Consider the following 111,366-nt stretch of genomic DNA (forward strand, 5'->3'; position numbering starts at 1 on the left):
GCAGCGGTGCGCGGAAAAAGGGCCGCGCGTGTTTGAGCGAAGCGAGTTTGCGCGGACCCCGCGTACCGCGAGCAGCGCAGGGAAGCCCGAAGGGCCGGTGACGTCGGCCGGCCCGGGGCATGCCGCCCGCCACCGCCGCCCCAGCCATCTCGAAAAATCAAGCAGCCAGCTTCACCAACTCCGCAGCAAGCTCCTTCGGCATATCCACCATCACGTCATGGCTGCACGGCAGCTTCACCACGCGCCATCCCGCGGCCTTCTCGCAGTTGGCAGCGAAGTAGCGGAACGGGCTCGGGTCCCAGCCGTCGGCCAGGATGTAGAGCCGGTTCGCGATCTTGTCGCCGGCGCCGGTCAACAGCAGCGGCACCTCGAACGTGGCCAGTGCCTGTGGCCGGCACAGGCGGTCGACCCGTTCGCGGTTGGCTTGGGCGATGTTGAACATCTCGGCCGGGATCGGCTGCATCAACCCGCCGTGGTCCTGCAGCGCCGTGCCGCGGAAGGCCCCGATGAACTGCGCCGCCACCTCCGGCACCAGCGCCTTCGAGAGCAGGCCGATCAGCGAATCGCCGTGCCCCGGAACGAAGGCGTCGAGGTAGACCAGTGAACGGATCCGGTCGCTCATCCGGTCGGCGACACCCGTGATGACCATCCCGCCGTACGAGTGGCCGACCAGGATCACGTCGCTCAGTTCTTCCCATTCGATGCAGCCGCAGACATCGCGGATATGGGTTTCGAGCGTGACGTTCTCGGCCGACTGATGAAAGCGCTCGCCGACACCGGTGTGGGTCGGCGTGAACACCGTGTGTCCGGCCGCCCGCAATGCCGCCGCGGTTTCCCTGTAACACCAGCCGCCGTGCCAGGCGCCATGAACCAGAACGAAGTTGGCCATCGATGTGTCTCCAGAAGATGAGAGGCGCACATCTTGGGCGCGCCGCCCGGCGGCTGCCATCGGGTAATCCCGGCGCGCAGCTTCAGAGCTTCCGGCGCATCTCGACGTGGGCGATGCCCGCTTCCTCGAACGGCCTGCCATGCGGCACATAGCCCAGGCGCCGGTAGAAGGACTCGGCGCTGCGCTGCGCATGCAGCATCACCTCGCTGTCGCCGCGCACCGCGGCCGCGGCCTCGAGGGCGCGCAGCACCGCCTCGCCGTGGCCGCCGCCACGCAGCCCGCGGTGCACCGCCATGCGGCCGATGCGGCCCAGTCCGGGCGCCTCGGCCACCAGCCGGCCGGTGGCGATCACCTGGCCCAGACGGTTGCGGGCCACGGCATGCAGCGCTACCGCATCGTGCTCGTCCCATTCGAGTTCCTTGGGGATGCGCTGCTCCTCGATGAAGACGTCGCGCCGCACCTTGCCGGCGGCGTCGCCCCACTGTTCCCAGTCGCCGGTGGCCACCTCGCGCATCGGTTCGCCGGCCTCGTAGCTGGCCAGGATCTCGCGCAGCAGCGGCGGCACCGGCTTCGAGGTCTGGGTCGCCGGATCGGCGAAGACGTAGACCAGTTCGCAGCTCACCAGCAGGTCTTCGCCGCGGAACAGGCCCCCGTGGAACACGATCGAGGAATTGCCCACGCGCAGGCATTTCATGCCGACGTCGAGCATGTCGTCGGCCCGCGCCGAGGCATTGAATTCGATCGTCGCCTTGCGCACGTACAGGTCGCCCTCGAGGGCGCGCATCGCCTCTTCGTAAGGCAGGGCCATCGCGCGCCAATAGTCGGCGATCGCGGTGTCGAAGTACATCAGGTAGTGGGCGTTGAAGACGATCTTCTGCATGTCCACCTCGGCCCAGCGCACGCGCAGGCGGTGGAAGAAGCGGAAGTCGGATTTGCGGTGCAGTTCGGTCATGGCGGTCAGGGTTGCAGGGCTTGTTTCAGGGCCAGCGCCGCATCGGCGTGGGCTTGCAGGGCCTCGGGGATGGCGCGGCCCATCTTGACGAATTCATGGATCACGCCGCGATAGATTTCAAGGTCGACCGCGACGCCGGCGGCGCGCAGCTTGTCGGCGTAGGCGATGCCTTCGTCGACCACCGGATCGATCTCGGCGAGGCCGATCCAGGCCGGCGCGACGCCTTCGAGGTCGTCCGCGTTCAACGGCGCGAAGCGCCAGTCGTCGCGCTCGGCGCTGGCGTGCACGTAGAGGCTGAAGAACCAGTTGATCAGCGCCTCGCCGAGCAGCGGGCCCTCGGCATAGCGCCGGTGCGAGTCGGTGTCCTGGTGGGCCGCCATGCCCGGATAGAACAGCAGCTGCAGCGCGACAGGCAGCCCGGCGTCGCGCGCCAGGATCGCGCAGACCGCCGCCAGCGTGCCGCCGGCGCTGTCGCCGCCGACCGCGATGCGGCTGCCGTCCAGGCCCCATTGCGCGGCGTTGCCTGCGATGTGCGCGAGCGCGTCCCAGGCGTCGTTGGACGCGGTCGGGAAGCGGTGCGCCGGGGCCAGCCGGTAGTCGACCGAGACGACGGCGCAGCCGCTGCGCTGGCTCAGCACCCGGCACAGCGTGTCGTGGGTGGCGATGCTGCCCACCGTGAAGCCGCCGCCATGGAAGAACAGCAGCAGCGGCAGCCGCTCGCCGGAAGGTGCGTAGAGCCGCACCGGCAGCGCATGCCCGTCGCGCGCCGGGATGCTGAAATCCTCCACCCGTGCGAGCTGCGGCTTCGGGACTTCGAGCACGCCGGCGCCTTTCTCGTAGGCGGCCCTGGCTTCATCCGGCGTCAGCAGATGCAGCGGCGGCCGTCCGGCGCGGGCCATGCGCTCGACCACGCTGGCCATCTTGGCGGTCAGCGCTGGCATGGCCGGGCTGTACCGCTGGTGACAAGCGCAAGGGTTTTTTTCGTGTCCAAGGGCGTCCGTGCTTGTTAGATTCGAAGACTCGCATCGTACCGTCGGCAGCACCGGCGTCATCCCCATGGCTCTCATCCAGTACCTGACCCAGATCCAGTTCGACTTCGGCGCCATCCGGCTGCTGCGCAGCGAATGCGAGCGCATCGGCATCACGCGGCCCTTGGTCGTGACCGATGCCGGCGTGCGCGCCGCCGGCATCCTGCAGAAGGCGCTCGACGCGCTCGGCGACCTGCCGGTCGCGGTGTTCGACCAGACGCCTTCGAACCCGACCGAGGCCGCCGTCCGGCTGGCCGCGGCCCAGTACCGCGAGGCGGGCTGCGACGGCCTGATCGCGGTCGGTGGCGGCTCGGCCATCGACTGCGCCAAGGGCGTGGCGATCGCGGCCACGCACGAGGGTCCGCTCAAGACCTACGCGACCATCGAAGGCGGCTCGACGAAGATCACCGAGCGCGTGGCGCCGCTGATCGCGGTGCCCACCACCAGCGGCACCGGCAGCGAGGTGGCGCGCGGCGCCATCGTGATCGTCGACGACCACCGCAAGCTCGGCTTCCACAACTGGTTCCTGATGCCCAAGGCCGCGATCTGCGACCCCGAACTCACGCTCGGCCTGCCGCCCAAGCTGACCGCGGCCACCGGCATGGACGCGATCGCGCACTGCATGGAGACCTTCATGTCGGCGGCTTTCAACCCGCCGGCCGACGGCATCGCACTCGATGGGCTCGAGCGCGCCTGGGGCCACATCGAACGCGCCACCCGCGACGGCAGCGACCGCGAGGCACGGCTCAATCTCATGAGCGCCTCGATGCAGGGCGCGATGGCCTTCCAGAAGGGGCTGGGCTGCGTGCATTCGCTGAGCCACAGCCTGGGCGGCGTCGACCCGCGGCTGCACCACGGCACCCTCAACGCCCTCTTCCTGCCGGCCGTGATCCACTTCAACGCCGGCGCCGAATCGGTCCAGAAAGAGCAGCGTCTGCAGCGCATGGCGCAGGCCATGCACCTCGACTCGGCCGGCGACCTCGGCGACGCGATCCGCGACATGAGCGCGCGGCTCGGCCTGCCCAAGGGGCTGGCCGAAGTCGGCGTCACACCCGCGCAGTTCGAGCAGGTGATCGACGGCGCGATGGTGGACCACTGCCACAAGACCAATCCGCGGCTCGCCACCCGCGACGACTACCGCCAGATGCTCGAAGCGTCGATGTAGGCCTCAGCCCGCCGGCAAGGCCGCGGCACCCGCCTGCGCGAGCAGCCAATCGCGAAACAGCGCCATCGCCGGACTCGCCGGCCGCGACCGCAGCCGGGTCAGCCAGTAGCTGCCGGTCGCGACCGAAATGCCGAGCGGCCGCACCAGCCGCCCCTCCTGCAACTCGCGCTCGAACATCGAGGACGGCGCCAGCGCGACCCCGGCGCCCTGCACGGCGGCTTCGACCATCAGCCGCGACGAATCGAACACCGGTCCCCGGATGGCGGGGCAGTCCAGCCCCGCCGCGGCGAACCAGCCCGGCCAGTCTTCCGCCCGGTAGGAGCGCAGCAGCGTCTCGTGCGCCAGGTCCTGCGGACGGCGCACGCGGGCCGCCACCGCCGGGGCGCACAGCACGCTCAGCGGCGCGTCCATCAAGGCCTCGGCCTGCAGCCCGGGCCAGTTGCCGTCGCCGAAGCGGATCGCGAAGTCCAGCCCCTCGGCCGCCAGGTCGACCACGTTGTTGTGGGTCATCAGGCGCAAGTCGATGAAGGGACAGCTGTCGCGGAACAGCCGCAGCCGCGGCATCAGCCAGCCGACCGCGAAGGTGCCGACCACGCCCACGCTCAGCACCTCGAAGAAATGGCCGTTGTCGAACTGCTGGATCACCGATTCGATGCGGCCGAAGGCGTCGACCAGCACCGGCAGCAGCGCCAGTCCTTCGTCGGTGAGCGCGAGGCCGCGCGGCAGCCGCCGGAACAGGGCGACGCCCAGCCGGGCCTCGAGCCCGCGCACCTGCTGGCTGACCGCCGCCTGCGTGACACTGAGTTCGACCGCCGCCAGCGTGAAACTCAGGTGGCGGGCGGCGCATTCGAAGGCGCGCAGGGCATTGAGCGGCAGATGGGTACGGGCCATGAATTAGACAATAGATTTTCTCTTGCGAGACAGAAAATACCATCGTTTGTCGAGCCGCCCTCGATCGCGCACAGTACGCCGCTTTCAAGGAGACTTTCATGATGGATCGCCGACATTTTTCGGCCGCCCTGCTCGCCGCTCTGGCCAGCGCGCCGGCCCTGGCGCGGGCCGACGGCAAGACCGAACTGCAACGGCAACTGGCCGACATCGAGAAGACCAGCGGCGGCCGGCTGGGCGTCTGCATCCTCGACACCGGCAGCGGCCTGCGCGCCGGCCATCGCGCGGACGAACGCTTCCCGATGTGCAGCACCTTCAAGTTCCTGGCCGCCGCGGCTGTGTTGAGCCGTGTCGATCAGGGACAGGAGCGGCTGGAGCGGCGCATCGTCATCGGCCAGCGCGACCTGATTCCGCACGCACCGGTGACCGGGAAGCATCTCGGCGAGCCCGGCCTCACCATGGCCGAATTGTGCGAGGCGGCCGTCACGGTGAGCGACAACCCGGCCGCGAACCTGATGCTCGCGAGCTTAGGCGGGCCGGCCGGCCTGACCCGCTATCTGCGCGGACTCGGCGACACGCAGACGCGGCTCGACCGCAACGAACCCAGCCTCAATGAATCCCTGCCCGGCGACCCGCGCGACACCACAACGCCGGCCGCCATGCTGGGCACCATGCAGAAGATCCTCTTGGGTGACGCGCTCCTGCCCGTCTCGCGCGCGCAGATTCAGTCCTGGCTCGACGGCTGCCAGACCGGCGCCAAGCGCCTGCGCGCCGGCGTGCCCGCGGACTGGGCGGTCGGCGACAAGACCGGCTCCGGCAGCCGCGGCAGCACCTGCGACATCGCGATCCTTCGGCCGCCGGGCCGCGCGCCGATCCTGGTGACGGCCTATCTGACAGGCACGGAAGCCCCGATGGACGTTCGCGATGCCGCCATCGCGTCGGTCGGCGCCCTGGTCAATCGGGCTTCACGCCCGCAGTCTTGATGACCTGCGCCCACTTGGCCGTCTCGGCCGCGATGAAGGCATCGAACTCCTCGGGCGTGCTGCCGGCCGGGAAGGTGCCCATGGCCTCCAGCTTGGCCTTGGTCTCGTCGCTCTTGATGATCCGCGCCACCTCCTCCGACATGCGCTTGACGATGTCGCGTGGCGTGCCGGCGGGGGCCAGCATGCCGGCCCAGGTGCTGCCGGTGAATCCCGGGAAGCCCTGCTCGATGAAGGTCGGCACATCCGGCAGCACGGGCAGCCGCCGCTCGCTGGCGACCCCGATCAGCCGCACCTTGCCGGCCTTGCCCTGGTTGATGAGCCCCGTAGGCGCATCGAAGAACAGCTGGATCTGGCCGCCCATCAGGTCGGTCAGTGCCGGCACCGCGCCGCGGTACGGGATGTGGATCATGTAGGTCTTGGTGAGCGACTTCCACAACTCGCTCGTGAGGTGCGCCGCCGAGCCGTTGCCCGACGAGCCGAAGCTCACCTTGCCCGGATTCGCGCGCGCGTAGTCGATCAGCTCCTTCGCGGTCTTGAAGGGCGCGTCGTTGTTGACCGCCGCGAGCAGCGGCGAGACGCCCATCAGCGACACGCCGACAAGGTCCTTGCGCGGGTCGTAGGGCAGCTTGGGGTACAGCGTGGTGTTGGCCGCATAGGCCGCGATGACGACGCCGAAGGTACTGCCGTCGGGCGCCGCCTTGGCGACTGCGTCGACGCCGATCAGGCTGTTGGCCCCCGGCTTGTTGTCGACGATGACGGTCTGCCCGAGGCGGCTCTGCAGCCCGGGCTGAATCAAGCGCGCCATCTGGTCGGTGAAGCCGCCGGGCGTGTAGGGCACGACGATGCGGATCGGCTTGTTCGGCCACGCCGATTGCGCCAGCGAAGGTGCCGCGACGGAGACCGCGGCCGCAGCGGCGGAGAGATTGAAGGCGCGGCGAGACAGGGGGACATGGGGCATCAGGGACTCTCCAGAATGTTCGGCCCATTCTGGAAGGCGGCCCGCCGGTCGACGCTCAGGGTTTGCCCGCCGCGGCATGTCTGCAGCCAGTACGCACAAGACGAGGCGCCACCGCCTCCCTATCGTCGCGGCACAACCACAGCGAGACCGCAATGCCTCTGCATGAATCAGACCCTTCGGGCGCACTCGGCCGCAACCTGATCGAGCGGGTCTGCGTCGCCGACACCGTCACCCGCGCCGCCGACCTCCATCCGCATCAGGTGGCGATCGTCGACGGCGCGCGGCGTCTCAGCTACGCCGACTTCGATCGCCAGGTCGACCAGCTCGGGCACGCGCTGCTCGGTCTCGGGCTCCGGCACCAGGACGTGGTGGCCGTGATGGCGCGCAACTGCACCGAACTGCTGCTGACCTACTTCGCATGCGCACGGGCCGGCCTGGTGTGCGCGCCGGTCAACCTCGGGCTGCGCCCCTCCGAGATCGCCTGGTGCCTGCGCGATGCCGCCGCCCGCGTGCTGATCGTCGAGGCCCCGCTCGCCGACATGGCCAGGGGCGTGCTGGCCGAGGACTTGCCCCAGCTCGCGCATCGCTTCCACACCGGCCCCGAATTCGACCGTCTGCTGGCCAGCGGCCGCAGCGCCCCGCTCGAGGTCGAAGTCCACGACCGTGACGTCGTGCAGCTGCTCTACACCAGCGGCACCACCTCCAACCCGAAGGGCGTGCTGACCAGCCACCTCGCGGTCGTGATGGCGGGCTTGACCGGTGCGCTGGCGCTGCAGGGCGGGCCGGGCTACACCTCGCTGGTCGCCCTGCCGCTGTTCCATTGCGCCATGCTCAACAGCGTGGTGCTGCCGCTGATGGTGATCGGCGGCACGCTGGTGCTGACGCAGGGCTTCGAGCCGCAGCAGGTGGCGACGCTGTTCGAGGCCGAAGGCGTGCACCTGGTCGTGCTGCTGCCGATGATGTATGGCCTCTTGCTCGGCCACCCCGCGCTCCAGGGCCGGACCTTCCCGGCCATGCGCCGCGCGATGTATGCGATGGCGCCCATGCCGCACGAGCGCCTGACGGCCATCCATGCCATGTTCCCGAACGCCGACGTGGTGCTCGGCTCGGGCCAGACCGAATTCACGCCCGCGACCTGCGTCCAGCGGCCCGAACACCAATGGAGCAAGGCCGCCACCTGGGGCACCGCCACCGCGATGACGCGGGTCGCCGTGATGGACGAGCAGGGCCGCCTGCTGCCGCGTGGCCAGACCGGCGAACTGGTCTACCGCGGTCCGCAGGTCATGAACGGCTACCTGAACATGCCCGAGGAAAGCCAGGACTGCCTGCGCCACGGCTGGTTCCACAGCGGCGACGTCGCCCACATCGACGACGACGGCGCGATCTGGTTCGAGGACCGCTACAAGGACGTGATCAAGACCGGCGGCGAGAACGTGGCCTCGATCGAGGTCGAGCGCTGCCTGATGGACCACCCCGACGTGGCCGAGGCCGCGGCCGTGGGCCTGCCCCATCCGCACTGGGGCGAGGCGATCACCGGCGTGGTGGTGCGCCGGCCCGGGGCCGAACTCGACGCGGCGGCGCTGATGGCGCACTGCGCCGGCCGGCTGGCCGGCTTCAAGGCCCCGAAGGCGATCGTCTTCGTGTCGGAGTTTCCGCGCACCGGCACCGGCAAGCTGCAGAAGCACCTGATCCGCGGGCAGCACAAGGACTTGTACCAGCGCTGAGCCGCGCTAGCATGCGCGCATGGCACACGACCACGACCACGACCACGCGCATCCCGGCGACCACAGCGAGCTCGGCGAGATGGACCTGCGGGTGCGCGCCCTCGAAACCGTGCTCACGCAGAAGGGCTACATCGACCCGGCCGCGCTCGACGTCCTGATCGACACCTACCAGACGAAGATCGGCCCGCGCAACGGTGCCCGCGTGGTGGCGCGGGCCTGGGTCGACCCGGCCTTCCGCGACTGGCTGCTGCAGGACGCCACCGCGGCGATCGCCTCGCTCGGCTACAGCGGCCGCCAGGGCGAGCACATGGTCGCGGTCGCCAACACCGACAGCCAGCACCACATGGTCGTCTGCACCCTGTGCAGCTGCTACCCCTGGCCGGTGCTGGGCCTGCCGCCGACCTGGTACAAGAGCGCGCCCTACCGCTCGCGGGCCGTGAAGGACCCGCGCGGCGTGCTGGCCGAGTTCGACGTGCGGCTGCCCGCATCGACCGCGATCCGGGTCTGGGACTCCACGGCCGAAGTGCGCTATCTCGTGATTCCGCAGCGTCCGGACGGCACCGAGGGCTGGAGCGAAGAAGCCCTGGCCGAACTCGTGACGCGGGATTCGATGATCGGCACCGGCCTCGCCCGCACGCCGGAGGCCGCGCCATGAGCTACCTCTCTCATGCCGACCTCGGCGGCCGCGATCTGCCCGGCGCGATCGTCCCCGAACCCGAAGGCGAAACCTTCCATGCGCCCTGGGAAGCCCGTGCGCTGGCCCTGACCCTGGCGATGGGCGGTACCGGCTCCTGGAACATCGATGCCAGCCGCAGCGCACGCGAGACCCTGCCCGACTACGCCCAGCTGAGCTACTACCAGATCTGGCTCGCGGCGCTCGAAAAGATGATGGCCGAGCGACTGCAATTGCAGACCGACGAGCTGGCCGCGGGCCGGATGCTGCATGCACCGCAGCCGGTCAAGCGCGTGCTGCGCGCCGCCGACGTGCCGGCCGCCCTGGCCCGGGGGACGACCACCGAACGCCCCGTCACCGTGCCGGCGCGCTTCGCGCCCGGCGAGCGCGTGCGCACCCGCAGCGGTGCGGTCGAGCACCACACCCGCCTGCCCGGCTACGTCCAGGGCAAGGTCGGCACCATCGAGCACCTGCACGGCATGCACGTGTTCGCCGATGCGCACGCGCAGGGACTGGGCGAACAGCCGCAATGGCTCTACACGGTCGTCTTCGACGGCGTGGCCTTGTGGGGCGAAGGCGCCGAGCCCGGGCTCAGCGTCTCGGTCGACGCCTGGGAAAGCTACCTGGAGCCGGCCGCATGAACGAAGCCATCCCGCTGCTGCCCGGCATGCCGAGCGACGACGGCACCGAGCCGGTGTTCCGCGAGCCCTGGGAAGCGCACGCCTTCGCCCTGGCCGTCTCGCTCCACCAGCGCGGCCTCTTCACCTGGCCCGAATGGGCCGATGCGCTGGCACGGCAGATCGGTGCCGCCCGGGCGAACGGCGACGCCGACCTCGGCGACACCTACTACCGCCATTGGCTCGCAGCACTGGAATCGCTGGTCGCGGACAAAGGCGCGAGTTCGGCCGTGGAACTCGAACGCTACCGGGAGGCCTGGGACCGGGCGGCGGATCGCACGCCGCACGGGCACGCCATCGCGTTGCAAGAGCGCGATTTCGGCTGACGTCAGCGTTTTCGTCCGCCCAGCACCACCAGCACCCCACCGACGACGATCGCGCCGATACCGGCCCAGACCGGCAGCTCGATGTCCTGCTTCTCCTTCACCGCCAGTTCGACCGGCCCGATCTTGATCTGGTGGGTCGACCGGGTGACGCTGACATGGCCGAGCGCCAGTGCCAGCAGGCCGGCGAAGATCAGGACCAGGCCGAGGATTCGCAGCGGGTTCATGGGGAGGCTTTCTGGCTAGAGGGGTCGCACGTCCTGCACGCCGCAGCCCTGGTCCAGCCACTGCGCGAACTCGTCCGCCAGCCGGCGCGACGCTTGCGCCGCGGTGCTCCAGGCCTTGATGCGCCCGTGCAGGTCGTTGCCGTAGCGGATGAAGTCGTTGCGGTCGGGCAGCTTGCCGTTGGGCAAAGTCCGGACCCATTCCGGATCCGGCGCCAGCACCACCATGCGGTCGAGGAAACCGGTCGGCTTGTGGCGCCACTTGAGGCCTTTGTCGAGCCAGCCCGGCACCACGGCCTGCTGGAAATGCGGGTACAGCACGATGCCCTCGGCATTGCCGTAGTCGAGGTGCAGGTGGTAGTCGGTGATGCCGCCGTCCCAGTAGGCCCCGGCGGGCGCGCCCGGAATGTCGTGCACCGCCTCGAGCATGAACGGGATCGAACACGAGGCCTGCAGCGCGAGCTCGAAGTTGGCCTCGACCAGGTTCACCTGCCGGGTCCGGAAGTCGCGCGTGCCGAAAGGCAGCGCCGCGCCCGGCGTCGAGAACACGACGCGCTCCAGCCAGGCCCCGAGGCTCTTGCGGTGCACGCTGTTGGTGAGGAAGGCGCCGAGGTAGCCCACCGGCGTGCGGGCCCGGCCCTCGCGCCCGAGGATGTGCCGGCCGCGCGAGGTGATCACGTGCAGCCGGTAGCGCGCATGCCCCAGCACCTCCGCCGTGCGGCCGCCGTAGAAGCTGCGCAGGCCCTCGCCGAACTGGCTGCTGACCTGCTTCGCGCTCAGGCGCTTCTGGCCCGGAGGCAGCTCGAAATGCTGGTGGATGTAGCCCTGCTCGAACTGCTCGAACGCGGTCTTGGTGTCGGCCAGACAGGCGTTGGCCAACCGCCAGGCGCCGATCGAGGCGCCGACCAGGTCGATGGCCTGCGTGCTCCGCGGCAGCCAGTCGCCGAACAGGAAACGGTCGATCGGGCCGAGCACCAGCCCCTTGGGACCGCCGGCCGCGCCCGGCACCGTGCGCACGTCCTGCGGGCGCAGGCCATGGGCGGCGATGTGCTCGCGGGCGGCCGGGCCGGCGTAGATGCGAAGCGCCTTCATGCGATGTCCACTGGCAAGAATCGTGCGCCCGCCGCCGTCGGCTACTTGCGCAGCCCTTGCAGCTTCGCGAAAGCCGAGGCCATCTGTCCGGCAGGCGCCGGCGAGTTGTCGCGGCGCGGGCCTTGCTGGCCCCGCCCTGCCCCTTCGAAGCGGTTGTCGCGCGGGCCGTCGCGGCGCGCCGGCGCGGCGTCGAGCTTCATCGACAGGCCGATGCGCTTGCGCGCCACGTCGACCTCCATCACCTTGACCTTGACGATGTCGCCGGTCTTCACGACCTCGCGCGCATCGTTGACGAACTTGTGCGAGAGCTGGCTCACGTGCACCAGGCCGTCCTGGTGCACGCCGAGGTCGACGAAGGCGCCGAACTGCGCCACGTTGCTGACCGTGCCCTCGAGCACCATGCCCTCGACCAGGTCCTTGATGTCGTCGACACCGTCGTTGAAGCGCGCCACCTTGAAGTCCGGGCGCGGGTCGCGGCCCGGCTTCTCGAGCTCGCCGAGGATGTCCTTGACCGTGATGACGCCGAACTTCTCGTTGGCGAACAGCTCGGGCTTGAGGGTCTTGAGCACGTCGGCGCGGCCCATCAGCTCGGCCACCGGCTTGCCGGTCTTCTCGATCATCTGCTCGACCACCGGGTAGGTCTCGGGGTGCACGCCGGTCATGTCGAGCGGGTTGCTGCCGCCGCGGATGCGCAGGAAGCCCGCGCTCTGCTCGAAGGTCTTGGCGCCGAAGCCGCTGACGTCCAGCAGTTGCTGGCGGCTGGCGAAGGCGCCGTTGGCTTCGCGCCAGCGCACCACGGCCTTGGCGACGCTGGCCGACAGGCCCGAGACCCGCGACAGCAGCGGCACGCTGGCGGTGTTGAGGTCGACGCCGACCGAGTTCACGCAGTCCTCGACCACCGCGTGCAGGGTGCGCGCGAGCTCGCTCTGGTTGACGTCGTGCTGGTACTGGCCGACGCCGATCGACTTCGGATCGATCTTGACGAGTTCGGCCAGCGGGTCCTGCAGCCGCCGCGCGATGCTGGCGGCGCCGCGCAGGCTGACGTCGACGTCGGGCATTTCCTGCGAGGCGAATTCGCTGGCCGAATAGACCGAGGCGCCGGCTTCGCTGACCACCACCTTTTCGACATTCACGGCCGGCGCGCCGGCCTGCGCCGTCATCTTGGCCAGCAGCTTGATCAGGTCGGCGGCCAGCTTGTCGGTTTCGCGGCTGGCGGTGCCGTTGCCGATCGCGATCAGGTTCACGCCATGCTTGGCGCACAGCTTGCCGAGCGTGTGCAGCGAGCCTTCCCAGTCCTTGCGCGGCTCGTGCGGGAACACGGTCGCGGTCTCGACCAGCTTGCCGGTCGAATCGACCACCGCCACCTTGACGCCGGTGCGGATGCCCGGGTCCAGGCCCATCACGACGCGCGGACCGGCCGGTGCCGCCAGCAACAAGTCGCGGAGGTTGTCGGCGAAGACCTTGATGGCGACCTTTTCGGCATCCTCGCGCAGCCGCGTGAACAAATCGCGTTCGGTCGACAACGCCAGCTTGACTCTCCAGGTCCAGGCCACGCATTTGCGGATCAGGTCGTCGGCCGCACGGCCGGCATGGCTCCAGCCCAGGTGGAGGGCGATCTTGCCTTCGGCGATCGAGGGCTTGCCCGGTTCGGGCTCGACCGGCAACACCAGCTTGGCATCGAGGATCTCCAGCGCGCGGCCGCGGAAGACCGCCAGTGCGCGGTGCGAGGGCACGCGGCCGATCGGCTCGTCGTAGTCGAAATAGTCGCGGAACTTGGCGACGTCGGCGTTGTTCTCGTCCTTGCCCGCCATCAGGCTGGACTTGAGCAGGCCTTCGGCCCAGAGCCATTCGCGCAGCCGTTGCACCAGCGGGGCGTCCTCGGCCCAGCGCTCGGAGAGGATGTCCCGCACGCCGTCGAGCACCGCCGGGACGGTCGAGAAATCGGGCCCCGGCTTGCCATCGTCCAGTGTCGTCGCGGGCTGCAGGAAGGCCTTGGCCTCGACCGCCGGATCCAGCGTGGGATCGGCCAGCAGCTTGTCGGCCAGCGGCTCGATGCCGAATTCGCGGGCGATCTGGCCTTTGGTGCGGCGCTTCTGCTTGAACGGCAGGTACAGGTCTTCGAGCTCCTGCTTGGTCGGCGCGGCGTCGATCGCGGCGCGCAGCTCGGGCGTCAGCTTGCCTTGCTCGTCGATGCTCTTCAGCACCGCTGCGCGACGGTCTTCCAGCTCTCGCAGATAGGACAGGCGGGCCTCGAGCTCACGCAACTGGGTGTCGTCGAGGCCGTCGGTGGCTTCCTTGCGGTAGCGGGCGATGAAGGGCACGGTGGCACCCCCGTCGAGCAGATCGACGGCGGCCTTCACCTGGTGCTCGCCGACCTTGATCTCGGCCGCGAGCTGGCGAATGATTTTCTGCATGTCTGAAGGGCGTCCCTGGGGCCGGGGCCGCCTGGCGGCCAGCCGGATAAAGCCAGGAAGTTTGCCATAGGAAGAATCAGCGAGCCCCACGATCCGTGACCACCAACCTGGTAACCCGCACCGCCCAGCGATCACAATGCATCGGCCATGCGCCTCCTTGCCAAACTCCTGCGCGCTGTCGCGGCGGCCCTCCTCATCCCTGTGCTGCTATTCGAGGAGTGGGGCTGGGAGCCGATGGCCCGCGGCATGGGGCGGCTGGCCAAGCTGCGCGTCTGGGCGCGCATCGAGGCGGCGGTGCGCTCGCTGCCGCCGTGGGGGGCTGTGCTGGCCTTCTTTCTGCCGGCGCTGATGCTGCTTCCGGTCAAGCTTTTCGGACTCTTCCTGCTCGGCGAGGGCCACGCGATGAGCGCGCTGCTGCTCTTGCTGGTCGCCAAGTTGGTCGGGACCGCGATCCTGGCCCGGCTGTTCCAGCTGGTCGAGCCGGCATTGATGCAATTGCCGTGGTTCGCCCGCTTCTACCCGCGCTGGAAGGGCTGGAAAGACGACGTCCTCGAACGCGTTCGCCTGAGCGCCCCGTGGCGGGCGGTCCGCCGCGCAAGGTCTGGCTTGCGCCGCTGGTGGCATGCGGTGCGCCACACCTCCTGAATTCGCCGATCAATTTTGTCCGGGTAGATTGCCAAATGTTTTTTGCCCGGGTATTATTCGCGCCCCATGCCTTCCCTACCCCCTGAACCCACCCTGTCCGCGTTCGCCGGCTTCCGTCGCATCGCCTCCGGCCCGCGCCCCGAAGTGATCGCGCGGCTGCGCGAGATCGAGTCCGCTGCCGACGGCGCGCCGCCCCTGGTCTTCGACGACCTGACCGGCGAGCGCCTCGACCTCGACCTGCGCGCAGGCGCTGAAACAGCGCCGGCCCCCGGGCACTGCGACGACCCGGTGGCGCGTGGCGTCGGCCGTCCCAAGCTGGGCGTGGTCGCGCGCGAAGTCACCTTGCTGCCGCGCCACTGGGATTGGCTCAATCGCCAGCCCGGCGGCGCCTCGGTGGCCCTGCGCAAGCTGGTCGACGAGGCCCGTCACGTGCATGCCGACCGCGACGCGCAGCGGGCCGCACGCGAAGCCGCCTACCGCTTCATGACCGCGATCGCCGGCGACCTGCCCGGTTTCGAAGAGGCCGCCCGCGCCCTGTTCGCGGGCGAGCGGGCCCGCTTCGGCGATCTGATCGCCGCCTGGCCCGAGGACGTGGTCGAGCAGCTTCTGCGACTCTCCGCCTCGGCCTGGAGCGAAGCATGAGCACCCGCCCGGCCGCTCCGAAGGGGGCTCGCACCGCAATGCGAAGCATGGAGGTTATCAAGTGAGCAGCCCCGACCCGGCCGTGCTCGCCGACCCGGCGCCGCTGCCCAAGGCGCCGCCCGTCAACCCGCGCCTGGCGGCGATGGCCTCCAAGCCGTTGTGGAAGGTGTTCCTGCTGTTCCTCGCGCCGATGCTGCTCAGCAACATCCTGCAGTCGCTGTCTGGCACGATCAACAACATCTACCTGGGCCAGATGCTCGGCGTCGGCGCGTTGGCGGCGGTGTCGGGCTTCTTTCCGGTGATGTTCTTCTTCATTGCCTTCACCATCGGCCTGGGCGCCGGCGCCTCGGTGCTGATCGGCCAGGCCTGGGGCGCCCGCGAGCCCGACAAGGCGCGCGCCGTGGCCGGGACCACGCTCACGGTGGGCATCCTGTTCGGCCTCGGCGTCGCCTTCTTCGGCGGCGTCTTCACCGAGCCGATGCTGAAGCTGCTCGGCACGCCGGCCGACATCCTCCCCGATGCCACGCGCTACGCCCGCATCATCCTGATCGCGATGCCGGGGCTGTTCGTGTTCCTGCTGTCGACCGCGATGCTGCGCGGCGTCGGCGACACCGTCACGCCGCTCTACACGCTGATGATCTCGACCGCGCTCGGCCTGTTGATCACGCCAGCGCTGATCAAGGGCTGGTTCGGGCTGCCGCAGCTCGGCGTGGCCAGCGGCGCCTGCGCCACCGTCGTCTCCTTCGTGGTGGCGACGACCTGGCTGGGCTTCCACCTGCGGCGCAAGAAAAGCGTGCTGGCACCCGATGCCGATTTCATGCGGCACCTCCGGGTCCGGCCGGCGCTTCTGAAGGCGGTGCTCAAGGTGGGCGTGCCGACCGGCGTGCAGATGATCGTCGTGTCGCTGGCCGAGATCGCGCTGCTGTCCTTCGTCAACGCCTACGGCTCGAACGCCACGGCGGCCTACGGCGCCGTCAACCAGGTGGTGGCCTACGTGCAGTTCCCGGCGATCTCGATCGCCATCACGGCGTCGATCCTCGGCGCCCAGGCGATCGGCGCCGGCCAGGCGCACCGCCTCGGCGCCATCACCCGCACCGCGCTCCTCATGAACCTGGTGTTGACCGGCTCGCTGGTGCTGCTGGGCTACCTGTTCTCGCGGCCGCTGATGGGTTTCTTCATCACCAGCGAACCGGTGATCGAGGTGGCCCAGACGCTGCTCCACATCATGCTGTGGAGCACCGTCATCTTCGGCATGGGCTCGGCGCTGTCGGGGATCATGCGCGCCAGCGGCTCGGTGCTGGTGCCGACGGCGATCTCGGTCTTCTGCATCGCGCTGATCGAGGTGCCGGTCGCCTGGTGGCTGGGCCGGCGCTTCGGGCTCAACGGCATCTGGGTCGCCTACCCGGTGGCGTTCAGCGCGATGCTCACTCTGCAGGCCTGCTACTACCGGTTCGTATGGCGCAAGAAGGCGATCCGAAGGCTGATCTGAGCACGGCCGCGCTGCCGGTCCTGTACTCGTTCCGGCGCTGCCCGTATGCGATGCGGGCGCGGATGGCGATCGCGGTCAGCGGCCAGCGCTGCGAACTGCGCGAGGTCGTGCTGCGCGACAAGCCGGCCGAGTTGCTGGCCGCATCGCAGAAGGGCACGGTGCCGGTGTTGGTCGACACTGACGGCCGCGTGATCGACCAGAGCCTGGACATCATGCTGTGGGCGCTGGAACGCAGCGACCCCGACGGCTGGTTGCGACCCTCGCGCGGCACGCTGGAAGACATGCTCGCACTGATCGCCGACTGCGACGGAAATTTCAAGCGCGACCTGGACGGGTACAAGTACCCCGAACGTCAGCCGGGCGCAAATGCCGAAGCGCATCGGGCGCAAGGCGCCCTCTTCCTCGCCCGGCTGGAGGCTCGCCTGCAGGCCACGCGCTGCCTGCACGGCGAGCACGCCGCGCTGGCCGACGTGGCGATCGCGCCCTTCGTGCGGCAGTTCGCGCAGGTCGATGCGGCGTGGTTCGACCAGCAGCCTTGGCCCGCCTTGCGCGGATGGCTGCGGGCTCGGCTCGAAGCGCCGGTGTTCGAGCGCGTGATGGCGAAACACGCGCCGTGGCGAAGCGGCCAGCCCGGCATCGGTTTCCCGCCCGGTCAGCCCGGCGCCGCGTAGCGCTCCGGCCAGTACTGTTGCAGCATCCGCTGGTGGTAGCGCACCAGGTTCGTACGGCTGGCGACCAACTCCTTTTGCGGGGACTCGAACGGCGGCAACACCAGGGTGTGAAGGAAGGCGAAAACCGTGGCGTCGAGCGCGCACGGCCGATCCCCCATGAAGTAGGGCTTGTCGGCCAGGAAGTCGCTGGCCGCCGCATAGCCGCGGTCCGCCATCGCATGGATCTGCTCGATCGGGCGCCGCCCGGTGCCTTGCGCCTCGAGTTGCGCCAGCACATTGCGCCGCACCGCCTTCACCGCCAAGGGACGCACGAAGGCGGGCACGCCCAGCGCGCCCATGTAGTCGGCCATGACCGGCCTCAGGATCGCGAAGTTCCGCTCGGGCACCCAGCGTTGGTAGTAGGCGGCGAAATAGAGGTCGGTCTCGAACAGCGACCGCCAGGCGCAGGCGACCGCCTGCTCGGCAGGGCTCCAGCGCTGCTCGTCCAGGGGGTCCTCGTGCAGCTGGCGCAGCAGCTCGATGATCTGCTGCGAATCGTTGACGAGCCTGCCGTCGTCCAGCGTCAGGGCCGGCAGCTTGCTGTTGCTCATCTTTCGCACATTGGCGACCTGCGTGGTGCACGGCAGCCGCGCCATCCGCAGCCAGGTCAGGAGCTTGACGGCGAAGGGACTCAGGTCGATGGCGTTCCAGGCGGGGCCGAAGGTGTGGACGATCATTCGATGCCTACTCGAACACCTCGTCCCCCGTCGGCTCGTAGTGCGGCACCGCGTTCATCGTGTGCCTCAGCTTGGCCAGCTCCCAGTACATCCGCCGGCGCGCGCGGCTCTGGTTGCCGAGCGGCCGGTGCTCTGCGATCGTGTGCCACGGGTTGTACGAGAGCCGCTTCGCAAATTCCATCTGCGCCGGCGAATCGAAGGTCTGGCGCGGCAGCCGCAGCGTCGCCACGCTGACGCGCGGCGACAGCCTCTCGGGCCACAGCACGCCGGCATTCTCGATCGGCATGAGGTGCGGATCGGTCTGCATCTGGACCCGGAAGTCGAGCTCGACATCGTCGTTGGCCAGCGCCGACACCATCGCCTGGCGCAGGTAGTCGTCGGGCGGACGCAGCGGCAGCCGCGGGATCGGCGTGCGCTGCTGGGTCTTCGGCCAGACCGAGTATTGCATCGCCTGGCCTTCGCCCATCAGGTAGGGCACGCAGCTGAAATACGGCGCCTCGAACGGGCTGCTCTGGGTCTTGATGAAGAGCGACTGCATGACGAGGTCGAGCACATGCGGGTCGTGCAGGTTCACGAAGTAGAAGATCTGCGCGTTCTTCACGCTCTCGCGCTGCAGCGCCGCGTTGCACTTTGCGTCGGGCGTGACGAAGGTCGGGGTCGAGACCGCGAACATGTCGAGCGTGTGCTGTTCTTCGTCCATCAGCTTCGGCCCCGGCACGCCCATGAGCTTGATGCTGATGCTCATGAAGCCCACATCGTCGATGTCCGGCGTGACGTAGGGGCCGGGCCCCGAGAAGCGCACCCAGCAGCGGAAGCTTCGCGGCTCGGCATAGATGCCGCGCTTCATGTGCGGGGGGATGTCGTCGTGCACCCTGAACTCGCCGCGCACGAGCCCTTGCGTCTTGGTGTTGCCGCCGCGCTCGAAGCCACCGGGCTTCCAGAGGTTGGTCATCTGGCGCGTGAAGCTCTTGACGATCGAGTCCGTGAAGCTCTCCTCGTCGGGCAGCAGCCGCTCCTCGGCGATCGCCAGGCCCTCGTCGGTGCGCCGCCGGTTGATCAGCGCGGTCGTGAAGCGCGCCAGCGGATCGCGCAGGAAGGCGTCGAAGGCCGGCCGCAGCAGCGGATCGAAGCGGCGCTCCAGCCGGATCAGCGCCATGCCCGAGTCGCTGACGAAATTGCGCCAGGCCGAGCCGGTGTTGGCCCGCGGCGTCGGACGGCTGGCATTCGAGTTCATGGCTGCACCTTCGACAGGTAGCGCAAGGCCCGCAGGCCGGGCAGGAAGAAATAGGCCCCGCCGCGCACCGTCACGAACTGCGGCAGCCCGCAGACGCGGCGATCCGGGCCGGAGTCGAGCGGCATCGCGAAGCCGTCGGTCGGCGTGCCGTCGTCGCGCGGCAGGTGGTTGCCGGTCAGCGGGTCGCTGTCGCCAGGCAGGCCATCGAAGCGCAGGCCCGCGAGCCAGGCCGACTGCACGAACTCGAACTGACGCGCGATGTTGGCGCCCAGGCAGATGAAGTGCAGGCCGGTGGCGTCGCCCGGATTCGCCGGCGCCGGCGACAGGGCCTGCGCGATCGAGACCGCGCTGCCGTATTCGCGGCCGCGCCGCAGCAGCCGGTGGAAGCGGGTCGAGGAGACCTTGTCGGCCGCCAGGGCCGTGGCATCGAAGCCCAGCGTCCGGCTGGCCCACGAATAGAAACCCGGGCTGCCCGGCGGCAGGTCGGCGTTGCGCGGATTGCTTCGCCGGATGTGGGCGCCGATCGGACAGCGCAGGCCTTCGCCGTCGCCGCCATAGGTGAAGCTGTTGCGCGGATCCTCCTCGCCCGGGATGCGTTCTTCCGTGCGTCCGACCAATGGCTCGCCTTCCATCGTGCGGCCGACCATCTCCTCGGCCAGCTGCTTGCGCAGCGCCGGGTCGCCTCCGACCTGCGCATCCATGAAGCGCCAGAAGCCGGCGACATCCTGCTCCAGCTGACGCAGCACCAGGTAGCTGCCGTTGCGGCCCAGGTCGACCTTGTCGGGCGCGTCTTCGGCGCGCGGCAGCAGCGCTTCGGGATCGCGGTCGGCATCGAGCAGCGGCCGGTCGGTGTAGGCGCCGTACTCGTTCGGATAGCCCAGCAGGTACTCGCCGAGGCACGACAGGTTGCTGTAGCGGCCGACCTCCTCGTCGCGTGCCGGGCGTTCGCGCAGCCAGTCGATCGAAGGTTCCGAGATGCCGTCCGCAAACCCGAAGGGCTCGACGCCGTCCATGTCGGCGGTGTCGAGGTACCCCAGCTGCTCGAAGCCCTGCTCGCACTCCGCCAGCACGCTGCGCTGCCAGTCGTCGAGGCCGCCCGGCGCCGCATAGAGCATCAACAGCACGTGCGGCAGCCGTTCCGGCGAGCCGCCCCATTGCCAGCCGCCCGGATCGTTGGCGCCGAGGTCGCCGAGCCGTCGCGCGCGGCTGGCGTCGCTCGCCATGCCGACGATGAACTCGTGCGAGAAGCCCTCGACGACGTCCGGGCGCACGCCGAGCGCCTGCAGCCCGGCGCAGGTGAAAGCCACCTGGAGGGCGGTCGTCGGCGGCGGCTCCTGCGTCATGGCGCTGCTGACGGGTGCGCGTGCGAGCCAGTCGCGTGCGGCCTGCGCATCGGTCACGCGCAACAACAGGAAGCAGGCCTGGGTCAAGCGCCTGTACCCGAAGCGCACCAGGCCCTGGATGTCGTCGTACTCGACTGCCGGAACGCTCATAGCAGCCTCAGCCATTCGAGCGCCTGGGCGTCCGTCACCTGGTGCATCTCGAAGCCCTCGCGGATGCGCCGGTTGCGCTCCAGGTCGGTCAAGGTCAGGCCGGGATAGGCCTTGTACCAGACCTGGGTCGGCAGTTGATGCCGGCGCTGGTAGTACTTGAAGCGCAGCTCGTGCCGCGCCCCGCCCTTCAGCAGCCAGTCGGTGCGCGGCCAGCCGAAGCCGTTACTGAAGATCAGGTTCAGGCCCCAGGCCGCCTTGTTGATGAAATCGTCCATGTAGCTTTCGTGGCTGCCGTCGTAGTTGCTCGCGAACAGCACCCGGGTCTTGCCGTCGAGGAACACCCAGCGTGCGAAGTGAATGGTCTGCACCCGCGCCAGGTGGCCGCGGCCGAAGACATGGCGGCAGGCATAGTCGATGGCGTAGAGGATCAGCTGCGTGAGCCAGCGCCGGAACAGCCCCGGCTTGACGGGACCGAGGGCGGTGAAGCTGTTGGTGAGGTCGTGGTCTTCGAGGCGCTGCATCTCCTGCACCGCCTCGCGGTCCGGGCGCGGACAGAACTCGGGGTCGCTCTTCTCGCGGCGGCGCAGCTGCCAGACCAGCCAAACCGCCAGCAGGACCAGCAAGGGCAGCAGCAGCGGCAGCCTGCACACCAGCAGCACGAGCACCAGCAGGACCGCGAACGGTGCAATGGCATGCAGCAGGTTGCGCAGCCACCAGCCGGTGGGCGTGCGTTCGGCCGAGGTCAGCAGCAGCCGCCCCTCGAGCTGCTCGGCCTGCACGAAGGCCAGCAGGCGATGGCGCAGCGCCTGCGGGTCCTCGGCTTCGGCAGCGATGTCGCGCGGCACCTGCGAGGCCAGCGCGCGCTGCAGCGCGCTGTCTTCGCGCACCTGCCGCACGGTGCGGCCGATGCGGTTGACGTAGCCCGCGGCCACCGGCAGCGACCGCGCCTTGAGCCACGCGAACAGATTGCCGTCGACATCGAAGCCTTCGCAGTGCGCGAAGATGCTGCGCAGGCCATCGCCCGCGACCTGCGCGAACTCGGCCAGCTGGTCGTTGGCAGGCCCGTCGCATTCGCCCAGAAAGCTCAGGTAGAGCGGCACGCGAGGCCGCGGCAGTTCGAAGGCCTCGAGATCGCCGAGCGTGGTGTCGGTGAGGAGCGCGAAACGCGCGTAGTGGAGTCGATCGAAGCGGCCGAAGGGTAGCAGCGCATTGTCCGGGTCGGCCATGCCGGGCTTCAGGTTCATGGTGTCCAAGAGCTTGCGGAGGCCGGCCTCCCGGCCGCCCGCGACGGCCGCGACCACCATGAAATGCGATTGGGGTGTCACCGCATCTCAGAACTGGAGGCAGAAGTCGATCAACCGATCCTTGCCCCAATAGACCTTGCCGAGGTAGAAGTTCGGGGAGATGAGCCGGATCTCGTCGCGGATCCACTGGGCCACGAAGGAGGTCTGGGAGTAGTCGAGCACGATGCACGGCTTGTTGTCGAGCCAGCTGCTGCCCAGGTAGACCTTGGCGACGATGGCCTGCACGCCGAGGACGCTGACCTTGTTCTTGAGCACGCCGTTCGCGGCGTCGAACACCTTCCCCTGCCAGCCGAAGAAGTTGATGATCTGCGCGATCGACTGGGTGTAGTGAGTGCCGGGCGCGATGATCGCCGTGCCGGCGGCCTCGCCGTTCGGGATCTCGCCGGGCGGGCTGGCGCGGAACAGTTCGTCGAGTTGCTGCTGCGACATGTCGAGCAACTGTTGGACGTCATAAGCCATCTGCTCTCTCCTCCGGGGAAGCCCCGCCGTTCAGAAAGTGTCAGCCCTTCGATGGGCTTCGTCAACTTGCCGAAAGAGGTGTTCGACGCGCCTCCTCGAGCAAGACATCGGCCGCCTTCTCCGCGATCATGTAGATCGCCGCGGCGATGAAGAAGCCCGGGATCTGCGGGAACACCGAGGCGTCGACCACGCGCAGCCGCTTCACGCCATGCACGGCGAACGCGCTGTCGAGCACGCCGCCCGCGTCCACGGCACCGATCGCGCACGAGCACGAGGCATGGTGCCCCCAGGCGGTCTGCCGCACATAGTCGGCCAGTGCCGCGTCGCTGTCGACCGCAGTGCCGGGCGCCACTTCCTCGGCGATCCATCCCTTCTCCCTCAGCGGCGCCGTCATGCGCCGCACGAAGCGGATCGCCTCGACCACCGCCTTCAGGTCGACGCCCGCGGCATCGTCGCCTTCCTCGAAGTAGTGAAAGTTCACCAGCGGCATGTCGCGCGGATCGGCCGAACGCAGTTGCACGGTGCCGGCGCGATTGCGCGTGTGGCCCTTGAGCACGGCCCAGGTCAGCTGGTCGGGATGGTCGCGGATCCAGTGCGAGAAGCCGCTGAAATAGCCTTCGAAGCGCGCCAGCAGCGCCATGCAGAAGAGGTCCGGCTCCTGGTCCGGTCCCGCCGCGCCATGCGAGCGCTGGACCACGCCGAGCGCGGCGCCGTTGGACGCGTACATGCCGCCGCGGTCTTTCTGCCATCGGCGCCACAGCGCATCGTCGCGCTCGAAGTGCGCGCCCTCGAGCGCCTTCCACGGCACCTGCATCCGGTGCGTGACCGCGACCTCGTAGCGGTCCTGCAGGTTGCGCCCGACGCCGGGCAGCTCGACCCGCAGGGGGATGCCGTGCGCCGCCAACTCGGTGGCCGGGCCGATCCCCGACAGCATCAGCAGCTGCGGCGTGTTGAAGGCGCCGCCGCAGAGGATCACCTCGCGCCGCGCCCTCGCCTCGCGCGCCTCGCCAGCTTGCTCGCTCGGCGCCGCATGGGCGCGGTAGAGCCGTGCGCCCTTGATGTAGGCGACGCCGACGGCGCCGCCCTCGGCATCGAAGAGCACCCGGGTTGCCAGCGCATCGAGTTCGATGTGCAGCCGATCGGGATGGCGCGCTGCCACCGCCAGCAGGCGTTCGCGCACGCCGCTGCGGCGGTGGCCGGCCGTCGCGAGCGGCGTGTAGCAGAGGCCCTCGAAGCTGCCGGACCGCCAGCGCCTCGCGTTCGGATCGCCGAGGCCGCCACCCAGCCAGCGCAGCGTGCTGAGCAGTGGCGTCGGCAGGTCGTGGGTGAAGCTGTGCGCGGTCTCGCGCAGCACCCGCAGCAGGCCCTGGTCGCCGAGCACCGACAGCGGGATCGACTTCTCGGTCTGCAGCCAGCCGCCCCATCCATGACCGGTCGGATCGAGCCCGAGGTGCCTGAGCGCACGCCAGACTGGCCGGTGACGGCAATCTTCCACGCGCTGCGCATAGCGGCGCATGCGCACCGCGCGCCATGAAGGGTCTCCGGTCAGCCGCGCGATCCGGTCCCAGTCCGAGGCGTGCGGCGGCATGAAGATCATCGCGTTGTGCGCACTGCAGCCGCCTAGGCCGGCGGCGCGCGGGTAGAGCACGCCCTGCCCCGCCTGGTACTTCCAGTCCTTGGCCTGCTGCGCCTCGCCGGCATAGTGGCGGATGCGGAAGTCCCAGCGCAGCGCCGGGTTCTCGCAGGCGAAGGCATGGAAGGCCGGGACGTCGTAGTCGTCGGGCAGGCGGGCATCGCCGCTGCGCGGATCGCCGCCGGCATCGAGCAGCAGGACCCGCATGCCGTGTTCGGCGAGCCGGGCCGCCAGCGGGCCGCCGCCCGCGCCCGCACCGACGATCACGTAGTCCCAGTCGCTCGTCGTCGCGTCGGCGCCCTGCATGCGTGGCGTTCGCTGCGCTCAGAAGGTCTTCAGGAACGAGACCAGCGCCCGCTTGTCCTCGTCGCTCAGCTCGGGCTCGCGGCCGAAGGCCTTCTCGTCGGCGCTCAGGCCGTCCTGCCGGTTGAACTCCGCCGTGCCGAAGTAGTGGCCGCGGTTGACCACGAAGTCGCGGCACTTGCTGAGCTCGAGCATCGGCTCGGCCAGGTTGGCGAAGTGCTGACGCAGTTCCTCGTCGGAGGCGCCGGCCGGCGCGCTGGCGAGCGCCAGCTTGAGCTTGACCAGCAGTGCGCCCGCGTCCTTCACGTGCTGGGCCTTGTCGCCGAGATCGTCGCTCTCGGCGCGAAGCTTGAGGTTGGACAGCAGGTTGACCGGCACGCCGCCCGGGATCGGGCCCAAAACGATGTCGCCATCCTGCTGAACCAGCCACGGCAGCCAGCGGTGCAGCACGCCCTGCAGCGGCTGCAGCGCCTCGGGGGCGTAGCCGGTCGGGATGGTGACGACGCTGCGCTCGGTGGTGCGGTCGATGGTGCCGCCGACCTTGGCGCCGAGCACGGCGTCGGCCTTGCGCTTCTCGGGCCACAGCATCTGCTCGATCGCCTGGTCGAAGACCTTCATGCGACCCTCGACCGAAGGATCTCCGTTGGCCTCGCCGACCGTGTTGTTGAGCAGGAAAGGCGCGGTCGACCAGACGCTGATCAGCGACGGCACCCGCGTGTAGCCCCGCCCGCCCGCCGGCATCGCGTAGGGTTTGGGGGCGCCGGTGAAGGGATCGGCGAGCGTCACGGTGCCGACCGAGGGCAGGCTCTTGTAGGTCTGCGACGAGAAGTTGTCCCAGATGTTGTCCGCCAGCGCGTTGGTCGCCAGCGGGCTGCAGGCATTGGTGCGCAGCAAGGTGACGGGGATCCGCGCCTCGGTCGACAGATAGTTTTTCTGCAGGAAGTCAGGCGCCTGCACGATCTTGCGCATCTGCACCTTGTAGTCCTCGGTCTGGGTCCAGCCCCAGTAGCGCTTGAAGCAGTCGACGTAGCCCGGCCCCGCACACCGTTGTGGCGAGAGTTCGAGCGACGCCGGCAGCGGTGGTGCCTTGCTCGAATGGCAGCGCGCGCAGGTGTCGGCAAAAGCCAGCTTGCCGCGTTCCAGCGTGGCGGCGTCGGCGTTCAGGTACTTGTCGCCGCCGGGGGCGTCCTTCAGATGGTCGGGCTGCGCGGCCTTCAGGAAGAACAGCGCCGTGTTCGGCGTCCCGGCCTCGGTCGCCTGCCAGTAGCTCGAATTCTTCTGCGCCGAGGCGATCTTGATCGGCGTGATGGTCTTGCCGCCGACCACCGGGTTGAAGTGCAGCAGCCACTCTTCGCTGAACAGGCCGATGTTGAGGTACACGCGGTTCAGCGCGCCCAGCAGCCCGACCGAGTCGGCGCCGTCCTTGAGCACGTGCGGCGTGTAGACCACCGAGTCGGCCTTCGAGAAGAACTCGGTCAATGGCCCGCTGGCGATGAAGTCGTTGAACTGCTTGTTGTCGAGTTCGCCGCCGGCGAGCTTCTCGCGGCCGATGCGCCGGGCCATCTCGAGCCGCGAGGCGAAGTCGTAGACCGCGTTCATGGTGCGCGGGTTGTTGATGCCATCGGTCGAGACCAGCGAGGTGTCCATCGCGCCCGGCCGGTAGGTGTGGGCCAGCTGGTACATGTAGTTGGTGCGGCCCTCGGGCTTGTTGGCGTTGTAGATGAAGAGCCGGTCGACCCACATGTACTGGGCCCCGACCGAGGAACTCAGGTTCTCGAACTTCGGGTTGTTCGGATCGGCCGGCGGCTTCACCGGACTCGGTCCGACGTGGCAGAAGCCGCAGGACATGCCGACCCGGTAGGGACGCACCAGGTCCTTGCGGTTGTAGTAGCTCGGGTCGGTGTAGTACTTCTCGGCGTCCCAGGCCTTGGCGGCCTTCTCGTCGAAGTCCGGATTCGGAAACAGGCGCAGTCCCGCGATGCCGGTGCCCCAGCCGTAGAACGAGCCCACCGGCTGCGTCGTGCCGTCGCCCAGCGGCTTGCCGCGCGAGCCGATCGCGACGCCCGGGTACTTGCTCTCGTTCTCGAACGGATCGGGTGCGCAGTCCTTGCTGCGGACGTCGAGCCAGAGGCCCCGGCGCGCCTTGTCGGGCCCGGCGGCGTTGTTGAAGCAGGGTTCGTTGACCAGGCCGAAGTACTGCCAGCGATTGGCCCGCGAATAGCCCAGGCTGGGGTGCGAGCTGATCACCTTCAGCAGGTCGAAGGCGCCGAAGGTGTAGTCGCTCATCCGGGTCCAGAAGCGGTCGTTGCCGCCGCTCCACACCAGCCACATGTTGCGGCCCTTGATCTCTTCCGGCGACAGCGCGATGCCGTTGTCCATGTCGTGGAAGTAGTCCTCGCCGGCATGCGGGAACGATGCCGCGTCGCGGCCCGCGAGCTTCGCTTCGTCCTGCACCTCGCCGGGCTGCGGGCCCTTCGAGCAGCCCGCCAGCAGCACGCACGCAATCAGCGGCCACCATCGAGCGGCGCGGTGGAAACCCTGGTTCATTGCCATTCCTCCTGCGGCCAGACCTTGGGTGAACGGGCCATCGAGTGCGCAGTGTGGAGGGGGCCTCCCCTATTGGCTATCGGCCATGCGACGTATGGCGATCGATGGCCTCGGCACGGCCGATCAGCAGCCACGCGCTCGCCGCGCTCAGCAGCGCAAGGCCGGCGCACAGCAGCATGACGCAGCGAAAGCCGGAGACGAATGCCGCGTTGATGGTGTGCCGCAGCGCCGCCGCCACCGCCGGGTCGGCACCCGGCGGCAGCGTGGCGCCGGCCAGCTGGCTGCGCTGCGCCCGCACGAAGGCTGCCGCCTCGGGCGAGGCCCCGATGTCGAGCAGGCCCTGCCCCAGGCTGGCGTCGAAGGCCCAGGCCATGACGACGCCGAAGACCGCGATCGCCAGCACCGCGGCGGCGCGCGAGACCGCGTTGTTGACGCCCGAGGCGAGGCCCGCGAGCTCCGGCCCGACCGCGTTCATGACGGTGGTGGTGAGCGGCGCGACGGTCACGGCCATGCCGAAGCCGAGCACCACCACCGCCGGGAAGAACGAGGTCCAGTAATCGGCGCCGACGCCCGGCAGCGCGAACAGCGCGAAGCCGGCGGCGGCGACGGCGGGGCCCACCACCAGCGGCAGGCGCGCTCCGATGCGGTCGACCAGCTGCCCGGCCCAGCTCGACAGCGCGAACATGATCAGGATGAAAGGCAGCAGCGCCGCGCCGGCGACGGTGGCCGAGTAGCCCTGGACCTGGATCAGGTTGAGCGGCAGGAAGTAGAGCCCGCCGCCCAGCGCCGCATAGAGCAGCAGCGTCAACAGGTTGGCGCCGCCGAAGTTGCCGACGCGCATCAGCCCGAGCGGCAGCATCGGCGAGCGCACGCGCAGCTCGACCATCACGAAGGCCACGCTGGCCGCGATGCCCGCCAGCAGCGCGAACGGCACCGAGGGCGCGCGCCAGCCCTGGGTCGGCGCCTCGATGAATGCATAGACGATGCCCCCGAGCGCCACCGTCGCCAGCGCCGCGCCCCAGGGATCGAGCCGCGCCGAGGCCGCCGCGCCGCCGCGGCTCTCGGGCACGTGGCGCCAGACGATCAGCAGCACCACGGCCGCCATCGGCAGGTTGACCAGGAAGGCCCAGGTCCACGAATAGTGGTCGACCAGGAAGCCGCCCACCACCGGTCCGATGGCGGCCGTGATGCCGCTGAACCCGGACCAGGTGCCGATCGCCCGGCCGCGCTCCTTCTCGGGAAAGGAAGCGCTGATGAGCGCCAGGCTGCCGGGCACCAGCAAGGCGCCGCCGATGCCCTGCACCGCGCGCGCCGCGATCAGCTGCGAGACGTCGCCCGCCAGCGCGCAGGCCATCGAGGCCAGCGCGAACAGCGCGACCCCGAGCGCGAAGATCCTGCGGCGTCCGAAGTGATCGCCGAGCGCGCCGCCGACCAGCAGCAGCGCGGCCAGGAACAAGGCATAGGACTCGACCACCCATTGGGCCTGGAAGGCGCTGGCATGCAGGTCGGCCTGGATCGCCGGCAGCGCGACGTTGACCACCGTGCCGTCGATGAAGGCCATGCTCGAGCCGACGATGGCCGCGGCGAGTACCCAGGGCCGCGAGGCCGGCGGGCAGTCGGCGGCCTCGCAACCGTGCCGGATCAGGCTGTCGTCACCGGGAGGCTTTCCGATCTGCGGCATCGCCAAAGTATGAGGCCGCGCGCAGTACCGGACAATCGCCGCTCCATGACACGCTACCAGGCCCTGGCCGCCGAGATCGCCGAATCGATTCGCACCGGGGTGCTGCACCCCGGCGACCGCCTGCCCTCCGTGCGCCAGGCGCGGGCCAGCCGCGGCGTCAGCCCGTCGACCGTGTTCCAGGCCTACTACCTGCTCGAGGCCCAGGGCCTGATCCGGGCCCGCGAGCGTTCCGGCTACTACGTGGCCGAAGGCGCCCGGCAACTGCCGCCCGAGCCCGAGGCCGCCTCGCAGCCCGAGGACGACGCCGTGCCGCTCGATGTCAGCGAGCATGTGTTCGAGATCCTCGAGTCGACCATGGTGCGCGATGTGGTGCCGCTGGGCTCGGCCTTCCCGAGCCCGCTGCTGTTTCCGCTCGCCCGCCTCGGTCGCATCATGGCCTCCAGCGTCCAGAACCTCGATCCATGGAGCACCGTGGACGACCTGACGCCCGGCAACGCGCGGCTGCGGCGGCAGATCGCACTGCGCTACCTGGCCGATGGCGTGCAGGTCCACACCGACGAGATCGTCATCACCAACGGCGCCCTCGAGGCGCTGAACCTCTGCCTCGCCAGCGTCACGCGGCCGGGCGATGCGGTGCTGATCGAATCGCCGACCTTCTATGCCGCGCTGCAGGCGCTCGAGCGGCTGGGCCTGGAGGCGATCGAGGTGCCGACGCATCCGCGCGAAGGCATGGCGCTCGACGCGCTCGAGCGCGCGATCCAGCGCCATCGGCCCAAGGCCTGCTGGCTCATGACCAACTTCCAGAACCCGCTCGGCAGCCTGATGCCCGAGGCGAAGAAGAAGGCGCTGGTCGAGCTGCTGGCCCGCCACCAGGTGCCGCTGATCGAGGACGATGTCTACGGCGAGCTCTATTTCGACGACAAGCGGCCGCTGCCGGCCAAGGCCTTCGACACGCAGGGCCTGGTGATGCACTGCTCGTCGTTCTCGAAGTGCCTGGCGCCCGGCTACCGCATCGGCTGGGCGGCGCCAGGACGCTTCACGCGGGCGGTGGCCCGCGCCAAGCTCACCACCACGCTGGGCGCCTCGGCGCCGACCCAGAACGGACTGGCGACCTACCTCGAGAAGGGCGGCTTCGACAAGCACCTGCGCAAGCTGCGGCGCGCGCTGGCCGGGCAGCAGACCCTGCTGGCGCAGGCCATCGCCGAGCACTTCCCGCCCGGCACCCGCGCCACCCGGCCGGCGGGCGGCTATTTCCTGTGGGTCGAGATGCCGGGGCACGTCGATGCCCTGGAGGTGCATCGGCAGGCGCTCGCCCAAGGCATCAGCGTCGCGCCGGGGCCGATCTTCTCGGCCCAGCGCGGCTTCACGAACTGCCTGCGCCTCAACTACGGCCACCCGTGGGACGAACGCACCGAGCAGGCGATCGCGACACTGGGACGGATCGCGAGCCGGCGCCCCGGGGCCACGTGATAGATTGCGCGGCAGGACGTTTCCCGCGAAACGCCTGCCCGAACAAGAACGCAAGAGGAAACGGAATGGGACCCTGGCTGGCCAGGATGCTGAAGCGCACCGCGCTGTTGCTGGGCATCGTTTTCGTCACACTGCTCGCCGTGCGCACCTACGATGTGCAGCGCGGCCCCCCGCTCGAGCCGTGGCACACGCACGTGCCGCACGAACTGTCGGGCGAGCAGATCCGCAAGGCCGACTGGCCGGCCTGGCTGGCGGCCGAGAACGCGGCCTTCGACGAGGTTCGGCGCGAAGTCACCGACAAGCTGCCGCCGGAACTGCGCACGCCGTCGAACCGCTATTTCGACGGCAGCCCGATCTACCCGGGTCACTTCCGCCAGGACTGGAACCGCTCCTACACGCTCGATCCGCAAGGCCCGCCCAAGGGCGTGGTGGTGCTGCTCCACGGCCTGACCGATTCCCCCTTCAGCCTGCGCCATGTGGCCACCTTGTACCGCGACCGCGGTTTCGCGGTCGTCGCGATCCGCATGCCGGGCCACGGCACCGTGCCGGCCGGGCTCACCCACGTGGAATGGGAAGACTGGTCGGCCGCGACCGAGCTCGCGGTGCGCGAAGCGCGCCGCCGCGTGCCGGCGCCGCTGCCGCTGCACGTGGTCGGCTTCTCGAACGGCGGCGCACTGGCGACCAAGTACGCGCTCGATGCGATCGACGACCCGAAGCTGGCGCGGCCCGATCGCCTGATCCTGATCGCGCCGATGATCGGCATCACCGAGCTGTCGCGCTTCGCCGGCGTGTTCGGCTGGCCGGCGATCTTTCCGGCCTTCGCCAAGGCGGCCTGGCTCGGCATCGTGCCGGAGTTCAACCCCTTCAAGTACAACTCGTTCCCGGTCAACGGGGCGCGCCAGTCGTCGCTGCTCACGCGCGACCTGCAGGCCCACGTGGCCCGCGAGGAGCGCGACGGGCGGCTCGACCAGATGCCGCCGACCCTCACCTTCCAGTCGCTGATCGACTTCACGGTGAGCACCCGCGCGATCGTCACCGGCCTCTATGCGCGGCTGCCGGCGAACGGCAGCGAACTGGTGCTGTTCGACCTCAACCGCAGCATCAAGTTCGGGCCGCTGCTGCGCTCCGGCAGCGACCTGCGGCCCGAACGGGTGCTGCCGCCGGCGCCGCGGCGCTTCCGCACGACCCTCGTCACCAATGCCGACGTCCACAGCCGGCAGGTGGTCGAGCAGGTCACGGAGGCCGGCGCCACCACGGTCCAGACGCGGCCGATCGGGCTCGAATTTCCGCTCGAGGTGTTTTCGCTCTCGCACCTGGCGCTGCCGTTTCCGCTCACCGACCCGCTGTACGGCCTGCGGCCCGACGACAGCGACGATTTCGGCGTCAACCTCGGGGCCCTGGCGATGCGTGGCGAACGCGGCGGCCTGATCGTCAGCCTGGATTCGCTCACGCGGCTGTCGTCGAATCCGTTCTACGATTTCATGGCCGAGCGGATCGCGCAGACCCTGCCGCCGCCCTGAGCCGGTCCGCTAGCGGGCCCGCGTGCGCAAGGTGCTGCAGACCGCGGCCACCGCCGCGCAGCAGGCGGCCAGCCCCAATGCGATCACCTGGCCCTTGCCGTCGTGCGGGCTCCAGACGCTGAAGATGCCGGCCAGCAGCACGGCCCCCAATGTCTGGCCCGTGAGCCGCGCGGTGCCCAGCATGCCGCTCGCCGCGCCGCTGCGCTGGGGCGGCGGCGTGGTCACGATGGTGTGGTTGTTGGGCGACTGGAACAGGCCGAAGCCGACGCCGCACAAGACCATGCGCCAGACGATGTCGGCGTTGCCCGGCTGGGCCGGCAGCGCTGCCAGCAGCGCCAGGCCGGTGGCCAGCATGGCCAGCCCGATGCCGCCGAGCAGTCCGTCCGGATAGCGGCCGATGAGCCGGCCGGCGATCGGCGCCATCACCACGATCGCCAGCGGCCAGGCGGTGATCAGCAGGCCGGCCTCGAAGTGCGAGCGACCATAGGTGTCGAGCAGCAGGAACGGCAGCGCGATGAAGGACAGCATCTGGGCGCAGAAAGCGCCGACCGAGGTGCCCATCGAGAGCGCGAACACCGGGATGCGCAGCAGGTCGACCGGGAACAGCGGCACCGCCTGCGCGGCCTGCCGCCGCAGGTAGACGAAGCCGACCGCCAGGCCGGCCAGCAGCAGCAGCCAGGCCATCGGGCTGGCGCCCTGCCCGGCCTCGCCGCGCACGCCCAGCCGGTCGGCGCCGACGAAGACCAGCGCGAACATCGCCACGTTGAGCGCCACGTCCAGCAGCGAGAACCGCACCCCCGATGCCTTGGCCTCGTTGAACGGCAAGGAACGCAGCCCGAGCACCAGCACCAGCGCTCCCAGCGGCACGTTGAGCGCGAACAGCCAGGGCCAGGACGCGATCGACAAGATACCGGCCGCCACCGAAGGGCCCGCGACCGAGGCGGTGGCCACGACCATCGAATTGATCGCCATGCCGCGCCCGAGCTGCTTCCTGGGGTAGATCAGCCGCACCAGCGCTGCGTTGACGCTCATGATGCCGGCCGCGCCGAGCCCCTGCAGCGCACGACCCGCGATCAGCATGCCGAGCGAATGGGACAGTGTCGCGATCAGCGACGCGGCCGCGAACAGGGCCATGCCCGTGAGGTACACGCGGCGATAGCCGATCCGGTCGCCCAAAGAGGCCAGCGGCAGCAGCATGACAAGCGCGGCGATCTGGTAGGCGTTGACCACCCAGATCGCGTGCGCCGGGTCCGCCTGCAGCTCGCGCGCGATTCCGGGCAGCGCGAGGTTGACGATGGTGCCATCGAGCACCGCCACCGCGATGCCGAGGATGACCACCACCATCGCGTGGCGGCGCTGCGGCTGCGGCAGGCCATCGCGTGCGGTGTGAGCGGTCTGGTCGACGGGGATGGACGACATCGCTCAGCCCGCCTGCCCGACGGGCTGGCGCCGGCCATCGAGCGTGAGCCAGGTCAGTGCGACCGCGATCAGCGCACCGCCCGCCATGCCGGTCACCATCGGCAGCGGCCGGCCGTCGGTGAACAGCCCGACCACCGCCATCACCACCGCACCGGTCAGCATCTGCAAGGTGCCGAGCAGCGCCGACGCGGTGCCGGCGATGGCGCCGTGCTTCTCGAGGGCCAGCACCGAGGTGGTCGGAATGACCAGGCCCATCAGGCCGCTGGCGATGAAGTACAGCACGATCAGCACCGCCAGCCGGTCGCCGCCGCCGGCGAAATAGGCGAACATGGCCAGCATCACCGCGCCGCAGGCCGCGACGCCGGTCTTCACCACCCGCTCGATCCCGAAGCGCTCGCACAGCGGGCCGTTGAGCTGCGCGGCGGCGAAGAAGGCGGCCGCGTTGACGCCGAAGGCCACGCTGTACATCACCGGCGAGAGGCCGTAGTGGTCGATCATCACGAAGGACGAGTTCGCCAGGTAGGTGAAGAAACCCGCCATGGCGAAGGCACCGATGAAGACCAGCCCGAGGTAGTGGGTGTCGCGCAGCAGCACGCCGTAGGCGGCCAGCGCGCTGCCCAGGCTGCTCTCGACCCGCTCCTCGGCCGGCCGGGTCTCCTTCAGGACCATCGCGATGGTCGCCAGTCCGACCACGGCCGCCAAGGTCACCGACCAGAACACGCCGCGCCATCCGGTGAAGGCGATCACCGCGCTGCCGGCCAGCGGCGCCAGGATCGGCGACACGCTGAAGACCAGCATCAGCAGCGACATCAGCCGCGCCGCGTCGGTGCCGGTGTGCAGGTCGCGCACCACGGCGCGCGGGATGGCCATGCCGGCCGCGGCGCCCAGGCCCTGGACGAAGCGCAGCGCGATCAGCATCTCGATGCTGGTGGCCAGCGCGCAGCCGATGCTGGCCAGCGCGAACAAGCCCAGGCCGAAGTAGAGCGGCGGCTTGCGCCCCACCATGTCGGACACCGGTCCGTAGAGCAGTTGCCCGACGCCGAGCGAGATGAAGAAGGCCGTGAGGCTCATCTGCACCGGCCCGATGCCGGCGTGCAGGCTGCTGCCGATCTCGGGCAGCGCCGGCAGGTACATGTCGATCGCGAACGGGCCGATGGCCGACAACAGGCCGAGCACGAGCGCGATCTTGAAGAAGCGCGAAGAAGTCATCGCCCGATTGTCGCCAAGGCGGCGATGGACCGTCGGCAGCGCGACGCGCCGGCCTGTGCTAGGCCTCAGAACAAGTCGCCGCTCTCGCTGTCCGGCCTGGCACCTTCGATGGCCAGCATCCGGAGCTTCGCCGCCGCACCGCCGTGGGCCGAGAAGCCGCCCCAACGGCCGCCGGCGGCGAGCACCCGGTGGCAGGGCACCACCGGTGCGAAGGGATTGAGGCCGAGCGCCTGCCCGACCGCGCGCGCCAGACCCTTGTCGCCGAGCTCGGCCGCGATGTCGCCGTAGGTGCGGGTGCGCCCGGGCGGAATGCGGCGCGCGATCTCGTAGACGCGCCGATGGAATTCGCTGACACCTTCAACATCGAGCACGATCTCGGCGAGGTCGAGCGCTTCGCCGGCCAGCAGGCCGCGGATGCCCTCGATCGCCGGCACCACGTCGGCTGGCGCGTCCTGCTCCGGCCAGTTCGGAAAGCGCCGCCGCATGCGCGCACGCGTGGCGCCCTCCCCGCCCTCGGGCAACTGCACGCCGACGATGCCGCCCGGCCCCCAGGCGATGCCGCAGGCGCCGATCGCCGTGGCGAAGAGTGCGAAGCCGTTCGGGGCCATGGCCACCGCCCTGTCTCCCTGTCTCTATGTCAGGCCGCGCACTTCGCCGTGGGCTGGCCCTGCGGCGCGGGAACGCTGGCCGCGATGGCATCGGCCAGCCGCGACGTGAGGCGTTGGGCGCCCTGGGCCAGGGCGTCGAAGCCGCCGCCCACGGGTTCCGACAGCGACAGCCGGCAGCCGGTCGCTGGCCCCTCGTCGGTGCGGCGCACCGTCCAGGTGAAGCTGGCATCGACCCGCTTGCCCTCGATGGCGTCGAACTGCTCCAGCTGGACCGCGATGCGTGTCGCCGGCTGGCCGCGCGAACGGCCGGACTTGGTCACGTCGACGGCGCCCAGCCGGCTCGCGATGCCGCTGCCCAGGCTGTCGCGCAACTCGTTCTCGAACGAGGACGACCAGCGGTGCTGCTCGAGGATGTCGACCGCCGGGCTGTCCGGCGCGTCCTTCTTGCGCACCACCAGCTGCGGCCGGGCGAAGCGCTCCGGCATGGCGATCGGCGTCAGTTCGATGTAGGCCGGCGCGCCGCCCGTCGGCATCGGCGCCCGGGCCGGCGCCGCGCTGTCGGCCAGGCTGTAGTACTGCGGCCCGCCGCTGCTGCCGCAGGCGGCCACGAGCCAGGCCGCACCGAGGGCTGCGGCCGCGAGCCGGAAGTGGGTCGTCTTCATTTCTGCTTGTCCTCCGGCTTGCCGCGGATCAGGGATTCGGGGTGGCGCTCCAGGTAGTCGGTCAGCACGCGCAGCGACCCCGCCGCCCGCGTGACTTCCTGCAGGGTCTGGCGCAGGTCCTGCTGCAGCGGCGCATCGTCGGCGATGGTCTTCTCGGCCGAGCGCAGGGTCTGGCGCACGTCCTTCAAGGCCGCCGCCATCTCGGGCGTGACGTCGTTGTTCAGGCGCCTGGCGAGCTGCTCGGTGCTGTTGAGGGTCTTGTCGAGAGAGGCCAGGCTCTTGCGCAGATCGGCACCGATCTCCTCGAAAGGCACCTGGTTGAGCTTGCGCGCGATGTCGGCCACCTGCGACTGCAGCTCGTCCAGCCGGTTGGGCTGGGTCGGCAGCTCGAGCGGGACCTGGTTGGGCTCGAGCTTCGCCGGCTTGGCATCGTTGAAGAAATCCATCGCCACGTAGACCTGGCCGGTCAGCAGGTTGCCGGTGCGCAGCTGGGCCCGCATCCCCTTGCTGACCAGCAGTTGCCAGCGCTGGAACGACGAGATGCGAGCGTCCGGATCGGTGGCGGAACGGCGCCGCATGCGATCCGGGTAGACCTGGATCACCACCGGCATCCGGAAGGCGCGCTCGCCCCGGTCGAACTCGACCCCGATCGACTTGACCTCGCCGATCACGACGCCCCGGAAGTCGACCGGCGCGCCGGGCGACAGGCCGCGCAGCGACTGGTTGAAGTACAGCAGCATGGTCTGCGAAGGCCCGTCAGGCTCCTTCATCGCAGTGGTCTCGTCGCTGGCCAGCACGAAGGCAGTGTTCTCCCCGGCCACCGGCCCGGTCTGGTCGTCGGGCGCCTGGAAGGCGATGCCGCCGATCAGCACCGTGACCAGGGACTGGGTGCGAACCTTCAGGCCGCTGGCGTTCAGGTCGATGTCGAAACCACTGGCATGCCAGAAGCGCGTGTTGACGCCGACGAACTTCTCGTAGGGCGTGTTGATGAAGACCCTCAGCGTCACGCCGTGGCCGTCGGCGTCGAGCTCGTAGGCCGCGACCTGGCCCACCTTGATTCGGCGGAAGTACACAGGCGAGCCGATGTCCAGCGAGCCGATGTCGCGGGCCCGCAGCAGGAACTGCCGCCCCGAGTCGTCGCGGGTGACGATGGGGGGCGTCTCGAGCCCGGTGAACTCGCCCGAGGTTTCTTCCGAGGTGCCGGCATCGACGCCGATGTAGGCGCCCGAAAGCAAGGTGCCCAGACCGGAGATGCCCGAGGTGTCGAGCCGCGGGCGGACCACCCAGAACCGGGTGTCCTGCGCCGTGAATGCGCTGGCTTCCTTCTTGAGCTGCACCAGCACCCTGACATGCGAACGGTCGGTGGCCAGGCGGATGTGCGTGACGGTGCCGATCTGCACGTCCTTGTACCTGACCACGGTCTTGTTGGCCTCGAGGCCTTCGGCGCTCTTGAAGGTCAGCACGACCTCGGGTCCGCGGTCCATGAGGATGCGCGCCACCAGCGTCATGCCGACCAGGGCCGCCACGACCGGGATCAGCCAGATCAGGGAGGGCAGCCAGTTGCGCCGCCTGACGACCTTCGGCGCAGCCCGGGGCGGCTGCGGCTCGGGTCGGGTGGATTCGTCATTCATATCGGTTCATTGTCCATCTTCATTTCTTCCGCCTGGGCATCCGGTCCGGTGTCCCAGGTCAGGCGCGGATCGAAGCTCAGCGACGCCAGCATGGTGAGGACCACCACCGCGCCGAAGGCGGCGATGCCGACCCCGGCCGTGATCTCGGCGAAGCCCTGGATGCGCACCAGGCCGGCCAGCAGCGCCACCACGAAGACGTCGAGCATCGACCAGCGCCCGATCACCTCGAGGATGCGATAGAGCTTGGCCCGTTCGAGCTGCCGCCAGCTGCTGCGCCGCTGCGCCGTGATGGTGAGCAGCACCAGCGCGGTCAGCTTGAACAGCGGCACCAGGAAGCTGGCAACGAAGATCAGCGCCGCCAGGCCGTAGGCGCCCGAGACCCAGAAGTAGATGACGCCGCTCAGGATGGTGTCCTGCTGGGTGCCCAGCAGGCTCTTGGTGATCATCACCGGCAGCAGGTTGGCCGGCAGGTAGAGGATCGCGGCGGCGACCAGGTAGGCCCAGGTGCGGTTGATGCTGTCGGGCTTGCGCGCGTGCAGCCGGGTGCCGCAGCGGTCGCAGGCTTCGCCGTCGAGCGCACCTTGCCAGGTGGTGCCGCAGTGGTGGCAGGCCACGAGGCGCAGGGCGGCCGCGGTCTCGACGCCGGGGTCGCTCATCCGTCCTGACCCGGCCGCGGCTCGAAAGCCATTTCCCAGAAGGTCCGGGGGTTGAAGGACAGCACCGCCGTCAGCAGCACCGTGAGCCCCACGAAGGCCCAGAGCGCCGGACCGGCGATCACCTGCGCCATGCTGCTCAGCTTGATGATCGCCACCAGCACGCCGAGCAGGAACACTTCGATCATGCCCCAGGGACGCAACGCCACCAGGGCGTTCACGAGCACCCCGAAACCCGCCGGCCGCCGCTCGTAGCGCATCGGCACCAGCAGGTAGAAGAGGATGCACAGCTGGAGCAGCGGGAACAGCAAGGTGGTCGCGAGCACCAGCAGCGCCACCGGCGACATCCCACCCACGCTCAGCGCCACCACCGCGCCCGCCAGCGTGGTCTCGTTGCTGAGACCCTGCAGCTCGATCTCGACGATCGGGAACAGGTTCGCGATGGCGAACAGGATCAGGCAGGCGACGGTGAGCGGCAGCACGCGGGCGCTCTGGTCGCCTGGATGGCGGTCGAGTTCGGTGCTGCAGCGCGGGCAATGCGAGACCTCGCGCCGGCGCAGCCGCACGCGGCGATAAACCGCGTCGCAGCCTTCGCAGACGATGGCGTCGGGGACTTCTTTCATGGATTTGCGCAGCTATTGTCAGGCAAGCGCAAAGCCGCTGCTGCAGCCTATTCGCCGGCGGTCTCTTCCACCGGCTCGCGGCCGTTCAGCGGCTGGATCGGGCGATGATTGTCCCGAAACAAGTGGCGGAAGGCATCGATCTGCGCCCGCGACATCTCGATCGGGCGCTCCAGCACCACCCAGTGCACCCGCTCGGTGCACGGCGGGGTGGTCAGCGAGCCGGTGTACAGCAGCGCCTTGTGGTCGGCCGGCAGCACGGCGGCAAGATCGATCTCGAGGTCGTGGGCGGCGTCGCCGGCCTTGGGCGGCTTGGCGAAGACCGGCGCCAACGCCTTGTTCTTGCGGCCGGCCTTGATCATCACGCCGACCACCGTGATGGCGCCGTCGGCGCTCTTGTTGACCAGGTGCATCTCCATCGGGAACGCACGGCCGTCGAGGTGGTGTTCGCTGGGCGTGTGGAAATGGAATTGGGCCAGGCGATATTCGACGCCCTGGTAGACGACCTTGTTGTCCGCTGCGCCTTCCAGGTCCAGTTCGAGGGTGTGGCCGTTGTTGACGAGCCGACCCGCGGCCTTGCCGTAGCGAATCCCGGCATCGTGTTGCGCCAGCGCCTTGGCCTTGGCCGCAGGCAGGTCGACCGGCGACTGCTGCTGCCCGGTCTTGCAGGTCGCGTTGTCGGGTGCCAGCGCGGCCCACTCGGAAGGACCGGTCTTGCCGGCGTAGGACCAGTGCGCGTGTTCGAGCGCGGAGGCACCGGCGCACAGACCGACGGCGAAAAGCCCCGCGATCGCAAGGCGAAGAAATGAAGTCATGAGTGTCCTGGAGGAGAGGGACGAGCTGTCGATTCCGGGGGCGGAACGCAGGCGCCGGGAGGCGTCGGACGATTTTCCGACCGCCGCGCGCCCGGTCCGCGAAGGCGAGACGCCCACGATTCCTCTATTGCCCATGGAAATTTCCGAAAGCCGCAGGCGCAAGGCGCGGCCGCCCATCGGCCAGGACGTGGGCCGAGAGAAAGTCCAGCAGCGCCCGCACCCGTGCCGGCAAGCGCCCGGGCTTGCCCAGGTAGACGGCATGGATCGGCGCGGTGTCGCCCGGGTTGAAGTCCTCCAGCACGGGCACCAGCCGGCCGGCATCGAGGTCGGCCTGCACCTGGTAGAGCGACAACCGGCCCAGGCCGACGCCCGCCAGCAGCAGCGCGCGGAGCGCCTCGCCATCGCCGGCCCTGACGTTGCCGTTGACCGGGATGTCGACCACCCTGCCGTCGATCGAGAGCGGCCAGTCGGGGACGCTGCGCCGGTAGGTGAAGCCGAGCCGGTTGTGCGCTTCGAGCTCTTCCGGCGTGTAGGGCGTGCCGTATCGGGCGAGATAGGCGGGCGCGCCGACGATCGCCTGGCCGGTGGCACCGAGTCGCCGGGCCACCAGATCGGACGGCGGCAATGCGCCCCAGCGGATCGCCACGTCGGCGCGCTCCTCCATCAGGTCGACCACGCGGTCGGTCAGCACGATGTTGAGCGTGATCTGTGGGTGCAGTTCGAGAAAGCGCGGCACCAGCGGGATCAGCACCTGCTGCCCGAAAGGAACGCTGGCGTTGATGCTGACCCGGCCGCTCGGTGCCGCGCCGGCTGAGGCGCAGCGCTCGGCCTCGTCCATGTCGGCCAGGACGCGGACGCTGCGCTCGTAGAAAAGCTGGCCCTCGGCCGTCAGCTGCAGCTTGCGCGTGGACCGGTGCACGAGCTGGGTGCCGAGCCGCGCCTCGAGCCGCCCGATCAGCTTGCTGACCGCGGACGGGGTCATGCCCAGGGCGCGGGCGCCGGCCGAGAAGCTGCCGCGATCGACCACCTGCACGAAGGCTTCCATCTCGCCGGAACGATTGACCTCGGTTCGGGGCATTTGTGACTTCGATTCACAAGAGCATGTCGAAGCGGCATTCTATTCATGCTGCCGCGGAACCGGCAAAGTCATGGCCATCATGCCCATCGCCCTCCTCGCCCTCACCGCCGGTGCCTTCGGAATAGGCACCACCGAATTCGTCATCATGGGCCTGCTGCTGCAGGTGTCCGCCGATCTCCAGGTCTCGATCGCGGCTGCCGGCCTGCTGATCTCGGGCTACGCGCTCGGCGTCGCGGTCGGCGCGCCGCTGCTGACCATCGCCAGCCGCCGCCTGCCGCGCAAGACAGTGCTGCTCGGGCTGATGGCCATCTTCACGCTCGGCAATATCGCCTGCGCCATGGCCGGCAGCTACGAGTTGCTGATGGCTGCGCGGGTCGTCACCTCGCTGGCGCACGGCACCTTCTTCGGCGTCGGCTCGGTGGTGGCCACCGGCCTGGTCCCGCCGGAGCGGCGCGCCTCGGCGATTGCCGTCATGTTCACCGGGCTCACCGCGGCAACGCTGCTCGGCGTGCCGGCCGGTGCCTGGCTCGGCCTGCATTTCGGCTGGCGCTCGACCTTCTGGGCGGTGGCGCTGATCGGGGTCGCCGCCTTCACGGTGCTGGCGCTGTTCGTGCCGCGCGGCCGGGCCGACGCCGCGCCGGCCGCGCTGCGCGACGAACTCGCCGTCCTGGCCCGGCCGCAGGTGCTGCTCGGGCTGGCGATCACGGTGCTGGGCTTTGCCGGCGTGTTCGCCGTCTTCACCTACATCCAGCCGCTGCTGACCCGCGTCACCGGCGTGTCGGAGGCGGCGGTGTCGCCGATCCTCCTGCTGTTCGGCGGCGGACTGGCCGTCGGCAACCTGCTGGGTGGCCGGCTGGCCGACCGTGCGCCGATGCCGTCCCTCCTGGGTTCGCTGGTGGCACTGGCCGCGGTGCTCGGCGCGATGCAGTGGCTGGTCCACAGGCCCTGGACCGCGGTGGTGTTCGTGCTGCTGCTGGGCATCGCCGCCTTCGCCACTGTCGCCCCACTGCAACTGCGGGTGCTCGACAAGGCGGCGGGCGCCGGACAGAACCTGGCCTCCAGCCTCAACATCGCGGCCTTCAATCTCGGCAACGCACTGGGTGCCTGGGCCGGCGGCGTCGTCATCGAGCGCGGGCCCGGCCTGCAGGCGCTGGGCTGGGTGGCGGCGCTGCTGACCCTGGCCGGGCTGGCGATCGCGCTCTGGAGCCGGGCGCTCGATCGACGACTTCCGGCGGCCGCCGCCACCGCCTGCGCCTGAACCGCCCCACCCTTTCACACCCACGCACACAAGGACGCACCATGGAATACCGCTATCTCGGCCACTCCGGCTTCAAGGTCCCGGCCCTCGGCTTCGGGGCCGGTACTTTCGGCGGCGAAGGCCCGTTGTTCAGCGCCTGGGGCAACACCGATGTCGCCGGGGCGCGCCGCATCGTCGACATCTGCCTCGACGCCGGCGTCAATCTGTTCGACAGCGCCGACGTCTACTCCAGCGGCGCTTCCGAATCGATACTCGGCGCGGCCATCCAGGGCCGGCGCGACAAGGTCATCCTGTCGACCAAGCTCGCGCTGCGCACCGGCGACGGACCGAACGAGGTCGGCGCCTCGCGCCATCATCTGGTCCAGGGCGTCGATGCCGCGCTCCGGCGCCTGGGCACCGACACCATCGACCTGCTGCAACTGCATGCCTTCGACGCCATGACGCCGGTCGAGCAGGTGCTGCGCACCCTTGACGACCTGATCCGCGCGGGCAAAGTCCGCTACATCGGCGCTTCGAATTTCTCGGGCTGGCAGCTGATGAAATCGCTGGCGGCGTCCGATCGGCTCGGGCTGTCGCGCTATGTCGCCAACCAGGCCTACTACTCGCTGGTCGGCCGCGACTACGAATGGGAACTGATGCCGCTCGGGCTCGACCAGGGCGTCGGTGCGATCGTCTGGAGCCCGCTCGGCTGGGGCCGCCTGACCGGCAAGATCCGTCGCGGCCAGCCCTTGCCGGCGGCGAGCCGCCTGCACGACACCGCCGGCTTCGCGCCGCCGGTGGACGACGAGCGCCTCTTCAGCGTGGTCGAAGCGATGGACCGGGTGGCCGAGGAGACCGGCAAGACGCTGCCGCAGATCGCACTCAACTGGCTGCTGCGGCGGCCGACCGTCTCATCGGTGCTGATCGGGGCGCGCAACGAAACCCAGCTCAGGCAGAACCTCGGCGCGCTGGGCTGGGAGCTCACGGCCGACCAGATCGCACGGCTGGATGCCGCCAGCGCCACGACGCCGCCCTACCCGTACTACCCCTACTGGAACGGCCAGTTCGCGGAGCGCAGTCCGGTCGCCGTGCAGCCCAACCGCTAAAGCGCGACCAGCGGCTCGAAGCCGCCCCAGAACATCCGCTTGCCGTCGAAGGGCATCGACTTCGGGTCCATCATGCCGGCCAGGCGCGGGTCGCTCATGGCCTTGGCGTTGACTTCGTCGCGGTGGTCGCGCGACTCGAAGACGATCCACGAGAACACCACGATCTCGTCGTCCTCGAGCTTCACGGCCTGCGGAAACGAGGTGTGCTCGCCGGCCTTCACGTCCTCGGCGATCCACTCGCGGTACTCGAGCGCGCCATGCTCACGCCAGACCGAACCGGCGAGCGCCGCCATCTGGCGATAGGCATCGATCTTGTTCTTCTTGAGGGGAAGCACGTAGCCGTCGACATAGGCCATGGAAGGTCTCCTGGGTGTGGATCGAACTTACACAGAACCGTACGGTTCAGTATATGCATTCCGGGGCGGCAGCCAAGCCCCGCATCGGGACGAGGGATTGCGCGATGGCGGATGCGGCGGCCGGATCGCGCAGAATCCGGTCTCTCATTCTCGCGGGTTGTTCCATGTCGTCTGAGCTGGTCCAAGTCCTCGCCCTGCTGGGCGTCGCGATCGCCATGTTCATCTCGGGCCGGCCGCGCCTCGATGCCGTGGCGCTGATCATGATCGTGCTGCTGCCCATGACCGGCATCATCGACATGAACGAGGCCCTGGCGGGCTTTTCGGATCCGAACATCGTGCTGGTCGCCGCTCTGTTCGTGCTCGGCGAGGGCCTGGTGCGCACCGGCGTGGCCCAGCACGTCGGCGACTGGCTGGTGAAGCACGGCGGCAGCAGCGAGACCCGCCTGCTGGCGTTGCTGATGCTGGCGGTCGGCCTGATGGGCTCGTTCATGAGTTCCACAGCCGTGGTCGCGATCTTCATTCCGATCGTGATCCGCATCGCCCAGCAGACCGGTGTCGCGGCCGGCCAGCTGCTGATGCCCGTGAGCGTCGCGGGCCTGATCAGCGGGATGATGACCTTGGTCGCGACCACCCCCAACCTGATCGTCAACAGCGAGCTGATGCGCCACGGGGCCGAAGGCTTCGGCTTCTTCACCATCACGCCGATCGGCGTGCCGGTGCTGCTGCTCGCGATCGCCTACATGGCGGTGGCCAGGCGGCACCTGCGCAGCGAGAGCGGCTCGACGAGCGGCGGCCGGCCGAGCCTGAACGACTGGGTGGACCAGTACAAGCTGCACGACCGCGCCTTCCGCCTCGCGGTGCAATCCGATTCGCCGCTGGTCGGCCGCAGCCTCGAAGGCCTGGGACTCGGCCCTGCCTCCGATGCCCACGTGATCGCGCTCGAGCGCCAGCACACGCTGCGGCGCGAGGTGCTGCGGGCCTCGGCCGACACCGAGATCCGGGCCGGCGACATCCTGCTGCTCGACGTCGAGTCGAAAGCCTTCGACGTCCCGGCCCTGTGCGAGCGCTATGCGCTGCACAAGCTGCCGATCTCCGGCGCCTACTTCACCGACCAGTCGCGCGACGTCGGCATGGCCGAGGCGGTGATTCCGGTCGACTCGACGCTGGTCGACACCACCGGGAGCGAATCCCGCCTGCTGGCGCAGCACGGCCTCACGGTCGTGGGCTTGCGCCGGGGCCGGGTCACCCACGCGCATGGCCTGGAAAGCGCGCGCCTCAAGGTCGGCGACACGCTGCTGCTGGTCGGGCCGTGGCAAGCGATCCGGGCCCTCCAGACCGACGGCCACGACCTGGTCGGCCTCAGCCTGCCCCAGGAAGGCGGGGCGCTGCTGGCCGCGCCGCGCCGCGCGCCGCACGCGGTGTTCTGCCTGCTGCTGGTGATCGGGCTGATGCTGTCGGGCGCGATCCCCAACGTGCAGGCGGCGATCATCGGCTGCCTGCTGATGGGCCTGTTCCGCTGCATCGACCTCGACTCGGCCTACCGGGCGATCCATTGGCGCAGCCTGATCCTGATCATCGGGATGCTGCCCTTCTCGCTGGCGCTGCAGCGCACCGGCGGCATCGACCTGGCGGCCGACGGCCTGCTGGCGCTGGTGGGCGGCTACGGCATCCGTCCGGTGCTGGCCTGTCTTTTCGTGCTGAGTTCGCTGATCGGCCTGGTGATCGCGAACACCGCCACCGCAGTGCTGATGGCGCCGGTCGCGCTGGCGCTGGCCCAGCACCTCGACGCATCGCCATACCCGTTCGCGATGATGGTGGCGCTGGCCGCGTCGGCCGGGTTCATGACGCCGATCTCGTCACCCGTCAACACGCTGGTCAGCACCGCCGGCAACTACAGCTTCGGCGATTTCGTCAAGATCGGCCTGCCGCTCGCGGTGATGGTTGGCGCCGTGGCTGTGCTGCTGGTGCCCTGGCTGCTGCCGCCCTGATCAACCGGCCCGCAGCTGCTCGCGCAGCTTGATGCCGATCTCGGGCCGCTCCAGGAAGGGGTCGGCCGGGTTCGTGATCGACACGATGTTTTCCATCCGGCTCTTCACGTTGCCCAGCGCCTTCGGGTGGCTGAAGACGTAGAACTGGTTGGCGGTGATCGCGTCGAACACCATCTGGGCGACCTCGGCGGCGCTGACCTTGCCGCTGCTGACCGCCTTGTTGCTCATCGCCTGGCCGATCAGCTGGCTCTTGGTGAGCGCACCGCCGGCCAGCGCGCCCGGGCGATTGCGTTCGCTCTGGGTGATGCCGGTGGGCACGAAGTACGGGCACAGCAGGCTCGCGCCGACCTGGTCGGTGACCAGCTTCAGGTCCTGGTAGAGGGTCTCGGTGAGGCTCACGACCGCGGCCTTGGCCGCGTTGTAGATGCCCATGTTGGGCGGCGTCAGCAGGCCCGCCATGCTGGCGGTGTTGACGATGTGGCCGCGGTAGGCCGGGTCCTTGGCCGCCGCTTCCAGCATCATCGGCGTGAACAGGCGCACGCCGTGCACCACGCCCCACAGGTCGACGCCGAGCACCCATTCCCAGTCGGCGACGCTGTTCTCCCACACCAGCCCGCCAGCGCCGACGCCGGCGTTGTTGAAGACGAAATGCGGTGCGCCGAAGCGCTGCTGCACCGCCTTGGCGAGTGCTTCCATCTGGGCCGCGTCGGCGACGTCGACCTTGCGCGCCAGCACCTGCGCGCCGGCGGCTTCCATCTCGGCCTGCGCCCGGTCGAGCGCATCCTGCTGGACGTCGACCAGCACGAGGTTCATGCCGCGTGCCGCGCCGATGCGCGCGCATTCGAGGCCGAAGCCGGAGCCGGCGCCGGTGAGAACGGCCGTCGTGCCCTTGAAGTCCTGGATCATTTGCGCGTGTCCTTTCGTCTCTTGTGTTGGGTTTGGCGTTGAGGCGCTATTGAAATACGAAACCGGCGAGATCGGAGTCGCGAAGGTGCTTCAGGGCGACACCGCCCGCAACACATACCCGATTCGCGGAAAGTGCACATGCACCGTGCCCGCGCGCGGATCGGTGCGGCGCAGCGTGTAGTGGGTGCGCGTGGCCGCGACCAGTTCGCCCTCGGTGGTCTCGGGCCCGAAGCTCTCGGCGGCGATCGTGACGGGCGAGCCGAGCGCGATGCCGTGTTCGTCCTGGAAGGTGCTGTCGGACAGCAGCGTGTGGGGCGTCGACGCGGCCGCGACCTCGATCGCCCGGGCGGCATCGAAGACCTCCATCGTGCCGTGGCCGATGGCCGACATGCGGTCCATCCAATCGCCCACGGCGGGCGTCAATTGCAGGATGCCGGCCATCGAGGGCGTGCGCTTGCGCGTGAACCACAGCGGGTGGTAGCAGGCGAAGTCGGCCACGGTCGGGAAGGCACCGAGCAGGTAGTCGGTGTCGTCGAGCATGTCGGACAGCCGGCGCAGGTACGACTTGTAGGCCGCGGCGGCATCCGCCGGCCGCAGCCTCACCATGTTGCCGCTCATCGCGCGACGGTCTTCGGTGAAGGCCTTGACCACCTCCGGGGGCGCCTTGCCGAACATGTCGGCCGCGCCATTGGGGCTGAAGTTGTAGGCCATCGCGGCCCAGAAGAGCGTGCCGTCGGCCCATTGCGCGAGCACCCGCGCCAGGCCCTTGCCCGGCTCCGGGTAGATCGACGGCAGCGGCGCCAGGTGTTCGAGCACGTCGCAGATCAGCGCCGTGTCGCAGTAGATGTCGGCGCCGATCTGCAGCACCGGCGTGCGGCGGTAGCCGCCGGTGAGCGCGACCAGGTCGGGCTTGGGCGCGATCTGCGGAATGATCACGGACTTCCAGGCCAGCTTCTTGTAGCCGAGGATCAGCCGCAGCTTCTCCGAGAAGGGGGAGGTGGCGTAGTGGTGGAGGATCAGGTCGGCCATGGGGTCTTTCGAAGTTGCGCCGTCATTGGGGCCGCGCGCGGGAAATGATCGCATCGAGGTCGACGCCGGCGCCCAGCGTGCCGAAGGCATGGCCCCAGTCGCCGCCGAGGCGCGAGGCGCAGAAGCCGCCGACCACGGCCTGCGGCGCGGTCCGCACCAGCAGCGCGGCCTGCACGGCGAGGGCCACGTCCTGCGCCAGCCGGCGGGCCTCGACCTCGGACGCCATCGCCTCGATCCGCGCCGGCAGCGCATCGGCCAGCCGGTCGAGCGCGGCATCGCTGCCGCGCGCCGGCGCCAGTTCGTGCGCCAGCGCGGCGACGGCGTCGCCCTTGCGCAGCCCGCGCAGCAGGTCGAGCGCCATGATGTTGCCGGCGCCCTCCCAGATCGAATTGAGCGGCATCTCGCGGTAGACCCGCGCCATCACGCCCTCGCCGCCCTCTTCCACATAACCGTTGCCGCCCAGGCATTCCATCGCCTCCTGGGCGAAGTGGCTGCCGCGCTTGCAGATCCAGAACTTGGCCACTGGCGTCAGCAGCCGGGCCATCAGGCGCTCGTGTTCGTCGCCGGGATGGTCGAAGGCGCGCGCCAGCCGGATCGCCAATGCGGTCGCGGCCTCGCTCTCGAGCGCAAGATCGGCCAACACGTTCTTCATCAGCGGCTGCTCGATCAGCGGGCGGCCGAAGGCCTGGCGCTGCGCCGTGTGGTTCAGCGCCAGGCTGAGGGCCTGCCGCATCAGCCCGCTGGTGCCGAGCGCACAATCGAGGCGGGTCATGGTGCCCATCTCGAGGATCTGCGGGATGCCGCGCCCCTCCTCGCCCACCAGCCAGGCGCTGGCGCCATGGAACTCGACCTCGGAGCTGGCATTGGCCTTGTTGCCGAGCTTGTCCTTCAGGCGCTGGATGCGGATCTCGTTGCGGCTGCCGTCCGGCAGCACGCGCGGCAGGAAGAAGCACGACAGGCCGGCCGGCGCCTGCGCCAGCACCAGGAAGGCGTCGCACATCGGTGCCGAGAAAAACCACTTGTGGCCGGTGATCGCGTAGCGCTCGCCCCAGCCGTCGCTGCCGGTGCGCGCCGCCTGCGTGGTGTTGGCGCGGACGTCCGAGCCGCCCTGCTTCTCGGTCATGCCCATGCCCATGGTCACGCCCGGCTTGTCGCGCCAGGGCAAGAGCCTCGGGTCGTACCAGCGGCTGGCGAGCTTCGGGCCCCAGTCGGCGTAGACGCCGGCATTGCCGCGCAGCGCAGGCGTCACGGCATAGCTCATCGAGATCGGGCACAGCATCGAGGGCTCGAGCTCGGTGAACAACATGAAGCCGGCCGCCCGTTCGACGTGCGGCGACTGCGATTCGCCGGTCCAGGGCGTGCCGTGCAGGCCGGCGCCGACCGCCGCCGCCATCAGCGCGTGATAGCTCGGATGGAACTCGACCTCGTCGATGCGGCGGCCAAAGCGGTCGTGGGTGTGCAGCACCGGCGGGTGGATGTTGGCCAGCCGCGCATGGGTCTGCATCTCGGCCGTCCCCAGGCTGGCTCCCAGGTGTTCAAGCGGCGCCAGCTGCAGCTGCGGCGCGTTGAACTTCAGCGCGTCACGCAGCGGCCGGTGACTGTCGAACAGGTTGTAGCCGGTGAGCGGCGCCGGCTGGTTGAAGACCTCGTGCGTGGTGTCCATGGCCGGCTCTCCCCGTGGCTGGGTTCAGATCAGCTTGACCAGCTGCTTGCCGAAGTTCCGGCCCTTCAACAGGCCGAGGAAGGCTTCGGGCGCGGCCTCGATGCCCTGGGCGATCGACTCGCGCGGCCGGAGCTTGCCGCTGGCGACCAGCGCGCCGAGTTCGGCCAGCGCTTCGGGCCAGACTTCCATGTGCTCGCTGACGATGAAGCCCTCGAGCTTGAGCCGGTTGACCAGGAACAGCGCCGGATTGGCAAGCGGCAGCGGCTGGCCGTCGTAGCCGGCGATCATGCCGCACAGCGCGATCCGCGCGAAGGCGTTGGTGCGCAGCAGCACCGCATCGAAGATGTAGCCGCCGACGTTCTCGAAGTAGCCGTCGATGCCGTTCGGGCAGGCTTCCTTGAGCGCCGCGCTCATGCTCTTGACGTCGGGATGCTGACGGTAGTCGATGCAGGCATCGAAGCCGAGCTCGTCGGTGACGTACTTGCACTTGTCGGGGCCGCCCGCAATGCCGACCACGCGGCAGCCGCGCGCCTTGGCCAGCGCACCGAAGGCGCTGCCGACCGCGCCGCTGGCGGCGGTGATGACCACGGTCTCGCCGGCCTTCGGCGCGATGATCTTCACCAGCCCGTACCAGGCCGTGACGCCGGGCATGCCGACCGCGCCCAGGTAGTGAGACAGCGGCACGTGCGTGGTGTCGACCTTCTTGAGCGCGCCGGGCTGCGAGGCATCGACCACGCTGTATTCCTGCCAGCCGCCGAAGCCGACCACCTTGTCGCCGACCGCGTACTTGGGGTGTTTGCTCTCGACCACCTCGCCGACCGTGCCGCCCTGCATCACCTGCCCCAGGGGCTGCGGCTGGGCGTAGCTCTTGGCATCGTTCATGCGGCCGCGCATGTAGGGGTCGAGGCTCATGTAGTGGTGGCGCACCAGCACCTGGTTGTCCTTCAGCGCCGGGGTCTCGGTGCTGACGAGCTTGAAGTTGCTGGCGACGGCTTCGCCCTCGGGGCGGTTGTCGAGGATCTGTTGTCTGTTGGTGGGCATGGAGGTCTCCGGAGAAAAGGGGTCAGTCGGTCGAGGGCGGGCGCATCGCGTTGGCGCTGGCCGGGCCCGTGGGAAGGCGGCGCTTCACGTACTTGAAGGTCCCGGTGGCGTGGGCGCAGACGCGTTCCTGGGCGTCGTAGATCTTGGCCTCGGTGAAGCCCATCGTCGCGGTGCGGTGCAGCAGGCTGCCGCGCGCGATCAGCGGGCCGACCGACGGCGCCATGAAGGTGGTCTTCATCTCGATCGTGACGACGCCGATCTCGGGCGTCTCGCTGCGGGCGGCGGCGGCCATCGCGATGTCGAGCATGGTCATGATGGCGCCGCCGTGCGTCACGTCGAAGGTGTTCAGGTGCTCGGGCTTCGCGGTATAGCGCAGCTCGGATTGGCCGCCCTCGAATTTCGTGATCTCGAAGCCGAGATGGCGCGCGAACGGGATGCGGTCCGTGTAGGAGCGCAGGTTGATGCTGTCGTCGGAATCATTCATTTCAGTGTTCCACCACGCGATCACGTGAGCCATGACGCATGAAACCGGCGCAGCCCCATGCCAGAGGTACCGCGGAACCGGCTTTGCCGGGCCGCTGGTATCGCCCCCCTGGAGGGGGGAGGCGCCGCAGGCGCTTCGGGGGGTGTTCCATCCTACGCGCCGAGAACCACGCTCACGCCGCCGTCGACGGCCAGCCACTGGCCCGTGATGTGCTTGCCGGCGTCGCTGGCGTACAGCAGCGTGACGCCCTTCAGGTCCTCGTCGTCGCCGAGCCGGCCGAGCGGCGCATGCGAAGCCATCTTGTCTTCGCCGATCGACTTGATCAGGCCCGCCGCCATCTTGGTCATGAAGAAGCCCGGGCAGATCGCGTTGACGTTGATGTTGTACCTGCCCCATTCGGCGGCCAACGTGTGGGTGAAGCCGATCACCGCGCTCTTGGAGGTGTTGTAGGCGATGGTCTGCATCTCGGGCGGGTTGCCGTTGAGGCCGGCGATCGAGGCGATGTTGATGATCCGGCCGGCCTTCTTCGGGATCATGTAGGCGCGGGCGACCTGCTGCGCCAGGATGAAGTAGCCGCGGACGTTGAGGTTCATCACCTTGTCCCAGGCTTCGACCGGATGGTCTTCGGCCGGGGCGCCCCAGCTGGCGCCGGCGTTGTTGACCAGGATGTCGATCGCGCCCATGCGCTCGAGCGTCTCGGTGGCGAGGCGGCGGGTGTCCTCCTCTTTCGAGCAGTCGGCCGCGATCCAGCGGGTGTCGATGCCGGCCGCCTGCAGTTCGGCCGTGGCCTGCTCGAGGTCGTCGGCCTTGCGCGAGCTCAGCATGATGCGGGCGCCGGCCTCGCCGAGCGCGTGGGCCATCTGCAGGCCCAGGCCGCGCGAGCCGCCGGTGATCAGCGCGGTCTTGCCGCTGAGGTCGAAAAGCTTCTGGATGCTGCGTGCAGTCATGGTGTCTCCGGGAATGTCAGGGGGTTTGATAGTCGAGCACGCTGCGTGACTCGCGCAGGCTGCCGAGGACGGCCGACACCTCCACGTGCTGGGGGTGCTCCAGGTAGGCCTGCAGCGCCGCCTCGTCGTCGAAGGCCGAGTTCAGCACCACGTCGCAATTGGCCTCGAGGCCGGGCCTGCGCACGCCGACCTCGAACTGCCGCATGCCCGGCACCAGGCCCTGGCAGCTGTCGAGCCGAGCCTTGAACGCGGCGGCGTCCTTGGGGTTCTTGAGCTTCCACATCACGACGTGCTTGATCATGGCGAATCCTTGCTGTCCGGGAACCGGGAACGGACATAGATCAGCACCACGCCGACGGCCACCAGCGCGGCGCCGGGCACGGCCAGGGCCCAGCCCAGCGCTTCGTCGGCACGCCCGACGGCGATGCCGATGACCACGCCGAAGAGGCCGCCGAAGATCAGGATCCAGATCCATTTCTCGAGCGTCGCATGCGGCTTCGCCTGGGACACGCCGGCCATCAGAAGGCCTCCTCGGGCAGCGCCGCGCAGGTCGGGTCGCGGCGCTCGACCACCTGCAGCCAGGCACCGATCTTCGGCAGTTCGTAGTGGAAGAAGAAGTCGGCCGCACCGAGGCGCCCGACCGTGGCCGGCAAGGCCTTGGCGCCGTCGCGCGCCAGCGCGTGCTGGGCGACATCGAGCCAGATCCAGGCCAGCACCACATGGCCGAAGGCCTGCATGTACGGCACCGCATTGGCCAGCGCCTCCTGCGGGTTGCCGGTGGCCCAGGCGGCCCGGGTGGCCGAGCCGATGCGCTCGAGCGCCTCGCCGAGCGCCTTGGCGTGGGCGGCCAGCGCCGGCACCGCGGCGGCGCGGGCGATCGTCTGGCCGACCCGTCCGGCCAGCAGCTGCAGGCCGCGTCCGTCTTCCATCAGCACCTTGCGTCCGAGCAGGTCGGCCGCCTGGATGCCGTGGGTGCCTTCGTGGATCATGTTGAGCCGGTTGTCGCGCCAGTACTGCTCGACCGGGAAATCGCGCGTGTAGCCGTAGCCGCCATGGATCTGGATCGCCAGCGAGTTGGCTTCCAGGCACCATTCGCTGGGCCAGCTCTTGGCGATCGGGGTCAGCACCTCGAGCAGCAGCCGCGCATCGTCGGCCGCCTGCGCGTCACCGGTCTTCTGCTCGTCGACCAGCCGCGCGCAATAGAGCTCCAGCGCCAGCGCGCCCTCGCAGTACGCCTTCTGGGCCAGCAGCATGCGGCGCACGTCGGCGTGCTCGATGATCCGCACCTGCGGCTTGGCCGCATCCTTGCCGGCCGGGCCCGCGGGCCGGCCCTGCGGCCGGTTCTTCGCGTAGTCGAGCGAGGCGAAGTAGCCCGCCATGCCGAGCATGGTCGCGGCCGTGCCGACGCCGATCCGCGCCTCGTTCATCATGTGGAACATGCAGTGCAGGCCCTTGCCGGGCTGGCCGACCAGGTAGCCCACCGCGCCGGCCTTGCCGCCGACCGGGAACTTGCCCTCGCCGAAATTGAGCAGCGTGTTGGTGGTGCCGCGCCAGCCGAGCTTGTGGTTCAGGCCGGCGAGTGCCACGTCATTGCGCTCGCCGGTCAACTGGCCGTCGGTGCCGACCATCTTCTTCGGCACGATGAACAGCGAGATGCCGCGCGTGCCGGGAACCAGCTTGCCGTTCTCGTCGGGAATCTTGGCCAGCACGATGTGCACGATGTTCTCGGTCAGCTCGTGGTCGCCGGCCGAGATCCACATCTTGTTGCCGGTGAGGCGAAAGCGCGGGCCGAGCGGATCGTCCTGGAAATCGGGGCCGTCGGGCACCGCGCGGGTGGCGACGTCGCTGAGGCTGGAGCCGGCCTGCGGCTCCGACAGGCACATGGTGCCCGACCAGCGGCCGGCGAACTCGTTCTTGGCGAAGACCTCCTTCTGCATCTCGGTGCCGTGCACCATCAGCAGGTTGGCATTGCCGCTGGTGAGCATGTTCGAGCCGATGCTGACCGAGGCCATGGCGAAGAAGCTGTTGGCCGCCGCCGACAGGGTGTAGGGCAGTTGCATGCCGCCGATGTCGTAGTCCTGGGCGGCGCTCAGCATGCCGGATTCGACGAAGGCCTTGTGGGCATCGTGGGTGGCCTGCGGCAGGATGACGCGCTCGCCGTCGAAGTGCGGCTCCTGGGTGTCGACGATGCGGTTGCTCGGCGCGTACTTCTCGCGCGCGATGCGCTCGCAGGTGTCGAGCACGGCGTCGAAGGTCTCGCGCGAATGGTCGGCGAAGCGCTCGCGGCCGCTGAGCGACTCGGCGTCGAGCCAGTCGTAGAGAAGGAAGTCGAGGGTGGGACGAAGGCTCATGGCGAGGATCGCTGGGCGAGAGGTTGGATTTCGATTCTGCCGCAGCATCCGGTGCCGATGGCAGATGTGCAATGGTGCCCCGGGCCAGCGCCCAGGGCTTCTTTTGCCCGTCGTTGACCGTGAAGGCCTCGCAGGTACGGACCGGCCCGCGAGGCTCGCGCGTCAGAGGACTTCGAACACGCCGGCCGCGCCCATGCCGCCGCCGATGCACATCGTGACCACGACCTTCTTGGCGCCGCGGCGCTTGCCTTCGATGAGCGCGTGGCCCGTGAGGCGCTGGCCGCTCACGCCGTAGGGATGCCCGACCGCGATCGCGCCGCCGTCGACGTTGAGCCGGTCGGCCGGGATGCCGAGCTTGTCGCGGCAGTAGATGACCTGCACCGCGAAGGCTTCGTTGAGCTCCCAGAGGTCGATGTCGCTGACCTTGAGGCCCAGGCGGTTCAGCACCTTCGGGATCGCGAACACCGGACCGATGCCCATCTCGTCGGGCTCGCAGCCGGCGACCGCGAAGCCGAGGAAACGGCCCAGCGGCTTCAGGCCCTTCTGCTCGGCGTACTTCTCATCGACCAGCACGCAGGCGCCGCCGCCGTCGGAGAACTGGCTGGCATTGCCGGCCGAGATCAGGCCGCCGGGGATCGCCGGGCGGATGCCGCTGATGCCTTCCTTGGTGGTGCCGGCACGGATGCCCTCGTCGTTCTCGATCGTGACTTCCTTGGTGCGCAGGCCCAGCACCGCGTCGGCCACGCCGGCCAGCACGGTGATCGGTGCGATCTCATCCTTGAAGCGGCCGGCTTCCAGCGCGGCGGTGGCCTTCTGCTGGCTGGCGGCGCCGTATTCGTCCATGGCGTCGCGGCCGATGTTGTAGCGCTTGGCAACCTGCTCGGCGGTCTGCAGCATGTTCCAGTAGATCTCGGGCTTGTGCTTCACCAGCCAGGGGTCGGCCAGCATGTGCTTGTTGGCCTCGTTCTGCACGCACGAAATGCTCTCGACGCCGCCGGCCACGTAGACCTCGCCTTCGCCCGCGATGATGCGCTGGGCGGCGGTGGCGATGGTCTGCAGGCCCGACGAGCAGAAGCGGTTGATGGTCATGCCCGAGGTGGTGATCGGCAGGCCGGCGCGCAGCGCGATCTGGCGTGCGATGTTCGAGCCGGTGGCGCCCTCGGGCGTGGCGCAGCCCATGATCACGTCGTCGACCGAGGCCGGGTCGATGCCGGCGCGCTGCACCGCGTGCTGCACCGCGTGGCCGCCGAGCGTGGCGCCGTGCGTCATGTTGAAGGCACCCTTCCAGCTCTTGGCGAGCGGCGTGCGGGCGGTGGAGACGATGACGGCGCGGGTCATGGTGAGGTCCTTTGAGAAAGAGGAATGACGGTTACTGGGGCTGTTGCGTATCGCGCAGCAGTTGCTGATAGAACTGGATCATCTCGCCGTAGTTGGCGATCGAGACGCGCTCGTTGGTGCCATGGAAGCGCGGCAGGTCTTCGGCCTTGACTCGGAACGGCGAGAAGCGGTAGACCGCATCGCTCACCAGGCTGAAGTGGCGCGAGTCGGTGGCGGCCGTCATCAGGCCCGGTGCCACGACCGCGTCCGGGAAGGTCTGCCGCACCGCCTGCTCGATCGCGCGGTAGCCGGTGCTGTCGGTCGGCGACACCGGCGACGGCTCGGAATTGCCCGGGTAGCGCTTGACCTGGATCGCGTCGTTGCCGAGCGCGCCCTTGAGGTGCTTCTCGACGCTGTCGATCGAGTCGCCCGGCAGGATGCGGAAGTTGACCGCTGCCTCGGCGCGGCCCGGCAGCACGTTGTCCTTGTTGCCGGCCCGCACGATGGTGAGCGCCGTGGTGGTGCGCAGCATCGCATTGCTGCTCGGGCTCTTCTCGAGTTGACCCTCGACCAGCGGCCCGGTGAGCCACAGGTTGGACAGCATCACGCGGTTCAGGCCGCTCATCTCGGGGGCCAGCGCGCCGAACATCTGCGCCGCCACGCCCTGGATGCCGCCGGGCATCGGCTTGGCCTCGAGCCGCGCCAATGCGGCGCTCATGCTGCCGATCGCGCTGTGCTGCGGCGGCATCGACGAGTGGCCGGGGGCGGTGTCGAGCGAGAGGAAGAAGGTGCCGTAGCCTTTCTCGGCCAGGCCGATCAGCGCGGCCGGCTTCGAGAGACCCGGCAGCACGCCGTCCAGCACCAGCAGGCCTTCGTCGAGCACCCAGTCCAGGCGCACGCCGCGCGACTTGAGCAGCTCGGCGATCGGCAGGGCGCCGCGCAAGCCGCTGACCTCCTCGTCGTCGCCCATCACGAGATAGACCGTCTGGGTGGGCTTGAAGCCCTGCCCGATCAGCAGCTCGATGGCTTCCATCTGCGCGAACAGGTTGCCCTTGTTGTCGAGCGTCCCGCGGCCCCAGACGAAGCCGTCCTGGATGGCGCCGCTGAACGGGTCGACCGACCAGGCCTTCTCGGTGCCCGGCGCGATCGGCACCATGTCCTGGTGCGCCATCAGCGCGATCGGCTTGGCGGCCGGATCGCTGCCGGCCCAGGTGTAGAGCAGCGCCTTCTGGCCCACCACCTCTTTCTTGAGGGTGGCGTGGACTTTCGGGAACTGCTCGGCCAGGTAGGCATGCAGCTTGTCGAACTCGGCGTCGTTGCCGCTCGGGTTGTCGAGGCTTGACACCGTGCGGAACGGGATCGCGCCCGCCAGCCGCCTGGCGGCGGCCTGGACGTCGATCGCGAGCTTCGGCGCCGGCGCCACGGCAAGTTGCCGCGACGGCGTGCGCCAGGTATTGACCGCCACAGCTGCCGCCAGCGCCACCGGCACCAGCAGCAACGCCAGGAAGACGCGTTTCACCATGAGCGGTCGCCTTCCGTCTTCAGCTGAAGTTCTTGCCTTCGGCCACCAGCTTCTGGATCAGCGCGGCCGGCTGCCAGAAGCTCGCGTCGTCGCGTGGATTCTTCGCGAAGCGCTTCATCGACTCGGCCACGTTGAACAGGCCGACCTGCGACGCGTAGTGCATCGGGCCACCGCGCCAGATCGGGAAGCCGTAGCCCGTGAGGTAGACCATGTCGATGTCGCCCGACTTCGAGGCGATGCCGTCCTCGAGGATGTGCGCGCCTTCGTTGACGAGCGAATAGACCAGGCGCTGGACGATTTCCGTGTCGGAGATCTTGCGCGGCGTGATGCCAAGCTCCTTGCGGTGGTCCTCGATCATCTTGTTGACGAGCTCGGACGGGATCGCATCGCGCTTGCCGGCCTGGTAGTCGTACCACCCTGCCCCGGTCTTCTGGCCGAAGCGGCCCAGCTCGCAGAGCTTGTCGGCCGTGCGGCTGTACTTCATGTCGGCGATCTCGGTCGCGCGGCGCTTGCGGATGGCCCAGCCGATGTCGTTGCCGGCCAGGTCGCCCATGCGGAACGGGCCCATCGCGAAGCCGAATTTCTCGATCGCGCGGTCGACCTGCTGCGGCGTCGCGCCTTCGTCCAGCAGGAAGCCCGCCTGGCGCGAATACTGCTCGATCATGCGGTTGCCGATGAAGCCGTCGCAGACGCCCGAGACCACCGCGGTCTTCTTGATCTTCTTGGCCAGCGACATCACCGTGGCCAGCACGTCCTTGGCGGTCTTCTTGCCGCGCACCACTTCGAGCAGCTTCATCACGTTGGCCGGGCTGAAGAAGTGCATGCCGACCACGTCCTGCGGACGCTTCGTGAAGGCAGCGATCTTGTCGACGTCGAGCGTCGAGGTGTTGGACGCCAGGATGGCACCGGGCTTGGCGACGCGGTCGAGTTCCTTGAACACCGCTTCCTTGACGCCGAGTTCCTCGAACACGGCCTCGATGACCATGTCGACGTCCTTCAGGTCGTCGTAGCTCAGCGTCGTGCTCAAGAGCGCCATGCGCTGCTCGTACTTGTCCTGCTTGAGCTTGCCCTTCTTGACCTGGGCTTCGTAGTTCTTCTTGATGGTGGCCACGCCGCGGTCGAGCGCTTCCTGCTTCATCTCGAGGATCTTGACCGGGATGCCGGCATTCAGGAAGTTCATCGAGATGCCGCCGCCCATGGTGCCGGCGCCGATCACGCCGACCGACTTGATGGCGCGCTGCGGCGTGTCCTCGGGCACGTCGGGAATGCGCGATGCCGCGCGCTCGGCCATGAACAGGTGGCGCAGCGCCATCGATTCGGGCGTGAACATCAGCGCGGTGAAGAGCCGGCGCTCCTCGGCCATGCCTTCGTCGAACTTCAGCTGGGTCGCCGCCTGCACGGCATCGACGCACTTGAGCGGCGCCGGGTAGTTCTTGGACATGCCGCCGACCATGTTCTTGGCGAACTGGAAGTAGGCGTCGCCCTGCGGGTGCTTGCACGGCAGGTTGCGCACCAGCGGCAGCGCGTCGCCGGTCTTGCCGGCCACGTGCCTGGCGAGTTCGAGCGCTTCGTCGAACAGCGACTCGGCCGATCCCGAGAGCTTGTCGAACAGCTTCTGGCCGGGCATCGACGCCAGCAGCTCGCTCTTGACGGCCTCGCCGCTGACGATCATGTTGAGCGCGGTCTCCACGCCCAGCACGCGCGGCAGTCGCTGGGTGCCGCCGGCGCCGGGCAGCAGGCCCAGCTTGACCTCGGGCAGGGCGACGCTGGTGCCGGGCGCCGCAACGCGGTAGTGGCAGCCCAGGGCCAGTTCGAGGCCACCGCCCATGCAGACCGAATGGATCGCCGCGACGATCGGCTTGCTCGAGGCCTCGAGCGCCAGGATGACGCTCAGCAGGTTGGGCTCCTGCAGCGCCTTGGGCGTGCCGAATTCCTTGATGTCGGCGCCGCCCGAGAAGGCCTTGCCCTCGCCGGTGATGACGATCGCCTTGACGGCCGGGTCGTCGATGGCCTTGGAAAGCCCGTCGGTGATGCCGACCCGGGTCGAGAAGCCGAGGCCGTTGACCGGGGGATTGTTCAGCGTGATCACGGCGACGTCGCCGAGCACTTTGTATTCAGCCGTCATGCTGCGTTCCTTTGGGATGGGAGAGGATCGAAAAAAACGGGTTCGAGGGCCATGGCGCGATCAGACGCCAAGACCCCGCTCACAAAAAGCACGAGTGTTCTTTTTTATCGAATTCTAGGCGTTTCGAGCGACCGGGCAACCACGCCAAGTCGCTGCCGGGACAAGGCGCCGAGGTGGATTAGACCTCCAGCCATTCCTTCCGGGTAGTGGCATCGGCCCTGAGGCTGTCGGGCGTGCCGTCGAACACGATGCTGCCGTGCCCCATGACCAGGGCGCGGTCGGAGATCTGCATCGCGATGGTCAGCTTCTGCTCGATCAGCAGCACCGAGATGCCCTTGTCCTTGAGCGTGCGCAGGTACTGGCCGACCAGCTCGACGATCTTCGGCGCCAGGCCTTCGGTCGGCTCGTCGATGATGATCAGGTCGGGGTCGCCCATCAGCGTGCGGCACAGGGTCAGCATCTGCTGCTCGCCGCCCGACAGCACGCCGGCCTCGGTGTGCTGGCGCTCCTTGAGCCGCGGGAACATGCCGTACATGTCGTCGAACGACCAGCGGCTGCCGCGGCCGTTGCCCTTCTGGCCCAGCAGCAGGTTCTGGTGCACCGTGAGCTTGGGGAAGATGTCGCGGTTCTCGGGCACGTAGCCGATGCCCATGTGCGCCACCTCGTAGGCCTTGCAGCGCAGGATGTCCTTGTCCTTCCAGCGCAGCGTGCCTTCGGCATGGACCAGGCCCATGATCGCCTTGGCGGTGGTCGAGCGGCCGGAGCCGTTACGGCCCAGCAGCGCGACGATCTCGCCGGGGGCGACGTCGAACGAAACACCATGCAACACATGGCTCTTGCCGTAATAGGCGTGGATGTCTTGTAGCTTGAGCATGTCAGTGTCCTCCGCCCTGGGCATCGGCGACGGAAGAGCCGAGGTAGGCTTCCTGCACCCGCGCATTGGCGCGCACTGCGGCCGGGGTGTCGAAGGCGATCACCTCGCCGTAGACCACCACCGCGATCTTGTCGGCCAGGCCGAACACCACCCCCATGTCGTGCTCCACGGTGAGCAGCGTCTTGCCGACCGTCACCTGCTTGATCAGCGCGATAAAATGCGAGGTCTCGGTCTTGCTCATGCCGGCGGTCGGCTCGTCGAGCAGGATGACATTGGCGCCGCCGGCGATCGTGACGCCGATCTCCAGCGCCCGCTGCTCGGCATAGGTGAGGTTGACGGCCTGCACGTCGCGCTTGCGGTCCAGGCCGACCTGGTGGATCAGCTCCTCGGTGCGGGCATTGGCATCGTGCAGGTTCGACAGGAAGCGCAGGAAGCTGTAGCGGTAGCCCAGGCTCCACAGCACGCCGCAGCGCAGGTTCTCGAAGACGCTGAGCTTCGGGAAGATGTTGGTGATCTGGAAGCTGCGCGACAGGCCCAACCGGTTGATCTCGAAGGGCTTCTTGCCGTCGATGCGCTGGCCGTCGAGCAGCACCTCGCCGCTGCTGGGCGCCAGCCGGCCGCTGATCAGGTTGAACAGGGTCGACTTGCCGGCGCCGTTCGGGCCGATGATGGCGATCCGCTCACCGGCCTCCACGGCCAGGTCGACGCCGCGGATGATCTCGGTCTTGCCGAAGTTCTTGCGCAGCGACTTGAGTTCCAAGGCGTGGGTCATGCGAGCTCCCTGCGCTTGATCTCGGCCTCGATCTGCTCCTGCGCGGTGCCCCAGGCCCGCACGAAGCGCCGCCGCGCGAACTCGAGCGCCACCAGCCCGACGACCAGGATCAGCGACGCGCCGAGCCAGCTGGCCACGCCGGAGGTGTCGAGCGAAACGCCCATGAACGGGAGGTTCGGCCCCAAGGCCGAATTGAGCTGGATGTGATAGATCATTTCGATGAGGGCGGCGGCGCCGATCACCACCGGGATGATCGCCACCAGCAGGCCGCCGTAGAGCGGCCAGAACTGCTTGAACTTGCCGAACTTGGCCACGCGCAGGTTCATCATCACCAGGCTGGCAATGCCGCCCGGCGCGAACATCACCATGAAGACGAAGACCAGCCCGAAATAGAGCTGCCAGGCCTTGGAGAGCTCCGACAGCAGCACCGCGGCGAAGACCAGCAGCACCGCGCCGATGATCGGCCCGAAGAAGAAGATCGCGCCGCCCAGGAAGGTGAACAGCAGGTAGCTGCCCGAGCGCAGCGCGTTGAGGCTGTCGGCCGCGTTGACGATCTCGAAGTTGATCGCCGCCAGCCCGCCGCCAACGCCGGCGAAGAAGCCGGCGATGATGAAGGCGAAGTAGCGCACCCGCTGGGTGTTGTAGCCGATGAACTCGACCCGCTCCGGGTTGTCGCGCACCGCGTTCAGGATCCGGCCCAGCGGCGTGCCGGTGAAGGCGTACATCAGCGCGGTGCAGATGAAGCAATAGACGGCGATCAGGTAGTAGACCTGGATCTGCGGCCCGAAGGTCAGGCCGAAGAAGGGCCGGCCGTAGACCCGGTCGGTCGTGATGCCGCCCTCGCCGCCGAAGAAGCCCGGGAACATCAGCGCCATGGACGCCACCAGCTCGCCGATGCCCAGCGTGATCATCGCGAAGGTGGTGCCCGACTTCTTGGTCGTGACGAAGCCCAGGATGATCGCGAAGAACATGCCCGCCAGCCCCCCCACGACGGGGATCAGCACCAGCGGGATCGGCAAGGCGCCCTTGCTCGCGAGGTTCATCGCATGGATCGCGATGAAGGAGCCGAGCCCGACATAGACCGCATGCCCGAAGCTCAGCATGCCGCCCTGCCCGAGCAGGATGTTGTAGCTCAGGCAGATGATGATGAGGTAGCCCATCTGCGAGAGCATCGTCAGCGCCAGACTGGTCTTGAAGACCATCGGCGCGACGATCAGGACGATCGCGAACAGCGACCAGATGAAGAAGCGCCCGAGGTTCAGGGGCTTGAAGCGGTAGTACTGCGTATTCGTCATCGGATCAGTCTTCGCGCGTGCCGAGCAGGCCCTTGGGCCTGAAGATCAGGATCAGGACCAGGAACAGATAGGGCAGGATCGGCGCCACCTGCGAGATGGTGAGCTTGAGCAATGGATAGCCGAAGGTGCTTTCGGTCACCGCCACGCCCAGCGCCTGCAGGCCGCCGGCCATCGACTGGTCCATCGCCACCGCGAAGGTCTGGACGATGCCGATCAGGAGCGACGCCAGGAAGGCGCCGGCCAGCGAGCCGAGGCCCCCGACCACCACCACCACGAAGATGATCGAGCCCACCGACGCGGCCATGGCCGGCTCGGTGACATAGGTGTTGCCGCCCACCACGCCGGCCAGCCCGGCCAGCGCGGCGCCGCCGCCGAACACCAGCATGAAGACGCGCGGCACGTTGTGGCCGAGCGCCTCGACCATTTCAGGATGCTTGAGCGCGGCCTGGATCACCAGGCCGATGCGGGTGCGCGTGAGCAGCAGCCACACCGACAGCAGCATCAGCAAGGCGACCAGCATGATGAAGGAGCGCGACTTCGGGAACTGGGTGCCGTAGATCGTGAACAGCGGGCCCTGCAGCTGGCTCGGCAGTGCATAGGGCACGGTGGAGCGGCCCCAGACCAGCTGCACCACCTCGAGGATCAGGAACGAGAGACCGAAGGTCACCAGCAGTTCGGGCACATGGCCGAATTTGTGGACCCGCCGCAGGCTGTAGCGCTCGAAGCCGGCGCCGAGCGCGCCGACCAGCAGCGGCGCGATGAACAGCGCCGGCCAGAAGCCGATGATGCCGGACAGCGTGTAGGCCACGTAGGCCCCCAGCATGTAGAAACTGGTGTGCGCGAAATTGAGCACCCCCATCATGCTGAAGATCAGCGTCAGGCCAGAGCTCAGCATGAACAACAGCAAGCCGTAGCTCACGCCGTTGAGCAGCGAGATGACGAAAAATTCGACGTTCATCGGTCCTCGGGGTCACGTGGAAAAGAAAAAAGGCCCGAGTGTTGAAGTCGGGCCTCGACCGGTCAGCGCGAAATCAGGCCTCAGGGGCTGGGCCGCTTCATTTCGCAGGTGGTCGGCGTGCTGGCGACGTAGGGCTCGTAGTACTTGACCGGCACGAAGGTGTAGCCCGTGTTCTCGGAGTCGATCGGGAACTTGCCGCCGGCCTTCTCCCACTTCGACACGTACAGGCCCTGCTGCAGCTGGTGGTCGGTCTTGCGCATCTCGACCTCGCCGTTGAAGCTCTTGAAGCGCATGCCCTCGAGCGCCGCTGCCACTTTGACCGGGTCGGTCGACTTGGCCTTGACGAAGCCGTCGACCAGCATCTGCAGCGAGGTGTAGGCGGCCGAGGTGTAGAGGTCTTCCTTGAACTTCTTGTTGAAGTCGACGGACAGGCGCTGGATCTCGCCGCCCATGTTGTAGTGTCCGTAGCCGACCTGGAAGACCTTGCCGTCCGAAGCCGCGCCCATGGCGGTCGGCGTGCCGCTGACCGTGCCATAGTAGGTGTAGAACTTGACGTTGTTGAGCCCGGCGTCGTTGGCCGCCTTGATCAGCAGCGACAGGTCGGAGCCCCAGTTGCCGGTGATCACGGTGTCGGCGCCCGAGGCCTTGATCTTGGCGATGTACGGCGAGAAGTCGCGCACCTGCGCCAGCGGATGCAGGTCTTCGCCGACGATCTGGACGTCGGGCCGCTTGCGCGCCAGGTTCTCCTTGGCGTACTTGGCCACCTGCACACCGTGCGAGTAGTTCTGGTTGAGCAGGTAGACCTTCTTGACGTCCGGCTGGTCCTTCATGAAGGTGGTCAGCGCTTCCATCTTCATGGAGGTGTCGGCGTCGAGGCGGAAATGCCAGTAGCTGCACTTGCTGTTGGTCAGGTCGGGATCGACCGCCGCATAGTTCAGGTACAGCACTTCCTTGCCCGGGTTGCGGGCGTTGTTCTTCTCGAGCGCGTCGATGATCGCGAGCGCGGCGCCGGAGCCGTTGCCCTGCACCACGTAGCGTGCACCCTGGTCCATGGCCGAGCGCAGGGCGCTGGTGGTTTCCTGCGGGCTCAGCTTGTTGTCGATGCCGATGATCTCGAACTTGACCCCGGCCGCGTTCTTCTTGTTGAACTCGTCGGCCAGGAACTGGAAGGTCTTCAGCTGGTTGGTTCCGACGGCGGCCATCAGGCCGGACAGCGGATCGAGCCAGGCGATCTTCACGGTCTCGCCCTTCTGGGCGAAGGCGCCGGTGGCACTCGCGACGAGGATGGCGGCGGTGGCGATCTTGAGGGTGAATTTCATTTCTTGTCTCCTAGTTCAGGCTGTCAGGGCTGGGCGAGATTACAAGTCTTTGGGGGCCCGCCCGTCAGGGAATGCCCGTAAGGACGAGGCTGCCGGGGCGGTTTCTATCACCCATGCGACAGCCCCGTTCGGGCTGGTGCTACTCGGCGGTAGGATGGGCTCGTTTTCAGACCCCCGGCAGCTTGTAGTCGCGCAGCAATTCGCGCAACTTGGTCTTCAGGATCTTTCCGGTGGCACCGATCGGAATCGCCTCCACGAACACCACGTCGTCGGGGATCTGCCACTTGGCGGTCTTGCCCTGGTAGAAGGCGAGCAGTTCGTCGCGCGAGACTTCGCCGCCCGGCTTTTTCACCACCGCCACGATCGGCCGCTCGTCCCACTTGGGATGGAACACGCCGATGCAGGCCGCCATCGCAATCGCGGGGTGCGCCACCGCGATGTTCTCGATGTCGATCGAGCTGATCCATTCGCCGCCCGACTTGATCACGTCCTTGCTGCGGTCGGTGATCTGCAGGAAGCCGTCGGCATCGATGGTGGCGACGTCGCCGGTCGGGAACCAGCCGCGGCCCTCGGCGTCGGTGTCCAGCGGGTTGCCGCCCTCCCCCTTGAAGTATTCCTTGACCACCCACGGACCCTTGACGAGCAGGTCGCCGTAGGCCTTGCCGTCCCAGGGCAGCTCCTCGCCGTTGCCGTCGACGATCTTCATGTCGACGCCGAAGATCGCGCGGCCCTGCTTCATGCGGATCGCGGTCTGCTGCTCGGGGCTCTGCGCCAGGTGCTTGTTCTTGAGCGTGCAGAGGGTGCCGAGCGGCGACATCTCGGTCATGCCCCAGGCGTGCAGCACGTCGACCCCGTAGAGCTCCTGGAAGGCGTGGATCATGGCCGGCGGACAGGCCGAGCCGCCGATCACGGTGCGCTTCAGGCTCGAGAACTTCAGGCCGTTGGCCTGCAGGTGGCCCAGCAGCATCTGCCAGACGGTCGGTACGCCGGCCGCGAAAGTCACCTTCTCGGCCTCGATCAGGTCGTAGACCGACTTGCCGTCCAGCGCCGGGCCGGGGAACACCACCTTGGCGCCGACCAGGGCCGCCGAATACGGGATGCCCCAGGCGTTGACGTGGAACATCGGCACCACCGGCAGCACCGAATCGCGCGCCGAAATGCACATCACGTCGGGCAGCGCGGCGGCGTAGGCATGCAGCAGGGTCGAGCGGTGGCTGTAGAGCGCGGCCTTCGGATTGCCCGTGGTGCCGCTCGTGTAGCACATGCTCGACGCCGAGTTCTCGTCGAAGCTGGGCCACGGATAGACATCGGAGCGCTGGCCCATCCAGGCTTCGTAGCTCACCAGGTTCGGCACGCCCGTGTCGGCCGGCAGCTTGTCGGCATCACACAGCGCAATCCATTTCCGGATCGTGGTGCACTTGGCGTGGACCGCCTGCACCAGCGGCAGGAACGAGAGGTCGAAGCACAGGATCTGGTCTTCGGCGTGGTTCGCGATCCAGGCGATCTGGTCGGGATGCAGCCGCGGGTTGATCGTGTGCAGCACGCGGCCGGAGCCGCTCACGCCGTAGTAGAGCTCGAGGTGGCGGTAGCCGTTCCAGGCCAGCGTGGCGACCCGGTCGCTGAACAGCAGCTGCTCGTCCTCGAGCGCGTTGGCGACCTGCCGCGAACGTGCGGCGACCTGGCGCCAGGTCGTCCGGTGGATGTCGCCCTCGACCCGCCGCGAGACGATTTCGGCGTCACCATGGTGGCGCTCTGCGAACTCGATCAGCGACGAGATGAGCAACGGTTGGTCCTGCATCAATCCCAGCATCTATCAGCTCCTTGCGTAAGTATTTTTGGTAATTCTGAGAGGAAAGCCAATGTAACCACCGGCGCCCTGCTGGTCCCGAGAATCCTTCAAATACGTGTTGCAGTGCAATGCCAGAAACCCGCAGTCGGGTCCCCGAGGAGACCGGCTGCGAACGGCCGGCTATTGGGTCGAGATGCTGGCTGCGCCGGGGGTGGCGTCGAGCAGCAGCCGCGAGGGCCAGGGCGCCCAGGTCGTGCCCAGTGCCGCGCTATTCGGGTCGCCGCTGCGCATGAAGGCGGCGATGCTGCTCATCATGGCGTTGGACAGCGCTTCCCTGCCCGGCCGGTTGGCGGCGCTGAAGCTCGCGTTGGAGAACAGCGACGGCCCGAAATTGCCGAACACGAAGCCCAGGTCGAAGGCATGTGCCGCGCCATAGACCTCGTTCCAGGGCGGCGGCAGCTGGGCCCAGTCGAACTGGTAGTGCCACAGGTTCGACTGCTGCGTCTTCAGGGTGTTCAGGAGGTTGTCGCGGCTCGGCACCATGAAGGCGTTGGTGATCCGCGCGGTCATCGCGTCGTAGCCCGTGACCGGCGTCGTCACCGGCAGGTAGACCGGGTCGATGATGTCGGCCGAGGTCAAGGTGGTGGCCGCGTCCGGGTTGAAGTTCTGCATCATCGTGAAGCGGGTCGCATCGTCGATCTTGAGGCCGGGCTTGGGGCCGCCGACCAGCGGCAGGAAGGGCGTGAAGAGCTTGCCCTCGTCGCGCGTGACGCCGACCACGGTCGGCACCTTCAGGTACCGCCCGGCGGCCATCGCCGCGATCGGGTCGGTCGGCAAGACCGTGCCGTCCGGGATCGGGCCCGAGCCGGTCAGGCCCTTGGTCAGCACGATGCCCAGGATGGTCTTGGCGTCCTTGGCGCGCAGGTAGTCGGCGACGTCGGCCGGGCTCATCCCGGCGGCGTAGGTGGTGGCCGCAGCCAGGTCGGCCGCCTTGCCGTCGGCCACCAGCAGGTTCAGCAGCAGGCCATTGCCCTGTGCGAGGTAGGTCGACGCCGGGTTCAAGGTCGGCAGGCTGCCGGGCGGCAGGTTGGTCGCCAGCGAGATGCCGCCCGACAGCGGCATCGCCTTGTGGAACAGTCCCTTCGCCATCGGCGACGCCATCAGGGCCAGCAGGTTGATCGCACCGGCCGACTGCCCCATCACCGTGACGTTGGCGGCGTCGCCGCCGAAACCGGCGATGTTCTTCTGGACGTAGCGCAACGCCGCCAGGTTGTCGAGCAACGCGAAATTGCCCGAATCGTCGCCTTCGGTGCCGCCCACGTGCAATTGCGGCAGGTTCAGGAAGCCGAGCACGCCCAGGCGGTAGTTGGCCGTGACGATGACCGCATTGGCCTTCTTCGCCAGATTGGCGCCGTCGTAGACCGGGTCGGCCGTGTAGCCCGAGATGTTGCTGCCGCCGTGGATGAAGAGCAGCACCGGCAGCTTCTCGTCGCTGCTCGCCGGACGCCAGATGTTGAGCGTCAGGCAATCCTCGCTGCCGACCGGGGTGTTCAAGGTGCTGGCGATCGTGGCGTCGTAGGTGTTGTTGGCGCCGGGGCCGTAAAGGCGGCCGTTCTGCAGGCAGGGGTTGCCGAACTGCTTGGCCGGTCGGATGCCAACCCAGGCTTCGGGCTCGGCCGGGGCCCGCCAGCGCAGCGCGCCGACCGGCGGCCGGGCAAACGGCAGGCCCTTCCAGGACCAAGTGCCCGAGCGGGCGCTGTCGTCGACCCCTTCGACCTTGCCCTGGGCGGTGGTGCGCACCGTGGGCGCTTCGGCGGGCGGTGTCGCGGGAACGGTGGTCGAGGTCGTCGGCGTCATGGTCGGGGTCGTGGCCGCCGCGGGCGGCGGAACGCTGAAAGTGGGATCGGACGATCCGCCGCAAGCGGCGATCATGGCGCACAGTAGCACCAATCCCGCGCCCCATTTCCGGCTTGTCGTGGTCATGTCTTGTCTCCTCGTCGGGTTATCCGGAATGCGCGCGGCCGGGACCGGCCGCGATACTTCTGGGCTTCTTCGCGAGCCCGGAAAAATTCTAGGAACGACCCGCCCCATGCCTGCTATCGCAAGCGCGCCAAACCAGTGACTTCAGAGACGCGAGCATCGGAATCGGTGCGACCCGCTCCCCCTGCGGCCCCGCTGCGCACCAGTTCGGGCGCCTGGCTGCGGGGCGTGCTCGACATGTTCGCGGCCGAAGGGCTCGATGTGCCGTCCCTGCTGCGCGACTGCGGCTTCGACGCCACCGGGCTCGACCGGCCCGAGGCCCGCTTCCCGGCCGACGACATCAGCCAGCTGTGGCAGCTGGCCGTGGCGCGCTCCGGCAAGGCCACGCTCGGCCTCTCGCGCGAACTGGCCGCCCGCCACGGCAATCTCGACACGCTGGGTCACGCGATGACCTGCAGCCCTTATCTGCACGCGGGCCTGGAGCGCCTGGCGCGCTACCTGGCCGTGGTCTCGGACGCTGCCACCTTCGAACTCGACGCCGAGCCGCGCGGCCAATGGCTGGTGCTCGGCCACGTCGGCAGCCGACGGCCGGTGCCGCGCCAGCGGGTCGAGTACGGGATGCTGACCATGCTGGTGCTGTGCGGCTGGCTGACGCGGCGCGAACTGCGGCCGCTGGCGGTCGAGTTCGTGTACCCGGCACCGCCGAGCGACGCGCCGCACCGGGCCGCCTTCGGCTGCGCGATCCGCTTCGGCGCCGCCGCCAACCGGCTGCTGCTGGCCGACGCCGACATGCGAGCGGCGATCCCTTCGCAGCACCCGGCACTGGCGGCGCTGCACGAGCGCCTGCTCGACGAGCAACTGATCACCCTGGCCGACAGCACGATGAGCCGGCGGGTCTGCGCCGAGATCGCGCGCCGGCTGCCCGCGGGCGAGCCGCGCCGGCAGGATGTGGCCGCCGGACTCGGCGTCACCGAGCGCACCCTGCAGCGCCGGCTGCAGGCCGAATCGAGTTCCTACCAGGCGCTGCTCGACCAGACCCGGCGCGAGTTGGCCCAGCAGTACCTGGCCGACCGTCGCCACACCCTGACCGATGTCGCCGACCTGCTCGGCTTCGTGGACAGCAGCAACTTTTTCAGGGCGTGCAAGCGCTGGTTCGGGCTGCCGCCGGCGCAGTACCGGGCGCGATGTTTCGATGACGGCACGGTGCACACCTGAGCGCCGCGCGCTGGCGCCTCAGGGCTTTCCGACCAACAGCAGGATCCTGGCCCTGACATCCGACAGCTCTCCCGTCGAAACCTGCCCCTTGCGAGTCGCCCGGCGAACTTTCCAATCCAGGCTCTTGACCTGGTCCGCGAGCACCGCGATCGCCCGGCTGCCGGCAATCGGGACCTCGAAGGGATAGCCCTTGATCTGCTTCGTCATCGGGCAGCACAGCATCAGGCCGGTCTTGCCGTTGTAGGCGGCCGGGCTCAGCACCAGTGCAGGCCGGTGGCCCGACTGCTCGTGCCCGGCCTGCGGATCGAACTGCAGCCACACGATGTCCCCGGCTTCGGGAACATAGTGGCTCGCCATCACCATTCCTTGCCCACCGCGGGACCGAACTCGGCCTCGCCGTGCAGGTTCTCGGGCGTGATCGCGGCCAGCAGTTCTGCCAGGTCGACCTCATGGCGCACCGGCTCGATCACGATGCGTCCGCCTTCGTCACGCACATCGACTGTCTGATCGAGTTGCAGATTGAGCGACTTCATCACGGACGCCGGAAGGCGGACCGAGGCACTGTTGCCCCATTTCTTGATCACCACATGCATGACACCCCCGATGTATCGACAATGTAGATACTTTAACCGACTTGCCCATGCCTCCGCATAGCCTCTTCTCGCCGGGGTCTCGCCCGCTGCAGGACAATCGCCCCATGAGCATGCTTGCAGACGAAGCGGACCTGGTCGACCTGGGTCTGCGCTGGGCCCCGGGCTTCTCGGCGCTGGGCCCCGCCTTCTTTACCGAACTCCAGCCCCGTCCCCTGCCCGACCCCTACTGGGTCGGCGTCAGCGCGCGCGTGGCAGGCGATCTCGGGCTGGACCCGTCCTGGCTGCAATCCGACGAAGGCCTGGCCGCCTTTGTCGGCAATTCGCCAGTCGCCGGCACCCGCCCGTTCGCCAGCGTCTACAGCGGCCACCAGTTCGGCGTCTGGGCCGGACAGCTCGGCGATGGCCGCGCGATCTTCCTGGGTGAAACCGCCGGGGGGCTCGAGGTGCAACTCAAGGGCGCCGGCCCGACGCCCTACTCCCGCATGGGCGATGGCCGGGCGGTGCTGCGCTCGAGCATCCGCGAATTCCTCTGCAGCGAGGCCATGCACGGCCTGGGCATCCCGACCACGCGGGCCTTGTGCGTGACCGGCTCCGACGCCCGGGTGCGCCGCGAAGAACTCGAAACCGCCGCCGTCGTGACGCGGGTCGCGCCCAGCTTCATCCGCTTCGGCCACTTCGAGCATTTCGCCGCCAACCAGCGCGAAGACGAACTGCGCGCCCTGGCCGACTACGTGATCGACCGCTACTACCCGGAGTGCCGCGTCAGCTCGCGCTTCGGCGGCAATGCCTATGCCGCGCTGCTCGAGGCGGTCAGCGAACGCACCGCCGCCCTGCTGGCCCAATGGCAGGCGGTCGGCTTCTGCCACGGCGTGATGAACACCGACAACATGAGCATCCTCGGGCTCACGATCGACTACGGGCCGTTCCAGTTCCTGGACGGCTTCGACCCGCGCCACATCTGCAACCACAGCGACACCTCCGGCCGCTACGCCTTCAACCAGCAGCCCAACGTCGCCTACTGGAACCTGTTCTGTCTGGCCCAGGCGCTGCTCCCCTTGATCGGCGACCAGGAGGTGGCGGTCGCCGCGCTGGAGTCGTACAAGACCGTGTTCCCGCGCGAGTTCGAGGCCCGGATGCGGGCCAAGCTGGGCCTCGCCGAGGCCGCCGAGGGCGACCGCGCGCTGATCGAAGGCGTGCTCAAACTGCTGGCCCAGGAAAAGGTCGACTACACGATCTTCTGGCGCCGGCTCTCCCATGGCGCGGCGAACGGCGATTTCGAGCCGGTGCGCGACCTGTTCGTCGACCGGCCGGGCCTGGATGCCTGGCTGCAGACCTACGCCGAGCGCCGTGCCGGCACGCCGGCCGCGGACACCGCCGCCCGGATGCTGCGCAGCAATCCAAAATTCGTGCTGCGGAACCACCTGGGCCAGCAGGCGATCGAAGCCGCCGGGCAAAAGGATTTCTCCGGCGTCGCCACCTTGCTGCGCCTGCTCGAATCCCCATTTGACGAACATGCCGGCCACGACGCTTTCGCCGGCTTCCCGCCCGACTGGGCCTCCACGATCGAAATCAGCTGCTCATCATGACTTCACCCGTCCAGAAAACCGATGCCGAATGGAAGGCCCTGCTGGCCGAGAAGGGCGCCGAACGCGGCGCCTTCGAAATCACGCGGCACGCCGCCACCGAGCGCCCCTTTACCGGCAAGTACGAAGCCCATTGGGACGACGGCTCCTACCATTGCATCTGCTGCGGCGCCAAGCTGTTCGAGTCGGCCACCAAGTTCGACGCCGGCTGCGGCTGGCCCAGCTTCTCGCAGGAGGCCGTGCCCGGCGCGATCCGCAACATCGTCGACCGCTCGCACGGCATGGTGCGCACCGAGAACGTCTGCGCCAACTGCGGCGCCCACCTGGGCCATGTGTTTCCCGACGGGCCGACCGAGACCGGCCTGCGCTACTGCATGAATTCGGCCTCGCTCGAGTTCAAGGATCGCGAAACCGACTGAACCCGAACATGAAACTCGTCCTCGACTTCTTCCCGATCCTGCTGTTCTTCGGCGCCTTCAAGTTCTACGACATCTACACGGCGACCGGCGTGCTGATGGCCGCCACCGCGCTGCAGATGGCGATCATCTGGTTTATGGAACGCCGGCTGCAGCCGATGCAGAAGGCGACGCTGGTGCTGATCCTGCTGTTCGGCTCGCTCACGCTGGCGCTGCACGACGACCGCTTCATCAAGTGGAAGCCGACCGTGCTCTACGGCGCCATGGCGATCGCGCTGGCGGTCGCGCTGTGGGGCTTCAAGAAGAACTTCCTGAAGATGCTGCTGGGCGGGCAGTTGGAGCTTCCGACCCAGGTCTGGGGCAAGCTCAACGTCGCCTGGATCGCCTATTGCGTCTTCATGGCGGTCCTCAACGGCTATGTCGCGGCCTACTTCACGACCGAGGCCTGGGTCAACTTCAAGCTCTGGGGCTACGTCTTCCCGATCGTGTTCCTGGTCGCGCAGGGGATCTACATCTCGCCGCATCTCAAATCGGACAAGCCCGCAGCATGAGCCTCCCGACCGCCAGCGACCTCGAAGCGCGGCTGCGCGAAACGCTGCAGCCCACGGCGCTCGAAGTGATCGACGAAAGCGCCGCCCACGCCGGCCATGCGGGCGCCGGCGCCGAAGGCTACGGCACGCATTTCCGGGTCCGCATCGCATCCCCTCTGTTCGCCGGCAAGCCCCGCGTGGCGCGCCATCGGCTTGTGTATGATGCGCTGCAACTTTTCATCGCACAGGGCCTCCACGCGCTTGCCATCGAGACGCTCTAGGGCGTCGTTCCCATCACCCGCACGGTCGTGCGGCGACAACCCCCTCCCCTTATGAAGAAAAACATCCTCAAGGCCGTCGCGCTCGCCACCCTGGTCGGCGCCATTCCGTTCGCCGCCCTGGCGCAGAACGCCGCCATCGTGAACGGCAAGGCCGTGCCGAAGGCGCGCATGGACGTGCTGGCCCAGCAACTCGCGGCCGCCGGCCGCCCGGTCACGCCCGAGATGCAGGGCCAGTTGCGCGAGGAAGTCATCGCGCGCGAGGTCTTCATGCAAGAAGCCCAGAAGCAAGGTCTGGACGGCACCGACGACTACAAGAACCAGCTCGAGCTCGCGCGCCAGGCGATCCTGATCCGCCAGCTGTTCGAGAACTACCGCAAGAACAACCCGGTGACCGACGCCGACGTCCAGGCCGAGTACGACAAGTTCGTCGCCGCCAACAGCGGCAAGGAATACAAGGCCCGCCACATCCTGGTCGAGACCGAGGACCAGGCCAACAAGATCCTGGCCGACCTCAAGAAGGGCGCCAAGTTCGAGGACATCGCCAAGAAGCAGAGCAAGGACCCGGGTTCGGGCGCCAATGGCGGCGACCTCGACTGGGCCGCGCCCGCGAGCTTCGTGCCCGAATTCTCGGAAGCCATGATCAAGCTCAAGAAGGGCGAGACCACGGCGGCACCGGTCAAGTCGCAGTTCGGCTACCACATCATCCGCGTCGACGACATCCGCCAAGCGCAGCTGCCCAAGCTCGAAGAGGTCAAGCCGCAGGTCGTGCAGCAACTGCAGCAGCAGCGGCTGCAGAAGTACCAGGAAGACCTGCGGGCGAAGGCCAAGGTCGAGTAATTGCTGCGGGCCCGGCGAGGCCGGTTCCGCCGTATTCCCCAAAAGGGCCGGGCTTTCGCCGGCCCTTTTTGCTTTCAGCCCCAGACCACCGAACGCATCGAGATCGATGCCGACTGGAAGTCGGTGTTGAAGAAGCGCGGCGCTTCCTTGCCATCGACCGCACCGGCGGCATAGAGCAGCGGCAGGTAGTGATCGTGCGTGGGATGGGCCTGCGCCGCGATCGGGCCGAGGCTCTTGAAGTCCGGCAGCGCGGCGAGCTCGCCGTTCTTGATCTGCTCTCCGACGATGCGGTCGAACTCGATCGCCCAGTCGTAGGCCTGGCCCGGCCTGGCGTCGCGGCGCGTGGCGCGCAGGTTGTGCACGATGTTGCCGCTGCCGACGATCAGCACGCCACGCTCGCGCAGTGCCCGCAATTGCTGGCCGAGCTGGTAGTGCTGGGCCGGCGGGCGGCTGTAGTCCATGCTGAGCTGCACCACGGGGATGTCGGCGCGCGGGAACATCGGCTTGAGCACCGACCAGGTGCCGTGGTCGAAGCCCCACTCGGCCTCGTCCATGCCCAGCGCGGCGCCGCCGAGCGGCTGGCGCACGCCCCGTGCGATCTGCGCGGCCGCTTCGGGTGCGCCGGGCGCGGGGTACTGCTGGTCGAACAGCGCCTGCGGAAAGCCGCCGAAATCATGAATGGTCTTGGGCCTGGCCATGCCCGTAAGGAACCAGCCGCCGCGTGTCAGCCAGTGCGCCGAGACGCACAGGATCAGCTGCGGCTTCGGGTAGCGGGCGCCGAACTCGGCGCCGAGCGCCTGCCAGCTCCTTCGATAGGCGTTGTCGCCGATGGCGTTCATCGGGCTGCCGTGGCCGACGAAGAGCAGCGGCATGCGCGGCGATTTCTTCAGCGCGCCGAAGGCTTCGGCCGCGCCGGACAGGGGCATCTTTCCGAGCAGCGCGCCGCCCATCACGGCGCTTGCGCCGAGCACCGAACGTCGCCGCACGGGGCTCAGCCCACCCACTTGCGGGCGTTGCGCCAGATCCGCATCCAGGGGCTGAGCTCGCTGCGGTCGCCCGAGGTCCAGCTCATCTGGATGTTGCGGAAAACGCGTTCCGGATGCGGCATCAGCGCGGTGAAGCGGCCGTCGGCGGTGGTCACCGAAGTCAGGCCGCCGGCGCTGCCGTTCGGGTTGAAGGGATAGCGCTCGGTCGCCTGGCCGTGGTTGTCGACGAAGCGCATCGCCGCGATCGCCCGGGCCGGGTCGCCGCGGTGCTTGAAGTTGGCGTAGCCCTCGCCGTGCGCGACTGCGATCGGCATGCGGCTGCCGGCCATGCCGGCGAAGAACAGGCTGGGCGACTCGAGCACCTCGACCATCGACAGGCGAGCCTCGAAGCGCTCGCTCTGGTTGGTCGTGAAGCGCGGCCAGGCCTCGGCGCCCGGGATGATGTCGGCCAGTTCGGCGAACATCTGGCAGCCGTTGCACACGCCCAGGCCGAAGGTGTCGGCGCGGCCGAAGAAGCCCTTGAACTGCTCGGCCAGCCTGGGGTTGAAGGTGATGCTGCGGGCCCAGCCGATGCCGGCGCCCAGCGTGTCGCCGTAGCTGAAACCGCCGCAGGCGACCACGCCCTTGAAGTCGGCCAGGTCCGCCCTGCCCGTCTGCAGGTCGGTCATGTGGACGTCGAAGGCCTCGAAGCCGGCCTCGGTGAAGGCGTAGGCCATCTCGACGTGCGAGTTGACGCCCTGCTCGCGCAGGATCGCGACCTTGGGGCGGGCCAGATTGAGGAATGGCGCAGCCACATCGTCGGTCGCGCCCGGCGCCAGCAGCACGCGGGCGCCCGGGTCCTGCGGGTCGCCGGCGGCGGCGTGCTCGGCATCGGCGCAGTCGGGGTTGTCGCGTTCGCGGCAGATCTTCCAGCTGACCGAATCCCAGACCTGGTGCAGGTCGCTGAGGCCGGCGCTGAAGACCGCCTTGGCGTCGCGCCAGATCTCGACCTTGCCCTTGCCCGCGTCCATCGGCGAACTGGCCGGCCGGGTCTTGCCGACGAAGTGGCTGTGGGCGCTGAGCCCGTGCGCGCGCAGGGTCTGCATGACCTCGTTGCGCTCGGAAGTGCGCACCTGCAGCAGCAGGCCGAGTTCTTCGTTGAAGAGCGCCTTGAGCGTGAGCTCTTCGCGCCGCGCGCTGACCTGGCCGGCCCAGTTCTTGGCGTCGCCGTATTCGGCGCGGCTGTCGCTGATGCCGTCGCCCTCGGTGACCAGCAGGTCGACGTTGAGCGCCACGCCGACATGGCCGGCGAAGGCCATCTCGCAGGCGGCCGCGAACAGGCCGCCGTCGCTGCGGTCGTGCAGCGCGAGGATCTTGCCCTCGGCGCGCAGCGCGTTGACCGCGGCCACCAGTTTCACGAGGTCTTGCGGATCGTCGAGGTCGGGCACCGTGTCGCCGCTCTGGCCCAGCGTCTGCGCCAGGATGCTGCCGGCCATGCGCTGCTTGCCGCGGCCCAGGTCGACCAGCACCAGCGTGCTGTCGGGCTCGTCGGCGTCGAGCTGCGGCGTCAGCGTGCCGCGCACGTCGGCCAGGGTGGCGAAGGCGGTGACGATCAGGCTCACGGGCGACGTGACCTTCTTCGCCTCGCCGCCGTCCTGCCACTGGGTGCGCATCGACAGCGAATCCTTGCCCACCGGGATCGAGATGCCGAGCGCCGGGCAGAGCTCGAGGCCGACGGCCTTCACGGTCTCGTACAGCGCCGCATCCTCGCCCGGTTCGCCGCAGGCTGCCATCCAGTTGGCCGACAGCTTGACCCGCGACAGCTCGATCGGCGCCGCCAGCAGGTTGGTGATGGCCTCGGCCACCGCCATCCGGCCCGAGGCCGGGGCGTCGAGCGCGGCCAGCGGCGTGCGCTCGCCCATGCTCATCGCCTCGCCCGCGAAGCCGCGGTAATCCGCCAGCGTGACGGCGCAATCGGCCACCGGCACCTGCCACGGGCCGACCATCTGGTCGCGGTGGCTCAGGCCGCCGACGGTGCGGTCGCCGATGGTGATCAGGAAGCGCTTCGAGGCCACGGTCGGGTGCGCCAGCACCTCGATGGCGGCCTGCTGCAGGTCGACGCCGGTAAGATCGAGCGGCTTGAAGCTGCGCGCCACGGTCTGGACGTCGCGCAGCATCTTCGGCGGCTTTCCCAGCAGCACGTCCATCGGCATGTCGACCGGCTGCGCCTCGGCGCCTTCATCGGCCACCAGCAGCTGGCGCTCCTCGGTCGCCACGCCGACCACCGAGAACGGGCAGCGCTCGCGCTCGCAGAAGGCGCGGAACTGCGCCAGCGACTCCGGCGCGATCGCCAGCACGTAGCGCTCCTGGCTCTCGTTGCACCAGATCTCCTTGGGCGCCATGCCCGACTCCTCGAGCGGCACCGCCCGCAGGTCGAAGCGCGCACCGCGGCCGGCGTCGTTGGTCAGCTCGGGGAAGGCGTTGCTCAAGCCACCGGCGCCGACATCGTGGATCGCGAGGATCGGGTTGGCCTCGCCCTGCTGCCAGCAATGGTTGATGACTTCCTGCGCCCGGCGCTCGATTTCCGGGTTGCCGCGCTGGACCGAGTCGAAGTCGAGTTCGGCCGCATTGGCGCCGGTCGCCATCGAGCTGGCGGCGCTGCCGCCCATGCCGATGCGCATGCCCGGCCCGCCGAGCTGGATCAGCAGCGCGCCGGCGGGGAACTGGATCTTCTTGGTCTGGCCGGCATCGATGCTGCCGAGGCCGCCGGCGATCATGATCGGCTTGTGGTAGCCGCGCTGCACCGTGTCCCGGTCGCTTTCGATCGCCTGTTCGTACTCGCGGAAGTAGCCCAGCAGGTTGGGCCGGCCGAACTCGTTGTTGAAGGCGGCGCCGCCCAGCGGGCCCTCGGTCATGATCTGCAGCGGGCTCGCGATGTGGCCAGGCTTGCCGTAGCTGCCCTCGGCGGGCCAGAGCTTCGACACCGTGAAGCCGGTCAGGCCGGCCTTCGGCTTGGAGCCGCGCCCGGTGGCGCCCTCGTCGCGGATCTCGCCGCCGGCGCCGGTGGAGGCGCCCGGGAACGGCGAGATCGCGGTCGGATGGTTGTGGGTCTCGACCTTCATGAGCACGTGGCTCAGCGCCTCCTGCTTGCGGTAGCCGCCGGATTCGGAGGCCGCCACGAAGCGCTCGATCTGCGTGCCCTCCATGACCGAGGCGTTGTCGGCATAGGCGATCACCGTGTGCTGCGGGCTCAGGCGCTCGGTGTTGCGGATCATCGAGAACAGGCTCTTCGGCTGCGCCGCGCCGTCGATCACGAAGTCGGCGTTGAAGATCTTGTGGCGGCAGTGCTCGCTGTTGGCCTGGGCGAACATCATCAGCTCGACGTCGCTCGGGTTGCGGCCCAGGCGGGTGAAGGCATCGACCAGGTAGTCGATCTCGTCCTCGGCCAGGGCCAGGCCGAAGCGGCTGTTGGCCTCGACCAGCGCCGCCCGTCCGCCGCCCTGGACGTCGACCTGCGCCATCGGCTGCGGCGGCAGTTCGGCGAACAGCTCGGCGGCCTGCTCGATCCGGGCCAGCACCGATTCGGTCATGCGGTCGTGCAGCAGGTCGGCCACCGCGGCCAGCTTGTCGCCTTCGAGCACCGGCGCCTTGCCGAGCAGGGGCGCCTTGAGCACCAGGTGGTATTGCGTCACCCGCTCGACCCGGCGCAGCGCCAGGCCGCAGTTGTGGGCGATGTCGGTGGCCTTGGAGGCCCAGGGCGACACCGTGCCCAGCCGGGGCGTGACCACCACCGTCGACCCGGCCTTGGCCGGCGCCACGAAGGGCTCGCCATAGCCCAGCAGGGCGGCAAATCGCTCTTTCGCGGCCTGGTCGAGGGGGTCGTCGGTGACCACCAGGTGGACGAAGCGCGCGCTGAGGCCCTCGATGCGCGGCTCGACCGCCTGCAGGCGGGGCAGCAGCTGCCGGGCCCGGAAATCGCTGAGGGCGCTGCCGCCCTCGAAGAAGCTCACCACGGGGGCGGCATGGACAGCACGGGGGGAAGACGGGTTCACGGGCAGCGTCACGTTCGGGTCGGCCGCAGGGGCCGCGTTGGGATTCATGAGAATGAGGCGGCGGCCGCTGACTGGGGCCATCCGCGCTAACCCTGAATTTTAACGGCTCGGATGGGATAATTCCGGCCATGAGCATTACCTACAAAGACGCCGAGGGCGTGGCCGGCATGCGCGTGGCGTGCCGCCTCGCCTCCGAGGTGCTGGACTACATCACCCCCCACATCGTCCCCGGCGTGACCACCAACCAGATCGACAAGCTCGCCCACGACTACATCACGCAGGTCCAGGGCGCCATTCCGGCGCCCCTGAACTACATGGGCGCCAGCAGCACGCCCTACCCCAAGTCGATCTGCACCTCGGTCAACCACGTGGTCTGCCACGGCATCCCGAACGACAAGCCGCTCAAGAAGGGCGACATCATCAATTGCGACATCACGGTCATCAAGGACGGCTGGCACGGCGACACCAGCCGGATGTTCGTGGTCGGCGATGCCTCGATCGCGGCCAAGCGGCTGTGCGCCTTCACCTACGACGCCATGTGGCACGGCATCGTCAAGGTCAAGCCGGGCGCCCATCTGGGCGACATCGGCTTCGCCATCCAGCGTTTCGCCGAAAGCAACGGCTTCTCGGTGGTGCGCGAATTCTGCGGCCACGGCATCGGCCGGGGCTTCCACGAGGAGCCGCAGGTGCTGCACTACGGCCGGCCAGGCACGCTCGAGGAGCTCAAGCCGGGCATGACCTTCACGATCGAACCGATGATCAACGCCGGCAAGCGCGAGATCAAGGAAGACGCCAAGGGTGGCCAATACGACGGCTGGACCATCGTCACCCGCGACCACTCGCTGTCGGCGCAGTGGGAACACACGGTGCTGGTCACCGAGACCGGCTACGAGGTGCTGACGCTGTCGGCCGGCAGCCCACCCGTGCCGGCCTTCGTCAGCGCCGCGGCTTGAAACCGCGCCGGCTGCTCCTGGCGCCCATGGTCGACATTGCCTCGCTGCGCGACGCCTATCGCACGCACAAGCTGGCGCTCTTCGACCAGCTGCGCAGCGCGCGGGCGCCGACGCGCAGCGTGCACACCGTGCTGCGGCAGCTGGCGGCGCTGGCCGACGAGACGCTCGGCGCGCTGTGGGCCGACGCCGGCTTCGGCCACCGGCTGGCGCTGGTGGCGGTGGGCGGCTTCGGGCGCGGCGAGCTGTTTCCCTACTCCGACGTCGATGTGCTGCTGCTGCTGCCCGAGGGCGAGGACAGCGGGGTCGAGCCGGCACGGCTCGAGGCCTTCATCGGCCAGTGCTGGGATGCCGGGCTCGAGATCGGCTCCAGCGTGCGCACCGTCTCCGAATGCCTGGACGAAGCCGCCAAGGACGTCACGGTCCAGACCTCGCTGCTCGAATCGCGCCTGGTGATCGGCGACAAGAAGCTCTACGCGAGCTTCCGCAAGAACTTCTTCGCCGCCATCGACCCGCAGGCCTTCTTCGCCGCCAAGTCGCAGGAGATGCGGCACCGCCACCAGAAGTTCGACAACACGCCCTACGCGCTCGAACCCAACTGCAAGGAGTCGCCGGGCGGCCTGCGCGACCTCCAGACCATCCTGTGGATGACCAAGGCCGCGGGCTTCGGCAACCGCTGGGACGACCTCGCCAGGAACGGCCTGGCGACCGCGTTCGAGATCCAGCAGATCAAGCGCAACGAGGCGCTGCTGAGCCTGATCCGCGCCCGCCTGCACGTCACCGCCAACCGGCGCGAGGACCGGCTGGTGTTCGACCTCCAGACCGCGGTGGCCGCCACCTTCGGCTATGTCGGCGAGTCGCAGCGCAAGGCCAGCGAGGCGCTGATGCGGCGCTACTACTGGGCCGCCAAGGCGGTCACCCAGCTCAACCAGATCCTGCTGCTCAACATCGCCGAGAAGCTGCAGCCGCAGGCCGACCAGCCGACGCCGATCAACGAGCGCTTCTTCGAGAAGGGCGGCCTGATCGAGGTCGCCAGCGACGACCTCTACCTGAAGGATCCGCACGCGATCCTCGAGACCTTCCTGCTCTACCAGAAGACCATCGGCGTCAACGGCCTGTCGGCGCGCACGCTGCGGGCGCTCTACAACGCGCGCCACGTGATGGACAGCAAGTTCCGCAACGACCCCGTCAACCACGCGACCTTCATGCGGATGCTGCTGGAGCCGCGCGGCATCACGCACGCGCTCAGGCTGATGAACCAGACCTCGGTCCTGGGGCGCTACCTGCGGGTGTTCCGCAGCATCGTCGGCCAGATGCAGCACGACCTGTTCCATGTCTATACGGTCGACCAGCACATCCTGATGGTGCTGCGCAACGTGCGCCGGTTCTTCATCGCCGAGCACGCGCACGAGTACCCCTTCTGCTCGCAGCTCGCGGCCGGTTGGGACAAGCCCTGGATCCTCTACATCGCGGCGCTGTTCCATGACATCGCCAAGGGCCGCGGCGGCGACCATTCGACCCTGGGCGCGCGCGACGTGCGGCGCTTCTGCCGCCAGCACGAGATCCCGCGCGAAGACGCCAGGCTGATCGAATTCCTGGTCTCCGAGCACCTGGTGATGAGCCAGGTGGCGCAGAAGCAGGACCTGAGCGACCCCGGGGTCATCGGCGCCTTCACCAAGCGCGTCGGCAACGAGCGCTACCTGACGGCGCTGTACCTGCTGACGATCGCCGACATCCGCGGCACCTCGCCGAGGGTCTGGAACGCCTGGAAGGGCAAGCTGCTCGAGGACCTCTACCGGCTGAGTTCGCGCGTGCTGGGCGGCCGCATGCCCGACCCCGGCGCCGAGATCGAGGCCCGCAAGCGCGAGGCGCTGGTGCAGCTGGCGCTCTACGCCGAGCCCTTGCATGCGCACAAGGCGCTCTGGGAGACGCTCGATGTCGGCTACTTCATGCGCCACGACGCCAACGAGATCGCCTGGCACGCCAAGCAGCTGTCGCGCCACGTGCCGCATGCCGGCGTGCCGATCGATCCGCACACGCCGCCGATCGTGCGGGCCCGGCTGTCGCCGGTCGGCGAAGGCCTGCAGGTGGTGGTCTATACGCCCGACCAAGCCGACCTGTTCGTGCGCATCTGCGGCTACTTCGACCAGTCGTCCTTCAGCATCCTGGACGCCAAGGTGCACACGGCGAGCAACGGCTTCGCGCTCGACACCTTCCAGGTCGTGACCACCTTCATCCCGGAGCACTACCGCGACCTGATCAGCATGGTCGAGACCGGCCTGGCGAAGACGCTCAGGGAGGCCGGCCCGCTGCCGGCGCCGAGCAAGGGCCGGGTCTCGCGCCGGGTGCGCAGCTTCCCGATCAAGCCGCGCGTCAGCCTGCTGCCCGACGAGAAGGCGCAGCGCTGGCTGCTCAGCATCTCGGCCAGCGATCGCGCCGGACTGCTCTATTCGGTCGCCCGCGTGCTGGCGCGCCACCACCTGAACCTGCAGCTGGCGAAGGTCACGACCCTGGGCGAGCGGGTCGAGGACACCTTCCTGATCAGCGGCCCGGAGCTCCAGGGCCAGCGGGCCCAGCTGGCGATCGAGACCGAGCTGCTCGAGGCGCTGGCGGCCTGAGGACCCGGAGGTGGAAGCGACGCCGCTGCGCCTGCACCCCGGCGACGACCTGCGCGGCGCCCTCGATGCGGCGCTGGCCGCGCGGGGCTGCGCGGCCGCGTTCGTGCTCTCGGGGATCGGCAGCCTGGGCGCCGCACACCTGCGCTACGCCGGCATCGAGACACCCGCGACCCTGGTCGGCGACCTGGAGATCCTGACGCTGGCGGGCACCCTGTCGCCCGCCGGCTCGCACCTGCACATGAGCGTGTCCGATGCCGAGGGCCGGGTGCGCGGGGGCCACGTGGCACCGGGCTGCGTGGTACGCACGACCGCCGAGCTGCTGGTGGCATGGCTGCCGGGCTGGCAGTTCACCCGCGAGCTCGACCCTGCGACCGGTTTCGCCGAGTTGACGATCCGCAAGGCCTGAACTCAGATCCGATCGGCATTCAGTATCCGGCGTGCATCTTTGAGAAGCAGCAGCAACTGCTGCTCACGAACGGGCGACGGCTCGAAGCCGAATCGAAGATGGAAGCGCTCGGCCTCTTCGTCAATGGGGTGGGTCAACATGGCGCGGACGCCGGCCTGATCGGCGATGAGGAGCGTGCGTCGGATGGCGTCCTGGAGCATGCCGACGCCAATGCCCCGACCTTGATCAGACGAACTCACTGCCAGCCTGGCCAGGATGATCACCGGAATGGGGAAGGCCCCCATGCCCTTGCGTACCCGATCAGGCGCATCCAGCGTGTCGATCTGTCCCACCGTCAGGCTGAAGTAGCCGGCGATCCGCGCGCCCTGCGCAACCACGAAGGTCTTGGCCGAACCACTGGCCTGCGCTTGGCGCGCATGCCGTACCAACCAGTCATCGAGCGACGGCTTGCCGCAATCGAACGCTTCCAGGCGATGGCTCGCATCCAGCGCCTGCGGGGCACCGAATGCCATCAGGTGTCCCAGGGAGCGCTTCGCGAGAACAGGTCCTTCAGGCCGGGGTTGTCCTGTTCGGGCCGATCCAGCATCGACAGCAATGCCTGCGATTGACTGCTCGTCGCCAGGAACAGGCGCTGGTCGAGCAGGGTTCGTTCGGCCGCCTGGTAGGCGCTGTCGAGGATGAATTCGGTCATCGACTTGTTGCTGACCTCAGCGGCGCGACGCAGTACGGTCTCCTGCTGCGGGGTGGCACGCAGCCCCAGCCTGGAAGAGCGAGCGGCAGTGGTCATCGCAATCTCCGTCGAAAACGTACGCCATGTTAGTACAAATGACACACAAATGCAATTCCCGAAGTTGTCGACGAGACCGCTCAAGGCCCGCTCGACAGCCGCCTTTCCAGCCAGCCGCTGTAGCGCGACAGCCCGAAGCACAGCACCCAGTACACGGCGGCGATGAACAGGTAGCCCTCGAGGTAGAACGGCCGCCAGGTCGGGTCGCCGCCCAGCGCCAGGCCGAGCGCGCCGGTCAGCTCGAACAGGCCCACCACGGTGACCAGCGAGGTGTCCTTCAAGGTGCCGACCACGTTGTTGGTCAGGGCCGGCACCACCAGCCGCAGCGCCTGCGGCAGCACGATGTCGCGCTGCACCGGCCAGCGGCCGAAGCCGAGCGCCATCGCGGCGTCGACCTGGCCGCGCGGTACCGCCTGCAGTCCGCCGCGGATGATCTCGGCCAGGTAGGCGGCGACGAACAGCGACAGGCCGGCGAGCACCCGCACCAGCACGTCGGGCTGCCAACCGGCAGGCCACAGCAGCGGCAGCAGGAACGAAGCCATGAAGAGCACCGAGATCAACGGGACGCCGCGCACCAGTTCGATGTAGGTGGCGCACAGGGTGCGGATCAGCGGCCACTCCGAGCGCCGGCCCAGCGCGAGCACCAGTGCCAGCGGAAAGGCCAGCGCCAGGCCGACGACCGCCAGCCCGATGGTGAGCGGCAGGCCGCCCCAGCGATTCGTCGCCACCGCCGCCAGTCCCGCGACACCGCCGCGCATCAGCACCAGGAACGCGGCCAGCGAAACCAGCCAGAGCGGCAGCAGCCACCAGCGCCAGCTGCGCGGCCAGGCGCTCAGCAGCGTGGTCAGCGACAGCAGCGTGACGGCGACCGCCGGCCGCCACTGGTCCTCGTAGGGATAGCGCCCGAACAGGATCGGTCGCCACTTCTCGGCGATGACGCCCCAGCAGGCGCCATGGGGCACGGCCCGGCAAGCCGGCGCATCCGGACGGAACACGGCCTGCAGCACCGCCCATTCGAACGCGTGGAACCCCGCCCAGGCGAACAGCAGCAGCAGCGCCAGCGTGAAGGCCGCGCGCAACGGCGAGCCCCACAGTTCCTTGCGCCATGCGATCGGCGCCCGCACAACGACGCTCATCGCCAGCCCCGCAGCGCGACGCGCGCGTTGTAGCGGTTCATGGCCCAGGAGATCAGCAGCGAGAGTCCGAGGTACACCGCCATGATCACCGCGATGCACTCGAAGGCGCGGCCGGTCGAGTTGAGCGAGGTGTTGGCGATCGAGACCAGCTCCGGATAGCCGACCGCCACCGCGAGCGAGGAGTTCTTGGTCAGGCTCAGCAGCTGATTGGTGAGGGCCGGCACGATCACGCGCAGCGCCTGCGGCAGCACCACGATGCGCAGCTGCTGCCACCCGGTCAGGCCCAAGGCCTGGGCGGCCAGCTTCTGGCCCTGCGCGACCGAGCCGATGCCGGCGCGCACGATCTCGGCGACGAAGGAGGCGGTGTAGAGCGCCAGCGCGGTCACGACCGCCAGGTATTCGGGACTCAGCGCCGCGCCGCCGCTGACATTGAAGCTGCCGCGCTCGGGCCATTCGAAGTGGCTGGGCCACCACGCGCCCTCCTCCCGCACCGGCCAGGGCAGCGACAGCCCGCCCTTGCTCAGCCAGACATCCGGCAGCAGTTCGAGCGGCTCGGTCGAATCAGGCAGCAACTGGGTGAGCGCGAAGTACAGCATCAGCAGCTGCACCAGCAGCGGCACGTTGCGGATCGTCTCCACATAGGCGCCGCAGAGCCCACGCACCAGCACGTGCGGCGCCAGCCGGCCGATGCCGATCAGCGTGCCGAGCACGACCGCGATCAGCGCGGCCGGCACGGCGGCGCGCACCGTGTTGATCAAGCCGGCCAGGAAGGCGCGCCAGAACGGCTGGCCGGCATCGAAATCGAGCCAGCCCTCGGAGATCTCGAACCCCGCCGGCTGCAGCAGGAAGTCGAAGCCCGACTGCACGCCGCGGCTGCGCAGCACCTCGAGCGCATGCTGAACCAGCCAGAAGACGCCGGACGCGATCGCCGCGATCAGCAGGGCCTGCAGGGCCCAGGCGAGCCAGACGGCCCGGCGCCGGCTCATCGCACCGGCAATCCGTACATCAGTCCACCCTTGTTCCAGAGGTTGTTCGAGCCGCGCGGCAGCTTGAGCACCGATTTCGGGCCGACGTTGCGCTCGAACATCTCGCCGTAGTTGCCGACCGCCTTGATCGCGCGGTAGGACCAGTCCTTGTCGAGGCCCAGCAGCTTGCCGAGGTCGTCGCCGCTGCCGACCAGGCGCTGCTGCGCCGGGTCCTTGCTGGAGCCCTTGAGCTCGTCGATGTTGGCCTGGGTGATGCCGAACTCCTCGGCTTCGATCAGCGCGTTGGGCACCCACTTGGCGATCGCGAACCATTCGTCGTCGCCGCGGCGCACCAGCGGCGCCAGCGGCTCCTTGGAGATCAGCTCGGGCAGGATCACGTAGTCGTCGGGGTTCGGCGCTTCCTTGTTGCGCAGGCCCGCGAGCGCCGAGGTGTCGGTCGTGAATGCCTGGCAGCGGCCGGCGAAGAAGGCCTTGAACGAAGCCTCGAAGCTCTCGAACACGACCGTCTTGACCGGGATGTTCTGGGCCTTGAACCAGTCGGCGACGTTCTTCTCGTTGGTGGTGCCGGCCTGGGTGCAGATGGTGGCGTTCTTGAGCTGCTTGGCGCTCGTCACCTTGAGCTTCTTGGGCACCAGGAAACCCTGGCCGTCGTAATAGGTGATGGTCGTGAAGTGGAAGCCGAGCGATGCGTCGCGGGTCAGCGTCCAGGTGGTGTTGCGCGCCAGGATGTCGATCTCGCCGGCCTGCAGGGCCGAGAAGCGCTGCTGCGAATTGAGCGGCACGAACTCGACCTTCTTGCCGTCGCCGAGCACGGCCGCGGCGATCGCGCGGCAGGTGTCGACATCGAGCCCGGACCAGTTGCCCTGGGTGTCGGGCGCCGAGAAGCCGGCCACCCCGTTGGTCACGCCGCACTTGACGGTGCCGCGCTGCTTGACGGCGTCGAGCGTCTTGCCGGCGAAAGCCGGCGCGGCCGCGAAGGCCAAGGTAGCGGCGACAGCGGCGAACGCCGGGCGGATGCGTGAATTCATGCGGTGGTCTTCTTTTCTTCGAAATGACGGCAGGCCGGCAGTTTACGTGGGGTGGGCATCAACTGGCGGCGGCTTGTCGGTGGTCAAGATTCGTTGCTTCGGCATGTGTCTGATAGAAACATTTGCAATATATTTGAAACCACTACGAGCTCAAGGAGGTAGATATGCAGCAGCGCACCGGCGCTTCCTCGCGCATGGCCATCGTCCCGGTCATTGCCGCCTGTCTCTTCGCCACGGCCGCCAGCGCGGCGGGCGGTTCGATCGCCTTCACCGGCGCGATCGTTCCGTCGTCGTACGGCGTCGTCGTTTCACCCGCCGCCTCCGGCGGCGACGGCGACGACCCGACGGTCCGCGGGACCGAGCTGCGGTTCGTCGCCTCGCCATCCGAACCCAGGAGCGCCGTGGTGCGTATCGAACGGCCGGACCGCGAACCCGTTGCGATCCGCTGCGGCGCCGGGATGCAACTGGCATCCGGCCCCAGCTGCCGCATGGGCGACCAGGGCGGCAGCCTGACGCTGGCGCCGCCAACCGGCCCCTCCGCGCTCGCCGTGGTGATCACGACCTACGACTGACGCCCTACTGGTAGTCGATCGTGAAGATGACCGCGCCGTTGGCCTCGCCCGGCGTCATGACCGGGTCGGTCTGCACATAGCGCGCGGCCAGCGGGATCGCATAGCTGGCGCCGGGCTCCGAATGCGGGTCGATGCCCGACGGATAGACCGTATCGAAGCCATGCGGCGCACCGTCGGGCCGCCCGAGTTGCAGCCCGACGCCGCCTGCCGCCATCCCGCCGCGCCGGGCCGGGCTCAGGGCGACGACTCCCTGGCTGGGCGGACCGATCATGCGCGTCGTGCCGGACAGGCTGTAGCCGATCTGATTGCTTTGCGTCACCCCCGAGAACTGCCATCCGCTCCCGCCCGTGTGGGTGTTGGTCGCCGACACCGACGCGCCGTAGAAAGCCGGGCAGTTCTCCAGGCGGATCTCGAAACGCTTCCACGCCGTGGTGCTGCCGGGGCCCGAGAACTCACCGCTTCGGTAGGTCCCCATCGAGACGTTCACGTCAGGGGTAGTGCAGGTCTGCGAGACGATCTGGAGGCCGCCGACGAACTGCAGCCGCAGCAGCGGCAGCTGTGCGATCGACACCTCGGCGCCGGGAAGCTGGCTGCCGCTGACCACACCGGGCGACACCGGCCCGATCTTGATCAGGTTCAGGCGCAACTGGGCCTGCTTGCCGCCGACGGCGGCAGGGTCCGAGGCGATCGGCAGGTTCCTCACGACAGGCAACGCGGCATTGGACGACAGATCCTCGATGAAGACCCCGACGCCCCGCAATCCGGACTCGTAGACCTGGCCCGCATGGGGTCCGGTGTTCCACGAGGCCAGCGGCCGCGGATTGGCGCCGTAGTTCGACTTCAAGTCGACGCTTCCGATGCCGCCGCTGCAGTGGATGCTGAACGGCTGCAGGTCGGTGAGCTGCTGGTAGATGATCGTGCCGTCCGGCACGTCGGGCCCGATCGTCAGGGCCTGGACCACCAGCGACTGGGTGAGCGAGGCGGGTGCCGGACCATAGGCGTTGTCCAAGCCATAGTCGCAGCGGATCGCGGCACTCGCCGCCGTCGAGAGGGCCAGCAGCGCCAGTGCGGCGCCGAATCGGCCGGCCGCCTCGTGGGCCTGCCTTGGAAATGCTTGCATGCGTGCTCCAGGTTGTTTCATTCGACGGCGCCCGTGGTTTCGGGCGCCGCGGACGGCGCAGCGGCTGCGCAGGGTCCGTCGAAGTGCTCGAGGCTCGCGCTGGTGCCCGACACGCGGTCCGGCAAGGCCGACAAATCGATGCTGCACTGGAGCGAATCCTGATCGCCCCATCGCACCGTCAGCAGTCGATTGGTCTCGGGCATGCGCGCAAAGATGCGACCGCCCTGCCCGACTGTCCCGACGTTGTCGCCGTTGGCGTCCCTGACTTCGGCGCCGAACGGCAGCGGGCCGCCATCCGGCAGGCGGCTGTCGACCAGCAGCGCGCGACCGGTGACCGTCTTGTATTGCAGCCTCACGACCGCGCCGGCGCGCGGTGCCACCTGCTGGCTCGAGGCCTGCAGTTCCACGTCGGTGGAGATGCCCTTGGGATCGATCGCGACTTCGTTCAACCGGTAGGGCGTCATGTAAGGGACGATGCCGAAGCCCTGGCCATCGAGGACCACGCCCGGATAGCTCTCGATTCGTGCCCCGCCTGCGCCCGGTGCCTCGACCAGTCCGATCGTCTCGCCGATGTACGGCGACAGCGTGAGCCCCCCGGCATGAAGCACCGCCGAGCCGCTGACGCCCAGCGAACCGCTGGTGTAGTCCCGGCCTTGCCCGTAGAACGCCTGAAGGTTCGCGTAGGGGCTGCGGTACTGGCCGTTGAGGGAACCGTTGGCGCCCTGCTGCTCCGCCTGTCCGGCCGCCACGCCCCAGGACAGCGCGTTGCCGGGGCCGGCCACCCCGCTCAGGGTTGCCTGGCTGGCGGTCGCGCCGTCGGCATTGCGGCTGAGGTTGAGCATGGCGTTGATCGGCGGCCTGTCGGCCTTGCCGAGAGGGATCGAAAGACTCGCCATGAACACGTTCGCCATCCGGCCGACAGCATCCCGCGATCGATTGATCGACAGGGCGTAGCTGATCGAGCCGAAGCTGTTGCTGTAGCTGAACTGGTATTGCATGTCGCGCTGACCCCGGTTCCAGTAGTCCTGGACGTAGCCGCTGAGGGAGAGCTGCCCGCCGCGTTCTCCCAGCGCCTGGCTGAAACTGAGCGACAGCCGATTGCGCGGCCGCCAGATCGAGTCGAACGCCAGCCCCCGTCGAACCGCGTCAGCGGCCAGCGCCGCATCGCTGAAACCGAAGAAACCGTCGGTCGAGAAGCGGGCCGCCGACACCGAGACGCTGCTGGCGAACTGCTCCAGGAACTTGCTGTAGCCCAGCCGCAGGCTTTGGCCCGACCGGCGCGCCTCGCCGATCTCCGAGCTGGCTGCGGTCAGGTCGGCCGACAGCGCCCCCACCGGCGTTGCCGCGGCCAGCCCCGCCAACGCTGCGCCGTAATGCTCGCTCACCTGGATGCCGCCGTAGCCGGTCAGGCGGTCGCTGAAGCCCCGCTGCAGCGTGCCCTGCAGGAAACCCGGCTGATCCATCAGGGCGGCATTGCGCAAGCGGCCGCCGGTCAGGCTGAACCGCGTGGTGCCCGGACGCAGCAAGCGCGGCACCGACACATAGGGCACTGAAAAAATGCGCTGGCGGCCGTCGGATTCGGTCACCGTCACCTCGAGGTCCCCGCCGTAGCCGGCCGGATTGAGGTCATTGATTTCGAAGGGACCAGGGGCCACCGGCGTGTCGTAGATGACCACCCCGCTCTGCCGGATGGTGACCCGCGCCTGGGTGGTGGCGATCCCGCGCACGACCGGTGCATAGCCGCGCTGCGAATCGGGCAGCATCCGGTCGTCCGAGGCCGCCTGCGCGCCGAGGAAGGGCACGGTATCGAAGATCTCGCCGCTGGTGTTGGCCTCGCCGATCGTGAGCCGGCCACGCAGCGCGCCGAGGTCACGCTGCACGTAGGTGTTCTGCGTCTGGTAGGTCGAGCCGCCCTGCGCTCGCCAGGACATGCTGCCGTTGTGGCGGAAGTTCCAGCCGCCGGCATTGAAGCCCAGGTTCAGCCCGAGGTAGGACGAGTCGAAGGATTGTCCGGCCGTGCGTTGGCGATAGTGGTTGAAGGAGTAGCCGAGCACGGCCGCCGTCACGCCCGCATCCCAGCCCGCAGGGTCCACATAGCCGCGCGGCGTCTTGCGCACCAGGGCCTGGGGGATGCTGGCGTCGAGCGACAGCGAGGAAGTGTCCAGGGTCAGCGTGGCATCGGGGATCAGGTCCTTGATCGACAGGCACGCCGGCCCGGCCAGCGAGAGCAGCGCCGCCTCGCTCATCTTCTCGAAGTCGACCGACATCCGCTCGAGCAATGCGCGCGTGACGCACAGTTGCGCCTCGTCCGGCCCGCGGATCGCCTTCACCGTGACTTCGGTGCGGCCAAGTCCCTTGCCGTTGACCGACAGGTCGACCCGGTACTCGCCGGGCGTCAGGGGATTGCCCTTGGCGAAGCGCGAGAAATCCGCCTTGGAACCGGCCGCCGCAGGGGCGAAGTCGTCGTTGAATTCGATCACGGCCAAGCCGTCGGCCGTGGCGGGCGCGCCTGGCTGCGCGAGAGCCAGCGGCATCGGGCCGAACACGAAGATCAACGCCGCACTCAGGCGGCTCAACGGCCACGAGGGCAAGGCGCCTCGGGAAAAAGCTCGCATCTTTGTCTGTATCCATCGCATGGCAGCCGAAAAGAGCTGCGCCACGCCCGCCCCTGGAGGCGGGTCGTCGTGAAAGTCGGGAGGCCCGGTGCCTAAGGCGGCACCGGCAGAAATCGATTCAGCCGCTCAGGGCGGCGTGTCCGGCTGGGCGGCCTGGGTCTCGACGCGGGCTGCGGGTTCGACCTCTCTGTCGACCGGGGCGCCGTAGTCGTTGATCGCGGTGAAGCGGATCCGGGGTGCGGCATCGGGCTTCGATTTCAGCCCGGCCAACGGAAAGCGCAGGCTGTCGTGCGGCGCGACCATGCCACGCTCGGTTTCGTAGGTCCGGTCGCCGAAGGCGACGGATGCCCTGGACACGCTGACGTGGTAGGCCGATGGGTTCTCGGCCTTCAGGTCGTATCCGTTGCCGGCCTCGTTCGCAGTCAATTGCCAGCGCAATCCGGCGATCGCTTCATTGGAGTCGCCGGGCAGCCCCTCGGGCCGGAAGAATATCTTTATCCGCGAGCGAAATGCCATCTGCAGAATATTCCGGCTGTCCCGAACCTCGGCGTCGGGCCGCGGCGGAATCTCAAGGACATTGAGCCAGAAAACCGACTCCCGATCCTGCGGCAGCGGCTCCTTGGTATAGGTCATTCGCACCGACTGCCCCTTGCCCGGATCGATTCTGAATATCGGCGGCAATAGCGCGAACGGCATCGACTTTTCCTGGGCACTGGTTTTTTCATTGCCATCGTCGATCCAGCTCTGGACCAGCGCCGGCAATGCGCCGGTATTGTTCAATTTAACCGTGACTTCGCGCTCTTCGGCCGGATAGACGACACGAGTGCCGGTAATGACGATGGCCGCATGCGAAAGGCCGCATGCGAAGGCGGACAGGACCAGGAGCCGGCGCACGCCGGTGCGAAAGTGATTTTTCATTGAGTCTGCTCGAAGTCGTTCGCACGGGCGCGCCGGCGGGGGCGCGCCGAGGCGCCCGCGCGCCAGGGCGGGCGGGCGCGGTCGACCTTATTGGTAGTCGATCGTGTAGGTGACCGAGCTGGTCACGAGGCCGGCGGTGGAGGCACCCGTCGCGTAGTAGCGGACGCCGTAAGGCAGATCCACAGCGCCGCCGGAGATGGTCCCGTGGACGTTGTTGGTGCGCTGGGATGCGTCACCCACGTTGATCGGAGCATTGCTGCCGTCGACATCGAGCAGTTGCAATTGCACGTTGTCGGCGCCGCCGACCGCCATGTTCTTCAGCCGACCCGTGACATCCACGGTCGTGCCCTGCTCGAAGAAGGCGGCGGCCGTGCCCGGGGTGGCCAGGCAATCCTTGAGACCGATGGTGAAGCGCGTCTCGCCAGCAACGTCGCCGAGGTTGGCCAAGGCACCCTGGGTGACGTGCGGCAGCGATACGTTGGTCCCCGGCATCAGGGTCGTGGCCTGGCCGTTGACGGTCACGTTGCAGGTCTGGGCCACCACCTCGCCGTCGAAATTGATCCGGCCCGATGCATGGGCGGAAAAAGCAAAAACCGAGGCGCTGGCAACGAGGGTCGACAGAATGATTTTCTTCATGGTAATTCCATATTGAAGTTGACAATGCGTGCAAGGGGAGGCGTTGGCCGCCCCATCTTTTGATTAAAAATCAATTGTCAATGCCACCCGGCATTGATGCACGGCGTGGATTCTAATCATCGAACCGAAGCCGGTCGGCGCGGAAAATTCTGATAGAGCGAGCAGAAAATTGGAAATCCATAAAACCATCAATTAACCTCGATGGTGTAATAAAACAGGAACTCATTAACCAGCGGTAACATCGACGCAAGAAATCCGCTCGTCATCAATTCAATTGAATCAAGATCAAGCCTGCCGCGGTCTTCATTGGTAAAATCGACACCCTCAGTACTTCACTTTGTAACTGTCATCAATTGCGCGCGTTTTCCGGCAGCTATATTCGTAGAAATAGAAATCAAAACACGGGGACGGATGTACGCGCTGAAAGACCATCAATGGATGTTGATCAAGAACCTGCTGCCCGGGCGCCGCGGTCATGTCGGCGTGACAGCGAAAGACAACCGGCTGTTCGTCGAGGCCGTGCTGTACCGCTATCGCACCGGGATTCCGTGGCGCAACCTGCCGCCGCGCTTCGGTGATTTCCGGGTCGTGCACCTGCGCTATACGCGATGGCGCAGCAGCGGCGCCTGGCTGCCGGTGGTGGAGGCCCTGACTCGGGATGCCGACAACCCCTTCAGGACGATCGATGCGACCCTCATGCAGCCGCGGCGGCGCCGATCGACGTCACTGCCGCTGCCGAGGCCCGGCGAGCCGGCCGTCCCATCGCTGTCCGATCCGGAAAATCGCCTCGTGCAGGACCTCGATGCGGCAACTCGGTGCGAGATCGACCACAATCGCCCCTGTTTTTAGCAACGAAAGGTTTTTCACATGATCCGTTCCGATGACACCGGCAAGCTCGTCCTGCGTCTGGCCCTGGGTATCCTGATCCTGCTTCACGGCATCTCGAAGCTCAGCAATGGCGTTGGCTTCGTCGAGGGCATGCTGACGTCGCATGGCCTGCCGGGCGCCCTCGCCTACCTGGTCTACGTGGGCGAGTTGCTGGCGCCGGTGCTGCTGATCATCGGTGTCTACACCCGTCCGGCGGCCTGGATCACGGTCATCAACATGCTGGTCGCCATCTGGCTGGTCCACCTCAAGGACCTGACGGTCATCGGCAAGTCGGGCGGCTGGGCGCTCGAACTGCAGGGCATGTTCCTGTTCGCCGCGCTGGCGGTGGCCTTCCTGGGCGCCGGGCGCTTCAGCCTGGGCGGCACCGGCGGACGACTGAACTAGCTTGAAAGCGACTTCGATGGCGCGACGCGCCGCGCCATCGAAGTCGCGGCTACCCGCCGTGCGCTTTGCGGGTTCGCCGATGCAGCGCGAACTGCAGGGCCGGCATTCCCAGCAGTACCAGCACGCCAAGAATGATCAGTGCGGCGACAGGCGAGCCCGGCAACGCGGACAAGAGGAACACGATCGAAGCGCCCCCCAGGCTCTGGATTCCGCCGTACAAGGCCGCGGCATGGAATCTCTCGTCGGGTGCGACATCGAACGCCAAGGTTGCGGAAATCGGAAGCACGATGCAGAAGAAGACGACGACCATCACGGCAAAAGCCAGAAACAGCGACACGCTGTCTGCGTAGGCGGAAGCCAGAAGTGCCAGGATTCCCAGGGCCAGGAAACCCCATGCGGCGCCCATCCTGTGCTGCCAGTCAAATCTTCCGGCGGCCTTTCCTGAAAGATGGAAGGCCAGGACCTCGACGGCGTCTTTTTTGCGCACGATCCTGGTGAATGCACCGGCCTTTCGGGTTGGCGCATCAGGCGCCTCCGTTCTTTCGCGTCGACCCCGTGTTGATCGCGGCAGAAACAGCACCATCGAAGCCGCGCAGCGATGTGCACGCCGATACGGATCCCACCGCATTGGCGGAGAACATCAGCAACAGGATGAGTAGCTGCTCGGGCTCCCCGGCATTGGCAAATCGCGGAGCAAGAAACTGGGTGCCGGCAAAAATCAAGAATCCCATGGACAGGATTCGCTGAAAGTCTCCGAACCCGATGCCGAAGGATTCGACGATGAAGGGAGAAAGGGGGATCAATGCATCGAACAAGACGCCGCACGCCACGATGCGCAGAACGATGGGTGTTGCGCCCGAAATCGATGCAACGGCCCTCGTCTCATTGTTCAACCTTCAGTCATCCTCGCCTGCATCGAGCCCCGGAAACAGCACCTCGGTGAAGCCGAAGCGCGAGAAGTCGCGCACCCGCATCGGATACAGCTTGCCCAGCAGGTGGTCGACTTCGTGCTGGACGACCCGGGCATGGAACCCGCTCACCGTGCGATCGATCGGGTCCCCGTACGGGTCGAAGCCGGTGTAGCGGATGTTCGCGAAGCGAGGCACCACGCCGCGCAGGCCCGGCACCGACAGGCAGCCCTCCCAGCCCTCTTCCTCCTCGTCCCCGATCGGCGTGACGACCGGGTTCAGCAGCACCGTGCGCGGGACGATCGGCGCATCCGGATAGCGCGGGTTCACCGTGTCGGTGCCGAAGATCACGAGTTGCTGGTCGACCCCGATCTGCGGCGCCGCGAGCCCGGCGCCATTGACCGAATACATGGTCTCGAACATGTCGCGCACCAGCAGGTGCAACTCGTCGGTGTCGAAGGCGGCGACCGGCTGCGCGATGCGCAGCAGCCGGGGGTCGCCCATCTTGAGGATTTCGCGGATGGCCATGCGCGATTATCGCGGTGGCCTAGCGTCGTCCGTAGTACCTGCCGTAGTACCCGGGCCGACCGTAGTAGCCCGGATGCCCGTAGTAGCCGGCCCGGCCGTAGTAGCCGGGCCACCCCGGATAGCGGTAGCCGCCGTAGTAGCCGCCCCAACCGTAGTAGCCGGCGGCGCCGATATAGACCGATGGCGCCACCACGACCGGGTCGGCGTAGTAGGGATAGGCGGCGCCCGCATAGTACGGACCGGGCGCCACGCAGCCGCCGAGCAGGGCGGCGCCCCCCACGGCGATGGCGGCCGACACAGAACGAAATCGCTTCATCCGGACCTCCTGGGTCATCTTCGATTCAACGGCCGGCGCGCCCGCCTGTTGACCGGGAAAACGAAACTATCTCAGGATAGTCCTTGGGCGAGGATCTCCAGCATCTGCGCTTCGTCGATCACGGTCACACCGAGGTCGCGCGCCTTGTCCAGCTTGCTGCCGGCCTCGGCGCCGGCTACCACGTAATCGGTCTTCTTGCTCACCGAGCCCGCCACCTTGGCGCCGGCCTCTTCGAGTTTGTCCTTCGCCTCGTCGCGACCCAGCGTAGGAAGCGTACCGGTAATGACGAAGGTTTTTCCCGCCAGCGGCCTGGGCGCGCGGGCGGCGGGCTCGCTCTCTTCCCAGTGGACGCCGCAGGCGCGCAGCTGCTCGACCACCTCGCGGTTGTGCGGTTGGTCGAAAAAGGTGCGCAGGCTGGTCGCGACCACCGGACCGACGTCGTTGACTTCGAGCAATTGCTCCTCGCTCGCGTCCATGATGGCATCGAGCTTGCCGAAATGCTTCGCCAGGTCCTTGGCCGTGCTCTCGCCCACGTGCCGGATGCCGAGCCCGAACAGGAAGCGCGGCAGCGTGGTCTTCTTCGACGCCTCCAGCGCCGCGACGATGTTGTTGGCCGACTTGTCGGCCATGCGGTCCAGGCCGGCCAGCGTCGTGAAGCCCAGCTTGTAGAGGTCGGGCAGCGTGCGGATCAGCTCGGCATCGACCAGCTGCTCGACCAGCTTGTCGCCCAGGCCCTCGATGTCGAGCGCGCGCCGGGCCGCGAAATGCAGGATCGCTTCCTTGCGCTGGGCGCTGCAGAAGAGCCCGCCGGTGCAGCGATAGTCGACCTCGCCCTCCTCGCGCAGCGCGTCCGAACCGCAGACCGGGCACTTGTGCGGCATCGTGAAGACCGGGCCGCGCTCGGCTTCGGGCCGAGCCGCGCTCTCGGGCAGCACGCCGACCACCTCGGGAATCACGTCGCCGGCGCGCCGGACGATCACGGTGTCGCCCACGCGCACGTCCTTGCGCCGGGTCTCGTCCTCGTTGTGCAAGGTGGCGTTGGTCACGGTCACGCCGCCGACGAACACCGGCGCCAGCTTGGCCACCGGCGTGAGCTTGCCGGTGCGCCCGACCTGGATCTCGATCGCCAGCACCTCGGTGAGCTGTTCCTGGGCCGGGTACTTGTGGGCGACCGCCCAGCGCGGCTCGCGCGAGACGAAGCCTAGCTGCCGCTGCAGCGCGAGGCTGTCGACCTTGTAGACCACGCCGTCGATGTCGTAGGGCAGCGTGTCGCGCTGGCGGCCGATGGTCTCGTGGAAGGCGATCAGCTCGATGGCACCACGGGCGCGTGCGGTCTGCGTCGCCACCGGGAAGCCCCAGGCGCTGAACTGCTGCAGCCAGTCGAACTGGGTCGGGCAGTCCGGCCCGCCCTGCTCGGGCGGCGTCACCTCGCCCAGGCCGTAGGCGAAGAAGCTCAGCGGCCGCTGGGCCGCGATCGCCGGATCGAGCTGGCGCACCGCGCCCGCTGCCGCGTTGCGCGGATTGACGAAGACCTTCTCGTTCTTCTGGCCGCCCGCGATCTTCTCGCGCTGGCGTTCGTTGAGCGCGTCGAAGTCGTCGCGCCGCATGTAGACCTCGCCGCGGACCTCGACCACCGGCGGTATGGCCGATGGGTCGCCCTGCAGGCGCAGCGGGATCTGCTGCACCGTGCGGATGTTCTGGGTCACTTCCTCGCCGATCTCGCCGTCGCCGCGGGTCGCCGCCTGCACCAGCACGCCGTCCTCGTAGCGCAGGTTCAGTGCCAGGCCGTCGAACTTCAGCTCGCAGACGTATTCGACCTGGGGCCCGTCCTCGGCCAGTCCGAGCTCCTTGCGGACCCGGGCGTCGAAGGCACTGGCACCGGCGGGCGTGATGTCGGTCTCGGTGCGGATCGACAGCATCGGCACCTTGTGGCGCACCTTGGCGAAGCCGTCGAGCGGCTTGCCGCCGACCCGCTGGGTCGGCGAATCGGGGGTGCGAAGTTCGGGAAATTCGGCCTCCAGGGCCTGCAGCCGCTGGAACAGCCGGTCGTACTCGGCGTCCGGCAGTTCGGGCGCGTCGAGCACGTAGTAGAGATGGGCATGGCGGTGCAGCTGCTCGCTGAGCGCAGCGGCCTCGCGCACTGCGTCTTCGCGCGTGGTCATGGGGATCTCCGGACTAGCTGAACAAACGCCGCGCCAGCGGCGAGCCGGCCGACAGGTCGCGCGTGTCGAGCGTGTCGTAGAGCTGCTCGAGGTCGACGCCGATGGCATCCATGGTCTCGTCGCGCAGCGGCTGGCCGTCGCTGTCGGTGACCACGCCGTCCATCTCGCGCGCCAGCGCGGCGGCCGACTCGCGCATGCGCTCGAAGGGGCGCTCCGCGCGGTCGACCTGCGGCACGTCGAGGCTCAGGGTCAGCTCGCGGATCGCCGACTGCGCCGGATCGTCGGCCAGCGCGGCCTGGGTATCGAAGGACAGCCCGAGGATCGGCGGCAGCCCCTGCTCGCCCGCCGGCAGCACCATGCGCCCCGGGATGATGCCGGCCACGAAGCCGAGGCGGGAAGCGTTCTGCTGCACGTAGCCGGGGCTCCAGGCCGCATGGCGGGCGCGCAGCACGAAGCTCAGCTGGGCATCGTGCGAACTCGCGAACTGGTCGAGCTCGCGGGCCCGCGCCACCTCGTCGAGCATCTCGGGAAACTCGGGCGCGCCGTTGAGGGCATCGGCAAAGGCCTGGGCCTTGACCACGAACTCGGAGTATTCGATCTCGTTGAGCGCGCCGGTGCGGTTGGCCATCTGCACGCCGACCTGGAAGGCGCCATAGCGCTGCCCGGCCACCGCCGGCTCCCAGTCGCCGGTGAACTCGTTGAGCCCCTCGACCGCCACCGGCTTGCTGCCGGCGCGCCGGGTCGCCGGCATGGCCGCGATCGCGGCGTCGCCGGAGGCCAGGCCGTCGAGCGACACCGGGGCGATGATGTCGATCAGCGGATCGAGGCCGCCGCGGCGCTCGGCCGACGGTGCCGTCAGCGCGCTCGGCGCCGGCAGGTCCGGATCGAACAGCGGCTCGTGCCGCTCGTTGCCGGGGACCTGGTGCGGATCGACATGCAGCACGGGCTCGAGCTCGCCCTTTGGGGCGGCCTCGGGCGCGGCCGGTTCGCTGCTGGCGGGCGCGTCGGGCTGCTTCGGCGCATTGCGGCGCGACATCCAGGTGTTGTAGCCGACCACGGTGGCGAGAACCAGTCCGCCGAGGATGGCGAGGGCGACGGTGAGATTGCTCATGGGCCGCCGGTGCTCAGACGCCGCAGGGCCGCCCCAAGGCGGCTGAGGCCCCCTCGGGGGGCAGCGACACACGAAGTGAGGAGCGTGGGGGCCATCAGGCGGCTTCGACCATGGACACGGCCGATTCCATGTCGACGGCCACGATGCGCGAGACGCCCTGCTCCTGCATGGTCACGCCGATCAGCTGCTCGGCCATCTCCATGGCGATCTTGTTGTGGCTGATGAAGAGGAACTGGGTTTCGCGGCTCATGGCTGTGACGAGTTTGGCATAGCGTTCGGTGTTGGCGTCGTCGAGCGGCGCGTCCACTTCGTCCAGCAGGCAGAACGGCGCCGGGTTCAACTGGAAGATCGCGAACACCAGCGCGATCGCGGTCAGCGCCTTCTCGCCGCCCGACAGCAGGTGGATGGTCTGGTTCTTCTTGCCCGGCGGCTGGGCCATGACCTGCACGCCGGAGTCGAGGATCTCGTCGCCGGTCATCATGAGCTTGGCATTGCCGCCGCCGAAGAGCTCCGGGAACATCCGGCTGAAGTGCTCGTTGACGATCTTGAAAGTGCCGCCCAGCAGGTCGCGGGTCTCGGCGTCGATCTTGCGGATCGCGTCCTCGAGCGTGCCGATGGCCTCGTTCAGGTCGGCCGACTGGGCATCGAGGAAGGTCTTGCGCTCGCTGGCGACGGCCAGTTCCTCGAGCGCCGCCAGGTTGACCGCGCCGAGCGCAGCCACTTCGCGGTTGAGCCGGTCGATCTCGCCCTGCAGGCCGGTGAGCCGGACCTTGTCGGTCTCGATCGACAGCGCGACCGCTTCGAGATCGGCCTCGGCGTCGGCCAGCAGCTGCTGGTATTGCTCGAAGCCCAGCCGCGCGGCCTGCTCCTTGAGCTGGAAGTCGGTGATGCGCTGGCGCAGCGGGTCGAGCTCGCGCTCGAGCTGCAGCCGGCGCTCGTCGCTGGCGCGCAGCTTGATCGTCAGGTCGTCGTACTGGCTGCGCGAGGCACCGAGCGCAGTCTCGCGTTCGAGCTTGAGCGACAGCGCGTCCTGCAGCCCGGCCTGCGCGGCGGCGTCGGACAGGCGGCCGAGTTCGGCGCGCGCGCGTTCTTCTTCGTCGGTCAGGGCGACGATCTGCTGGCTGGCGGTCTCGATCGCGCGGCTCAGCTCGCCGCGGCGTGCTTCCAGGGTGCGCTGCGCGAAGGTGGCTTCCTGCGCCTGGCGCTCGAGGCTGCGATGCTGTTCTCGGCTGGCCGTGAGCGCACGGCCGGCCTCGATGACTTTTTCATCGAGCTGCGCATGGCGTTCCTGGCTGTCGGCGAGCTGCATGTCGAGCTCTTCGAAGCGCGACTCGGCGGCGATGCGCTTTTCCTGCAACTCCTCGAGCTGCGCCGTCACCTCGCCCAAGTCGTTCGACAGCTGTTCGCTGCGGGCGCGCGTCTGCTCGGCCAATTGCGACAGGCGCAGTGTCTCGACCTGCAGCGCGTGCGCCTGCGACTGGGTCTCGGCCGCCTCGCGACGCGCCGCGACCAGGCGCTGGGCGGCATCGCCGTAGGCCGCCTCGGCACGGGCCAGCGCGGTGCGCGACTCGTCGGCGATCAGGGTCTGGGCGCGCAGCTGGCGCTCCAGGTTCTCCATTTCCTGCTGGCGTGCCAGCAGGCCGGCCTGTTCCGAATCCTGGGCATAGAAGCTGACGCTGTGGGCGGTGACCGCATGGCCGCTCTTGATGTAGATCACCTCGCCGGGCTGCAGCTTGTCGCGCTGCGCCAGCGCCTCTTCGAGGCTGGTGGCCGTGAAGCAGCCGTGCAGCCATTCGGCCAGCAGCGCCTGCTGGCCGGCGTCGGCCAGACGCAGCAGGTCGGACAGCCGCGGCAGCGTCGAAGCGCCCGGCGGCAGGCCCGCCAGCGGCGGCGAATAGAAGGCCAGCTTGGCCGGCGGCGCATCGGCGGCGAAGGCCCGGACCATGTCGAGCCGGCTGACTTCGAGCGCGCCCATGCGCTCGCGCAAGGCCGACTCGAGCGCGTCTTCCCAGCCGAGCTCGATGTGGATGCGGCTCCAGAGCCCCTGCAGGCTTTCGAGCCCGTGCTTGGCGAGCCAGGGCGCGAGCTTGCCGTCGGTCTTGACCTTCTCCTGCAAGGCCTTGAGCGCCTCCAGCCGCGCCGACAGGTCGGCGTGGCGCGCCCCTTCGGCGTTGACGGCCTGCTGCCGCGTGCGCCGGTCGTCGTCGAGCTGCGGCACGGCTTCCTGCAGTTCCTGCAGGCGCGCATCGGATTCGGCCGCCGCCTCCTGGACCATCGCCAGCTGCTCCTGCTGCTCGCGCAAGCGCCCCTCGTCGGGCGCCGCGAGCGCGTTCTGGTCGGTGCGCAGCCGCTCGGCGCGCAGGTTGAGCTGGCGGCTCTGGTCCTCGATGTTGCGCTGGTCGGCGGCCAGCACCTGGATCTGCTGCTGCACCTGCACCACCGTCGCGCGCTGGGCGTTGGCCTCGTTCTGGGCCCGCTGCTGCGCGTCCTCGAGCTCGGGCATGCGGGCGTCGTGCTCCTCGAGCTGGGCGGCCAGCAGTTCGGCCTGCTCCTCGGCGTTCACGCCCTGGCCGGCCAGGGTCTCGATCTCGGCCTCGGCGTCGTCGCGCCGGGTGCCCCATTGCCCCATCTGCTCGCGCAGCTGCACCAGCCGCTGCTCGACCCGCTGGCGGCCCTCGACCACGAAGCGGATCTCGCCTTCGAGCCGGCCGACCTCGGCGCTGGCTTCGTAGAGCTTGCCCTGGGCCTGGTTGACCTGGTCGCCGGCCGCGTAGTGGGCCTGGCGCACGGTCTCGAGCTCGGCCTCGATATGGCGCAGGTCGGCGGTGCGCGATTCGAGGTCGTTGATCGCGCGCTCGGCGTCGGCCTTGACCTTGGCCTGGTCGGCCTCGCTCTCGGTGCGCTTCAGGAACCACAGCTGGTGTTGCTTGCGGGTGGCGTCGCCGGTCAGCTGGTTGTAGCGCGCCGCCACCTCGGCCTGCTTCTCGAGCCGCTCCAGGTTGCTGTTGAGCTCGCGCAGGATGTCCTCGACCCGCGTCAGGTTCTCGCGCGTGTCGCCGAGCCGGTTCTCGGTCTCGCGGCGGCGCTCCTTGTACTTCGAGACGCCGGCGGCCTCTTCGAGGAACAGGCGCAGTTCCTCGGGCTTGGATTCGATGATCCGGCTGATCGTGCCCTGGCCGATGATCGCGTAGGCGCGCGGCCCCAGGCCGGTGCCGAGGAACACGTCCTGCACGTCGCGCCGGCGCACCGGCTGGTTGTTGATGTAGTAGCTGGAGTTGCCGTCGCGCGTCAGCACCCGCTTGACCGCGATCTCGGCGAACTGCGCCCACTGGCCGCCCGCGCGGTGGTCGGCGTTGTCGAACACCAGTTCGACGCTGGAGCGGCTGGCCTGCTTGCGGGTGGTCGTGCCGTTGAAGATCACGTCCTGCATCGACTCGCCGCGCAACTCGGAGGCCCGCGATTCGCCGAGCACCCAGCGCACGGCATCCATGATGTTCGACTTGCCGCAGCCGTTGGGACCGACCACCCCGACCAGCTGGCCGGGAAGCAGGAAATTGGTGGGTTCGGCGAAGGACTTGAAGCCCGAGAGCTTGATGGAATTGAGACGCACGTCAGGTCGGCCCTAAGCCAGTTGTTTTGCCAAGGTTGGGTGCCAAGGTGTTGATTTGTAAGCAGATTCCGGCGGCTGGCACGTCCAGGCCAGGCCGCCACCTGAGGCGAGGATGATAACGTGCGGACCATGCGCGTTTCCCCTCTTTCCCCGTGTCTTGCTCGCCGTACGTGGCTCATCGGCAGCAGCGCAGCGGCCCTGGCCCTCGCGGCCTGTGGCTCCACCCAGCGCGCCGAACCCTATGCCGGCAACGAATGGCTCCAGAGCGGCGCGAACCGCATCGCCAACCTGGCCTTGCGCGACAACCTGCAGTCGGTGCGGCGTGTGCAGATCTCGCTCTATCGACGCAATCCGCGCGAATGGCGCAAGTGGTGCGGCAGCGCCGACGAGGCGATCCAGCGCACCTGGGAATCGATCTCGCAGAACGCGCCGCTGCCGCAGTTGCATGGCGCCTATGGCATCGACGCCGTCCGCCTGGCGTTCGAAACCGCACCCAAGCCCTTCGAGGGCGACCGCGTCGCTGCGCTGGTGGTCGGCTGGGCGGCGCTGCTCAAGCAGGCCAACGGCGACACCTGGGAGCAGAACATGCTCGACGGCGTCAGCGCCGAGAACAGCTTCCGGGCGGCGCGCAACTTCGAGATCTCGCTGTGGCTGATCGGTTCGAAGACCGGCCCCGACGGGCAGCCGCTGCTGCTGGCCACCGAGATCAGCGAGCGCGGGCGCAACCTGCTGGTCGACCGCGAGCTGTCCAAGGTGGTGGCGCGGCTGGACCTGCTGGCGGCGCAGGCCGACGAGAAGTACCGGCGCGCGGCGCTCGACTTCAGCCAGAACTGGTTCTTGGGGAGCCTGGGGCCGTTCCTGTCGATGGTGCCGAAGTGAGGTTCCTGGCCGGGGGGGCGGGCTCATGCCGACGGTGTACTCTGCTCCGCGAATGTCCCCCGGCCTTCGGCCTCCTCCTTTATTTCGCTGCGCAGAGCACACCATCGGCGTGAGCCGTCACGGCCGTTATTGGTCGACCGGAACCACCTGGTGCTACCCGTGCCGAGGGCGCCGGGTGGCCCCCGCAGCGAAGTAAAGGAGGAGGCCGCAGGCCGGGGGACATGAGCGGAGGGGGCCACCCGGTGCCCTCGGCACGCGCCCCGAACAGCCATGGCGCGATCCTTGCGGGCGTTACGCAAGAGGGGTGCCGATGGTCGGACAGCACCAAGTCCCCGCCAGCCCCGCACCTAGAATCGATCGCAGTTTTCATCCCACTCTCGCAGGAACCTCATGAGCTCCATCAATTTCATCGGCGGCGAAAAAGGCGGTGTCGGCAAGTCGGTCACGGCGCGGGTGCTGGCGCAGTATTTCATCGACCACAGCCGGCCTTTCGTGGGCTTCGACACGGACCGTTCGCACAGCTCTTTCACCCGTTTCTACGAGGGCTTCGCGTCGCAGGTGGTGGTGGACAGCTTCGAGGGCCTGGACACGGTGGTCAACGGCTTCGAAACCAATCCGCAGCAGAGCGTAATCGTCGACCTTGCGGCCCAGACGCTGGCGCCGCTGTCGCGCTGGATCAAGGAGTCGGACCTGTTCGACGTCTTCGCCGAACTCGGCGTGGCGGTGAATTTCTGGCACGTGCTGGACGACGGCAAGGATTCCAGCGACCTGCTCGGCACCCTGATCGACACCTTCGGCGACCGGCCGAACTACATCGTGGTGCAGAACTACGGGCGCGGCAACGACTTCGGCCTGCTGCTCGGATCGCAGTCGCTCAGCAAGGCCACGGCGCACGGCGCACGCGTGATCGCCCTGCCCCGGCTGCACGACGCCAGCATGCGCAAGATCGATGCGCGCAATACGAGCTTCTGGAAGGCCGTCAACGACCGCGAGGGCCCGCACGCGCTGGGGCTGCTCGAGCGCCAGCGCGTGAAGACCTGGCTGGCGACGGCCTACGCGGCCTTCGACACCCTGCCCCTGTAGACCTCAGCGGGCGGTCTTGAGCGCCGGCCGGATGGGCGGCCGGCGGAACGACCGCGCCAGCAGCACCAGCAGCGCCAGCCCGAACCCCGTGAAGGCGATGAACGACCAGTTGGCGATCGACAGGCCAAGGAAGGTCCAGTCGATCTGCGAGCAGTCGCCGGCGCCGCGGAAGATCATCGGCAGCGCGCGCTGCAGCGGAAAGGTCTCGATCATTCCGTAGATGTCGCGCCCGCACGAGACCACCTCCGGCGGATACCACTGCAGCCAGCTCTGGCTCGCCGCCGTATAGGCGCCGCCCACGGCCGCGACCAGGGCCGTCAGGATGGCGGCGATGCGCAGTGCCTTGCTGCCGCTGGCCGCGCCGAGCCCGGTGAACACGGCCACCAGCACCAGCGCATAGCGCTGCACGACGCACATCGGGCACGGCTCGAGGCCCACCACATGCTGCAGGTACATGCCGAAGGCCAGCATCGCGATGCAGGCCACGCAGATCAGCGCCAGGGCGCGCCTCGGCGCGCCGAAATACCAGTCGAACAACTTCAAGGTGAAACCCAATCCTCTACGAACACCCTGGCCTTGCGCGGCGTGGCGACCACCTTGTCGCCCTCGCCAAGACCAAGGTCCCGGAACTGTTGCGCAGGGAGTTGCGCCTCGATGATGGTTCCGGAGCCCGGATTATCTGGATTCGATTCGACCGGTTCTAGTTCCAGCCGCGCGATCGGTCCGACCACGATGGCACGGGTCAGGGTCGCGACGATGCCGCTGGCGCCCGGCGCATAGCGCGCCACGTCGAGGTCGTGCGGCCGCACATAGGCCAGCGCCTTGCCGTCTCGCAAGCCCTGCTGGTCGGGGGTGTCGAGCCGAATGCCTTCGACCTGCACCTCGCCCTCGAGCGAACGGCCATGGAACAGGTTGACGTCGCCCAGGAAACCGTAGACGAAGGGGCTCGCCGGGTGGTCCCAGACCTCCTGGGGCGAGCCGACCTGCTCGATGCGGCCGCTGTTCATCAGGACCACGCGGTCGGCCACTTCGAGCGCCTCTTCCTGGTCGTGGGTGACGAAGATGCTGGTCACGTGCAGTTCGTCGTGCAGCCGGCGCAGCCAGCGGCGCAATTCCTTGCGCACCTTGGCGTCGAGCGCGCCGAAGGGCTCGTCGAGCAGCAGCACCTTGGGCTCGACCGCCAGCGCGCGGGCCAGGGCGATGCGCTGGCGCTGGCCGCCCGACAACTGGGCCGGATAGCGGTCGGCCAGCCAGTCGAGCTGCACCAGCTTGAGCAGGTCGTGCACCTTGGTCTTGATCTGCGCCTCGCTCGGGCGCAGGCCGCGCGGTTTGACCCGCAGGCCGAAGGCGACGTTCTCGAACACCGTCATGTGGCGGAACAGCGCGTAGTGCTGGAACACGAAGCCGACCTGGCGCTCGCGCACATGGACATCGGTGGTGTCCTCGCCCGCGAAAAGGATGCTGCCGGTGCCGGCGGTCTCCAGGCCCGCGATGATCCGAAGCAAGGTGGTCTTGCCGCAGCCCGAAGGCCCCAGCAGCGCGACCAGTTCGCCCGAGGCCACGTCCAGGCTGACATCCCGCAGGGCGTGGAAATCACCGAATTGTTTGCTGACGTTTCTGATTTCGATGCTCATGATTTCTCTCTTTCAGGCGGCCGGCGTGGGACGCTCGGGCGGAAGCTCCGCGATCGCCTTCATCTCGCGCTCGTGGCGCCATTCGATGACCGACTTGATCACCAGCGTGACCAGCGCCAGGATGGCCAGCAGCGAGGCCACCGCGAAGGCGGCCACCGACTGGTATTCGTTGTAGAGCACTTCGACGTGCAGCGGCATGGTGTTGGTCTGGCCGCGGATGTGGCCCGAGACCACCGACACCGCGCCGAACTCGCCCATCGCCCGGGCGTTGCACAGGATCACCCCGTACAGCAGGCCCCACTTGATGTTGGGCAAGGTGACGCGCCAGAAGGTCTGCCAGCCAGTCGCACCGAGCACGATCGCCGCCTGCTCCTCGTCGGTGCCCTGCGCCTGCATCAGCGGGATCAGCTCGCGGGCGATGAACGGGAAGGTCACGAACACGGTCGCCAGCACGATGCCGGGCACGGCGAAGATGATCTTGATGTCGTGTGCCTGCAGCCAGGGGCCGAACCAGCCCTGAGCGCCGAACACCAGCACGTAGATCAGGCCCGCCACCACCGGCGACACCGCGAACGGCAGGTCGACCAGCGTCGTCAGGACCGCCTTGCCGCGGAACTCGAACTTGGCGATGGCCCAGGCCGCGGCGACGCCGAAGACCAGGTTCAACGGCACCGCGATCGCAGCCGTCAGCAGGGTCAGCCGGATCGCCGCCCAGGCATCGGGCTCCTTGAGCGCCTCGAGGTAGGCGCCGACGCCCTTGCGCAGCGCCTCGGCCGCTACCGCCGCCAGCGGCAGCACCAGGAACAGGAACATGAAGGCCAGCGCAATGCCGATCAAGGTGCGGCGGACCCAGGCCGACTCGGTGGTGCCGGCCTGCACGCGGCGGATGGTTTTCGAAGGTGCGCTCATGGCTCAAGCCTCCGACCGGCGCCGCTTCCAACCCTGCAGGCCGTTGATGACCAGCAGCAGAAGGAACGAGATCACCAGCATCACCAGCGCCACCGCGGTGGCGCCCGCATAGTCGTACTGCTCGAGCTTGCCGATGATGATCAGCGGCGTGATCTCCGAGATCATCGGCATGTTGCCGGCGATGAAGATCACCGAGCCGTATTCGCCGATCGCCCGCGCGAAGGCCATCGCGAAGCCGGTCAGCAGCGCCGGCATGATCGACGGCAGGATCACCTTGGTGAAGGTCTGCAGCCGGGTCGCGCCGAGGCTGGTGGCGGCCTCTTCGAGTTCCTTCTCGGTGTCTTCGAGCACCGGCTGCACCGTGCGCACCACGAACGGCAGGCCGATGAAGATCAGCGCGATCACGACGCCCGCCGGCGTGAAGGCCAGCTTGATGCCGAGCGGTTCGAGGAACTGGCCGACCCAGCCGTTGCCGGCCAACAGTGCGGTCAGCGAGATGCCGGCCACCGCGGTGGGCAGCGCGAACGGCAGGTCGACCAGCGCGTCGACGATGCGCTTGCCCGGGAACTTGTAGCGCACCAGCACCCAGGCCACCAGCAGCCCGAACACCAGGTTGACCAGTGCCGCGATCAGCGAGGCGCCGAAGGTCAGCCGGTACGAAGCCATCACGCGCGGCGCGGTCACCGCCACCCAGAACTGCTCCCAGCTCATGGTGAAGGTCTTGAAGACCAGCGCCGACAGCGGGATCAGCACGATCAGGCTCAGGTAGAGCACCGCGTAGCCGAGCGTGAGGTGGAAGCCGGGCAGCACGCGGCGCGAAACGCCGCGGACCGCGCCAGACGCCAGCGGCGCTGCCGCGGACGACAGCGCCGATGTAGCAGCACCGCTCATCGTGCCCCCACGCTCAGCGCTGGCGCGTCATCGCTGCCCCCCGAGGGGGCGTTCGCTCGCTTGAAGCGGTTCTGCGCCGAGCTCATTACTTGGCGCCAGGCGTGTAGAGCTTGTCGAACTGGCCGCCATCGTTGAAGTGCACCTTCTGCGCTTCGGCGAGGCTGCCGAACAGTTCCTGCACCGTGAACAGCTGCAGCGGCTTGAAGGTGGCGGCGTTCTTCTTGAGCACGGCCTCGGAACGCGGGCGCAGCGCATGCTTGGCGGCGATCTCCTGCGCTTCATCCGAATAGAGGTAGTCGAGGTAGGCCTTGGCCAGTTCGCCGGTGCCCTTCTTGTTGACCGTGCGCTCGACGATCGCGACCGGGTTCTCGGCCAGGATGCTGATCGACGGGTAGACCGCATCGACCTTGCCCGAACCGAATTCGCGGTCGATCGACACCACTTCGGATTCGAAGGTGATCAGCACGTCGCCGATGTTGCGCTGCAGGAAGGCGGTGGTGGCGTCGCGGCCGCCGCGCGCCAGGATCGGCACGTTCTTGAACAGCTTGCCGACGAACTCGGCCGCCTGGGCGTCGGTGCCGCCCTTCTTCTTGACGTAGCCCCAGGCCGCCAGGTAGGCGTAGCGACCGTTGCCGCCGGTCTTCGGGTTCACGACCACGACCTGGACGCCGGGCTTGATCAGGTCGTCCCAGTCCTTGATGCCCTTCGGGTTGCCGTTGCGGGTCAGGAACAGCATCGTCGAGGTGGTCGGCGAGGCGTTGTACGGAAAACGCTTGGGCCAGTCCTTGGCGACCACGCCGGCATTCGCCAGGAAGTCGATGTCGGTCGAGGTGTTCATGGTCACGACGTCGGCGTCGAGGCCGTCGGCCACGGCCCGCGCCTGGGCGCTGGAGCCGCCATGCGACTGGTCGATCTTGACCTCCTTGCCCGTGGTCTTCTTGTAGTTGGCGACGAAGGCGGCGTTGTAGTCCTTGTAGAACTCGCGCGCCACGTCGTACGACGCGTTGAGCAGGGTCTGGGCCGATGCGGCGCCGCTGGCGGCGAGCACCAGCGTGCCGATGAGGGTCTTGATTCTGGAGGTCATAGGGTTGCCAAGGGTTCTGAATTCTTGTGGCCGGCCATCAGCGTGGTCGGCTCGTCGGTCAGCGATTGGAGCAGCGCCAGGCCCAGGGGCCAGTCGCCGTGTCCGGATTCGATATTGATGTGGCCGGCATTCTGCATCCGAACGAATTCGCTGCCCCAGGCCCGGGCATAAGCGCCCGCCAGCCGCACCGGGCAGAAAGGGTCGTTGCTGCTCGCCACCAGGATGCTGCGGTAAGGCAGCGGGGCGAAGGGCACGGGGGCGAAATCGCTCAACACGGCGCGGCGCTCGGGGTCGGCGGGCGCGACCAGCAGCGCGCCCTGGATGCGCGCCGCGGCCGCCTCCGACAGGTGGGTGGTCGCGATGCAGCCGAGGCTATGGGCGGCAATGATCACCGGGCCCGGGCTGTCGAGCACCAGTTTCTCGAGCGTGGCTACCCAGGCGGCGCGGCTCGGCGTGACCCAGTCGTCCTGCACCACCCGCACCGCGCCCTGCATGCGCTCGGCCCACAGGCTCTGCCAATGGCCAGGGCCGGAATCGCGCCAGCCCGGCACGATGACGATCGTCGGTTTGCTCACGCGCAGCCTGCTGGCTCGTCGGCCGCGTCAGGCGCGGACACGGGTGAAGACGGCGGCAATGTCGCCGAGGCGCAGGGTGGGCATGGTCGTTCTCGTTGTTCCGGATGGGAGCGCCATTGTCCGAACCATCGCTTCAACGACAAACGAATATCTACTTGTTTGAATATGGCTTTTTGGACATAAGCGGACTCATTCCGCCAGATGGTGCGGCTCCGCCCCGTCGAGGTTCTCGGCCAGGAAGTCGATCAGGCGGCGCACCGCCGGCACCAGCGCGCGGCGGGCCGGGAACACGACGTGGCAGATCCCGGGCGCCGGCCCCCAGCCCGGCAGGACCTCGACCAGCCGGCCGGCATTGATCTCGCGGCGGCACATGTAGTCGGGCATGACCGAGGCGCCGACCCCCTGCATCACCGCGAACTTGAGCGTCAGCAGGTCGTCGGCCACATAGCGCGGCGTGTGGGTGTGGACGATCGCCTTGCCGCTCGGCCCCTCGAGCCGCCAGCTGGCCCGGCCTTCGCCGGTCGACATGGCGACGGTGTCGAGCCTGGCGAGGTCGGCCGGCAGCGCCACCGGACCCTGGCGGCGCATCAGGTCGGGGCTGGCGACCAGGAGGCCGCGGCTGACGCCGAAATTCTTCGCCACCAGGGTGGCGCTGTCCTCGATCGCCGGACGCACCCGCAGGGCCAGGTCGACGCCCTCCTCGACCGGATCGACCGGCCGGTTCAGCACCCGCATCTCGACCCGGACCTGCGGATAGCGCTGCATGAATTCCGGCAGCAGCGGCCCGACGCTGCTGTGGGCCAGCGTCACCGGACAGCTCAGCCGCACCGTGCCGCTCGGCTCGGTCTGGATCTGGGCCACCGCCTCGGCCGCCGCCTGGGCGGCATCGCGCATCGCCGCGCAGTGCTTGAGGTAGATCTCGCCGGCCGGCGTCAGCGACAGGCGCCGGGTGCTGCGCTGCATCAGCTGGACGCCGAGCTGCGCCTCCAGGTCGGCCACCCGCCGCGACAGGCGGGACTTGGGCACGCCGAGTGCCCGGCTGGCGGCCGCGAAGCCCCCGCGTTCGGCGACCTCGGCGAAAAACACCATGTCGTTCAAGTCTTGCATCGCCGCATTGTCCTATTCATGGAACGAACTAAGCCATTTTTACAGACTTATCAATCAATCGCCACAAAAATAGAATTCATCCCACGCCGACCGATTCCAGTGCCGGCGCTTTCAAAGAAAGCAATGATCATGAAACTCCTGCACGTCGATTCCAGCGTTCTCGGAACCAACTCCGTCTCCCGCCAGCTCACCGCCGAAATCGTCGCCGACTGGCGCAAGGCGCACCCGCACACCACGGTCGATTACCTCGACCTCGCGGTGGACACCCCCAACCATTTCAGCGCCGATGCGCTCGGCATCAAGGTCGGCGTGCAAGCCGAGCCGACCGACGCCCAGCGCCGCGAGAACGAAGTGTCCGAGCGGCTGGTGACGCAGTTCCTGGCGGCCGACGTGATCGTCGTCGGCGCCCCGCTCTACAACTTCACGGTGCCGACCCAGCTCAAGGCCTGGATCGACCGCCTGGCGCAGATCGGCCGCACCTTCAAGTACACCGACAAGGGCCCGGTCGGCCTGGCGACCGGCAAGACCGTGATCGTGGCCTCGACCCGCGGCGGCATGTACTCCACCAGCGAAGGCGGCCAGGCGATGGAGCACCAGGAGAGCTACCTGAAGGTGATCTTCGGTTTCTTCGGCATCACCGACGTGCGTTTCGTGCGCGCCGAAGGCATCGGGATGGGCGATGCGGCCAAGGCCGCCGCGCTGCAAGCCGCCCGCGCCGACATCGCCGTCGCGACCGGCAAGGCCGCCAACCAGGACCAGGCCACGCTGGCTGCCTGATCCCGCGCCGGACGCATCGCGCGTCCGGTCCAACCAAAGGGACGACCCGCATCGAGCGGGTCGTCCCTTTGGCGTTGTCGCGCCTTACTTTCCGGTGTGGGTCTTGATCCAGGCCACGTACTTGTCGACCCAGCTCTGCAGGAACTGCTTGCTGCCTTCGGCGATATGGCCCTTGTCGTCGAACATGCCTTCCTTGTTCTGGATGAAGACCTCGGGCTGGCCCATCGTCGGCACGTCGAGGTAGGCCAGGATGGGCCGCAGGTGCTGTTGCGCCGCGGCGGTGCCGACCGTGCCCACCGACACCCCCACCACGCCGGCCGGCTTGCCGGCCCAGGCACTCTGGCCGTAGGGCCGGGACGCGTTGTCGAGCGCATTCTTGAGCACGCCCGGAATCGACCGGTTGTATTCCGGCGTCACGAACAGCAGGCCGTCCGCGGCCGCGATCTCGGTCTTCAGGCGCAGCACCGACGGCGCTTGCTTGCCGTCGTCGTCCTGGTTGTACAGCGGCAGGTCGTCGATGCGCAAATGCTCGAAGGTGAAATCCTCCGGCGCGAGATGCGCGATCGCGAGCGCCAGCTTGCGGTTCAGCGAATCCTTGCGCAGGCTGCCGATGACGACAGCGATCTTTTTCTGGCTCATGAAGACTCCTTGAGAACGGGTTGAAGAAGACACGGACGAATCCTGCAGCCCGCACGATACGCCGGCTGCAAGAAAAACGCCTCAGA

General features: G+C 68.4%; 103 protein-coding genes and 1 pseudogene (1 of these 104 only partly in view). 30 read left to right on the forward strand and 74 right to left on the reverse strand.

Features of this window, described 5'->3' with window-relative positions; all coding sequences use genetic code 11:
• Positions 1-157 precede the first annotated feature (157 nt).
• The 3 genes from QTI68_RS32270 to QTI68_RS32280 form a co-directional block, all read right to left on the reverse strand.
• Positions 158-889 (reverse strand): alpha/beta fold hydrolase, encoded by a 732-nt coding sequence (locus QTI68_RS32270; RefSeq protein WP_286527521.1) that lies wholly within the window; start codon positions 887-889, stop codon positions 158-160.
• 82 nt (positions 890-971) lie between these two features.
• Positions 972-1,841 (reverse strand): YbgC/FadM family acyl-CoA thioesterase, encoded by an 870-nt coding sequence (locus QTI68_RS32275; protein WP_286527524.1) that lies wholly within the window; start codon positions 1,839-1,841, stop codon positions 972-974.
• Between the two features lie 5 nt (positions 1,842-1,846).
• The gene (locus tag QTI68_RS32280; protein ID WP_286527526.1) at positions 1,847-2,782 is read right to left on the reverse strand and encodes an alpha/beta hydrolase; all 936 of its coding nucleotides are present in this window, start codon (positions 2,780-2,782) and stop codon (positions 1,847-1,849) included.
• A gap of 115 nt (positions 2,783-2,897) precedes the next feature.
• Here QTI68_RS32280 and gbd point away from each other — a divergent pair, with 115 nt between their 5' ends.
• Entirely contained in the window at positions 2,898-4,034 is a 1,137-nt protein-coding gene (gene gbd / locus QTI68_RS32285; protein WP_286527528.1) for a 4-hydroxybutyrate dehydrogenase, read from the forward strand.
• Between the two features lie 3 nt (positions 4,035-4,037).
• Here the strand turns inward: gbd and QTI68_RS32290 are convergent, their stop codons facing one another.
• Positions 4,038-4,925: a LysR family transcriptional regulator gene (locus tag QTI68_RS32290; RefSeq protein WP_286527532.1), complete on the reverse strand. Its 888-nt coding sequence runs from the start codon at positions 4,923-4,925 to the stop codon at positions 4,038-4,040.
• A 98-nt stretch (positions 4,926-5,023) separates the two neighbouring features.
• On the opposite strand from QTI68_RS32290, the gene bla reads away from it, so the two are divergent.
• A complete protein-coding gene (bla, locus tag QTI68_RS32295; protein ID WP_286527535.1) occupies positions 5,024-5,905 on the forward strand; it encodes a class A beta-lactamase in 882 nt (293 codons plus the stop codon).
• Here the strand turns inward: bla and QTI68_RS32300 are convergent.
• Entirely contained in the window at positions 5,877-6,863 is a 987-nt protein-coding gene (locus QTI68_RS32300; protein WP_286527538.1) for a tripartite tricarboxylate transporter substrate binding protein, read from the reverse strand. The genes bla and QTI68_RS32300 overlap by 29 nt on opposite strands.
• A gap of 152 nt (positions 6,864-7,015) precedes the next feature.
• Here QTI68_RS32300 and QTI68_RS32305 point away from each other — a divergent pair, with 152 nt between their 5' ends.
• Genes QTI68_RS32305 through QTI68_RS32320 form a run of 4 tightly spaced genes read left to right on the forward strand, consistent with a single transcriptional unit; the run spans position 7,016 to position 10,263 of the window.
• The gene (locus QTI68_RS32305) at positions 7,016-8,587 is read left to right on the forward strand and encodes an AMP-binding protein (RefSeq protein WP_286527540.1); all 1,572 of its coding nucleotides are present in this window, start codon (positions 7,016-7,018) and stop codon (positions 8,585-8,587) included.
• 19 nt (positions 8,588-8,606) lie between these two features.
• Positions 8,607-9,242, forward strand: coding sequence for a nitrile hydratase subunit alpha (gene nthA, locus QTI68_RS32310; RefSeq protein ID WP_286527542.1), 636 nt, complete (start codon positions 8,607-8,609; stop codon positions 9,240-9,242).
• Positions 9,239-9,901, forward strand: coding sequence for a nitrile hydratase subunit beta (gene nthB / locus QTI68_RS32315; RefSeq protein ID WP_286527544.1), 663 nt, complete (start codon positions 9,239-9,241; stop codon positions 9,899-9,901). Before nthA ends, nthB begins: the two co-directional genes overlap by 4 nt.
• On the forward strand, positions 9,898-10,263 hold the full coding sequence (locus QTI68_RS32320) for a nitrile hydratase accessory protein (protein ID WP_286527546.1): 366 nt from the start codon (positions 9,898-9,900) through the stop codon (positions 10,261-10,263). Before nthB ends, QTI68_RS32320 begins: the two co-directional genes overlap by 4 nt.
• Positions 10,264-10,265: 2 nt before the next feature.
• Here the strand turns inward: QTI68_RS32320 and QTI68_RS32325 are convergent, their stop codons facing one another.
• The 3 genes from QTI68_RS32325 to QTI68_RS32335 are packed head-to-tail and all read right to left on the reverse strand — an operon-like array spanning position 10,266 to position 13,990.
• On the reverse strand, positions 10,266-10,487 hold the full coding sequence (locus QTI68_RS32325; protein ID WP_286527548.1) for a hypothetical protein: 222 nt from the start codon (positions 10,485-10,487) through the stop codon (positions 10,266-10,268).
• Positions 10,488-10,502: 15 nt separating this feature from the next.
• The gene (locus QTI68_RS32330; protein WP_286527551.1) at positions 10,503-11,576 is read right to left on the reverse strand and encodes a patatin-like phospholipase domain-containing protein; all 1,074 of its coding nucleotides are present in this window, start codon (positions 11,574-11,576) and stop codon (positions 10,503-10,505) included.
• A gap of 41 nt (positions 11,577-11,617) precedes the next feature.
• Positions 11,618-13,990, reverse strand: a complete 2,373-nt coding sequence (locus QTI68_RS32335) for a Tex family protein (RefSeq protein ID WP_286527553.1) — start codon at positions 13,988-13,990, stop codon at positions 11,618-11,620.
• A gap of 147 nt (positions 13,991-14,137) precedes the next feature.
• On the opposite strand from QTI68_RS32335, the gene QTI68_RS32340 reads away from it, so the two are divergent.
• The 4 genes from QTI68_RS32340 to QTI68_RS32355 all read left to right on the forward strand — a co-directional run bounded on the left by QTI68_RS32340 (position 14,138) and on the right by QTI68_RS32355 (position 17,437).
• The gene (locus tag QTI68_RS32340; protein ID WP_286527556.1) at positions 14,138-14,635 is read left to right on the forward strand and encodes a hypothetical protein; all 498 of its coding nucleotides are present in this window, start codon (positions 14,138-14,140) and stop codon (positions 14,633-14,635) included.
• A 66-nt stretch (positions 14,636-14,701) separates the two neighbouring features.
• Positions 14,702-15,277 (forward strand): DUF2239 family protein, encoded by a 576-nt coding sequence (locus QTI68_RS32345; RefSeq protein WP_286527560.1) that lies wholly within the window; start codon positions 14,702-14,704, stop codon positions 15,275-15,277.
• Between the two features lie 133 nt (positions 15,278-15,410).
• Positions 15,411-16,766 carry an MATE family efflux transporter gene (locus tag QTI68_RS32350; protein WP_503011773.1) on the forward strand — a complete coding sequence of 452 codons (1,356 nt, stop codon included), beginning with the start codon at positions 15,411-15,413 and terminating at the stop codon, positions 16,764-16,766.
• Positions 16,733-17,437 carry a glutathione S-transferase gene (locus QTI68_RS32355; protein WP_286527563.1) on the forward strand — a complete coding sequence of 235 codons (705 nt, stop codon included), beginning with the start codon at positions 16,733-16,735 and terminating at the stop codon, positions 17,435-17,437. Before QTI68_RS32350 ends, QTI68_RS32355 begins: the two co-directional genes overlap by 34 nt.
• On the opposite strand, the gene QTI68_RS32360 is transcribed toward QTI68_RS32355, so the two are convergent.
• The 8 genes from QTI68_RS32360 to QTI68_RS32395 form a co-directional block, all read right to left on the reverse strand.
• Positions 17,419-18,153 carry a glutathione S-transferase family protein gene (locus QTI68_RS32360; RefSeq protein WP_286527564.1) on the reverse strand — a complete coding sequence of 245 codons (735 nt, stop codon included), beginning with the start codon at positions 18,151-18,153 and terminating at the stop codon, positions 17,419-17,421. The genes QTI68_RS32355 and QTI68_RS32360 overlap by 19 nt on opposite strands.
• Positions 18,154-18,160: 7 nt before the next feature.
• The gene (locus tag QTI68_RS32365) at positions 18,161-19,387 is read right to left on the reverse strand and encodes a catalase family protein (RefSeq protein WP_286527566.1); all 1,227 of its coding nucleotides are present in this window, start codon (positions 19,385-19,387) and stop codon (positions 18,161-18,163) included.
• Entirely contained in the window at positions 19,384-20,880 is a 1,497-nt protein-coding gene (locus QTI68_RS32370) for a Dyp-type peroxidase (RefSeq protein ID WP_286527570.1), read from the reverse strand. The genes QTI68_RS32365 and QTI68_RS32370 overlap by 4 nt, the downstream gene beginning before the upstream one ends.
• Positions 20,877-22,205 (reverse strand): hypothetical protein, encoded by a 1,329-nt coding sequence (locus tag QTI68_RS32375; RefSeq protein WP_286527572.1) that lies wholly within the window; start codon positions 22,203-22,205, stop codon positions 20,877-20,879. Before QTI68_RS32375 ends, QTI68_RS32370 begins: the two co-directional genes overlap by 4 nt.
• A 6-nt stretch (positions 22,206-22,211) precedes the next feature.
• Positions 22,212-22,643 carry a hypothetical protein gene (locus QTI68_RS32380; RefSeq protein WP_286527573.1) on the reverse strand — a complete coding sequence of 144 codons (432 nt, stop codon included), beginning with the start codon at positions 22,641-22,643 and terminating at the stop codon, positions 22,212-22,214.
• Between the two features lie 61 nt (positions 22,644-22,704).
• Positions 22,705-24,582: a GMC family oxidoreductase gene (locus tag QTI68_RS32385; RefSeq protein ID WP_286527576.1), complete on the reverse strand. Its 1,878-nt coding sequence runs from the start codon at positions 24,580-24,582 to the stop codon at positions 22,705-22,707.
• 18 nt (positions 24,583-24,600) lie between these two features.
• A complete protein-coding gene (locus QTI68_RS32390) occupies positions 24,601-27,126 on the reverse strand; it encodes a hypothetical protein (RefSeq protein WP_286527577.1) in 2,526 nt (841 codons plus the stop codon).
• 76 nt (positions 27,127-27,202) lie between these two features.
• On the reverse strand, positions 27,203-28,807 hold the full coding sequence (locus QTI68_RS32395; protein WP_286527578.1) for an MFS transporter: 1,605 nt from the start codon (positions 28,805-28,807) through the stop codon (positions 27,203-27,205).
• Between the two features lie 45 nt (positions 28,808-28,852).
• On the opposite strand from QTI68_RS32395, the gene QTI68_RS32400 reads away from it, so the two are divergent.
• A complete protein-coding gene (locus QTI68_RS32400) occupies positions 28,853-30,277 on the forward strand; it encodes an aminotransferase-like domain-containing protein (protein WP_286527581.1) in 1,425 nt (474 codons plus the stop codon).
• A gap of 65 nt (positions 30,278-30,342) precedes the next feature.
• Positions 30,343-31,797 (forward strand): alpha/beta hydrolase, encoded by a 1,455-nt coding sequence (locus tag QTI68_RS32405; RefSeq protein ID WP_286527583.1) that lies wholly within the window; start codon positions 30,343-30,345, stop codon positions 31,795-31,797.
• 9 nt (positions 31,798-31,806) lie between these two features.
• Here the strand turns inward: QTI68_RS32405 and QTI68_RS32410 are convergent, their stop codons facing one another.
• The 9 genes from QTI68_RS32410 to QTI68_RS32450 form a co-directional block, all read right to left on the reverse strand.
• Positions 31,807-33,216 carry an MFS transporter gene (locus QTI68_RS32410; protein ID WP_286527585.1) on the reverse strand — a complete coding sequence of 470 codons (1,410 nt, stop codon included), beginning with the start codon at positions 33,214-33,216 and terminating at the stop codon, positions 31,807-31,809.
• Between the two features lie 3 nt (positions 33,217-33,219).
• The gene (locus tag QTI68_RS32415) at positions 33,220-34,425 is read right to left on the reverse strand and encodes a multidrug effflux MFS transporter (protein WP_286527587.1); all 1,206 of its coding nucleotides are present in this window, start codon (positions 34,423-34,425) and stop codon (positions 33,220-33,222) included.
• A gap of 65 nt (positions 34,426-34,490) precedes the next feature.
• Positions 34,491-35,033: a methylated-DNA--[protein]-cysteine S-methyltransferase gene (locus QTI68_RS32420; protein WP_286527799.1), complete on the reverse strand. Its 543-nt coding sequence runs from the start codon at positions 35,031-35,033 to the stop codon at positions 34,491-34,493.
• A gap of 29 nt (positions 35,034-35,062) precedes the next feature.
• Positions 35,063-35,695 (reverse strand): PqiC family protein, encoded by a 633-nt coding sequence (locus QTI68_RS32425; RefSeq protein WP_286527588.1) that lies wholly within the window; start codon positions 35,693-35,695, stop codon positions 35,063-35,065.
• Positions 35,692-37,326, reverse strand: a complete 1,635-nt coding sequence (locus tag QTI68_RS32430; protein WP_286527589.1) for a PqiB family protein — start codon at positions 37,324-37,326, stop codon at positions 35,692-35,694. Before QTI68_RS32430 ends, QTI68_RS32425 begins: the two co-directional genes overlap by 4 nt.
• Positions 37,323-37,982: a paraquat-inducible protein A gene (locus QTI68_RS32435; protein WP_286527592.1), complete on the reverse strand. Its 660-nt coding sequence runs from the start codon at positions 37,980-37,982 to the stop codon at positions 37,323-37,325. Before QTI68_RS32435 ends, QTI68_RS32430 begins: the two co-directional genes overlap by 4 nt.
• Positions 37,979-38,602, reverse strand: coding sequence for a paraquat-inducible protein A (locus QTI68_RS32440; RefSeq protein ID WP_286527595.1), 624 nt, complete (start codon positions 38,600-38,602; stop codon positions 37,979-37,981). Before QTI68_RS32440 ends, QTI68_RS32435 begins: the two co-directional genes overlap by 4 nt.
• A 47-nt stretch (positions 38,603-38,649) precedes the next feature.
• Positions 38,650-39,414 (reverse strand): carbonic anhydrase, encoded by a 765-nt coding sequence (locus QTI68_RS32445; protein WP_286527597.1) that lies wholly within the window; start codon positions 39,412-39,414, stop codon positions 38,650-38,652.
• Positions 39,415-39,538: 124 nt separating this feature from the next.
• A complete protein-coding gene (locus QTI68_RS32450; protein ID WP_286527600.1) occupies positions 39,539-40,492 on the reverse strand; it encodes a LysR substrate-binding domain-containing protein in 954 nt (317 codons plus the stop codon).
• A gap of 79 nt (positions 40,493-40,571) precedes the next feature.
• Between QTI68_RS32450 and QTI68_RS32455 the strand changes: the two genes are divergently transcribed.
• Both QTI68_RS32455 and QTI68_RS32460 read left to right on the forward strand, forming a co-directional pair.
• Positions 40,572-41,750: an MFS transporter gene (locus QTI68_RS32455; protein ID WP_286527801.1), complete on the forward strand. Its 1,179-nt coding sequence runs from the start codon at positions 40,572-40,574 to the stop codon at positions 41,748-41,750.
• A 41-nt stretch (positions 41,751-41,791) separates the two neighbouring features.
• Entirely contained in the window at positions 41,792-42,835 is a 1,044-nt protein-coding gene (locus QTI68_RS32460) for an aldo/keto reductase (protein ID WP_286527603.1), read from the forward strand.
• Here QTI68_RS32460 and QTI68_RS32465 read toward each other — a convergent pair.
• Positions 42,832-43,191 (reverse strand): DUF1428 domain-containing protein, encoded by a 360-nt coding sequence (locus QTI68_RS32465; RefSeq protein ID WP_286527607.1) that lies wholly within the window; start codon positions 43,189-43,191, stop codon positions 42,832-42,834. The genes QTI68_RS32460 and QTI68_RS32465 overlap by 4 nt on opposite strands.
• Before the next feature lie 164 nt (positions 43,192-43,355).
• On the opposite strand from QTI68_RS32465, the gene QTI68_RS32470 reads away from it, so the two are divergent.
• Positions 43,356-45,179, forward strand: a complete 1,824-nt coding sequence (locus tag QTI68_RS32470; RefSeq protein WP_286527610.1) for an SLC13 family permease — start codon at positions 43,356-43,358, stop codon at positions 45,177-45,179.
• On the opposite strand, the gene QTI68_RS32475 is transcribed toward QTI68_RS32470, so the two are convergent.
• The 19 genes from QTI68_RS32475 to QTI68_RS32565 form a co-directional block, all read right to left on the reverse strand.
• Complete coding sequence (locus QTI68_RS32475) at positions 45,180-46,085, reverse strand: SDR family oxidoreductase (protein ID WP_286527612.1); 906 nt, start codon at positions 46,083-46,085, stop codon at positions 45,180-45,182.
• Positions 46,086-46,175: 90 nt separating this feature from the next.
• On the reverse strand, positions 46,176-47,114 hold the full coding sequence (locus QTI68_RS32480; RefSeq protein WP_286527613.1) for a glutathione S-transferase family protein: 939 nt from the start codon (positions 47,112-47,114) through the stop codon (positions 46,176-46,178).
• A 22-nt stretch (positions 47,115-47,136) separates the two neighbouring features.
• The gene (locus QTI68_RS32485) at positions 47,137-48,777 is read right to left on the reverse strand and encodes an isovaleryl-CoA dehydrogenase (RefSeq protein WP_286527614.1); all 1,641 of its coding nucleotides are present in this window, start codon (positions 48,775-48,777) and stop codon (positions 47,137-47,139) included.
• Positions 48,778-48,801: 24 nt separating this feature from the next.
• Positions 48,802-49,818, reverse strand: a complete 1,017-nt coding sequence (locus QTI68_RS32490) for an NADP-dependent oxidoreductase (protein ID WP_286527616.1) — start codon at positions 49,816-49,818, stop codon at positions 48,802-48,804.
• Between the two features lie 22 nt (positions 49,819-49,840).
• Entirely contained in the window at positions 49,841-50,302 is a 462-nt protein-coding gene (locus QTI68_RS32495; protein WP_286527617.1) for a PaaI family thioesterase, read from the reverse strand.
• Positions 50,303-50,454: 152 nt separating this feature from the next.
• Complete coding sequence (locus tag QTI68_RS32500) at positions 50,455-51,249, reverse strand: SDR family oxidoreductase (protein ID WP_286527618.1); 795 nt, start codon at positions 51,247-51,249, stop codon at positions 50,455-50,457.
• Between the two features lie 16 nt (positions 51,250-51,265).
• The gene (locus tag QTI68_RS32505; protein ID WP_286527619.1) at positions 51,266-51,550 is read right to left on the reverse strand and encodes a Dabb family protein; all 285 of its coding nucleotides are present in this window, start codon (positions 51,548-51,550) and stop codon (positions 51,266-51,268) included.
• Positions 51,547-51,768 carry a hypothetical protein gene (locus tag QTI68_RS32510; protein ID WP_286527620.1) on the reverse strand — a complete coding sequence of 74 codons (222 nt, stop codon included), beginning with the start codon at positions 51,766-51,768 and terminating at the stop codon, positions 51,547-51,549. Before QTI68_RS32510 ends, QTI68_RS32505 begins: the two co-directional genes overlap by 4 nt.
• A complete protein-coding gene (locus QTI68_RS32515; protein WP_286527621.1) occupies positions 51,768-53,600 on the reverse strand; it encodes an acyl-CoA dehydrogenase in 1,833 nt (610 codons plus the stop codon). Before QTI68_RS32515 ends, QTI68_RS32510 begins: the two co-directional genes overlap by 1 nt.
• 162 nt (positions 53,601-53,762) lie before the next feature.
• Positions 53,763-54,938 carry an acetyl-CoA C-acyltransferase gene (locus QTI68_RS32520; protein ID WP_286527622.1) on the reverse strand — a complete coding sequence of 392 codons (1,176 nt, stop codon included), beginning with the start codon at positions 54,936-54,938 and terminating at the stop codon, positions 53,763-53,765.
• 31 nt (positions 54,939-54,969) lie between these two features.
• A complete protein-coding gene (locus QTI68_RS32525) occupies positions 54,970-56,439 on the reverse strand; it encodes a M20 family peptidase (protein ID WP_286527623.1) in 1,470 nt (489 codons plus the stop codon).
• A 19-nt stretch (positions 56,440-56,458) separates the two neighbouring features.
• Positions 56,459-58,564: a 3-hydroxyacyl-CoA dehydrogenase NAD-binding domain-containing protein gene (locus QTI68_RS32530; protein ID WP_286527624.1), complete on the reverse strand. Its 2,106-nt coding sequence runs from the start codon at positions 58,562-58,564 to the stop codon at positions 56,459-56,461.
• A gap of 178 nt (positions 58,565-58,742) precedes the next feature.
• Entirely contained in the window at positions 58,743-59,438 is a 696-nt protein-coding gene (locus QTI68_RS32535; RefSeq protein ID WP_286527625.1) for an ABC transporter ATP-binding protein, read from the reverse strand.
• 1 nt (position 59,439) lies between these two features.
• Positions 59,440-60,210, reverse strand: a complete 771-nt coding sequence (locus tag QTI68_RS32540; protein ID WP_286527626.1) for an ABC transporter ATP-binding protein — start codon at positions 60,208-60,210, stop codon at positions 59,440-59,442.
• Complete coding sequence (locus QTI68_RS32545; RefSeq protein WP_286527627.1) at positions 60,207-61,505, reverse strand: branched-chain amino acid ABC transporter permease; 1,299 nt, start codon at positions 61,503-61,505, stop codon at positions 60,207-60,209. The genes QTI68_RS32540 and QTI68_RS32545 overlap by 4 nt, the downstream gene beginning before the upstream one ends.
• Before the next feature lie 4 nt (positions 61,506-61,509).
• A complete protein-coding gene (locus tag QTI68_RS32550; protein ID WP_286527628.1) occupies positions 61,510-62,463 on the reverse strand; it encodes a branched-chain amino acid ABC transporter permease in 954 nt (317 codons plus the stop codon).
• 80 nt (positions 62,464-62,543) lie between these two features.
• On the reverse strand, positions 62,544-63,782 hold the full coding sequence (locus QTI68_RS32555) for a branched-chain amino acid ABC transporter substrate-binding protein (RefSeq protein ID WP_286527629.1): 1,239 nt from the start codon (positions 63,780-63,782) through the stop codon (positions 62,544-62,546).
• 166 nt (positions 63,783-63,948) lie between these two features.
• Entirely contained in the window at positions 63,949-65,592 is a 1,644-nt protein-coding gene (locus QTI68_RS32560) for a 3-(methylthio)propionyl-CoA ligase (protein ID WP_286527630.1), read from the reverse strand.
• 159 nt (positions 65,593-65,751) lie between these two features.
• Complete coding sequence (locus QTI68_RS32565; protein ID WP_503011772.1) at positions 65,752-67,554, reverse strand: carboxylesterase/lipase family protein; 1,803 nt, start codon at positions 67,552-67,554, stop codon at positions 65,752-65,754.
• A 234-nt stretch (positions 67,555-67,788) separates the two neighbouring features.
• On the opposite strand from QTI68_RS32565, the gene QTI68_RS32570 reads away from it, so the two are divergent.
• Positions 67,789-68,766, forward strand: coding sequence for an AraC family transcriptional regulator (locus QTI68_RS32570; protein ID WP_286527805.1), 978 nt, complete (start codon positions 67,789-67,791; stop codon positions 68,764-68,766).
• Between the two features lie 18 nt (positions 68,767-68,784).
• On the opposite strand, the gene mazF is transcribed toward QTI68_RS32570, so the two are convergent.
• Together mazF and QTI68_RS32580 are read right to left on the reverse strand one after the other, a co-directional pair.
• A complete protein-coding gene (mazF, locus tag QTI68_RS32575; protein WP_286527631.1) occupies positions 68,785-69,123 on the reverse strand; it encodes an endoribonuclease MazF in 339 nt (112 codons plus the stop codon).
• On the reverse strand, positions 69,123-69,359 hold the full coding sequence (locus QTI68_RS32580) for an AbrB/MazE/SpoVT family DNA-binding domain-containing protein (RefSeq protein WP_286527632.1): 237 nt from the start codon (positions 69,357-69,359) through the stop codon (positions 69,123-69,125). Before QTI68_RS32580 ends, mazF begins: the two co-directional genes overlap by 1 nt.
• Before the next feature lie 104 nt (positions 69,360-69,463).
• Between QTI68_RS32580 and QTI68_RS32585 the strand changes: the two genes are divergently transcribed.
• The 5 genes from QTI68_RS32585 to QTI68_RS32605 are packed head-to-tail and all read left to right on the forward strand — an operon-like array spanning position 69,464 to position 73,006.
• Positions 69,464-70,945 (forward strand): protein adenylyltransferase SelO, encoded by a 1,482-nt coding sequence (locus QTI68_RS32585; RefSeq protein ID WP_286527633.1) that lies wholly within the window; start codon positions 69,464-69,466, stop codon positions 70,943-70,945.
• Entirely contained in the window at positions 70,942-71,361 is a 420-nt protein-coding gene (gene msrB / locus QTI68_RS32590) for a peptide-methionine (R)-S-oxide reductase MsrB (protein WP_286527634.1), read from the forward strand. The genes QTI68_RS32585 and msrB overlap by 4 nt, the downstream gene beginning before the upstream one ends.
• A gap of 8 nt (positions 71,362-71,369) precedes the next feature.
• Positions 71,370-71,909, forward strand: a complete 540-nt coding sequence (locus QTI68_RS32595; protein ID WP_286527635.1) for a septation protein A — start codon at positions 71,370-71,372, stop codon at positions 71,907-71,909.
• A complete protein-coding gene (locus QTI68_RS32600) occupies positions 71,906-72,169 on the forward strand; it encodes a BolA family protein (RefSeq protein ID WP_286527636.1) in 264 nt (87 codons plus the stop codon). Before QTI68_RS32595 ends, QTI68_RS32600 begins: the two co-directional genes overlap by 4 nt.
• Positions 72,170-72,220: 51 nt before the next feature.
• Positions 72,221-73,006, forward strand: coding sequence for a foldase protein PrsA (locus QTI68_RS32605; protein WP_286527637.1), 786 nt, complete (start codon positions 72,221-72,223; stop codon positions 73,004-73,006).
• A gap of 74 nt (positions 73,007-73,080) precedes the next feature.
• Here the strand turns inward: QTI68_RS32605 and ygiD are convergent, their stop codons facing one another.
• The gene (gene ygiD, locus QTI68_RS32610) at positions 73,081-73,932 is read right to left on the reverse strand and encodes a 4,5-DOPA-extradiol-dioxygenase (protein WP_286527807.1); all 852 of its coding nucleotides are present in this window, start codon (positions 73,930-73,932) and stop codon (positions 73,081-73,083) included.
• 65 nt (positions 73,933-73,997) lie between these two features.
• Positions 73,998-78,104, reverse strand: coding sequence for a phosphoribosylformylglycinamidine synthase (gene purL, locus QTI68_RS32615; RefSeq protein WP_286527639.1), 4,107 nt, complete (start codon positions 78,102-78,104; stop codon positions 73,998-74,000).
• A gap of 47 nt (positions 78,105-78,151) precedes the next feature.
• On the opposite strand from purL, the gene map reads away from it, so the two are divergent.
• Genes map through QTI68_RS32630 form a run of 3 tightly spaced genes read left to right on the forward strand, consistent with a single transcriptional unit; the run spans position 78,152 to position 81,997 of the window.
• Positions 78,152-78,976, forward strand: a complete 825-nt coding sequence (gene map / locus QTI68_RS32620) for a type I methionyl aminopeptidase (protein WP_286509136.1) — start codon at positions 78,152-78,154, stop codon at positions 78,974-78,976.
• A 26-nt stretch (positions 78,977-79,002) separates the two neighbouring features.
• A complete protein-coding gene (locus QTI68_RS32625; RefSeq protein ID WP_286527641.1) occupies positions 79,003-81,591 on the forward strand; it encodes a [protein-PII] uridylyltransferase in 2,589 nt (862 codons plus the stop codon).
• A 10-nt stretch (positions 81,592-81,601) separates the two neighbouring features.
• Entirely contained in the window at positions 81,602-81,997 is a 396-nt protein-coding gene (locus tag QTI68_RS32630; protein WP_286527643.1) for a PPC domain-containing DNA-binding protein, read from the forward strand.
• Between the two features lie 2 nt (positions 81,998-81,999).
• Here the strand turns inward: QTI68_RS32630 and QTI68_RS32635 are convergent, their stop codons facing one another.
• The 5 genes from QTI68_RS32635 to QTI68_RS32655 form a co-directional block, all read right to left on the reverse strand.
• The gene (locus tag QTI68_RS32635) at positions 82,000-82,509 is read right to left on the reverse strand and encodes a GNAT family N-acetyltransferase (RefSeq protein WP_286527645.1); all 510 of its coding nucleotides are present in this window, start codon (positions 82,507-82,509) and stop codon (positions 82,000-82,002) included.
• Positions 82,509-82,784, reverse strand: a complete 276-nt coding sequence (locus tag QTI68_RS32640; protein WP_286527646.1) for a type II toxin-antitoxin system TacA family antitoxin — start codon at positions 82,782-82,784, stop codon at positions 82,509-82,511. Before QTI68_RS32640 ends, QTI68_RS32635 begins: the two co-directional genes overlap by 1 nt.
• 80 nt (positions 82,785-82,864) lie before the next feature.
• Positions 82,865-83,920: an amino acid ABC transporter permease gene (locus QTI68_RS32645; protein ID WP_286527648.1), complete on the reverse strand. Its 1,056-nt coding sequence runs from the start codon at positions 83,918-83,920 to the stop codon at positions 82,865-82,867.
• Positions 83,917-84,906 (reverse strand): amino acid ABC transporter permease, encoded by a 990-nt coding sequence (locus QTI68_RS32650; protein WP_286527651.1) that lies wholly within the window; start codon positions 84,904-84,906, stop codon positions 83,917-83,919. Before QTI68_RS32650 ends, QTI68_RS32645 begins: the two co-directional genes overlap by 4 nt.
• Complete coding sequence (locus tag QTI68_RS32655; protein ID WP_286527653.1) at positions 84,903-85,934, reverse strand: amino acid ABC transporter substrate-binding protein; 1,032 nt, start codon at positions 85,932-85,934, stop codon at positions 84,903-84,905. The genes QTI68_RS32650 and QTI68_RS32655 overlap by 4 nt, the downstream gene beginning before the upstream one ends.
• Before the next feature lie 164 nt (positions 85,935-86,098).
• Here QTI68_RS32655 and QTI68_RS32660 point away from each other — a divergent pair, with 164 nt between their 5' ends.
• Positions 86,099-86,506: a hypothetical protein gene (locus QTI68_RS32660; protein ID WP_286527655.1), complete on the forward strand. Its 408-nt coding sequence runs from the start codon at positions 86,099-86,101 to the stop codon at positions 86,504-86,506.
• Positions 86,507-86,510: 4 nt separating this feature from the next.
• Here QTI68_RS32660 and QTI68_RS32665 read toward each other — a convergent pair whose 3' ends face one another.
• From QTI68_RS32665 to QTI68_RS32680, 4 genes are all read right to left on the reverse strand, one after another.
• Positions 86,511-87,626 carry a fimbrial protein gene (locus QTI68_RS32665; protein ID WP_286527659.1) on the reverse strand — a complete coding sequence of 372 codons (1,116 nt, stop codon included), beginning with the start codon at positions 87,624-87,626 and terminating at the stop codon, positions 86,511-86,513.
• A 17-nt stretch (positions 87,627-87,643) separates the two neighbouring features.
• Complete coding sequence (locus tag QTI68_RS32670) at positions 87,644-90,241, reverse strand: fimbria/pilus outer membrane usher protein (protein ID WP_286527662.1); 2,598 nt, start codon at positions 90,239-90,241, stop codon at positions 87,644-87,646.
• Between the two features lie 126 nt (positions 90,242-90,367).
• Positions 90,368-91,159: a fimbrial biogenesis chaperone gene (locus QTI68_RS32675; protein WP_286527664.1), complete on the reverse strand. Its 792-nt coding sequence runs from the start codon at positions 91,157-91,159 to the stop codon at positions 90,368-90,370.
• An 87-nt stretch (positions 91,160-91,246) separates the two neighbouring features.
• Entirely contained in the window at positions 91,247-91,795 is a 549-nt protein-coding gene (locus QTI68_RS32680; protein ID WP_286527666.1) for a fimbrial protein, read from the reverse strand.
• Between the two features lie 411 nt (positions 91,796-92,206).
• Here QTI68_RS32680 and QTI68_RS32685 point away from each other — a divergent pair.
• Together QTI68_RS32685 and QTI68_RS32690 are read left to right on the forward strand one after the other, a co-directional pair.
• Positions 92,207-92,506: pseudogene (locus QTI68_RS32685) on the forward strand (transposase); the annotation flags it as partial.
• A gap of 156 nt (positions 92,507-92,662) precedes the next feature.
• Complete coding sequence (locus QTI68_RS32690) at positions 92,663-93,067, forward strand: DoxX family protein (protein WP_286527668.1); 405 nt, start codon at positions 92,663-92,665, stop codon at positions 93,065-93,067.
• Between the two features lie 49 nt (positions 93,068-93,116).
• On the opposite strand, the gene QTI68_RS32695 is transcribed toward QTI68_RS32690, so the two are convergent.
• The 7 genes from QTI68_RS32695 to smc all read right to left on the reverse strand — a co-directional run bounded on the left by QTI68_RS32695 (position 93,117) and on the right by smc (position 101,702).
• Entirely contained in the window at positions 93,117-93,554 is a 438-nt protein-coding gene (locus QTI68_RS32695; RefSeq protein ID WP_286527671.1) for a hypothetical protein, read from the reverse strand.
• Between the two features lie 37 nt (positions 93,555-93,591).
• On the reverse strand, positions 93,592-93,960 hold the full coding sequence (locus QTI68_RS32700) for a hypothetical protein (RefSeq protein WP_286527673.1): 369 nt from the start codon (positions 93,958-93,960) through the stop codon (positions 93,592-93,594).
• A 3-nt stretch (positions 93,961-93,963) separates the two neighbouring features.
• Complete coding sequence (gene def, locus QTI68_RS32705; RefSeq protein WP_286527675.1) at positions 93,964-94,503, reverse strand: peptide deformylase; 540 nt, start codon at positions 94,501-94,503, stop codon at positions 93,964-93,966.
• A gap of 19 nt (positions 94,504-94,522) precedes the next feature.
• On the reverse strand, positions 94,523-94,819 hold the full coding sequence (locus QTI68_RS32710; RefSeq protein WP_286527676.1) for a hypothetical protein: 297 nt from the start codon (positions 94,817-94,819) through the stop codon (positions 94,523-94,525).
• A gap of 71 nt (positions 94,820-94,890) precedes the next feature.
• Positions 94,891-96,981 carry an NAD-dependent DNA ligase LigA gene (gene ligA / locus QTI68_RS32715; protein WP_286527680.1) on the reverse strand — a complete coding sequence of 697 codons (2,091 nt, stop codon included), beginning with the start codon at positions 96,979-96,981 and terminating at the stop codon, positions 94,891-94,893.
• Between the two features lie 13 nt (positions 96,982-96,994).
• Complete coding sequence (locus QTI68_RS32720) at positions 96,995-98,092, reverse strand: cell division protein ZipA C-terminal FtsZ-binding domain-containing protein (RefSeq protein ID WP_286527682.1); 1,098 nt, start codon at positions 98,090-98,092, stop codon at positions 96,995-96,997.
• A 94-nt stretch (positions 98,093-98,186) separates the two neighbouring features.
• Positions 98,187-101,702, reverse strand: coding sequence for a chromosome segregation protein SMC (gene smc / locus QTI68_RS32725; RefSeq protein ID WP_286527684.1), 3,516 nt, complete (start codon positions 101,700-101,702; stop codon positions 98,187-98,189).
• Positions 101,703-101,831: 129 nt separating this feature from the next.
• Between smc and QTI68_RS32730 the strand changes: the two genes are divergently transcribed.
• Together QTI68_RS32730 and QTI68_RS32735 are read left to right on the forward strand one after the other, a co-directional pair.
• Entirely contained in the window at positions 101,832-102,581 is a 750-nt protein-coding gene (locus QTI68_RS32730; protein WP_286527686.1) for a hypothetical protein, read from the forward strand.
• A gap of 390 nt (positions 102,582-102,971) precedes the next feature.
• Entirely contained in the window at positions 102,972-103,664 is a 693-nt protein-coding gene (locus QTI68_RS32735; RefSeq protein ID WP_286527688.1) for a P-loop NTPase family protein, read from the forward strand.
• A gap of 3 nt (positions 103,665-103,667) precedes the next feature.
• Here the strand turns inward: QTI68_RS32735 and QTI68_RS32740 are convergent, their stop codons facing one another.
• The 7 genes from QTI68_RS32740 to QTI68_RS32770 all read right to left on the reverse strand — a co-directional run bounded on the left by QTI68_RS32740 (position 103,668) and on the right by QTI68_RS32770 (position 109,864).
• Positions 103,668-104,201 (reverse strand): disulfide bond formation protein B, encoded by a 534-nt coding sequence (locus tag QTI68_RS32740; RefSeq protein ID WP_286527809.1) that lies wholly within the window; start codon positions 104,199-104,201, stop codon positions 103,668-103,670.
• Positions 104,202-104,203: 2 nt separating this feature from the next.
• Positions 104,204-105,298 (reverse strand): sulfate/molybdate ABC transporter ATP-binding protein, encoded by a 1,095-nt coding sequence (locus tag QTI68_RS32745; protein ID WP_286527690.1) that lies wholly within the window; start codon positions 105,296-105,298, stop codon positions 104,204-104,206.
• A 12-nt stretch (positions 105,299-105,310) separates the two neighbouring features.
• Positions 105,311-106,207 (reverse strand): sulfate ABC transporter permease subunit CysW, encoded by an 897-nt coding sequence (gene cysW / locus QTI68_RS32750; RefSeq protein WP_286527693.1) that lies wholly within the window; start codon positions 106,205-106,207, stop codon positions 105,311-105,313.
• Between the two features lie 3 nt (positions 106,208-106,210).
• The gene (gene cysT / locus QTI68_RS32755; RefSeq protein WP_286509119.1) at positions 106,211-107,098 is read right to left on the reverse strand and encodes a sulfate ABC transporter permease subunit CysT; all 888 of its coding nucleotides are present in this window, start codon (positions 107,096-107,098) and stop codon (positions 106,211-106,213) included.
• 85 nt (positions 107,099-107,183) lie between these two features.
• Entirely contained in the window at positions 107,184-108,182 is a 999-nt protein-coding gene (locus QTI68_RS32760) for a sulfate ABC transporter substrate-binding protein (protein WP_286527694.1), read from the reverse strand.
• Complete coding sequence (locus tag QTI68_RS32765; RefSeq protein WP_286527696.1) at positions 108,179-108,757, reverse strand: RBBP9/YdeN family alpha/beta hydrolase; 579 nt, start codon at positions 108,755-108,757, stop codon at positions 108,179-108,181. The genes QTI68_RS32760 and QTI68_RS32765 overlap by 4 nt, the downstream gene beginning before the upstream one ends.
• 189 nt (positions 108,758-108,946) lie before the next feature.
• Positions 108,947-109,864, reverse strand: coding sequence for a LysR family transcriptional regulator (locus QTI68_RS32770; protein ID WP_286527698.1), 918 nt, complete (start codon positions 109,862-109,864; stop codon positions 108,947-108,949).
• 129 nt (positions 109,865-109,993) lie between these two features.
• Between QTI68_RS32770 and QTI68_RS32775 the strand changes: the two genes are divergently transcribed.
• Entirely contained in the window at positions 109,994-110,641 is a 648-nt protein-coding gene (locus QTI68_RS32775) for an FMN-dependent NADH-azoreductase (protein ID WP_286527700.1), read from the forward strand.
• An 84-nt stretch (positions 110,642-110,725) separates the two neighbouring features.
• Here the strand turns inward: QTI68_RS32775 and QTI68_RS32780 are convergent, their stop codons facing one another.
• Together QTI68_RS32780 and epsC are read right to left on the reverse strand one after the other, a co-directional pair.
• The gene (locus QTI68_RS32780; protein ID WP_286527702.1) at positions 110,726-111,280 is read right to left on the reverse strand and encodes an NADPH-dependent FMN reductase; all 555 of its coding nucleotides are present in this window, start codon (positions 111,278-111,280) and stop codon (positions 110,726-110,728) included.
• An 81-nt stretch (positions 111,281-111,361) separates the two neighbouring features.
• Positions 111,362-111,366: the 3' end of a serine O-acetyltransferase EpsC gene (epsC, locus tag QTI68_RS32785; protein ID WP_286527704.1), read on the reverse strand. It continues 910 nt past the right edge of the window; 5 of the gene's 915 nt are visible here — the last part of the coding sequence; its start codon lies beyond the right edge, outside the window; it ends in the stop codon at positions 111,362-111,364.

The organism is Variovorax sp. J31P207 (assembly GCF_030316965.1).
GTDB lineage: Bacteria > Pseudomonadota > Gammaproteobacteria > Burkholderiales > Burkholderiaceae_C > Variovorax > Variovorax ginsengisoli_B.

Bases quoted from the DNA above. Each gene is read 5' to 3' on its own strand.
- QTI68_RS32270 (WP_286527521.1), bottom strand. From the start codon at position 889: ATGGCCAACTTCGTTCTGGTTCATGGCGCCTGGCACGGCGGCTGGTGT.
- QTI68_RS32275 (WP_286527524.1), bottom strand. From the start codon at position 1,841: ATGACCGAACTGCACCGCAAATCCGACTTCCGCTTCTTCCACCGCCTG.
- QTI68_RS32280 (WP_286527526.1), bottom strand. From the start codon at position 2,782: ATGCCAGCGCTGACCGCCAAGATGGCCAGCGTGGTCGAGCGCATGGCC.
- gbd (WP_286527528.1), top strand. From the start codon at position 2,898: ATGGCTCTCATCCAGTACCTGACCCAGATCCAGTTCGACTTCGGCGCC.
- QTI68_RS32290 (WP_286527532.1), bottom strand. From the start codon at position 4,925: ATGGCCCGTACCCATCTGCCGCTCAATGCCCTGCGCGCCTTCGAATGC.
- bla (WP_286527535.1), top strand. From the start codon at position 5,024: ATGATGGATCGCCGACATTTTTCGGCCGCCCTGCTCGCCGCTCTGGCC.
- QTI68_RS32300 (WP_286527538.1), bottom strand. From the start codon at position 6,863: ATGCCCCATGTCCCCCTGTCTCGCCGCGCCTTCAATCTCTCCGCCGCT.
- QTI68_RS32305 (WP_286527540.1), top strand. From the start codon at position 7,016: ATGCCTCTGCATGAATCAGACCCTTCGGGCGCACTCGGCCGCAACCTG.
- nthA (WP_286527542.1), top strand. From the start codon at position 8,607: ATGGCACACGACCACGACCACGACCACGCGCATCCCGGCGACCACAGC.
- nthB (WP_286527544.1), top strand. From the start codon at position 9,239: ATGAGCTACCTCTCTCATGCCGACCTCGGCGGCCGCGATCTGCCCGGC.
- QTI68_RS32320 (WP_286527546.1), top strand. From the start codon at position 9,898: ATGAACGAAGCCATCCCGCTGCTGCCCGGCATGCCGAGCGACGACGGC.
- QTI68_RS32325 (WP_286527548.1), bottom strand. From the start codon at position 10,487: ATGAACCCGCTGCGAATCCTCGGCCTGGTCCTGATCTTCGCCGGCCTG.
- QTI68_RS32330 (WP_286527551.1), bottom strand. From the start codon at position 11,576: ATGAAGGCGCTTCGCATCTACGCCGGCCCGGCCGCCCGCGAGCACATC.
- QTI68_RS32335 (WP_286527553.1), bottom strand. From the start codon at position 13,990: ATGCAGAAAATCATTCGCCAGCTCGCGGCCGAGATCAAGGTCGGCGAG.
- QTI68_RS32340 (WP_286527556.1), top strand. From the start codon at position 14,138: ATGCGCCTCCTTGCCAAACTCCTGCGCGCTGTCGCGGCGGCCCTCCTC.
- QTI68_RS32345 (WP_286527560.1), top strand. From the start codon at position 14,702: ATGCCTTCCCTACCCCCTGAACCCACCCTGTCCGCGTTCGCCGGCTTC.
- QTI68_RS32355 (WP_286527563.1), top strand. From the start codon at position 16,733: ATGGCGCAAGAAGGCGATCCGAAGGCTGATCTGAGCACGGCCGCGCTG.
- QTI68_RS32360 (WP_286527564.1), bottom strand. From the start codon at position 18,153: ATGATCGTCCACACCTTCGGCCCCGCCTGGAACGCCATCGACCTGAGT.
- QTI68_RS32365 (WP_286527566.1), bottom strand. From the start codon at position 19,387: ATGAACTCGAATGCCAGCCGTCCGACGCCGCGGGCCAACACCGGCTCG.
- QTI68_RS32370 (WP_286527570.1), bottom strand. From the start codon at position 20,880: ATGAGCGTTCCGGCAGTCGAGTACGACGACATCCAGGGCCTGGTGCGC.
- QTI68_RS32380 (WP_286527573.1), bottom strand. From the start codon at position 22,643: ATGGCTTATGACGTCCAACAGTTGCTCGACATGTCGCAGCAGCAACTC.
- QTI68_RS32385 (WP_286527576.1), bottom strand. From the start codon at position 24,582: ATGCAGGGCGCCGACGCGACGACGAGCGACTGGGACTACGTGATCGTC.
- QTI68_RS32390 (WP_286527577.1), bottom strand. From the start codon at position 27,126: ATGAACCAGGGTTTCCACCGCGCCGCTCGATGGTGGCCGCTGATTGCG.
- QTI68_RS32395 (WP_286527578.1), bottom strand. From the start codon at position 28,807: ATGCCGCAGATCGGAAAGCCTCCCGGTGACGACAGCCTGATCCGGCAC.
- QTI68_RS32400 (WP_286527581.1), top strand. From the start codon at position 28,853: ATGACACGCTACCAGGCCCTGGCCGCCGAGATCGCCGAATCGATTCGC.
- QTI68_RS32405 (WP_286527583.1), top strand. From the start codon at position 30,343: ATGGGACCCTGGCTGGCCAGGATGCTGAAGCGCACCGCGCTGTTGCTG.
- QTI68_RS32410 (WP_286527585.1), bottom strand. From the start codon at position 33,216: ATGTCGTCCATCCCCGTCGACCAGACCGCTCACACCGCACGCGATGGC.
- QTI68_RS32415 (WP_286527587.1), bottom strand. From the start codon at position 34,425: ATGACTTCTTCGCGCTTCTTCAAGATCGCGCTCGTGCTCGGCCTGTTG.
- QTI68_RS32420 (WP_286527799.1), bottom strand. From the start codon at position 35,033: ATGGCCCCGAACGGCTTCGCACTCTTCGCCACGGCGATCGGCGCCTGC.
- QTI68_RS32425 (WP_286527588.1), bottom strand. From the start codon at position 35,695: ATGAAGACGACCCACTTCCGGCTCGCGGCCGCAGCCCTCGGTGCGGCC.
- QTI68_RS32430 (WP_286527589.1), bottom strand. From the start codon at position 37,326: ATGAATGACGAATCCACCCGACCCGAGCCGCAGCCGCCCCGGGCTGCG.
- QTI68_RS32435 (WP_286527592.1), bottom strand. From the start codon at position 37,982: ATGAGCGACCCCGGCGTCGAGACCGCGGCCGCCCTGCGCCTCGTGGCC.
- QTI68_RS32440 (WP_286527595.1), bottom strand. From the start codon at position 38,602: ATGAAAGAAGTCCCCGACGCCATCGTCTGCGAAGGCTGCGACGCGGTT.
- QTI68_RS32445 (WP_286527597.1), bottom strand. From the start codon at position 39,414: ATGACTTCATTTCTTCGCCTTGCGATCGCGGGGCTTTTCGCCGTCGGT.
- QTI68_RS32450 (WP_286527600.1), bottom strand. From the start codon at position 40,492: ATGCCCCGAACCGAGGTCAATCGTTCCGGCGAGATGGAAGCCTTCGTG.
- QTI68_RS32455 (WP_286527801.1), top strand. From the start codon at position 40,572: ATGCCCATCGCCCTCCTCGCCCTCACCGCCGGTGCCTTCGGAATAGGC.
- QTI68_RS32460 (WP_286527603.1), top strand. From the start codon at position 41,792: ATGGAATACCGCTATCTCGGCCACTCCGGCTTCAAGGTCCCGGCCCTC.
- QTI68_RS32465 (WP_286527607.1), bottom strand. From the start codon at position 43,191: ATGGCCTATGTCGACGGCTACGTGCTTCCCCTCAAGAAGAACAAGATC.
- QTI68_RS32470 (WP_286527610.1), top strand. From the start codon at position 43,356: ATGTCGTCTGAGCTGGTCCAAGTCCTCGCCCTGCTGGGCGTCGCGATC.
- QTI68_RS32475 (WP_286527612.1), bottom strand. From the start codon at position 46,085: ATGATCCAGGACTTCAAGGGCACGACGGCCGTTCTCACCGGCGCCGGC.
- QTI68_RS32480 (WP_286527613.1), bottom strand. From the start codon at position 47,114: ATGGCCGACCTGATCCTCCACCACTACGCCACCTCCCCCTTCTCGGAG.
- QTI68_RS32485 (WP_286527614.1), bottom strand. From the start codon at position 48,777: ATGGACACCACGCACGAGGTCTTCAACCAGCCGGCGCCGCTCACCGGC.
- QTI68_RS32490 (WP_286527616.1), bottom strand. From the start codon at position 49,818: ATGCCCACCAACAGACAACAGATCCTCGACAACCGCCCCGAGGGCGAA.
- QTI68_RS32495 (WP_286527617.1), bottom strand. From the start codon at position 50,302: ATGAATGATTCCGACGACAGCATCAACCTGCGCTCCTACACGGACCGC.
- QTI68_RS32500 (WP_286527618.1), bottom strand. From the start codon at position 51,249: ATGACTGCACGCAGCATCCAGAAGCTTTTCGACCTCAGCGGCAAGACC.
- QTI68_RS32505 (WP_286527619.1), bottom strand. From the start codon at position 51,550: ATGATCAAGCACGTCGTGATGTGGAAGCTCAAGAACCCCAAGGACGCC.
- QTI68_RS32510 (WP_286527620.1), bottom strand. From the start codon at position 51,768: ATGGCCGGCGTGTCCCAGGCGAAGCCGCATGCGACGCTCGAGAAATGG.
- QTI68_RS32515 (WP_286527621.1), bottom strand. From the start codon at position 53,600: ATGAGCCTTCGTCCCACCCTCGACTTCCTTCTCTACGACTGGCTCGAC.
- QTI68_RS32520 (WP_286527622.1), bottom strand. From the start codon at position 54,938: ATGACCCGCGCCGTCATCGTCTCCACCGCCCGCACGCCGCTCGCCAAG.
- QTI68_RS32525 (WP_286527623.1), bottom strand. From the start codon at position 56,439: ATGGTGAAACGCGTCTTCCTGGCGTTGCTGCTGGTGCCGGTGGCGCTG.
- QTI68_RS32530 (WP_286527624.1), bottom strand. From the start codon at position 58,564: ATGACGGCTGAATACAAAGTGCTCGGCGACGTCGCCGTGATCACGCTG.
- QTI68_RS32535 (WP_286527625.1), bottom strand. From the start codon at position 59,438: ATGCTCAAGCTACAAGACATCCACGCCTATTACGGCAAGAGCCATGTG.
- QTI68_RS32540 (WP_286527626.1), bottom strand. From the start codon at position 60,210: ATGACCCACGCCTTGGAACTCAAGTCGCTGCGCAAGAACTTCGGCAAG.
- QTI68_RS32545 (WP_286527627.1), bottom strand. From the start codon at position 61,505: ATGACGAATACGCAGTACTACCGCTTCAAGCCCCTGAACCTCGGGCGC.
- QTI68_RS32550 (WP_286527628.1), bottom strand. From the start codon at position 62,463: ATGAACGTCGAATTTTTCGTCATCTCGCTGCTCAACGGCGTGAGCTAC.
- QTI68_RS32555 (WP_286527629.1), bottom strand. From the start codon at position 63,782: ATGAAATTCACCCTCAAGATCGCCACCGCCGCCATCCTCGTCGCGAGT.
- QTI68_RS32560 (WP_286527630.1), bottom strand. From the start codon at position 65,592: ATGCTGGGATTGATGCAGGACCAACCGTTGCTCATCTCGTCGCTGATC.
- QTI68_RS32565 (WP_503011772.1), bottom strand. From the start codon at position 67,554: ATGACCACGACAAGCCGGAAATGGGGCGCGGGATTGGTGCTACTGTGC.
- QTI68_RS32570 (WP_286527805.1), top strand. From the start codon at position 67,789: ATGTTCGCGGCCGAAGGGCTCGATGTGCCGTCCCTGCTGCGCGACTGC.
- mazF (WP_286527631.1), bottom strand. From the start codon at position 69,123: ATGGCGAGCCACTATGTTCCCGAAGCCGGGGACATCGTGTGGCTGCAG.
- QTI68_RS32580 (WP_286527632.1), bottom strand. From the start codon at position 69,359: ATGCATGTGGTGATCAAGAAATGGGGCAACAGTGCCTCGGTCCGCCTT.
- QTI68_RS32585 (WP_286527633.1), top strand. From the start codon at position 69,464: ATGAGCATGCTTGCAGACGAAGCGGACCTGGTCGACCTGGGTCTGCGC.
- msrB (WP_286527634.1), top strand. From the start codon at position 70,942: ATGACTTCACCCGTCCAGAAAACCGATGCCGAATGGAAGGCCCTGCTG.
- QTI68_RS32595 (WP_286527635.1), top strand. From the start codon at position 71,370: ATGAAACTCGTCCTCGACTTCTTCCCGATCCTGCTGTTCTTCGGCGCC.
- QTI68_RS32600 (WP_286527636.1), top strand. From the start codon at position 71,906: ATGAGCCTCCCGACCGCCAGCGACCTCGAAGCGCGGCTGCGCGAAACG.
- QTI68_RS32605 (WP_286527637.1), top strand. From the start codon at position 72,221: ATGAAGAAAAACATCCTCAAGGCCGTCGCGCTCGCCACCCTGGTCGGC.
- ygiD (WP_286527807.1), bottom strand. From the start codon at position 73,932: ATGCCCCTGTCCGGCGCGGCCGAAGCCTTCGGCGCGCTGAAGAAATCG.
- purL (WP_286527639.1), bottom strand. From the start codon at position 78,104: ATGGCCCCAGTCAGCGGCCGCCGCCTCATTCTCATGAATCCCAACGCG.
- map (WP_286509136.1), top strand. From the start codon at position 78,152: ATGAGCATTACCTACAAAGACGCCGAGGGCGTGGCCGGCATGCGCGTG.
- QTI68_RS32625 (WP_286527641.1), top strand. From the start codon at position 79,003: ATGGTCGACATTGCCTCGCTGCGCGACGCCTATCGCACGCACAAGCTG.
- QTI68_RS32635 (WP_286527645.1), bottom strand. From the start codon at position 82,509: ATGGCATTCGGTGCCCCGCAGGCGCTGGATGCGAGCCATCGCCTGGAA.
- QTI68_RS32640 (WP_286527646.1), bottom strand. From the start codon at position 82,784: ATGACCACTGCCGCTCGCTCTTCCAGGCTGGGGCTGCGTGCCACCCCG.
- QTI68_RS32645 (WP_286527648.1), bottom strand. From the start codon at position 83,920: ATGAGCGTCGTTGTGCGGGCGCCGATCGCATGGCGCAAGGAACTGTGG.
- QTI68_RS32650 (WP_286527651.1), bottom strand. From the start codon at position 84,906: ATGAGCCGGCGCCGGGCCGTCTGGCTCGCCTGGGCCCTGCAGGCCCTG.
- QTI68_RS32655 (WP_286527653.1), bottom strand. From the start codon at position 85,934: ATGAATTCACGCATCCGCCCGGCGTTCGCCGCTGTCGCCGCTACCTTG.
- QTI68_RS32660 (WP_286527655.1), top strand. From the start codon at position 86,099: ATGCAGCAGCGCACCGGCGCTTCCTCGCGCATGGCCATCGTCCCGGTC.
- QTI68_RS32665 (WP_286527659.1), bottom strand. From the start codon at position 87,626: ATGCAAGCATTTCCAAGGCAGGCCCACGAGGCGGCCGGCCGATTCGGC.
- QTI68_RS32670 (WP_286527662.1), bottom strand. From the start codon at position 90,241: ATGCGAGCTTTTTCCCGAGGCGCCTTGCCCTCGTGGCCGTTGAGCCGC.
- QTI68_RS32675 (WP_286527664.1), bottom strand. From the start codon at position 91,159: ATGAAAAATCACTTTCGCACCGGCGTGCGCCGGCTCCTGGTCCTGTCC.
- QTI68_RS32680 (WP_286527666.1), bottom strand. From the start codon at position 91,795: ATGAAGAAAATCATTCTGTCGACCCTCGTTGCCAGCGCCTCGGTTTTT.
- QTI68_RS32690 (WP_286527668.1), top strand. From the start codon at position 92,663: ATGATCCGTTCCGATGACACCGGCAAGCTCGTCCTGCGTCTGGCCCTG.
- def (WP_286527675.1), bottom strand. From the start codon at position 94,503: ATGGCCATCCGCGAAATCCTCAAGATGGGCGACCCCCGGCTGCTGCGC.
- QTI68_RS32710 (WP_286527676.1), bottom strand. From the start codon at position 94,819: ATGAAGCGATTTCGTTCTGTGTCGGCCGCCATCGCCGTGGGGGGCGCC.
- ligA (WP_286527680.1), bottom strand. From the start codon at position 96,981: ATGACCACGCGCGAAGACGCAGTGCGCGAGGCCGCTGCGCTCAGCGAG.
- QTI68_RS32720 (WP_286527682.1), bottom strand. From the start codon at position 98,092: ATGAGCAATCTCACCGTCGCCCTCGCCATCCTCGGCGGACTGGTTCTC.
- QTI68_RS32730 (WP_286527686.1), top strand. From the start codon at position 101,832: ATGCGCGTTTCCCCTCTTTCCCCGTGTCTTGCTCGCCGTACGTGGCTC.
- QTI68_RS32735 (WP_286527688.1), top strand. From the start codon at position 102,972: ATGAGCTCCATCAATTTCATCGGCGGCGAAAAAGGCGGTGTCGGCAAG.
- QTI68_RS32745 (WP_286527690.1), bottom strand. From the start codon at position 105,298: ATGAGCATCGAAATCAGAAACGTCAGCAAACAATTCGGTGATTTCCAC.
- cysW (WP_286527693.1), bottom strand. From the start codon at position 106,207: ATGAGCGCACCTTCGAAAACCATCCGCCGCGTGCAGGCCGGCACCACC.
- cysT (WP_286509119.1), bottom strand. From the start codon at position 107,098: ATGAGCGGTGCTGCTACATCGGCGCTGTCGTCCGCGGCAGCGCCGCTG.
- QTI68_RS32760 (WP_286527694.1), bottom strand. From the start codon at position 108,182: ATGACCTCCAGAATCAAGACCCTCATCGGCACGCTGGTGCTCGCCGCC.
- QTI68_RS32770 (WP_286527698.1), bottom strand. From the start codon at position 109,864: ATGCAAGACTTGAACGACATGGTGTTTTTCGCCGAGGTCGCCGAACGC.
- QTI68_RS32775 (WP_286527700.1), top strand. From the start codon at position 109,994: ATGAAACTCCTGCACGTCGATTCCAGCGTTCTCGGAACCAACTCCGTC.
- QTI68_RS32780 (WP_286527702.1), bottom strand. From the start codon at position 111,280: ATGAGCCAGAAAAAGATCGCTGTCGTCATCGGCAGCCTGCGCAAGGAT.